At 53.7% G+C, this 112158-nt stretch carries 117 protein-coding genes, 1 other RNA gene, 1 pseudogene and 2 riboswitches (2 of these 121 running past the window's edge); of the genes and pseudogenes, 49 read left to right on the top strand and 70 right to left on the bottom strand.

Features of this window, described 5'->3' with window-relative positions; all coding sequences use genetic code 11:
* Positions 1-989: the 3' portion of a peptidoglycan -binding protein gene (locus tag ACYJL1_RS04195; protein ID WP_460897173.1), read on the top strand. It extends 43 nt beyond the left edge of the window; the window shows 989 of its 1032 coding nt (coding positions 44-1032); the start codon falls outside the window, past its left edge; its stop codon occupies positions 987-989.
* On the opposite strand, the gene ACYJL1_RS04190 is transcribed toward ACYJL1_RS04195, so the two are convergent.
* On the bottom strand, positions 986-1339 hold the full coding sequence (locus ACYJL1_RS04190; protein ID WP_460897172.1) for a DUF1304 domain-containing protein: 354 nt from the start codon (positions 1337-1339) through the stop codon (positions 986-988). The two genes, ACYJL1_RS04195 and ACYJL1_RS04190, sit on opposite strands and share 4 nt — an antisense overlap.
* Positions 1340-1371: 32 nt before the next feature.
* Complete coding sequence (locus tag ACYJL1_RS04185) at positions 1372-3186, bottom strand: ABC transporter transmembrane domain-containing protein (RefSeq protein ID WP_460897171.1); 1815 nt, start codon at positions 3184-3186, stop codon at positions 1372-1374.
* Between the two features lie 214 nt (positions 3187-3400).
* Here ACYJL1_RS04185 and rpmE point away from each other — a divergent pair, with 214 nt between their 5' ends.
* Both rpmE and ACYJL1_RS04175 read left to right on the top strand, forming a co-directional pair.
* Complete coding sequence (gene rpmE / locus ACYJL1_RS04180) at positions 3401-3622, top strand: 50S ribosomal protein L31 (protein ID WP_115054201.1); 222 nt, start codon at positions 3401-3403, stop codon at positions 3620-3622.
* 274 nt (positions 3623-3896) lie between these two features.
* Positions 3897-5318, top strand: a complete 1422-nt coding sequence (locus ACYJL1_RS04175) for an APC family permease (protein WP_460897170.1) — start codon at positions 3897-3899, stop codon at positions 5316-5318.
* Positions 5319-5381: 63 nt separating this feature from the next.
* Here ACYJL1_RS04175 and ACYJL1_RS04170 read toward each other — a convergent pair whose 3' ends face one another.
* The 7 genes from ACYJL1_RS04170 to ssrS form a co-directional block, all read right to left on the bottom strand.
* Positions 5382-6131 carry a YebC/PmpR family DNA-binding transcriptional regulator gene (locus tag ACYJL1_RS04170; RefSeq protein ID WP_460897169.1) on the bottom strand — a complete coding sequence of 250 codons (750 nt, stop codon included), beginning with the start codon at positions 6129-6131 and terminating at the stop codon, positions 5382-5384.
* 83 nt (positions 6132-6214) lie between these two features.
* Complete coding sequence (locus ACYJL1_RS04165) at positions 6215-6643, bottom strand: DUF1284 domain-containing protein (RefSeq protein WP_460897168.1); 429 nt, start codon at positions 6641-6643, stop codon at positions 6215-6217.
* Positions 6640-7215: a biotin transporter BioY gene (locus ACYJL1_RS04160; protein WP_460897167.1), complete on the bottom strand. Its 576-nt coding sequence runs from the start codon at positions 7213-7215 to the stop codon at positions 6640-6642. Before ACYJL1_RS04160 ends, ACYJL1_RS04165 begins: the two co-directional genes overlap by 4 nt.
* 31 nt (positions 7216-7246) lie before the next feature.
* Complete coding sequence (locus ACYJL1_RS04155) at positions 7247-7987, bottom strand: TerC family protein (RefSeq protein WP_460897166.1); 741 nt, start codon at positions 7985-7987, stop codon at positions 7247-7249.
* 80 nt (positions 7988-8067) lie between these two features.
* Positions 8068-8892, bottom strand: a complete 825-nt coding sequence (locus ACYJL1_RS04150; RefSeq protein WP_460897165.1) for a TIGR00282 family metallophosphoesterase — start codon at positions 8890-8892, stop codon at positions 8068-8070.
* Positions 8893-8911: 19 nt separating this feature from the next.
* The gene (locus ACYJL1_RS04145; protein ID WP_460897164.1) at positions 8912-9517 is read right to left on the bottom strand and encodes a 5-formyltetrahydrofolate cyclo-ligase; all 606 of its coding nucleotides are present in this window, start codon (positions 9515-9517) and stop codon (positions 8912-8914) included.
* Positions 9518-9563: 46 nt separating this feature from the next.
* Positions 9564-9720, bottom strand: a non-coding RNA gene (gene ssrS, locus ACYJL1_RS04140) — 6S RNA.
* Positions 9721-9864: 144 nt separating this feature from the next.
* Here ssrS and ACYJL1_RS04135 point away from each other — a divergent pair.
* The 6 genes from ACYJL1_RS04135 (at position 9865) to ligD (ending at position 16499) form a co-directional block, all read left to right on the top strand.
* Positions 9865-10464, top strand: coding sequence for a DUF1993 domain-containing protein (locus tag ACYJL1_RS04135; protein ID WP_460897163.1), 600 nt, complete (start codon positions 9865-9867; stop codon positions 10462-10464).
* A gap of 17 nt (positions 10465-10481) precedes the next feature.
* Entirely contained in the window at positions 10482-10928 is a 447-nt protein-coding gene (locus ACYJL1_RS04130) for a GNAT family N-acetyltransferase (RefSeq protein ID WP_460897162.1), read from the top strand.
* A 118-nt stretch (positions 10929-11046) separates the two neighbouring features.
* Positions 11047-11724 carry a FadR/GntR family transcriptional regulator gene (locus ACYJL1_RS04125; protein WP_460897161.1) on the top strand — a complete coding sequence of 226 codons (678 nt, stop codon included), beginning with the start codon at positions 11047-11049 and terminating at the stop codon, positions 11722-11724.
* Positions 11721-13019 (top strand): CynX/NimT family MFS transporter, encoded by a 1299-nt coding sequence (locus tag ACYJL1_RS04120; RefSeq protein WP_460897160.1) that lies wholly within the window; start codon positions 11721-11723, stop codon positions 13017-13019. The genes ACYJL1_RS04125 and ACYJL1_RS04120 overlap by 4 nt, the downstream gene beginning before the upstream one ends.
* A gap of 63 nt (positions 13020-13082) precedes the next feature.
* Complete coding sequence (gene ku / locus ACYJL1_RS04115) at positions 13083-13934, top strand: non-homologous end joining protein Ku (protein WP_460897159.1); 852 nt, start codon at positions 13083-13085, stop codon at positions 13932-13934.
* A 3-nt stretch (positions 13935-13937) separates the two neighbouring features.
* Complete coding sequence (gene ligD, locus ACYJL1_RS04110) at positions 13938-16499, top strand: DNA ligase D (protein ID WP_460897158.1); 2562 nt, start codon at positions 13938-13940, stop codon at positions 16497-16499.
* Here ligD and ku (ACYJL1_RS04105) read toward each other — a convergent pair.
* A complete protein-coding gene (gene ku / locus ACYJL1_RS04105; RefSeq protein ID WP_460897157.1) occupies positions 16496-17296 on the bottom strand; it encodes a non-homologous end joining protein Ku in 801 nt (266 codons plus the stop codon). The two genes, ligD and ku (ACYJL1_RS04105), sit on opposite strands and share 4 nt — an antisense overlap.
* A gap of 130 nt (positions 17297-17426) precedes the next feature.
* On the opposite strand from ku (ACYJL1_RS04105), the gene ACYJL1_RS04100 reads away from it, so the two are divergent.
* From ACYJL1_RS04100 to ACYJL1_RS04065, 8 genes are all read left to right on the top strand, one after another.
* On the top strand, positions 17427-18437 hold the full coding sequence (locus tag ACYJL1_RS04100) for a DNA topoisomerase IB (protein WP_460897156.1): 1011 nt from the start codon (positions 17427-17429) through the stop codon (positions 18435-18437).
* A gap of 196 nt (positions 18438-18633) precedes the next feature.
* Positions 18634-18930 carry a hypothetical protein gene (locus ACYJL1_RS04095; protein ID WP_460897155.1) on the top strand — a complete coding sequence of 99 codons (297 nt, stop codon included), beginning with the start codon at positions 18634-18636 and terminating at the stop codon, positions 18928-18930.
* 251 nt (positions 18931-19181) lie between these two features.
* Positions 19182-19790, top strand: coding sequence for a CDP-alcohol phosphatidyltransferase family protein (locus tag ACYJL1_RS04090; protein ID WP_460897154.1), 609 nt, complete (start codon positions 19182-19184; stop codon positions 19788-19790).
* Positions 19791-19814: 24 nt separating this feature from the next.
* Positions 19815-21590 carry a bifunctional alpha/beta hydrolase/class I SAM-dependent methyltransferase gene (locus tag ACYJL1_RS04085; RefSeq protein WP_460897153.1) on the top strand — a complete coding sequence of 592 codons (1776 nt, stop codon included), beginning with the start codon at positions 19815-19817 and terminating at the stop codon, positions 21588-21590.
* Positions 21587-22840 (top strand): phosphatase PAP2 family protein, encoded by a 1254-nt coding sequence (locus tag ACYJL1_RS04080; RefSeq protein ID WP_460897152.1) that lies wholly within the window; start codon positions 21587-21589, stop codon positions 22838-22840. The genes ACYJL1_RS04085 and ACYJL1_RS04080 overlap by 4 nt, the downstream gene beginning before the upstream one ends.
* A 69-nt stretch (positions 22841-22909) precedes the next feature.
* On the top strand, positions 22910-23320 hold the full coding sequence (locus tag ACYJL1_RS04075; protein ID WP_460897151.1) for a hypothetical protein: 411 nt from the start codon (positions 22910-22912) through the stop codon (positions 23318-23320).
* Entirely contained in the window at positions 23317-23973 is a 657-nt protein-coding gene (locus ACYJL1_RS04070) for a lysophospholipid acyltransferase family protein (RefSeq protein WP_460897150.1), read from the top strand. Before ACYJL1_RS04075 ends, ACYJL1_RS04070 begins: the two co-directional genes overlap by 4 nt.
* On the top strand, positions 23966-24907 hold the full coding sequence (locus tag ACYJL1_RS04065; RefSeq protein WP_460897149.1) for a phosphatidate cytidylyltransferase: 942 nt from the start codon (positions 23966-23968) through the stop codon (positions 24905-24907). The genes ACYJL1_RS04070 and ACYJL1_RS04065 overlap by 8 nt, the downstream gene beginning before the upstream one ends.
* On the opposite strand, the gene ACYJL1_RS04060 is transcribed toward ACYJL1_RS04065, so the two are convergent.
* Together ACYJL1_RS04060 and ACYJL1_RS04055 are read right to left on the bottom strand one after the other, a co-directional pair.
* A complete protein-coding gene (locus tag ACYJL1_RS04060) occupies positions 24904-26058 on the bottom strand; it encodes a fumarylacetoacetate hydrolase family protein (protein ID WP_460897148.1) in 1155 nt (384 codons plus the stop codon). The genes ACYJL1_RS04065 and ACYJL1_RS04060 overlap by 4 nt on opposite strands.
* 281 nt (positions 26059-26339) lie before the next feature.
* Complete coding sequence (locus ACYJL1_RS04055; RefSeq protein ID WP_460897147.1) at positions 26340-26486, bottom strand: hypothetical protein; 147 nt, start codon at positions 26484-26486, stop codon at positions 26340-26342.
* A gap of 70 nt (positions 26487-26556) precedes the next feature.
* On the opposite strand from ACYJL1_RS04055, the gene ACYJL1_RS04050 reads away from it, so the two are divergent.
* The 6 genes from ACYJL1_RS04050 to ACYJL1_RS04025 all read left to right on the top strand — a co-directional run bounded on the left by ACYJL1_RS04050 (position 26557) and on the right by ACYJL1_RS04025 (position 32707).
* On the top strand, positions 26557-27429 hold the full coding sequence (locus ACYJL1_RS04050) for a DMT family transporter (protein WP_460897146.1): 873 nt from the start codon (positions 26557-26559) through the stop codon (positions 27427-27429).
* A 104-nt stretch (positions 27430-27533) separates the two neighbouring features.
* Positions 27534-29021, top strand: a complete 1488-nt coding sequence (locus tag ACYJL1_RS04045) for a sensor histidine kinase (protein ID WP_460897145.1) — start codon at positions 27534-27536, stop codon at positions 29019-29021.
* Positions 29022-29058: 37 nt separating this feature from the next.
* Positions 29059-29463: a response regulator gene (locus tag ACYJL1_RS04040; protein WP_460897929.1), complete on the top strand. Its 405-nt coding sequence runs from the start codon at positions 29059-29061 to the stop codon at positions 29461-29463.
* A 14-nt stretch (positions 29464-29477) separates the two neighbouring features.
* Positions 29478-30512, top strand: coding sequence for a sensor histidine kinase (locus ACYJL1_RS04035; RefSeq protein ID WP_460897928.1), 1035 nt, complete (start codon positions 29478-29480; stop codon positions 30510-30512).
* A gap of 150 nt (positions 30513-30662) precedes the next feature.
* Entirely contained in the window at positions 30663-31268 is a 606-nt protein-coding gene (locus ACYJL1_RS04030; protein WP_460897144.1) for a TRAP transporter small permease subunit, read from the top strand.
* Positions 31265-32707, top strand: coding sequence for a TRAP transporter large permease (locus ACYJL1_RS04025; protein ID WP_460897143.1), 1443 nt, complete (start codon positions 31265-31267; stop codon positions 32705-32707). The genes ACYJL1_RS04030 and ACYJL1_RS04025 overlap by 4 nt, the downstream gene beginning before the upstream one ends.
* 78 nt (positions 32708-32785) lie before the next feature.
* Here ACYJL1_RS04025 and ACYJL1_RS04020 read toward each other — a convergent pair whose 3' ends face one another.
* Positions 32786-33340: a DNA-3-methyladenine glycosylase gene (locus ACYJL1_RS04020; protein WP_460897142.1), complete on the bottom strand. Its 555-nt coding sequence runs from the start codon at positions 33338-33340 to the stop codon at positions 32786-32788.
* A gap of 146 nt (positions 33341-33486) precedes the next feature.
* Between ACYJL1_RS04020 and ACYJL1_RS04015 the strand changes: the two genes are divergently transcribed.
* Positions 33487-33897 (top strand): DoxX family protein, encoded by a 411-nt coding sequence (locus ACYJL1_RS04015; protein ID WP_460897141.1) that lies wholly within the window; start codon positions 33487-33489, stop codon positions 33895-33897.
* Here the strand turns inward: ACYJL1_RS04015 and ACYJL1_RS04010 are convergent.
* The 6 genes from ACYJL1_RS04010 to ACYJL1_RS03985 form a co-directional block, all read right to left on the bottom strand.
* Positions 33890-34240, bottom strand: a complete 351-nt coding sequence (locus ACYJL1_RS04010) for a DUF779 domain-containing protein (RefSeq protein WP_460897140.1) — start codon at positions 34238-34240, stop codon at positions 33890-33892. The genes ACYJL1_RS04015 and ACYJL1_RS04010 overlap by 8 nt on opposite strands.
* 92 nt (positions 34241-34332) lie before the next feature.
* Entirely contained in the window at positions 34333-35850 is a 1518-nt protein-coding gene (adh, locus tag ACYJL1_RS04005) for an aldehyde dehydrogenase (protein WP_460897139.1), read from the bottom strand.
* Between the two features lie 175 nt (positions 35851-36025).
* Positions 36026-36997 (bottom strand): GAF domain-containing protein, encoded by a 972-nt coding sequence (locus tag ACYJL1_RS04000; protein ID WP_460897138.1) that lies wholly within the window; start codon positions 36995-36997, stop codon positions 36026-36028.
* Between the two features lie 137 nt (positions 36998-37134).
* Positions 37135-37896 (bottom strand): precorrin-6A synthase (deacetylating), encoded by a 762-nt coding sequence (gene cobF, locus ACYJL1_RS03995; RefSeq protein ID WP_460897137.1) that lies wholly within the window; start codon positions 37894-37896, stop codon positions 37135-37137.
* Between the two features lie 8 nt (positions 37897-37904).
* Entirely contained in the window at positions 37905-38168 is a 264-nt protein-coding gene (locus ACYJL1_RS03990; protein WP_460897136.1) for a hypothetical protein, read from the bottom strand.
* Positions 38169-38271: 103 nt separating this feature from the next.
* Positions 38272-38494, bottom strand: a riboswitch (cobalamin riboswitch).
* Positions 38495-38641: 147 nt separating this feature from the next.
* Positions 38642-39679 carry a glutamine synthetase beta-grasp domain-containing protein gene (locus ACYJL1_RS03985; RefSeq protein WP_460897135.1) on the bottom strand — a complete coding sequence of 346 codons (1038 nt, stop codon included), beginning with the start codon at positions 39677-39679 and terminating at the stop codon, positions 38642-38644.
* 335 nt (positions 39680-40014) lie between these two features.
* Between ACYJL1_RS03985 and ACYJL1_RS03980 the strand changes: the two genes are divergently transcribed.
* Entirely contained in the window at positions 40015-40272 is a 258-nt protein-coding gene (locus ACYJL1_RS03980; RefSeq protein WP_460897134.1) for a GlsB/YeaQ/YmgE family stress response membrane protein, read from the top strand.
* A gap of 17 nt (positions 40273-40289) precedes the next feature.
* Here ACYJL1_RS03980 and ACYJL1_RS03975 read toward each other — a convergent pair whose 3' ends face one another.
* The 9 genes from ACYJL1_RS03975 to ACYJL1_RS03935 all read right to left on the bottom strand — a co-directional run bounded on the left by ACYJL1_RS03975 (position 40290) and on the right by ACYJL1_RS03935 (position 49541).
* Entirely contained in the window at positions 40290-41075 is a 786-nt protein-coding gene (locus tag ACYJL1_RS03975; RefSeq protein ID WP_460897133.1) for an ABC transporter ATP-binding protein, read from the bottom strand.
* Complete coding sequence (locus ACYJL1_RS03970; RefSeq protein WP_460897132.1) at positions 41072-41848, bottom strand: ABC transporter permease; 777 nt, start codon at positions 41846-41848, stop codon at positions 41072-41074. The genes ACYJL1_RS03975 and ACYJL1_RS03970 overlap by 4 nt, the downstream gene beginning before the upstream one ends.
* Positions 41849-41905: 57 nt before the next feature.
* A complete protein-coding gene (locus ACYJL1_RS03965; RefSeq protein WP_460897131.1) occupies positions 41906-42853 on the bottom strand; it encodes an ABC transporter substrate-binding protein in 948 nt (315 codons plus the stop codon).
* A gap of 111 nt (positions 42854-42964) precedes the next feature.
* Positions 42965-44254 carry an amidohydrolase family protein gene (locus ACYJL1_RS03960; protein ID WP_460897130.1) on the bottom strand — a complete coding sequence of 430 codons (1290 nt, stop codon included), beginning with the start codon at positions 44252-44254 and terminating at the stop codon, positions 42965-42967.
* A 10-nt stretch (positions 44255-44264) separates the two neighbouring features.
* Positions 44265-45206 (bottom strand): ABC transporter permease, encoded by a 942-nt coding sequence (locus tag ACYJL1_RS03955; RefSeq protein WP_460897129.1) that lies wholly within the window; start codon positions 45204-45206, stop codon positions 44265-44267.
* A gap of 1 nt (position 45207) precedes the next feature.
* Positions 45208-46287 carry an ABC transporter permease gene (locus ACYJL1_RS03950; protein ID WP_460897927.1) on the bottom strand — a complete coding sequence of 360 codons (1080 nt, stop codon included), beginning with the start codon at positions 46285-46287 and terminating at the stop codon, positions 45208-45210.
* A 5-nt stretch (positions 46288-46292) separates the two neighbouring features.
* Complete coding sequence (locus tag ACYJL1_RS03945) at positions 46293-47855, bottom strand: ABC transporter ATP-binding protein (protein ID WP_460897128.1); 1563 nt, start codon at positions 47853-47855, stop codon at positions 46293-46295.
* 233 nt (positions 47856-48088) lie between these two features.
* The gene (locus ACYJL1_RS03940) at positions 48089-49027 is read right to left on the bottom strand and encodes a BMP family protein (RefSeq protein WP_460897926.1); all 939 of its coding nucleotides are present in this window, start codon (positions 49025-49027) and stop codon (positions 48089-48091) included.
* A gap of 277 nt (positions 49028-49304) precedes the next feature.
* Entirely contained in the window at positions 49305-49541 is a 237-nt protein-coding gene (locus ACYJL1_RS03935; RefSeq protein WP_460897127.1) for a hypothetical protein, read from the bottom strand.
* 264 nt (positions 49542-49805) lie between these two features.
* Here ACYJL1_RS03935 and ACYJL1_RS03930 point away from each other — a divergent pair, with 264 nt between their 5' ends.
* Both ACYJL1_RS03930 and ACYJL1_RS03925 read left to right on the top strand, forming a co-directional pair.
* A complete protein-coding gene (locus tag ACYJL1_RS03930) occupies positions 49806-51599 on the top strand; it encodes a chloride channel protein (protein ID WP_460897126.1) in 1794 nt (597 codons plus the stop codon).
* 182 nt (positions 51600-51781) lie between these two features.
* Entirely contained in the window at positions 51782-53644 is a 1863-nt protein-coding gene (locus ACYJL1_RS03925) for an ABC transporter ATP-binding protein/permease (protein ID WP_460897925.1), read from the top strand.
* Between the two features lie 9 nt (positions 53645-53653).
* Here ACYJL1_RS03925 and phoB read toward each other — a convergent pair whose 3' ends face one another.
* The 9 genes from phoB to ACYJL1_RS03880 all read right to left on the bottom strand — a co-directional run bounded on the left by phoB (position 53654) and on the right by ACYJL1_RS03880 (position 63442).
* Positions 53654-54340: a phosphate regulon transcriptional regulator PhoB gene (gene phoB / locus ACYJL1_RS03920; protein ID WP_008128223.1), complete on the bottom strand. Its 687-nt coding sequence runs from the start codon at positions 54338-54340 to the stop codon at positions 53654-53656.
* 16 nt (positions 54341-54356) lie between these two features.
* The gene (phoU, locus tag ACYJL1_RS03915) at positions 54357-55085 is read right to left on the bottom strand and encodes a phosphate signaling complex protein PhoU (protein ID WP_115054154.1); all 729 of its coding nucleotides are present in this window, start codon (positions 55083-55085) and stop codon (positions 54357-54359) included.
* A gap of 23 nt (positions 55086-55108) precedes the next feature.
* Positions 55109-55924, bottom strand: coding sequence for a phosphate ABC transporter ATP-binding protein PstB (gene pstB, locus ACYJL1_RS03910; protein WP_460897125.1), 816 nt, complete (start codon positions 55922-55924; stop codon positions 55109-55111).
* A gap of 14 nt (positions 55925-55938) precedes the next feature.
* The gene (gene pstA / locus ACYJL1_RS03905; protein WP_460897124.1) at positions 55939-57678 is read right to left on the bottom strand and encodes a phosphate ABC transporter permease PstA; all 1740 of its coding nucleotides are present in this window, start codon (positions 57676-57678) and stop codon (positions 55939-55941) included.
* Positions 57671-59044 carry a phosphate ABC transporter permease subunit PstC gene (pstC, locus tag ACYJL1_RS03900; protein WP_460897123.1) on the bottom strand — a complete coding sequence of 458 codons (1374 nt, stop codon included), beginning with the start codon at positions 59042-59044 and terminating at the stop codon, positions 57671-57673. Before pstC ends, pstA begins: the two co-directional genes overlap by 8 nt.
* A 90-nt stretch (positions 59045-59134) precedes the next feature.
* Positions 59135-60184: a PstS family phosphate ABC transporter substrate-binding protein gene (locus tag ACYJL1_RS03895; RefSeq protein ID WP_460897122.1), complete on the bottom strand. Its 1050-nt coding sequence runs from the start codon at positions 60182-60184 to the stop codon at positions 59135-59137.
* 305 nt (positions 60185-60489) lie between these two features.
* Positions 60490-61194 carry an ABC transporter ATP-binding protein gene (locus ACYJL1_RS03890; RefSeq protein WP_460897121.1) on the bottom strand — a complete coding sequence of 235 codons (705 nt, stop codon included), beginning with the start codon at positions 61192-61194 and terminating at the stop codon, positions 60490-60492.
* Positions 61191-62432, bottom strand: coding sequence for an ABC transporter permease (locus tag ACYJL1_RS03885; protein WP_460897120.1), 1242 nt, complete (start codon positions 62430-62432; stop codon positions 61191-61193). Before ACYJL1_RS03885 ends, ACYJL1_RS03890 begins: the two co-directional genes overlap by 4 nt.
* Positions 62433-62437: 5 nt before the next feature.
* Positions 62438-63442 (bottom strand): efflux RND transporter periplasmic adaptor subunit, encoded by a 1005-nt coding sequence (locus ACYJL1_RS03880; protein ID WP_460897119.1) that lies wholly within the window; start codon positions 63440-63442, stop codon positions 62438-62440.
* 154 nt (positions 63443-63596) lie between these two features.
* Between ACYJL1_RS03880 and ACYJL1_RS03875 the strand changes: the two genes are divergently transcribed.
* From ACYJL1_RS03875 to ACYJL1_RS03860, 4 genes are all read left to right on the top strand, one after another.
* On the top strand, positions 63597-64286 hold the full coding sequence (locus ACYJL1_RS03875) for a TetR/AcrR family transcriptional regulator (RefSeq protein WP_460897118.1): 690 nt from the start codon (positions 63597-63599) through the stop codon (positions 64284-64286).
* A gap of 120 nt (positions 64287-64406) precedes the next feature.
* Positions 64407-64727, top strand: coding sequence for an ArsR/SmtB family transcription factor (locus ACYJL1_RS03870; RefSeq protein ID WP_460897924.1), 321 nt, complete (start codon positions 64407-64409; stop codon positions 64725-64727).
* Entirely contained in the window at positions 64727-65137 is a 411-nt protein-coding gene (locus ACYJL1_RS03865) for an SRPBCC family protein (RefSeq protein WP_460897117.1), read from the top strand. Before ACYJL1_RS03870 ends, ACYJL1_RS03865 begins: the two co-directional genes overlap by 1 nt.
* A 47-nt stretch (positions 65138-65184) precedes the next feature.
* Positions 65185-65418 (top strand): hypothetical protein, encoded by a 234-nt coding sequence (locus tag ACYJL1_RS03860; protein ID WP_460897116.1) that lies wholly within the window; start codon positions 65185-65187, stop codon positions 65416-65418.
* 96 nt (positions 65419-65514) lie between these two features.
* Here ACYJL1_RS03860 and ACYJL1_RS03855 read toward each other — a convergent pair whose 3' ends face one another.
* The 3 genes from ACYJL1_RS03855 to ACYJL1_RS03845 all read right to left on the bottom strand — a co-directional run bounded on the left by ACYJL1_RS03855 (position 65515) and on the right by ACYJL1_RS03845 (position 67009).
* Positions 65515-65784, bottom strand: a complete 270-nt coding sequence (locus ACYJL1_RS03855; protein WP_460897115.1) for a DUF2312 domain-containing protein — start codon at positions 65782-65784, stop codon at positions 65515-65517.
* A 122-nt stretch (positions 65785-65906) separates the two neighbouring features.
* On the bottom strand, positions 65907-66212 hold the full coding sequence (locus ACYJL1_RS03850) for a DUF1244 domain-containing protein (RefSeq protein ID WP_460897114.1): 306 nt from the start codon (positions 66210-66212) through the stop codon (positions 65907-65909).
* Positions 66209-67009, bottom strand: coding sequence for an N-formylglutamate amidohydrolase (locus ACYJL1_RS03845; RefSeq protein ID WP_460897113.1), 801 nt, complete (start codon positions 67007-67009; stop codon positions 66209-66211). Before ACYJL1_RS03845 ends, ACYJL1_RS03850 begins: the two co-directional genes overlap by 4 nt.
* Positions 67010-67178: 169 nt before the next feature.
* Between ACYJL1_RS03845 and ACYJL1_RS03840 the strand changes: the two genes are divergently transcribed.
* The 3 genes from ACYJL1_RS03840 to pyk all read left to right on the top strand — a co-directional run bounded on the left by ACYJL1_RS03840 (position 67179) and on the right by pyk (position 69506).
* Positions 67179-67388 carry a hypothetical protein gene (locus ACYJL1_RS03840; RefSeq protein WP_460897112.1) on the top strand — a complete coding sequence of 70 codons (210 nt, stop codon included), beginning with the start codon at positions 67179-67181 and terminating at the stop codon, positions 67386-67388.
* Positions 67389-67599: 211 nt separating this feature from the next.
* Positions 67600-68073 carry a DUF1036 domain-containing protein gene (locus tag ACYJL1_RS03835; protein ID WP_460897111.1) on the top strand — a complete coding sequence of 158 codons (474 nt, stop codon included), beginning with the start codon at positions 67600-67602 and terminating at the stop codon, positions 68071-68073.
* Entirely contained in the window at positions 68070-69506 is a 1437-nt protein-coding gene (pyk, locus tag ACYJL1_RS03830; RefSeq protein ID WP_460897110.1) for a pyruvate kinase, read from the top strand. Before ACYJL1_RS03835 ends, pyk begins: the two co-directional genes overlap by 4 nt.
* 174 nt (positions 69507-69680) lie before the next feature.
* Here the strand turns inward: pyk and ACYJL1_RS03825 are convergent, their stop codons facing one another.
* From ACYJL1_RS03825 to ACYJL1_RS03805, 5 genes are all read right to left on the bottom strand, one after another.
* Complete coding sequence (locus ACYJL1_RS03825; RefSeq protein ID WP_460897109.1) at positions 69681-70307, bottom strand: hypothetical protein; 627 nt, start codon at positions 70305-70307, stop codon at positions 69681-69683.
* A 62-nt stretch (positions 70308-70369) separates the two neighbouring features.
* Positions 70370-70495: a type B 50S ribosomal protein L36 gene (ykgO, locus tag ACYJL1_RS03820; protein WP_040856283.1), complete on the bottom strand. Its 126-nt coding sequence runs from the start codon at positions 70493-70495 to the stop codon at positions 70370-70372.
* Positions 70496-70660: 165 nt separating this feature from the next.
* Positions 70661-71734, bottom strand: a complete 1074-nt coding sequence (locus ACYJL1_RS03815; protein WP_460897108.1) for a 5-(carboxyamino)imidazole ribonucleotide synthase — start codon at positions 71732-71734, stop codon at positions 70661-70663.
* 2 nt (positions 71735-71736) lie between these two features.
* The gene (gene purE, locus ACYJL1_RS03810; RefSeq protein ID WP_460897107.1) at positions 71737-72234 is read right to left on the bottom strand and encodes a 5-(carboxyamino)imidazole ribonucleotide mutase; all 498 of its coding nucleotides are present in this window, start codon (positions 72232-72234) and stop codon (positions 71737-71739) included.
* A gap of 91 nt (positions 72235-72325) precedes the next feature.
* On the bottom strand, positions 72326-72529 hold the full coding sequence (locus ACYJL1_RS03805) for a YdcH family protein (protein WP_250020115.1): 204 nt from the start codon (positions 72527-72529) through the stop codon (positions 72326-72328).
* Positions 72530-72752: 223 nt separating this feature from the next.
* Here ACYJL1_RS03805 and ACYJL1_RS03800 point away from each other — a divergent pair, with 223 nt between their 5' ends.
* Positions 72753-72932, top strand: a complete 180-nt coding sequence (locus tag ACYJL1_RS03800) for a YdcH family protein (RefSeq protein WP_115054136.1) — start codon at positions 72753-72755, stop codon at positions 72930-72932.
* 116 nt (positions 72933-73048) lie between these two features.
* Here ACYJL1_RS03800 and ACYJL1_RS03795 read toward each other — a convergent pair whose 3' ends face one another.
* The 3 genes from ACYJL1_RS03795 to ACYJL1_RS03785 form a co-directional block, all read right to left on the bottom strand.
* The gene (locus ACYJL1_RS03795; protein WP_460897106.1) at positions 73049-73312 is read right to left on the bottom strand and encodes an ArsR/SmtB family transcription factor; all 264 of its coding nucleotides are present in this window, start codon (positions 73310-73312) and stop codon (positions 73049-73051) included.
* A 46-nt stretch (positions 73313-73358) separates the two neighbouring features.
* Entirely contained in the window at positions 73359-74543 is a 1185-nt protein-coding gene (locus tag ACYJL1_RS03790; RefSeq protein ID WP_460897923.1) for an MFS transporter, read from the bottom strand.
* Between the two features lie 167 nt (positions 74544-74710).
* A complete protein-coding gene (locus tag ACYJL1_RS03785; RefSeq protein ID WP_460897105.1) occupies positions 74711-74866 on the bottom strand; it encodes a DUF1192 domain-containing protein in 156 nt (51 codons plus the stop codon).
* A 95-nt stretch (positions 74867-74961) separates the two neighbouring features.
* On the opposite strand from ACYJL1_RS03785, the gene ACYJL1_RS03780 reads away from it, so the two are divergent.
* Complete coding sequence (locus ACYJL1_RS03780) at positions 74962-75966, top strand: NAD(P)H-quinone oxidoreductase (RefSeq protein WP_460897104.1); 1005 nt, start codon at positions 74962-74964, stop codon at positions 75964-75966.
* A 55-nt stretch (positions 75967-76021) separates the two neighbouring features.
* On the opposite strand, the gene ACYJL1_RS03775 is transcribed toward ACYJL1_RS03780, so the two are convergent.
* Positions 76022-78220 (bottom strand): esterase-like activity of phytase family protein, encoded by a 2199-nt coding sequence (locus tag ACYJL1_RS03775; RefSeq protein ID WP_460897103.1) that lies wholly within the window; start codon positions 78218-78220, stop codon positions 76022-76024.
* 250 nt (positions 78221-78470) lie between these two features.
* Between ACYJL1_RS03775 and ACYJL1_RS03770 the strand changes: the two genes are divergently transcribed.
* A complete protein-coding gene (locus ACYJL1_RS03770; protein ID WP_460897102.1) occupies positions 78471-79166 on the top strand; it encodes a DUF1013 domain-containing protein in 696 nt (231 codons plus the stop codon).
* A gap of 78 nt (positions 79167-79244) precedes the next feature.
* Positions 79245-79760 (top strand): GNAT family N-acetyltransferase, encoded by a 516-nt coding sequence (locus ACYJL1_RS03765; protein WP_460897101.1) that lies wholly within the window; start codon positions 79245-79247, stop codon positions 79758-79760.
* 22 nt (positions 79761-79782) lie between these two features.
* Here ACYJL1_RS03765 and ACYJL1_RS03760 read toward each other — a convergent pair whose 3' ends face one another.
* The 5 genes from ACYJL1_RS03760 to ACYJL1_RS03740 form a co-directional block, all read right to left on the bottom strand.
* Positions 79783-80502, bottom strand: a complete 720-nt coding sequence (locus ACYJL1_RS03760; protein ID WP_460897100.1) for a helix-turn-helix transcriptional regulator — start codon at positions 80500-80502, stop codon at positions 79783-79785.
* A 2-nt stretch (positions 80503-80504) separates the two neighbouring features.
* Complete coding sequence (locus ACYJL1_RS03755) at positions 80505-81104, bottom strand: DJ-1/PfpI family protein (RefSeq protein WP_460897099.1); 600 nt, start codon at positions 81102-81104, stop codon at positions 80505-80507.
* A 23-nt stretch (positions 81105-81127) separates the two neighbouring features.
* Positions 81128-81427, bottom strand: coding sequence for a DUF1127 domain-containing protein (locus tag ACYJL1_RS03750; protein ID WP_460897098.1), 300 nt, complete (start codon positions 81425-81427; stop codon positions 81128-81130).
* Positions 81428-81512: 85 nt separating this feature from the next.
* Positions 81513-82298: an SDR family NAD(P)-dependent oxidoreductase gene (locus tag ACYJL1_RS03745; protein WP_460897097.1), complete on the bottom strand. Its 786-nt coding sequence runs from the start codon at positions 82296-82298 to the stop codon at positions 81513-81515.
* Positions 82299-82345: 47 nt separating this feature from the next.
* Positions 82346-84256: a propionyl-CoA synthetase gene (locus ACYJL1_RS03740; protein WP_460897096.1), complete on the bottom strand. Its 1911-nt coding sequence runs from the start codon at positions 84254-84256 to the stop codon at positions 82346-82348.
* A 121-nt stretch (positions 84257-84377) separates the two neighbouring features.
* Here ACYJL1_RS03740 and ACYJL1_RS03735 point away from each other — a divergent pair, with 121 nt between their 5' ends.
* Complete coding sequence (locus ACYJL1_RS03735) at positions 84378-84542, top strand: hypothetical protein (RefSeq protein WP_460897095.1); 165 nt, start codon at positions 84378-84380, stop codon at positions 84540-84542.
* 6 nt (positions 84543-84548) lie between these two features.
* Here ACYJL1_RS03735 and ACYJL1_RS03730 read toward each other — a convergent pair whose 3' ends face one another.
* The 5 genes from ACYJL1_RS03730 to tkt all read right to left on the bottom strand — a co-directional run bounded on the left by ACYJL1_RS03730 (position 84549) and on the right by tkt (position 90957).
* The gene (locus ACYJL1_RS03730) at positions 84549-85298 is read right to left on the bottom strand and encodes an SGNH/GDSL hydrolase family protein (RefSeq protein WP_460897094.1); all 750 of its coding nucleotides are present in this window, start codon (positions 85296-85298) and stop codon (positions 84549-84551) included.
* Between the two features lie 92 nt (positions 85299-85390).
* Complete coding sequence (locus ACYJL1_RS03725; RefSeq protein ID WP_460897093.1) at positions 85391-86416, bottom strand: class I fructose-bisphosphate aldolase; 1026 nt, start codon at positions 86414-86416, stop codon at positions 85391-85393.
* 172 nt (positions 86417-86588) lie between these two features.
* Entirely contained in the window at positions 86589-87782 is a 1194-nt protein-coding gene (locus ACYJL1_RS03720; protein WP_460897092.1) for a phosphoglycerate kinase, read from the bottom strand.
* A gap of 121 nt (positions 87783-87903) precedes the next feature.
* A complete protein-coding gene (gap, locus tag ACYJL1_RS03715) occupies positions 87904-88911 on the bottom strand; it encodes a type I glyceraldehyde-3-phosphate dehydrogenase (RefSeq protein WP_460897091.1) in 1008 nt (335 codons plus the stop codon).
* Between the two features lie 60 nt (positions 88912-88971).
* Positions 88972-90957, bottom strand: a complete 1986-nt coding sequence (tkt, locus tag ACYJL1_RS03710) for a transketolase (RefSeq protein ID WP_460897090.1) — start codon at positions 90955-90957, stop codon at positions 88972-88974.
* A 294-nt stretch (positions 90958-91251) separates the two neighbouring features.
* Between tkt and ACYJL1_RS03705 the strand changes: the two genes are divergently transcribed.
* Together ACYJL1_RS03705 and ACYJL1_RS03700 are read left to right on the top strand one after the other, a co-directional pair.
* A complete protein-coding gene (locus tag ACYJL1_RS03705) occupies positions 91252-91524 on the top strand; it encodes a DUF4164 domain-containing protein (RefSeq protein WP_460897089.1) in 273 nt (90 codons plus the stop codon).
* Positions 91525-91541: 17 nt separating this feature from the next.
* A complete protein-coding gene (locus ACYJL1_RS03700; RefSeq protein ID WP_460897088.1) occupies positions 91542-91907 on the top strand; it encodes a cell division protein ZapA in 366 nt (121 codons plus the stop codon).
* 38 nt (positions 91908-91945) lie between these two features.
* Here ACYJL1_RS03700 and ACYJL1_RS03695 read toward each other — a convergent pair whose 3' ends face one another.
* The 5 genes and pseudogenes from ACYJL1_RS03695 to pcaF all read right to left on the bottom strand — a co-directional run bounded on the left by ACYJL1_RS03695 (position 91946) and on the right by pcaF (position 96695).
* Positions 91946-93766: an ABC-F family ATP-binding cassette domain-containing protein gene (locus tag ACYJL1_RS03695; protein WP_460897087.1), complete on the bottom strand. Its 1821-nt coding sequence runs from the start codon at positions 93764-93766 to the stop codon at positions 91946-91948.
* A 186-nt stretch (positions 93767-93952) separates the two neighbouring features.
* Positions 93953-94282: pseudogene (locus ACYJL1_RS03690) on the bottom strand (YMGG-like glycine zipper-containing protein); the annotation flags it as partial.
* Between the two features lie 139 nt (positions 94283-94421).
* Entirely contained in the window at positions 94422-94706 is a 285-nt protein-coding gene (locus ACYJL1_RS03685) for a hypothetical protein (RefSeq protein WP_460897086.1), read from the bottom strand.
* 94 nt (positions 94707-94800) lie between these two features.
* Positions 94801-95436 carry a thiamine diphosphokinase gene (locus ACYJL1_RS03680; RefSeq protein ID WP_460897085.1) on the bottom strand — a complete coding sequence of 212 codons (636 nt, stop codon included), beginning with the start codon at positions 95434-95436 and terminating at the stop codon, positions 94801-94803.
* Positions 95437-95489: 53 nt separating this feature from the next.
* Positions 95490-96695 carry a 3-oxoadipyl-CoA thiolase gene (gene pcaF, locus ACYJL1_RS03675; protein ID WP_460897084.1) on the bottom strand — a complete coding sequence of 402 codons (1206 nt, stop codon included), beginning with the start codon at positions 96693-96695 and terminating at the stop codon, positions 95490-95492.
* Positions 96696-96898: 203 nt separating this feature from the next.
* Here pcaF and pcaD point away from each other — a divergent pair, with 203 nt between their 5' ends.
* The 6 genes from pcaD to ACYJL1_RS03645 all read left to right on the top strand — a co-directional run bounded on the left by pcaD (position 96899) and on the right by ACYJL1_RS03645 (position 103797).
* Positions 96899-97729: a 3-oxoadipate enol-lactonase gene (pcaD, locus tag ACYJL1_RS03670; RefSeq protein ID WP_460897083.1), complete on the top strand. Its 831-nt coding sequence runs from the start codon at positions 96899-96901 to the stop codon at positions 97727-97729.
* Between the two features lie 649 nt (positions 97730-98378).
* Positions 98379-98582: a hypothetical protein gene (locus ACYJL1_RS03665; RefSeq protein WP_460897082.1), complete on the top strand. Its 204-nt coding sequence runs from the start codon at positions 98379-98381 to the stop codon at positions 98580-98582.
* A gap of 38 nt (positions 98583-98620) precedes the next feature.
* A riboswitch (TPP riboswitch) is annotated at positions 98621-98732 on the top strand.
* Between the two features lie 46 nt (positions 98733-98778).
* The gene (gene thiB, locus ACYJL1_RS03660; protein ID WP_460897081.1) at positions 98779-99792 is read left to right on the top strand and encodes a thiamine ABC transporter substrate binding subunit; all 1014 of its coding nucleotides are present in this window, start codon (positions 98779-98781) and stop codon (positions 99790-99792) included.
* Between the two features lie 5 nt (positions 99793-99797).
* Positions 99798-101429 (top strand): thiamine/thiamine pyrophosphate ABC transporter permease, encoded by a 1632-nt coding sequence (thiP, locus tag ACYJL1_RS03655; protein WP_460897080.1) that lies wholly within the window; start codon positions 99798-99800, stop codon positions 101427-101429.
* The gene (gene thiQ, locus ACYJL1_RS03650; RefSeq protein WP_460897079.1) at positions 101422-102165 is read left to right on the top strand and encodes a thiamine ABC transporter ATP-binding protein; all 744 of its coding nucleotides are present in this window, start codon (positions 101422-101424) and stop codon (positions 102163-102165) included. The genes thiP and thiQ overlap by 8 nt, the downstream gene beginning before the upstream one ends.
* A gap of 198 nt (positions 102166-102363) precedes the next feature.
* Positions 102364-103797, top strand: coding sequence for a M48 family metalloprotease (locus tag ACYJL1_RS03645; protein WP_460897922.1), 1434 nt, complete (start codon positions 102364-102366; stop codon positions 103795-103797).
* 51 nt (positions 103798-103848) lie between these two features.
* Here ACYJL1_RS03645 and ACYJL1_RS03640 read toward each other — a convergent pair whose 3' ends face one another.
* The 6 genes from ACYJL1_RS03640 to ACYJL1_RS03615 form a co-directional block, all read right to left on the bottom strand.
* A complete protein-coding gene (locus tag ACYJL1_RS03640; RefSeq protein WP_460897921.1) occupies positions 103849-104463 on the bottom strand; it encodes a CarD family transcriptional regulator in 615 nt (204 codons plus the stop codon).
* A gap of 345 nt (positions 104464-104808) precedes the next feature.
* Positions 104809-105147, bottom strand: coding sequence for a ferredoxin FdxA (fdxA, locus tag ACYJL1_RS03635; RefSeq protein ID WP_460897078.1), 339 nt, complete (start codon positions 105145-105147; stop codon positions 104809-104811).
* A gap of 261 nt (positions 105148-105408) precedes the next feature.
* Complete coding sequence (locus ACYJL1_RS03630; RefSeq protein ID WP_460897077.1) at positions 105409-105828, bottom strand: RNA-binding S4 domain-containing protein; 420 nt, start codon at positions 105826-105828, stop codon at positions 105409-105411.
* Position 105829: 1 nt separating this feature from the next.
* Entirely contained in the window at positions 105830-108841 is a 3012-nt protein-coding gene (locus tag ACYJL1_RS03625) for a helicase-related protein (RefSeq protein ID WP_460897076.1), read from the bottom strand.
* Positions 108842-109233: 392 nt separating this feature from the next.
* Positions 109234-109959: an acetoacetyl-CoA reductase gene (phbB, locus tag ACYJL1_RS03620; RefSeq protein ID WP_460897075.1), complete on the bottom strand. Its 726-nt coding sequence runs from the start codon at positions 109957-109959 to the stop codon at positions 109234-109236.
* 116 nt (positions 109960-110075) lie between these two features.
* Complete coding sequence (locus ACYJL1_RS03615) at positions 110076-111260, bottom strand: acetyl-CoA C-acetyltransferase (protein WP_460897074.1); 1185 nt, start codon at positions 111258-111260, stop codon at positions 110076-110078.
* Between the two features lie 258 nt (positions 111261-111518).
* On the opposite strand from ACYJL1_RS03615, the gene phaR reads away from it, so the two are divergent.
* Positions 111519-112130 carry a polyhydroxyalkanoate synthesis repressor PhaR gene (gene phaR, locus ACYJL1_RS03610; protein WP_460897073.1) on the top strand — a complete coding sequence of 204 codons (612 nt, stop codon included), beginning with the start codon at positions 111519-111521 and terminating at the stop codon, positions 112128-112130.
* Between the two features lie 25 nt (positions 112131-112155).
* Positions 112156-112158, top strand: the 5' end (the start) of a protein-coding gene (locus tag ACYJL1_RS03605) for a cupin domain-containing protein (RefSeq protein ID WP_460897072.1). Its footprint extends 279 nt past the window's final position; the window shows 3 of its 282 coding nt (coding positions 1-3); its start codon is at positions 112156-112158; the stop codon falls past the right edge of the window.

Genomic DNA, 112158 nt, shown 5'->3' with positions numbered 1-112158 from the left:
ATTGGCCAGGCTTCGTCGACGCGCTGTCGACGCTGCTTTTGTCGATTATGTTCCTGTTATCAGTGTTTGTCCTTGCTCAGTTTCTCTTGAGTCAGGAAATTACCGGCAAAGACGCCGTCCTCAATCGACTTAATGCTCAGATCAATGAACTGACACAGCTCCTTTCGCTTGAGCAAAGCAACAAGCAGGATCTGGAAGACACCATCGCCAACTTGCAAGCGTCGCTCACCAATGCACAAAGTGAGCAATCGCGCTTGCAATCACTATTGTCCCAAGGCGCAGGCGCAGGCGCTGCGGCGGAAGGCAAGATCAACGAACTGTCCACCGGGCTGGAGAATGAAAAACAGATCAGCGCCCGGGCGCTGTCGCAGGTCGAGTTGCTCAACCAGCAAATTTCGGCCTTGCGTCGGCAGATCGGCGCGCTGGAACAGGCGCTGAACGCCTCTGAGTCCAGGGATAAAGAGTCTAACGCCAAGATTGCCGATCTCGGCAAAAGACTCAATGTGGCGCTCGCTCAACGTGTCCAGGAGTTGAACCGTTATCGGTCTGACTTCTTCGGGCGCTTGCGCGAAATTCTGTCAGACCGTGAGAATATCCGCATTGTCGGCGACCGTTTTGTTTTCCAATCTGAAGTGCTGTTCCCCTCAGGCGCGGCCATTTTGAACCCAGCCGGTTCGGAAGAAATGAAGAAACTGGCGCTGGCGCTGATCGACCTGCAAAAGGAAATTCCCGACGACATCAATTGGGTTTTACGCGTCGACGGTCACACGGATGACATTGCATTGTCCGGCACAGGCCAGTTCAAGGACAATTGGGAGCTTTCTTCGGCACGCGCCATCTCGGTCGTGAAGTTCCTGATCGCGAATGGCGTTCCGGCCAACAGGCTGGTTGCCGCGGGCTTCGGCGAATTCCAGCCTCTGGAACCCGGCGAGACGCCAGAAGTGCGGGCAAAAAACCGCCGCATCGAGCTGAAACTGACCGAGCGTTAGAGCAAGTAAATCGTTGCCAGCAATGCGAATATTGCCGGGACAGCCTGGACGTAAAGGATTTTCCGACCAACAGTCGCGGCACCAAACAGACCGGCAGCAATCACGCAGCCAAGAAAGAATATCTTGATTGCAAAACCGTCTTCGCCAAGCCATAGGCTCCAAACAAGGCCTGCGACGAGAAAGCCGTTGTAAAGCCCCTGATTCATCGCCAGCGCTTTGGAAGCGGTGGCGAACTCCTGATTAAGCCGGAATGTCTTCAAACCCAGCGGTTTATCCCAGACAACCATTTCCAGATACATGAAATAGGCGTGTAGCAGGGCCACCAGCGCAATAAGAATATTCGCAACCATCCCCTGATCCCCTGCTTCCCTGATCCTGACGCCTATTCAGCTGCGCCTTTGAATGCATCCGCACCCGCTTCAAATTGTAATTTTGCAAGATTGGCATAGATGCCGCTCTTTTTCACCAGTGCCTGATGTGTGCCCTCTTCGACAATGCGCCCTTCTTGCATGACCAGAATGCGATCAGCCTTCAGAACTGTTGCAAGTCTATGGGCGATGACCAGCGTCGTTCGGCCCTCCATCAAATGGTCGAGTGCCTTTTGCACCAGCATCTCGCTTTCCGCATCAAGCGCAGAGGTTGCTTCATCGAGCAGCAATATCGGTGCATTGCGCAAGATAGCACGAGCAATTGCAACGCGTTGGCGCTGTCCACCTGAAAGCGTAACGCCGCGTTCACCGACTTGAGTGGCATAACCGTGATCCAGCGCGCAAATGAAATCATGTGCCAGGGCTGCCTTGGCTGCGGCTTCAATGTCAGCCTCACTTGCGCCGGGGCGCCCGAACGCAATATTCTCGCCAACCGTGGCAGCAAAAATAGTCGTGTCTTGCGGAACAATGGCAATACGGGCGCGTAAAGCCGCGGGATCAACGTCTCGAATATCAATGCCATCAACTTCGACACGCCCTGAGAGAGGATCGTAATAGCGTAATAACAGGGAGAAAACGGTGCTTTTTCCAGCACCCGACGGCCCAACGATGGCCACTGTCTCGCCGGGCTGAATGGTAAAGTTGAGCCCCCTTAATGCTGGCGCATCAGGACGAGCCGGATAATTGAACTGCACCTGATTAAATGCCACTGAACCTAGAGACGGCTGCGGTAAGGCAACGGGCTTGACTGGCGCTGTAATAGCAGGCTGCTCATTGAGAATCTCCGTCAGCCGCTCGGCAGCACCAGACGCTTGCGATAACTCTCCCCAAACCTCGGACAGCGCGCCCAAGGCGCCTGCTGCAAAAACAGAATACAAAAGAAACTGCCCCAACGTACCAGGCGTTATCATCCCGGAAAGCACATCGCGTGAGCCAAACCAGAGTACAGCAACAACACTTGAAAAAATCATGAAAATTGCAAATGCTGTCAGCACAGCCCTCGCCTTGATTGAAGCCCGCGCTGCCAGAAATGCGTCCTCAACCGCAGCGCCAAAGCGGGTAGTCGCCAATGGCTCATTGGTAAATGCTTGTAGCGTTCGCACGGAAACAATGGATTCGCTGGCATAGGCCGTCGCACCGGCAAGCGTATCCTGTGCCCGGCGCGAGCGCCTGCGAACAGACCGGCCAAATGCGACCAATGGAATAATGATCACCGGAATCGCCGCGATGACGAGACCGGACAGCTTCAAGCTCGTCATCACCATCATGAAAATGGCGCCAAGGGCCAAAATAAGATTGCGCAAAGCGATGGAAGCCGTTGCCCCTACCGCAGATTTTATCTGCGTCGTGTCGGCCGTCAGACGGGAGACGATTTCGCCCGACTGCGTTCCATCGAAAAACGCGGGTGAAAGCTTGGTCAAATGTGTGAATACATCGCGGCGAAGATCGGAAATAATCCGCTCGCCCAATGTGATGACGAAATAATAGCGCCCAGCTGAGGCAAGTGCCAGCAAGGCAGCGAGCAGCACGAGCATTCCAAAATAATTGTCGATAAATGCGCCATTGGCACCGCTGAAACCATGATCAATCATGCGCCGGACTGCAAGTGGCAAGGTCAATGTCGTCACGGCTGCAAGGATCAGAGAGGCCAATGCTCCCGCCAACATGCCCTTGTAACGGGCCATATAGGGGAAGATGTGGCTCAGCGGCTTGAGCGTGCGGCGGTTTCTCTCTGTCTCTTCGAGGCGAGATTGAGCCGAATCTGCCATTAATCAATATCCTCACATCGCTTTGGCGACTTTGCAGCCAGATGGCCTTGTTATTGCTTGAAGGCTGATGTATAGGCTCGCCAACAGTTTTGGAAGCCCCAACCGTCTGCAGTCTCTGTGGCGTTTGGCTTCATCTTTAACAATCGGCTCCTGACCAGCACTGCCACAACGAAAGTGGTGCCGGTTTTGCGCCCTCCAGTTTAGGACACTACCGATGAAAGCCAACATTCATCCTGACTACCACAATATCAAAGTTGTCATGACCGATGGCACAGAATACATGACCCGCTCTACATGGGGCAAGGAAGGCGATACGATGAACCTCGATATCGATCCATCCACACACCCAGCCTGGACGGGCGGCAATGCGCAGCTGTCCGATCGCGGTGGTCGCGTTTCCAAGTTCAAGACACGCTTCGGCAATCTCGGCATATAATTCCATTTGCCTTTATGGCATTGCGAAACGGCTCTGCTTTGCAGGGCCGTTTTTGTTTGGCCCTTTTCTAAAAGAAATTGGCAAGATCGGAACCTGCACCTCCCACCTCGATAGAGAGCGCCAAAGCCCCGGTTCCAAAGGTCCAAGACCGTCCATCTGGCCAGGTTCGAAATTGGCGACACCGTTCGTGTCAGCAAGGCTGATGTTTGACAAGCCACTGTTTCGTCAATAGCTTTTCCCATGCATATCTGCGTGCATAGGGAGGGACCATGCAATGACTGACGTGACTTCCGGAGCCGGCACAGTACCTGGCGCGAAGATTGAACCAAGTCTGCACAGGGTGATGGGACCTTGGCTTCTCCTGCTTTTCATTGTCGGCGACATTCTTGGCACAGGCATTTATGCATTGACCGGACAGGTCGCTAAACAGGTCGGCGGTGTGGTTTGGCTTCCGTTTCTGATCGCGTTTGTTGTCGCCGTTGTCACGGCGTTCAGCTATCTGGAACTGGTAACGAAATATCCCAAGGCCGCTGGAGCAGCGCTCTACACGCATAAAGCTTTCGGTATTCACTTCATTACCTTCATCGTTGCCTTTACCGTCATGTGTTCCGGCATCACCTCGGCATCGACAGCCTCTCGTGCATTCGCTGCCAATCTGTCCGGGGCATTCCAACTCAATCTTGAGTCGGGGATAGGTATTTCTCTTGTGGGCCTCGGCTTTATGGCACTGGTTGCCATCGTTAATTTCCGTGGTGTCGGGGAAAGCGTGAAAGCCAATGTGGTTCTCACCATAGTTGAACTCACTGGTCTTTTGATCATCATTTTCATAGGATTGTGGGCCATCAGCGCCGGTCAGGGCGACGTGTCCCGCATCACCCAGTTTGCCAGCAGCCCTGACTCCAGTGTTTTCTGGTCGGTCATGGCAGCAACCACACTGGCATTCTTCGCAATGGTCGGCTTCGAAGATTCCGTGAATATGGCCGAGGAGTGCAAAAACCCTTCCGGCATTTTTCCAAAAGTTCTGCTCGCGGGACTCTTCATCACCGGCGTCATCTATGTTTTGGTCTCGATTTCAGCCATCACACTTGTTTCACCTGCCGATCTTGGTGAAGGCGAAACACCTTTGCTAAAGGTGGTACAGGCTGGCGCACCCAATTTCCCGCTTTGGATCTTTGGCTTCATAACAATGTTCGCGGTCGCCAACAGCGCCCTGATCAACATGCTCATGGCAAGCCGGCTGGTTTACGGCATGAGTCGCGAGCACGTCCTGCCGCCCATATTCGGCAAGGTGCACCCAACGCGCCGCACGCCCTATCTGGCAATCGCCTTCACAACATTGCTGGCCTTTGGGCTCATCCTGTTTGTTGGTGAAGTCCCTGCACTCGGTGGAACAACTGCGTTGCTGCTGTTGTTCGTATTCACAATCGTCAATATCGCAGTTCTGATCTTGCGCCGTGAGAAAGTCGAGCACGAGCATTTCCGCACACCAACGTTCCTGCCTGTGATTGGTGCCATTTCCTGCGCATTCTTTGCCGGTCCGTGGACGGGACGGGATCCCGTTCAATACAAGATCGCGGGCATTCTCGTCGCAATTGGGGTCGCCCTATGGGTCGTGACAACTCTGGTCAACCGTGCAACGGGTGTTACGGAAAAGTCAGACCTCCGTGGCTTGGGCAGCGATGGGCCCGTGAACTAAATCAAAAGAAAAAACCCTGCCAGACTTTTACCTGGCAGGGTTTTATTTTCACGCAATAATGGGTCAGGCGGCGCTGAGCTTGGCCAGAACTTCGTCGCTCACCTCGAAATTCGCATAAACGTTCTGGACGTCATCATCATCGTCTAGAGTTGCAAGCAGACGCAGGACAGACTGTGCTTTATCTTCATCAACTGGAGCCGTTGTCGCAGGCTTCCAAATCGCCTTGATCGATTCAGCTTCGCCTAATGCCGCTTCCAAGGCTTTGGATACATCACCAATGTCTTCAAAGGCGCAGATGATGACGTGGCCTTCTTCATCGCTTGTGACATCTTCAGCGCCAGCTTCAATAGCCGCTTCCATAACCTTGTCGGCATCGCCGACATCAACCTTGTAGGTGATTTCCCCTACGCGATTGAACATGAAGCCAACCGACCCGGTTTCGCCCAAAGCACCGCCAGCCTTTGTAAAGGCTGCACGCACATTGGAAGCCGTACGGTTCCGGTTGTCTGTCAGAGCTTCGACGATGACTGCAACGCCGCCGGGGCCGTAACCCTCATAACGTACTTCATCATAGTTCTCAGCGTCGCCGCCGGAGGCCTTCTTGATGGCGCGCTCGATGTTATCTTTTGGCATTGATTGCGCACGGGCATTTTGCACGGCCAGGCGCAGGCGCGGATTCATCAGCGGGTCAGGCAAACCCTGCTTGGCAGCGACAGTGATTTCACGCCCCAGCTTGGAAAAGATTTTTGACCGCACGGCGTCCTGGCGCCCTTTGCGGTGCATGATGTTCTTGAATTGTGAATGGCCTGCCATGGCACCCCTGCATGCTTGTCTGCGGTTTTGGAATGGGGGCTCTTATAAGTAAAAACAGCCGCGCCGTCCAGCGTCACCAAAATTCATTCAAGAATGTGCAGTTTTACATTGCTATAGCCGTGTGTAGATACGGACGTGCAAAGTTCGAACCATTCACAGCCGGAGCAAGCCGTACGCATCATTCCGCCAACAAAGCTCTGCCGCATATTTTCAAGTGTCTGGGGATCAATCTTTAAACGGTCGCCGACCTTTAATGTCCGCCCGAGCAGCCTGCCCACATCATGCAGTGCCTGCGCATCCCGTTCTACCACACTGGCATTATGGCAGTGTGACTCAGTCGTTTCGAGAAGGGGCTGACAAATCTCGTCCGGCCCCTGCCCGATTATTATTTCTTCGCCCGTTCCCAGCCTTGCAATCACCCCGTCGTAATTGTCAGTAAAGGCTTGACTATAGCCCTTGCCGACATAGGTCAGCATGCAAAGCAGATGGTGGGGACGAAGCCTTATTGTCAAGACAAGCGGATGCCCGAACGACGAAGGGCTTCAACCGTTGCCGCGGCCAGCGCTGATTTGAGCAGACCACCAAGGATGAATGGTGCAACACCCGAAGCCCAGGCCACATTAAATCCAAAAAGGCCGGCCAGCCACATCGCTCCAAGCGCGAGGCAGAGCGCATTGCCCAAAAGCATGACCAGTGCTGAACTGAAAGGGTTACGCGTGAAGCCACGCTCAGCCAGAAGACCGACAAATGCAGCAACAACAGGGAAAGCAAAAAGATAACCGGCCGTTGGTCCCGCAAAGGCTAGCTGGCCCGGCATTCCTCCCGCAAGAACCGGCAACCCGATGAATGACTGTAGAAGCCATGCGATCACGGTGATCCCGCCCAAACGCCAACCATATAGTGCACCCACCATGGTGACGGCAAAGGTCTGCATCGTTATCGGCACAGGAATCATCGGCACGGACACCCACGAGCTGACGGCCAGAAACATCGTTCCTATCAGAACCGCCAAAGCCTGAAGGGCGAGAGAACGATCGGCAAGCTTTAAAGGTACGAAAGCTTGGGCAGGATTAGTCTGTGTCATTTCACATTTCCCCAATATGGTTGAATAAAGTTCATTGCTTCTTGCGGCGGCGTGTAAGCATGTTGAGCGCCTCGACAAGGGCAGAGAAGCCCATGGCCGCATAAATATAGCCCTTCGGCACATGGAAGCCGAACCCATCGGCAATCAGCGTCATACCGATCATCAGCAGGAAGCCGAGCGCCAGCATGACAATGGTTGGATTGTTGGCGATAAACTTCGACAAAGGTTCTGCGGCAAAAAGCATGACAGTAACAGCAGCAATGACGGCAATAACCATAATGGCTATTTCGTCGGTCATGCCGACAGCCGTAATGATTGAATCGACAGAGAATACCAGATCAAGCAAAAGAATTTGCCCGATGGCGGCCCCCATGGTCAGCGTCACTTTTTTACCGATGATGTCATCCTTGGCATCTTCATGATCAACCGTATGGTGGATTTCCTTCGTTGCTTTCCAAACCAGGAAGAGACCACCCGCGATCAGGATAATATCCCGCCACGAGAAACCATGTCCGAATGCTTCGATTACCGGCTCTGTGAGCTGCACGATGATCGATATGGTGAACAACAGCGCAAGACGCAGAACCAATGCAGCACCAATGCCGAGGCGACGGGCTCGAGCCTGTTGCTCTTTCGGCAATTTGTTGGTGAGGATCGAGATAAAGATCAGGTTGTCGATGCCAAGTACGATTTCCATCACGACCAGCGTTACGAGCGCGATAAGACCGGCTGGTTGGTAAATGAAATCGAAATAAGAAAGAAAGGTTTCCATGGGGTCGTATGTCCCTTGTTAAATGACCGGATGGGCAAACTTCATGTATGACCTAGGAGTGTACGGAACCAAACGTCAACTTATTTCCAGAAGGCAGGAATTGTTTCTTCAAGTCTTGGGCCGACACGCAATGGAGCAATCTTTTCGGCAAGTCCTGTTCTGTCAGAAATTTCAACGCCAACACCACATATCGTAGCCTTGCCGCTCGCCGCTTCAAACCGTCCTTTTGGCACCTTGGAAAGGAACCGGTTCAGCGGCTCTTCCTTGTCCATGCCCAGAGACGAATCATAGTCACCGCACATGCCCGCATCAGACATATAGGCCGTGCCGCCATTCAATATCTGCGCATCGGCGGTCGGCACATGCGTATGCGTACCAACGACAAAGCTGGCGCGACCATCAACGAAATGACCGAAACATTGCTTCTCACTGGTGGCTTCCGCGTGAAAGTCGAAGACAACAGCATCCGCCTGCTCACCCAGAGGGCAGGCTTTGAGAATTTCTTCGGCGATTGTGAACGGATCATGCAAATCGGGATGCATGAAAACGCGCCCCATAATGTTGGAGACAAGAACACGCGCGCCATTTTTGGCAAGGAATACGCCAGAGCCTTTGCCTGCTGTGCCAAGCGGAAAATTGGCCGGGCGCAGAAAACGTTGCTCCCTGTCGGCAAATATCAATGCCTCGCGTTGATCCCACACATGATTTCCGGTGGTGACGACATCCGCGCCCGCATTGATCGTATCGTGGTATATTTCCTCGGTAATTCCGAAGCCACCGGCAGCGTTCTCACCATTGACGATGGTGAAGTCAAGCTTCAGATCGGAAATCAAACCGGGCAGTTGTTCGTAAACTGCTGTCCGCCCGGACCGGCCCACCATGTCACCAAGAAAAAGTAATCTCACGCATACATCCTGAATTTCGTTAATTGGCTTTATCGATACTGCCAAAGCTGCGCAACCCGCTTTCCGTCAAGATTGCTTCGAGCGGCACATCGTGCGGCTCGTCAGGCACCGTTTCGACTTTCTGACAATCAAATGCGACACCAAGCAGTCTGGGATTGGCACCAAGTGCCAGCAACCTTGCTATTGCCCTGTCATAATAGCCCGCACCATATCCGATGCGGTGTCCGCGCGTATCAAAAGCTGCCAATGGCACAAGCATAAAGGAGGGGTCGACAACGGGCGCATCTTCAGACGGCCCCGACGTTCCAAACCCTGTCCCGATCATGGGCATGTCTTTGACCAGTTCCCGGAATATGATCGTCTGCTTGTCGACAATGACGGGCAGACAAAGCCGGGCGCCCTTGTCCTGTAAAGCAAATAACAGTGGACGCAGATCAACTTCCGAACGTATCGGCCAGAATCCCGACACAATTTCTCCAGGCTGCAGCGAGATGTTCGACAGGCCATGCGCGGCAAGCTGCAATGATGCATTGCTCCGATAATCGGCTGGCAAAGCATCGCGGCGCGCCAAAGCTTCGAGGCGTAGTACTTTCTTCAGTTCTTTGATCGGGGATTGGGTTTGCAAGATGATAATTTCATAAGGCGCCGGAAACCGGCTCGGGATGAAACAGTGGCGTCCACACAACCGATGGAGAAGTCGATCCCGGGAACCTACAAAGTAGGTGGGTGCCGTGTGAAGAAGCCCACGGGCCTCTCCAGGGACAGCTCCCTAAGGGATCATTAAGGCCCCGGGGAATATGTCTCTCCTGTCGTGAGGCGCAGAGCGCCGATCTGAATATAGGATGCCTCTAGCAATAGCGCCAGTGGGACTGCATACGATTTTCCATTCCTGACACACATTGTCGGCAACCATGTTGTTGAAGGCGCCCCGTCGCGATAGCTTAGTGCGCATTGAGGGGGAGACTCGATATCATGACGATAACAATGTACCAGGCATCCGTTCCGGTTTTTCAGCGATTGCTGGAAAATTGCATAGCAATTCTCAAGAAGGCTGAGGCCCACGCTATTTCAAGCGGCGGAGATACACGGCAGGTAATCGAGGCGAAACTGGCCTCGGATATGTTTCCTTTGAAAGTTCAAATACAGATTTTGGCTGACGGTGCGCGCGGCTGCGTGGCGCGCCTTGCCGAACAGACGTTGCCTTCGCCTGATGCCGGGCAATTTGCGGTGTTCAACCGGGGCTATCATCAGGATTTTATTGAATCCCACCAGACCTTTACAACACTCATTGCCTATCTTCGCGACGCAATCGATTATCTGGATGCCATTCCTCCAGCTAAAATCGAAGGCAGCGAGAACATACCCATTGAAGTTACTTGGCGCGGCAGTACCCGTTATTTTCACGGGCTGCCATTTCTGCGCGATTATGCACTACCGAATTTCTACTTTCATTTGACAATCAGCTACGCAATCTTGCGTATTGCCGGAGTTCCTTTGGGAAAACAGGATTTCGAAGGTGCTCCCGTCTATTCCAACGGGCCAGCGGCCCCACATCAAACTTGGCAGCACTAGAACAAGGATGCATGATCATGAGCGTTCAAATACGCCCGTTGCAAAAATCGGATGAGGCAGAATGGCGCCGTCTTTGGACAGGTTATCTCGATTTCTACGAAACGAAAGTATCCGAGGACGTTTATCAAACCACTTTTGCGCGACTGACCTCCGGTGAGGATCATGAATATAGTGGCCTGATCGCTGAATTTGATGGCAAGCCGGTCGGCCTCACCCACTACCTGTTTCACCGGCATAATTGGAGCATTGAGAATGTCTGCTACTTGCAGGACCTTTATGCGGACCCCGACATGCGGGGCAAGGGTATTGGTCGCGGCTTGATCGAAGCTGTCCATGCACAGGCGCAAAAAGCCGGTGCCCATTCGGTCTATTGGCTCACCAATCAGAACAACGACACTGCTCGTCAGCTCTATGATCGCATCGCCAAAGTGACGCCCTTTATCAAATACGTTAAATCAGTCTGAGCTGAACTGCTTTCCAGTGATCCATTCTTTGGGCGATGATCGTCCACCCATTTCGCACCTTGACGCGAGTGAAGGGCAAGCATAATAGTCAAGTCATCTGATGACTTGAGGACTTGGAATGCAACCTGCCGCACGAACAAACCTTGCCGACAATGCGGTTAGCAATATCCGTGCCGAAATCACCGCGAAACGGTGGCAAGTAGGTGAGCGTATTCCCAATGAAGCAACATTGGCAGACATGCTGGGCGTCAGTCGCGGCACGGTGCGTGAAGCCGTGCGCGTTCTCGTTGCTCAAGGTTTTCTTGATACACGGCAGGGTTCTGGAACCTATGTGCAGTCGATTACCGGCTCGGAAGACAGCCTTCTGCGTATCCGACGTACGGGTCTGCGTGATCAGGTCGAAACCCGCTGCGCTCTAGAAGTTGAAGCGGCGCGGCTGGCTGCCATGCGCTTCACACCGGAGATAATCGCAAAGCTGCGTAGCATCCTTGCAGATCGCGGCGAATATAATCCCGCCAATCACAACCGTTATATTGAACGTGATCTTAAATTCCACAAAGCAGTCGTGGCCGCTTCGGGCAATCGGGCCCTCATGGAAGTCTATGATTTCTTTTCGCTATCGATCGGTGAGATCATCAAGGCGACCGTCACAGGCGAACTGCCGGAACCTGATATGGCGGCTCATGCCGCCATCATCGACGCCATCGAATCGGGAAACCCCGAAATGGCAGAAGCCACCACACGCGCCTTTATGGCACCTATCCTTACGGAACTTGATCGGCACCTCACATCATGAATCAACATATCCCTGCCAGGCACGACACCACCTCGATTGAACAGTTGATCGATGCCGAAATCGATTCAACGCCAACGCCGCGCGCGCCAGTTTTTGCAAGCAGAACTGTTGAGATTATAACTGGCTTGAGCCTCGTGCTGATCGCATTCAATCTGCGGCCTTTATTTTCAAGCGCCTCTGCGCTCCTGCCGGAGATCATTTCTCAAACCGGATTGTCATCATTCGGCGCGGGCGTACTGACAACACTTCCTGTCGTTTGCCTTGGCGTGTTTGCGCCTATAGCACCCAGACTTGCACAGCGTATCGGCGCAGAGCGTACCCTGCTCGGTGTTCTCCTGCTGCTGGCCTTGGGCACGGGCTTACGGGGCTTTTCTTCCCTGCCCCTGCTCTTCATTGGAACTGCACTCGCAGGTGCGTGCATAGCAGTGGGCAATGTGCTCCTTCCGGGTTTGGTGAAGCGTGACTTTGCCAGCCGTACCGGCATGATGACCGGGCTCTATACAATGGCGCTTTGCGCTGGCGCGGCAAGCGCCGCAGGCTTCACAGCACCATTGCAGCATACATTCAGCGGCTCATGGTCTTTGGCGCTGGGCGCTTGGGCAATCCCGCCACTCATCGTTGCCCTTATCTGGTTCCCGCATGCGTTTTTCCGCAGAGTTCGAATCAAACATGCAGGATTTCGTGTTGAGGGGCTTTGGCGTGATCGCCTTGCCTGGCAGGTCACCTTCTTCATGGGCCTGCAATCATCTCTCGCCTATTGCGTCTTTGGCTGGCTTTCGCCGATCCTGCGTGATCGGGGACTCGACGGCGTGACGGCAGGGGTGGTGGTCTCGGTTTCCATCATGGCTCAGGTGGTAACATGCCTTGGCGTTCCTTCGATCGCCGTTCGGTGCAGGGATCAACGACTTGTCAGCGTCAGCCTCGTCGCTTTCGCTCTGGTCGGACTATTGGGAATGCTCTTTGCGCCATTGGCAAGCGTATGGGTGTGGGCGGTCATTCAGGGCATCGGCCAAGGGGGTTTGATCGCACTGGCAATGACCATCATCGTTCTGCGCTCTCCGGATTCGCATATTGCTTCTCATCTGTCAGGCATGGCGCAATGTATTGGTTACACCCTTGCAGCGATAGGACCATTGCTGGTCGGCCTTATCCACAAATTGACAGATAGCTACAGCGCGACATCCGTACTGTTCGTGTTGCTGGGTCTGGCAACAGCCTTCTTCGGCTGGGGTGCGGGCCGTGCACTTCATGTTGGCGCACGCACAATCGATATGTCGGCAAAACCCACTCGATAGGCAGAACGTGGAACAAAAACCCCTTACCCGCATTCTTCCAAATGGTGTGTAAGGAGTTAAGCTTTGGCAGCGAGAGCAAATTGGAAGGGCTATTTGAAGGTCGGCGAGCTATCTTGCCCCGTTGCGCTTTATACGGCAGCTTCAACATCTGACCGTATTGCCTTTCACACGCTTAACCGCGCAACAGGCCATCGCGTCCATCGCCAATTTGTTGACAGCGACAGCGGCAAGCCTGTCGAGCGGGAAGACCAGGTAAAGGGCTACGAAGTCGGCGATGATGATTACATTGTACTTGAGCCCGAAGAAGTAGCTGCCGCCGTACCGGATAGCGACAAGACACTTTCAGTTGAAGTCTTTGTGGGAGTCGATGATCTTGATGACGTCTATTTCGACAAACCCTATTATCTCACTCCAAGCGACAAAAACGGCGAAGAAGCCTTTGCTCTCATCCGGGAGGGGTTAAAAGCAAAGAAAGTGGTCGCTCTCGCTCAAACGGTGATTTTTCGCCGTGCCCGAACACTGCTTATCCGCGCCGCTGGCCAAGGCTTAGTCGCAACAACATTGAATTTCGATTATGAGGTCCGCTCTGCCGAGGACGCTTTCAGCGATATTCCGGAAATGAAGATCAAGGGTGAAATGCTCGATCTTGCAAAACATATCATTGAGACCAAAAAAGGCGCCTTCGACCCGTCAAAATATGACGACCGTTACGAGGCAGCCCTAACGGAACTGGTAAAGGCGAAACTTGAAGGCAAGAAGATTCCAGCCAGAAAGCCAGTTCAGTCCGACAAGGTGGTGAACCTTATGGAAGCCTTGCGGGAAAGTGCCAAGGCGCTGGGCGGCAAGAAGTCGAAGACCACCAAGCAAACCAAAGCCGGAGCCAAGGCAGAACCAGCACGACGGAAGGCGGGCTGATCCATGGTTGCGCTTGAAACATACCGCAAGAAACGCGACTTCAAGACAACATCTGAGCCCAAAGGACGCAAAGCCCGAAAAGCCGGAAACAGCTTTGTCATTCAGAAACATGACGCCACGCGGCTGCATTACGATTTACGTCTGGAGATGGATGGCGTTCTGAAAAGCTGGGCGGTGACGCGCGGCCCAAGCCTTGTTCCAACAGAAAAACGACTGGCGGTACACGTCGAGGACCACCCGCTCGAATATGGCGCTTTCGAAGGCACCATTCCCAAAGGCGAATATGGTGGAGGCACTGTCATCGTCTGGGATCGCGGCACATGGGAACCCATCCATGACCCGGAACGCGGTTATTCCAAAGGCCATTTGGAATTCGAGTTGCATGGTGAAAAGCTGGGTGGACGCTGGCATCTTGTACGCATGCAGAAAAAGCCGCGCGAGAAGCGGGAAAACTGGCTGCTTATCAAGGGCGACGACGATGTTGCCCGCACTGCTAAAGACCCTGACATTTTGAAGGAGCAGCCGGATTCAGTGAAGACTGGTCGCAATCTTGCCGCTGTGGCTGGGGAAGAACCCGGCTGGTCATCCAAGACGGGCAAGATTGAAAAGAAGAAAATAGCAAAATCCAAGTCTGCGAAACCTGCAAAAGCAGAGCCAGCCGAAATCGATGTTCCAGATCCTTCCGGTGTCAAAGGCGCAAAAAGGGCACCGCTGCCAGATTTTGTGGAACCGACGCTCGCAACGCTGACCACAAAGCCGCCTGAGGGTGACCGCTGGATACATGAGATAAAATATGACGGTTATCGTCTCCAAGCGCGTATCGAAGCCGGACGTGTTAAACTGCTGACGCGCACCGGTCTCGATTGGACCAAGAAGTTCGGCAAAGAGGTCGTTGGTGCATTTCAGGATTTGCCGATTGGTACAGCGCTGATTGACGGCGAATTGGTGGTCGAAACCTCCGCTGGCGCATCGGACTTTTCCTCTTTGCAAAACGACTTGAGCGAAGGTCGGGCGGACCGCTTCATTTTCTATGTCTTCGATCTGCTCTATCTCGATGGTTATGATCTGCGGGCGCTCCGCCTTATTGAACGCAAAGCCATGCTGGAGAAGCTCGTAAGCGATATGGGCGATCCAATACGCTACAGCGGGCATTTTGACGAAGGCGGCGCTACGGTGCTGAGCCATGCTTGCCGTCTTAGTCTAGAAGGCATTGTCTCCAAGTTGAGTGATGGTCCCTACCGCTCCGGGCGCGGCAAAAGCTGGATGAAAGCAAAATGCTCGTCGCGGCAGGAGTTTGTCATCGCCGGTTACGTGCCTTCCTCAACCTCTCGCAGGGCCATCGGTTCCTTGGTCATGGGCGTCTATAATGGCAAGAATCTTGAGCATGTGGGGCGGGTTGGCACAGGATATAGCGCTGCAATGGCAGAAGAGCTGTTCACGCGTCTTGAACGGATTCGCACTCCCGAAAGCCCGTTTAGCGAACGCTTGAATGCAGATGCCGCAAGAAAGGTCCGGTATACCAAGCCGCTTCTTGTCGCTGAAGTTGAATTCCGCGCCTGGACCGGTGATGGCAATCTGCGCCATGCCGCTTTCCGTGGGCTGCGCGAAGACAAAAATCCCATGGACGTGGTGCGGGAAATACCAAAATCCGCTGCTTCATCAAAACTTCAACCAGAGAGGCGCACCGTGAAACTGACTCATCCGGATCGCATTTATTGGCCCGAAGAAGGTGTAACCAAGGAAGGGCTTGCCAATTATTATACCGATGTGTGGAAGTATATCGAGCCATTCATCACCAAGCGCCCTTTGGCATTGCTGCGCAGCCCTGAAGGTATCAATGGGCAGGCGTTCTTCCAGAAACATGCGTGGAAGGGGCTGAATCTCAAGATCACGCTGGTCAAGGATCCGAAGAACAAGGATGACGACCCCCTGATCAGTATCAATGATCTCGATGGTTTGATTGGTCTGGTCCAATCCGCTGTTCTTGAAATTCACCCGTGGGGCTCGACCGTGGCCGATTGGGAGCGCCCGGATATGATCATCATGGACCTCGATCCGGGCGACGGCGTTAATTGGGAAACCGTCATTGAGGGAGCTCATGAGACGCGGGATCGGTTACAGCAGGCTGGACTGTCTGCCTTCGTCAAGACATCCGGCGGGAAGGGTTTGCATGTCGTCTCTCCAATCAAACCCAAAGCAACCTGGCCCGATGTAAAGGCTTTCACCAAAGCTATTGCGGACAGTATGGCAGCAGATAGTCCGGATAAATATGTTTCGACTATCACCAAGTCGAAGCGCAAAGGAAAAATACTCATTGATTATTTGCGCAATCAGCGCGGCATGACAGCGGTCGCGCCCTATTCTACCCGCGCACGGCCCGGCGCAGCGGTATCAATGCCGCTGGAATGGGATGAACTGACACCCGGCATTGGTCCAGCCTATTTCACGGTGTTGAACGCACCGACCCGAATGGCTTCAATCAAACGCGACCCGTGGGCCGACTTCCGCAAAGCAGCAACACCAATCGAAAAGGCAACAACCACCCGAGGCACGAAGAAGGTTTAGCCCTTCTTCTTGCCTTCGCTGGCAATGCTCTTGCGCAGCGCATCCATAATATTGATGACATTGCTCGGCGTCTCTGCCTCGACCTTGGGCTTTGCCGGGCGCTTCTTGCCCTTCTTCTTTGCCGCAATGATCTCAAGCAATCGATCCTGTACGGGGTCGTCGACCATTTTCGGGTCCCAAGGTTTGGTACGCTCGTCGATCAATGTTTTGACCAGCGCCATCATCTTGCTATCAGGCTTGCTATTCTTGACACCGCCAAAGTACTCATCACGATCGCGCACTTCGTCACCATATCGCAATGTCCATAAAATAATGCCTTTGCCGCGTGGTTCCAGCATGACGGCGCGTTCACGCCGGTACATTACAAGCCTTGAAATGCCAACTCGCCCCGTTGCTTCCATGGCATCCCGGATCACTGAAAAAGCTTCCTCGCCGACAGGATCATCCGGCGTGAGGTAATGCGGCTTGTCATACCATATCCAATCAATGCTATCGCGCGGAACAAACATTTCAATATCAATGGTTCGGGTGCTCTCCAGACCGACAGCATCAATTTCGTCCTCTTCGAGCATGACATATTCATCTTCGCCGCGCTCGTAACCTTTTACCTCGTCATCCTCGTCGACAGCTTTGCCGGTAACACCATCCACATACTGGCTAACGACGCGGTTTCCCGTCTTGCGGTTCAATGTACGAAACTTGACCTTTTCATTATCAGTCGTAGCCGGAGCCATGGCGACAGGACACGTCACCAGAGAGAGCTTCAGATAACCTTTCCAGAATGAACGCGGGGCCATGCGTGCAAACCTTTCCCGTATGATTCACGCAACGAGTTCATCCTGCATTTTGTTCCAGCCATGGTTTTTCCTGGCTGGTGGAACAGCAGGGCAGGATCAGCGTTTCAGGACGGCGCAAAGGGATGAAAATATGCAGTTCGACCACGCATACTACGCGGAAAAATTGGGATTGAAGCTGGTCGACCCGGAAACTTTTACACTGAAACGCGAACCGACAAAAACCGGTGCCCGCTATATCCGCATAGATGGCCGCCCTGCAGCGAAAAAGCATGTTGAGCGCATTATCGCTCTGGCTATTCCCCCTGCCTGGACCAAAGTTTCATGCTGCGACGATGATTGTGGTCATATCCAGGCTGTGGGTCATGACAACCTTGGACGGCGCCAATATATCTATCATCCAGACTGGGAAGCTGTTCGCAATAGCACGAAGACGCATCGCTTACTGACTTTCGGCAAGGCACTGCCGCGCATTCGCAAACGGATTGCGCGCGACATCCAGCGTGCACCCACAGCAGGCAAATCGCTTGCCGCCCTTGCGGTCAAACTCATAGACAAGAAGGCCTTTCGGGCCGGACACGAAAAATATGCCCAGGATGGTGCACGCGGCATTGCCACGCTCAAGAGCAGTGATTTGAAGATCAATGCCAATGTTGCCAACTTTATTTTCGCCGGGAAATCAAAGAAAATAAACAAGATTTCCATAGCGGATCGCTCTGCCGTTAAGCGCTTGAAGGCATTGAAACGGCGTGGGCGATTGTTTCAATATAAGGACAAGAAACGATGGCGCAGCCTTCATGCCCAGGAACTCAATGATTATCTTCGTGAAGTTTCCGGCTCAAAAGTAAGTGCCAAGGATTTTCGGACTTTCCATGGATCGGCACGGGCACTGGCATTTCTCGCAGAAGTAAACGCTGAAACCGATACGCTGAAAAAACGCGCAGTCGCTGCTGCAATGCGCGATGTCAGTACCTTCCTGCGAAATACGCCAGCCGTTACCCGATCGAGCTACGTCCACCCTTTAGTAACAGACAGTTTCTTTGCCGGCGAATTGGACCGTTCCTTGCTGCGTGCACCACATCGCAAAGGACTGACCGGCCCCGAAACCGGCCTCATGCGACTGCTTGAGAAAGCTGCCGTCTGACCCCGAAAACTGACTATGCTAAATTTTCTGTTCGACCGCAAATTTTGCAATGCGGTAAGTACCGCACAGATAAAGCAAATTAGATGCAGTTTGCGGGGCGGGTGAAAATGCGCTTAGCTTTCTCAGATTGCCGAGCATAGGGACGCAACCCACGTCCACTCCACAATATGCTCGCGCCGAACAATGGAGGCGTGTGATGGCATTGTTAGATAGAGATAGACGCATATTTGCGACCAGTGACTGGGAGGTCATGCAACGAGCGCACGACAAAGCATCGCAAATGTTGGACCGTTGCCCGAAAACTCACTCCCGCAGCAACGAACTGGCCAAAACGGTTATGGCACTGTTTGAAAGCGGTATTCGTGATGTAGATGAGCTTGCGGCGATAGCAGCCAATCGGGAACTCGGCCATCTGGCCGTCCGAGGCCATTTTCAAAAGCCGTTTGCCTTTAAATCGTCACAGATTATGAGCGAACCTAGAATCCAGCACTGATAGCTCCCGTCATATTACGGGCAGCTGCCACAGCAAACCATTATCCGGGATCTAAAGAACCGAACGATGCCCGGTGGCTGCCCTGTTGAGATAACCACGCTTCTCCCGTTCCTTTGTGCCGTTTTCAGGCGCTTTTTGACCAAATTTATCGTTCTGCCCCAATATCATTGTCCGGAAAACTGGATTGAAATAAATTCTCTGCTACATGCAATTGTATGGCGGATTTGAATACAATCATTGGGGGTGATTACATGCCGACGCTTTACTCGATCAAACCGGCATTCCAGAACTTGCTTCGCCCCTTGGTTGGACGTCTCGTCGCAATTGGTGCGACTGCAAATCAGGTGACTGTTGCAGCGACACTCATCTCAATAGCAACAGGTGGTCTGATTGCTCTGTTCCCCGATAGCACAGGTCTGTTCTGGCTGCTGCCAGCCGTGCTTTTCGTTCGCATGGCCCTGAATGCCATCGATGGAATGATGGCGCGTGAATTTGGTCAGGCATCCAGGCTTGGTGCCTATCTGAATGAGGTGGGCGATATTGTTTCAGATGTGGCGCTTATACTGCCCTTTGCACTGGTGTCACCATTTACAACCGCCGGAGTGGTGGCATTCGCCATTACTGCGATCATTGCTGAGTATGCTGGCGTGCTCGGCGTGATGACAGGTGGTGGCAGGGGTTATGACGGCCCATTTGGGAAAAGTGATCGCGCGTTGGCGCTCGGTATTATCGCCGCCTTGATCGGCAGCGGTATTGTTTTACCTGCATGGTTTGGCTGGATATTCCCGGCGATGGCGCTTCTGTCTGTCGTTACCATCATCAATCGTATTCGCGCTGGTCTTCGCCGCGCCAATTCATGAAATCGCCTTTGCCGGAGCAAGCTCATGTTCGCTGAATCATCTTCCGACGCCGCAACAGGTGCAGTGGTCGAAACCACCTTTCGCACTCACGACGGAACAGAGCTTTTCTACCGCAAGTGGCTGGCAAAATCCGGAAAGCCAAAGGGTGCGATTATACTTCTGCATCGGGGGCATGAGCATAGTGGCCGTGTTTCTCATCTGGTTGAGGAACTTGGTCTTGGCGCCTTCACATTCTATGCATGGGACGCCCGTGGCCATGGCCATTCGCCCGGCGAACGCGGCTATTCGCCATCCTTTGCGGCTTCCGTCCGCGATCTCGACAGCTTCGTAAAACATATATGCGAAACCGGTAATTTTGCCATAGAGGATATCGCTGTCATTGCCCAATCGGTCGGCGCTGTGCTTGCTGCAACATGGGTCCATGACTATGCACCACCAATCCGCGCACTGGTGCTTGCTTCCCCGGCTTTCAGCGTGAAACTTTACGTGCCATTCGCACGCGAAGGCATATGGCTCTGGCAGAAATTGAAGGGGCAGTTCTTTGTAAACTCTTACGTTAAAGCCAAGTTTCTCACCCACGATCCGGCGCGTATCGCCTCCTTCGACAATGATCCGCTTGTCACCCGCGCCATTGCCTCCAACATCCTGCTGGACCTTTATACAAATGCCGAGCGTATTGTTGAGGACGCGCGCGCGATTATAGTGCCAACCCAACTGCTGATCTCCGGCAACGACTGGGTTGTAAGGCATGCCCCCCAGCACCGATTCTACGAGAACCTGGCTCACCCTCTGAAGGAACGTCACGTTCTTAAAGGCTTTTATCACGACACGCTTGGCGAGAAAGATCGCGCAATTGCCGGGGCGCATGCGCGCCGGTTCATCCTTGAACGCTTTGACTCAAAGCCAGAGCCGTTGGACGTCACAAAAGCTCATCAAACAGGTTTCACCCGCGACGAGCAGGACAGGCTTTCATCACCGCATGATCTGCTCTCCCTGAAAGGACTTTATTGGGCGATCTACCGTGCTTCGATCCGCTTCAGCGCGCTTTTTTCAAAGGGCTTGAAAACAGGCATCGAAACCGGTTTCGATTCCGGCTCCACACTCGACTATGTCTATGAAAATGAACCCCGCGGCATGGGCCCGGGCGGCAAGCTCATCGACAAACAGTTTCTGCAAGCCATTGGCTGGCGCGGTATTCGCCAGCGAAAAGTGCATCTGGAAGAGCTTATCGACATTGCTCTGGCAAAATTGCAGGATGTAGGCCGAAGCACAAATATTCTCGATATTGCCGCTGGTCATGGTCGCTATGTGCTTGACGCGATTGCCAAATCAAATGTCAAACCGACAAGTGTCCGGTTGCAGGATTACTCACCGATTAACGTCGATGCCGGGCGAAAATCCATTGCAGAGCGCAAGCTGGAAGAGATTGCAAGTTTCCATCAGGCCGATGCTTTCGATGGTGATAAGCTTGCCGCAATTCAGCCCGCGCCGGATCTAGCAATAGTCTCCGGTCTGTACGAGCTTTTTCCGGATAATGCCCTCATTGAGCGTTCGCTCGGTGGCCTTGCAAAATCTATGCAGGCTGGCAGTTTCCTGATCTACACCAACCAGCCATGGCATCCACAACTTGAAATGATCGCGCGAGCACTAACCTCGCATCGTGGCGGCGAAGCCTGGGTCATGCGTCGCCGTACGCAAGCAGAAATGGATCAATTGGTTGCTGCAGCTGGTTTCAAAAAGATTGACCAGCGTATCGATGAATGGGGCATTTTCACTGTTTCCATTGCCGAGCGCCTATGAGCGAAATGACCGCTTCACCCATCGGAGAATGGCGCTTCAATCAGGGCGTCGCCAAGCGGGCCTTGACCTGGCTCATCTGCCTCGCACCATTGTTTTATATAAGCTACGGCACCGCCAATTGGCTGGCGTCGCAGCGTGCAGACGTTGCCAACATCACTTTTGGTTGGGAACATGCCATTCCTTTCATCGCATGGACCATCTTCCCCTATTGGTCGATCAATCTGTTTTATGGTCTTTCGTTGTTCTTCAACGACACGACGTTTGAAGTCGATCGCTTGGCAAAACACTATCTGACAGCACAACTCATTGCCGTTGCCTGCTTCATCGCATTCCCGCTGACGGCAATTTTCCAAAAGCCACCCACCAGTGGCGCAGCGGGTTTCCTTTTCGATATGCTTGGCGGCTTTGACAAACCATTCAATCAAGCGCCCTCACTGCACATTGCTCTTTTGACGATTATCTGGTCGCATTGGCGCGTCCGCCTGTCCGGAATCATTCGCTGGGTCTGGCATATCTGGTGCACGTTGATTGGGCTTTCCGTCCTTACCACCTACCAGCATCATTTCATCGACATCCCGACGGGACTGCTTTTGGGCCTCTTTGCCCTGTGGCTCTTTCCAGCGAGGGCTCCCTCACCCGTCGCCGCGTTCCGCCTGACCAATGATTCCAAAGCACGGCGCATTGGGACTTACTATGCGGCGGCGAGCCTGGTGTTCCTGCTAGCCGCCATTTTTGGAACTGCTTCATCACCTGCATTCCTGTTTTCCCTGTGGCCGGCTCTGGCACTGGCAATCGTATCCCTTGGCTACTTCGGTGCCGGACCCGCTGTCTTTCAAAAGAGCTCTCAGGGTACGCTCTCCTTTGCCAGCAAATGGCTGCTGGCTCCCTACCGCCTCGGCGCCATCATCAACAGCCTGATCTGGACACGCAAGCTCCCGGCCTCTGTCGCCATTCATAGGGACATTCATCTTGGCCGCCTGCCACGTACAGACGAGCAGTCGGGATTTGCAACAATCATTGATCTCACAGCCGAATTGGCAAAGCCTTCCCGCACAAATATCGACTGGCAAGCATTCCCCATGCTGGATCTCGCTTCGCCGCCAGCCGCAGAACTGCGCAAAGCGGCCGATGCCATAGAGCTTGCCCGAAAAAAGGGGCCTGTTCTTGTCTGCTGCGCTCTCGGCTTCCAGCGTAGCGCTGCCGCAGCTGCCATGGGGGTGCCAAAAGTGCTGCTGATGGTATCCAGATGATCGAATCCAAAGGCAGGCCTATTCACCTGAGGGAAGACATGCTCGTTTCAACTCAAGCGAGAAATCTGCATGAATGAACGCGCTGCTGCATTTGCCTCCCGTCTCCAGCGCCAAGGCATAAGTTTTGGCGTCGTGACAGCATTCCTGTTGATGCTGATTTTGTTTGGCGACCGGCTTGGGTGGGAACATGTCTTGACTGGTACTACCGGCATCGTGGTCTTGTTTCTCGCCGCCTATATTCTTTTTGATGCTACCCTGTTCAGGCTTATAGCCTCAAAGCCAAGCGAAGCAAAGGGCTGCCGTGCTGTCGATATACTTCTCGCACGACTGCATTTGCGAAGGCTTCCGCAGACAACACCTATGCTGGACGCACGAATGGCGGGTACAAATCGCCTCTTGTTGAAGCTGCATCTTGCATTTGCAGTTTTTCTTGTTCTATTCGCTGGCGTTACAACCTATGGGTTGTGGGGGACCCTATGAATATAAAAACAATGATGAGACGAACCTGCGCAATGCTGCTGGCTGGATTGGCACGCGGCGTCACGGGCGTTCGTCCAATATGGCAAGGCTGCTCACCGTCAGACCGCCAACGCATATATTTCGCCAATCATTGCAGTCACGGTGACTTTATCCTGCTTTCTTCCAGCCTGCCGCCACGCGAACGCGAGCGCACGCGTGCTGTTGCCGGAGCCGATTATTGGAAGCGCAACAGGTTGCGGCACATTTTGGCAAAGGACCTGCTGAATACTGTACTGGTTGACCGCAATTGGGTCGAGCGTTCTGACGACCCCATGGTCATCATGCTCGACGCGCTTGCGCAAGGCAGCTCGCTCATTGTCTTTCCCGAAGGCACGCGCAACATGACGGAAGAACCGCTGCTTCGGTTCCGCTCAGGGCTTTACAATCTGGCTGTGGCGCGCCCCGATGTTGAACTCGTACCCTGCTGGATTGAAAACATGTCTCGCGTCTTGCCGAAAGGTGCATTTCTTCCAGTCCCACTGCTATGCCGCGTCGTCTTCGGCACACCCGTGGTGCTTCAGCCAAACGAAGACCGCAAGGACTTCCTCGTCAGAGCACGCCAATCATTGCTCGATCTTTCGCCGGAACAGCAGAAGGTGCTCAATCATGGCTGAAACGGTCTGGCTCTTTATCGGCCTGCTGGGCGTCCTTACGCTTGCCAGCGCTATTGCAACAATACTCACCTGGAAAAGCCGCCGCACAGCGGATGTTCTGCCTTCAACGCTGGTGAACCTTAATTCGCGCATCAAGGCGTGGTGGATCATGATTGGCGGAATTTCCATCGCCTTTCTGTTTGGCAAACATGGCGTTATCCTCCTGTTCGCCTTCGTCTCATTCGCTTCCTTGCGCGAATATGTGACCCTCACTCATACGCGGCGCGGCGATCATCGCATTCTCATCGGCATGTTTCTGGTTATCATTCCAGTCCAATACTATCTGCTCTGGATTGAATGGTACGGCCTCTATTCAATCTTCGTGCCGGTCTATTGCTTCCTTGCCATGCCTGCCCTTACCGCGATTTCCGGCGATACGGAACGCTTTCTTGAGCGTGTCAGCGAGCAGCAATGGGGTATCATGCTGTCTGTCTACTGCATCAGTCATGTGCCTGCGCTGCTGACATTGCCCATCCCCGGCTTCGAAGGCAAAGGCTTACTTCTCATCGCCTTCCTGATCGCAACTGTCCAAGGCAGTGACGTACTGCAATATGTTTTCGGCAAGCTGTTTGGAAAGCACAAGGTCGCGCCCAAAATCTCGCCCTCCAAAACGTGGGAAGGCTTGATCGGCGGCATTCTCAGCGCATCATTGCTGGGCGCATCATTGGCATGGCTCACGCCATTCACCGTGGTTCAAGCCGGGATGATGGCTGGACTTGCCTGCATCATGGGATTCTTTGGTGGCCTGGTTGCTTCGGCTATAAAACGTGACCGCGGCGTCAAGGACTGGGGGCATATGATCGAAGGCCATGGCGGCATGCTCGACCGGGCGGACAGCCTGATTTTCGCCGCCCCGGTCTTCTTTCACATCGTCCGCTATTTCTGGGTTCCCTAGAGCAAATTCGCTTTGGCGAGATCACGCAGCAAATGGCTGGTTCCATAAGTCCAGGCTGCGCATTCGGTCGAAAGCCGGACGCGGTTTGCCAATGTTCCCAGCGTTGGCGTGGAAATTGAAACCACATCATTCATCTTGTGGGTAAAGCCTTTGCCTGGACCATCGCGGTCTTTGACCGGTGCAAACATGGTGCCGAGATAGAGCACCAGACCGTCCGGATATTGATGATGCCTGCCAATAGTGGCTTCCACCAGCGATTCCGGTGTGCGTGAAATCTTGGCCATGTTCGATGCCCCGTCGAGAACAAAGCCATCCGTGCCTTCCACGCGCATGCTCAGTTCGGCATTCTTCACCGTCTCGATCGTAAAATCTCCATCGAAAAGGCGAATAAACGGCCCGACCGCACCCGACGCATTATTGTCCTTGGCCTTGCCAAGAAGCAGCGCCGAACGACCTTCGACGTCGCGCAAATTGACATCATTGCCAAGTGTCGCGCCGACAATTCGCCCAGCACTCGAAACCACCAGCACGATTTCCGGCTCCGGGTTATTCCAGCTCGAAATCGGGTGCAGGCCCACATCAGACCCGTAGCCAACGGTCGACATCGGCTGGCCCTTGGTAAAGATTTCCGCATCCGGTCCGATGCCCACTTCAAGATATTGGCTCCACACACCGCGTGCGATCAAGGCTTCCTTGACCTTCATGGCTGCTGGTGAACCAGGCACGATCTGCGACAGATCAGCTCCAATCAAGTTAAGGACATCCGTTCGCAGCGAATCCGCCTTGGCTTTATCGCCCTTGGCCTGCTCCTCAATGACACGTTCAAGCAGCGATGCCACAAATGTAACGCCGGAAGCTTTCACGGCCTGCAAATCGATGGGCGACACCAGCGATGGCACGGAGGAACTGCTCTTTTCCGACCAGCTGTTTTCCGCAATCATATTGATATTGCCGACTTCCACACCTTCAGCCTGCGCCACGTAAGCTGCGGGATTTTCCAGTTCAGCGATATCACGAACGGTTGGAGCCGATTGACTTGTGATGTCAAAGACTGTCCCTGCACGTACAGTGATGACCCGCGGATAGTTGCAACCCGGCAACTTGGCTCTACCCAGTAGAACACCTTTTTCAGGGATTATTGCATGGGACATGGCTTCGATTTCCTTCAGACTTGCAATAAAAATTCATTGGCGAAGATCAGCTGCGCGCATTTATGCGGCACAAGACTGCGCCAATCAAGGCTGCACCATAAACTGCGCGTGAAGCACACGTGCTGACACACCATGTCAGCAGGTGCGGGTTTTGCTCCTGCCGCTTCATTGCATGTCCACCCGAACGCGGCTCTACTGTCTAGAGCAAATTTTGTTTATATGAGCCAATTCTGTTTCTCGGATGACGAGACAATCCACGCGGAAGGTGGCGAGGTCGATGTTTATCCATCGGACGAAGCTGCCTGACAAAGTGGGTGGCCGTCAGCCGGAAACCCGAAAGGCCGGGTGCATTCGCGCCAATTCCATCGGGCTTCAGTCTCGTCCGATGGATAAACATCGGCCTCACTAAATCCCTTGATCTTGTCCACGAATTCCCTCCGGCAGAATGACTCTATATAGACAAAACTTGCTCTAGCTACCGAATGCAGGACAACCAGAATGATATCTCCCTACAGGCTCGGACTGATATTTGTCACGGCTTCCGCAATCGCCTGGAGCCTTGCTGGATTGTTCACCCGGATCATACCTTTGGACAGTTGGACCATACTGGCATGGCGCGGCGTGTTTGGCGCCCTTGGACTTGGCGCGGTGATCCTGATTACCGAGCGAGGCAGATTCTGGGCGAACATATTGCGTTTCGGCAAGCCGGGCTGGCTCTTTGTCGTTGTATCCGGCATCAGCATGGTGTTCTTTATCACGGCACTCAAGGAAACGACCGTAGCGCATGTCGCCGTGATTTACGCGACGGTGCCTTTTTGTGCGGCAACGCTGGGTTGGCTCGTTATGGGCGAGCGGCCGGAAATCCGCGCAGTATCAGCAAGTCTGGCTGCACTTGCCGGTGTAGCCATCATGGTCGGGCTGGATGTGGAAGGCACGCTTTTCGGCGATCTTCTTGCTTTTGGCATGACGCTGGGCATGGCAGTTCTCATGATTATCGTGCGCCGTCATCCTGATATCGCTGTCATGCCAGCCGTTTGCATATCCGCTCTTTTCACCTCGATGATCTGCTGGCCTTTCGGCGATCCACTCGCGGTGTCCAGCCAGAATCTTCTGCTGATTGCACTCTTTGGATTAATGGTGTCTGCGGTTGGCGTTGCCCTCTTCGCTCTCGGCGCCAAGCTTCTTCCCCCGATAGAAACAGCGCTTATCGGCTCGCTCGATGCGCCGCTCGCACCACTGTGGATATGGATCGCATTTGGAGAAACGCCCGGTCGCAGCACGTTGCTCGGTGGCAGCATTGTTTTTGGTGCTGTCGTTCTCCACATCATCTCCGGTGCATCAAAAAGCAAGCCAGCAGCCATCCCAACTTGACCATTACTGCTCTCGCCGGTTGACGATTGGCCGCTCTCCGGTCATTCCTGAAGCACATCCTACTTAGCGCCTGACCGGCGCCTCAGCATACTGGCAGACAATAAATGGCCGCGACCAACAGTTCCTTCGCCCGTTCTACTTTGATCATGCTCACTGCGGGGGTGCTGATCCTGCTTGGCATCGTCGCCTCGACCATATGGCTGGTCGCAGAAAGCCGCGAACGCTTCGATAATATTGTCGTTGCGCGTGGTATACGAACCGGGTCATCTGACCTTCTGTCGACGATGCAGGATGCCGAAACAGGTCAGCGGGGTTATCTTCTCTCTCAGGAGGACAGTTTTCTGGACCCGTATAAGACCGCATTGGCAACCCTTACAGCAAGGCAGGAGGCATTGGGGCGAAGTGTGGAAACCAGCCCGAAGTTTGCCGCCCGCCTGCCGGAATTGAACAGGCTTATCGCGCTAAAGACGGAGGAAATGAACCACACATTGGAACTAGCCAGCACCGGCAGGGTAACGGAAGCCATAGAGATTGTTCGGGCGGGCTCCGGGCAGCGATCAATGGACGGTATCCGTGAATTGTTAAGTGCGTTCATGGTCGATTCAGAGCTTGATCTCCAGCGCGGAATTGACGAGCAATCCGACGCTATCGCGGCATTGCAACGGTCGGCAATCATCGGCGCCGTAGCCATTGTTGCTGTACTCGGCGGCGCAATCTTCATTATTTTTCAGCATGTCCGCGACCTGTCGACCGCACGTAGCGAGGTTGAACTCCTCAACACCAATCTTGAGGAACGCGTCACCGAACGCACGGAAGATCTCATTCGCGCCAATCAGGAAATCCAGCGTTTCGCCTATATCGTGACCCACGATCTTCGAGCGCCGCTTGTCAATATTATGGGCTTTACCAGTGAACTTGAGACCTCTCTCAAAGCGATCCAGGGCTATGTTTTGACCGAGGGCGAGCCATTGACGGAAGAAGACGCCAAACTTGCACGGATCGCCGCCAGCGAAGATTTACCGGAGGCCATCTCTTTTATCCGGTCATCAACGAAGAAAATGGATGGATTGATCAATGCCATCCTCAAGATTTCCCGCGATGGCCGCCGTGAATTGAAACCGGAATCAATCGACCTGAAAGCTTTGCTGGAAGTAAGCGCGGACAGTATCAACCATCAGGTTGCAGAACTGGACGGCAAAGTAGAGATCGCTGAAAAAATGCCGAAAATCACAACGGACAGGCTATCCCTTGAGCAGATTTTTGGAAATCTATTCGATAATGCCGTAAAATATGCCAGCCCGGACAGACCGTTGGAATTGTCTGTTCGCGCCTATAAGGACGGATACAAATTCATACGTGTAGAAGTTTCCGATAATGGACGCGGCATTTCCGAAGACGACCTTGAACGTGTCTTCGAACTGTTCCGGCGCTCGGGCCAACAGGACAGGCCGGGAGAAGGGATCGGACTTGCCCATGTACGCTCTCTTAGCCGAAAACTTGGCGGCGATATCTCGGTAAAATCAACGTTTGGAAAAGGCAGCACCTTTGTGCTACGGCTTCCCTCGGATTTGACTAAAGTAGTAGGAGTTTAGCGGCGTGCAAGGTATCGGCAAAGAAGTCACCATCGTTATGATTGAGGATGATGAAGGTCACGCACGCCTTATCGAAAAGAATGTTCGACGGGCCGGCGTCAACAATCCCATTGTCCCTTTCGCTGACGGCAATTCTGCGCTGGATTTCATTTTGGGCAAAGAACGTACCGGCGAAGGCAACAAGAACAACTATCTTCTTATTCTGCTCGATCTCAATCTGCCGGATATGTCCGGCATTGATATTCTTGAGAAAATAAAGAGTAACCCGCATACCAAGCGGTTGCCCGTCGTTATTTTGACAACAACTGACGATGAAAGCGAGATTCAGCGCTGCTACGATCTCGGCGCAAATGTCTACATCACCAAACCCGTTGAATATGACAGTTTTGCCAACGCAATCCGGCAGTTGGGTCTGTTCTTCTCCGTCATGCAAATTCCTTGAACGATCCAAGCGTCATGTCGGGGAAAATTCTCTATGTTGATGATGATCCGGCGCTCGTTCGTCTGGCGCAAAAAGCGTTGGGCCGGTCGGGCTACGAGATTGTTCATGCGGATAATGTTATTGCCGGGCTGGAAATACTCGGCAAGGGAGACATCGACGTCATAGTCCTTGATCACTACTTGCAAACCACAACAGGCACCGAATTCCTGCAGACGCTAAAGGAGAACGGGGTGACCGTACCGGTCGTGTACGTTACCGGGTCGAGCGAAGCAAAGATCGCAGTTGATGCCCTGAAGGCGGGGGCTGCCGATTATGTCATAAAGACAGTCGGTGAGGAGTTTATGCCTCTGCTTGAAAGCGCCGTAGCGCAAGCCATCGCAACTGCAGAACTACGCCGTGACCGCGAGCGCGCCGACATGGAAATTCTGCGCGGCAAGGAGCGGGCCGAAATACTGCTCGCTGAGGTCAATCATCGTGTTGGCAACAGCCTTGCTCTCGTTGCGGCCCTGATAAGACTGCAAATTTCGAGCATCGATAATGAGGAAGTCAAACACGCTCTGACTGAAGCGCAGGCACGCATCACGGCTATTGGTGGGATGCATCGCAGTCTCTACAGTTCCGATGATGTGCGTCAGGTCGAGATGGACAAATACCTTGCCAGCCTCACCTCGGAACTTCGCAGTTCGTTGGAGCATACCGGCCATAAGCTGACGATTTCACTCGATGTAGAGCACATCCGGCTCTCGTCCGATCAGGCTGTATCTGTTGGGATGGTGGTAACCGAACTGGTCACGAATGCCTATAAATATGCCTATCCAGGCACCAATGACGGCGAGATAAGAATTTCACTCCTTCGCTCTGGCGACGACAAGGCTGTGCTGGCTGTCGAAGATGACGGCATCGGTTGGAAACAGGCCGACCAGCCAAAGGGCACTGGTCTTGGCACCCGTATCGTCAAAGGCATGGCCGCAAATCTGGGCACACAGATCGATTACATAGCGCGCGATACGGGAACCCGTGCTGAATTGATCGTCAATACAGCCGGCTGATCGAGGTGCTCAGGGATTCCGTCGTTGCATCGCGCGAATCCATGGGGTAACTCTGTAGCCCACGAAAGGCCCGCTGATATCCGCAAAGGGAACTGCGGGAGGGAATAAGCGCAGTTCGAGGATCTGCGTAGCTGGATGGGAGGGGCCTGAATGTCACCGTTGCTGACTGTCACCGGTTGGATCGACGAACTTAATCGTCGAGTAGCTATTATCGCGATTTACTTTGTGCTTCTTGCATCATTGGTCTGTGCCTTTAACGCCTTGTTACGCTACAGCATCGGCGGTTTGATCTGGATGGAAACTAATGTTGGCGGCGGTCTTTTCCGCGGGATTCTGGCCGTGTACGGGCGCAATTCCAATTCACTTTCCGAAGCGCAATGGTACCTTTTTGCTGGAATGGTCATGTTGGGCGGCGCATGGACGTTCAAGCTGAATGAACATGTCCGGGTCGATCTCATTTATGGTTCAGTAAGTGAACGAACCAGAACATGGATCGATCTGCTTGGCGGCATTTTCTTTTTGCTGCCAATTTGCGCCTTGATGATCTATTTCACCTGGCCCTGGTTCGTTCTTTCGTGGGTAACAAACGAAGCCTCTTCGAATTCCGGCGGTCTTCCTCTTTGGCCCGTCAAGTTAAGCCTTCCAGTGGGGTTTGCTCTCGTTGGCCTCCAAGGCATTGCAGAGTTGATCAAATGTTATCTAGCTCTCACGACTGATTATGTCCGTGAATTCGCCTACGAGAAGCCCGCCCAATGATGACATTTTTGAACGAAAATCTCGCCCCGTTGATGTTCTTCGGGCTGATCATCTTTATGGTGATCGGCTATCCGGCAGCCTTCTCGCTCGCAGCAGTCGGCCTGTTTTTCGGATTTATCGCCATTGAAACAGGCCATATCCCGCCGGACTTTCTAGGTAATCTCACCTATCAGATGTTTTCGGTGCTCTCCAATGAGTTGCTCCTCGCCATTCCATTCTTCACGTTCATGGGCCTGATACTTGAACGATGTGGTCTTGCCGAAGATTTGCTCGAGGGGTTTGGTCAGCTTTTTGGCGGCGTTCGTGGCGGGCTCTCCTATGCCGTCATTCTGGTGGGTGCGGTCATGGGTGCCATCACTGGTACGGTGGCAGCGTCGGTCATCGCCATGGGCCTTATTTCACTCCCGATCATGACGCGATATGGCTATAATACACGCCACGCAACAGGCATCATCGCGGCATCGGGCACGATTGCCCAGCTCATCCCTCCGTCCCTCGTTTTGATCGTTCTTTCCGACCAGCTTGGAAAATCGGCAGGCGATATGTATGTCGGTGCCACAGGCGCCAGCATTGTACAGGTATTGCTGTTTGCAATCTGGGTATTGATCGTGAGCATATTCCGGCCCCATTACGTGCCGGCTCTTCCCGCGGAAGCAAGAACCTTGCGTGGTTGGCCACTGATTGCACGTTGCGCGAAAGGCATGATTCCCTCACTGGCGCTGATCTTCATTGTACTCGGCACAATATTCATGGGCCTTGCGACACCAACAGAAGCAGGTGCAATGGGTGTCGTCGGCTCGATGCTGGTCGCCGCGTTCAACCGTCGTCTCACCTGGGATCTCGTTTACCAGGCGATGAACCGAACCATGCGTCTTACCGCGATGGTGGTTTTCATTCTGCTTGGATCACGCGTGTTCAGCCTCGTTTTTCAAGGTCTTGGCGGCGGTCATTGGATCGAAGATCTGCTGACATCGCTACCTGGCGGTGTGATCGGCTTCCTGATCTTTGTCAATATTTTCATTTTCGTACTGGCGTTCTTCCTCGATTTCTTTGAGATCGCATTTATTGTCGTGCCTTTGCTGGCTCCAGCCGCCACCGCCCTTGGCATTGATCTGGTCTGGTTTGGTGTCATGATCTGCGCCAATATTCAGACAAGTTTCATGCACCCGCCCTTCGGTTTCGCATTGTTCTACCTGCGAGGGATCGCGCCCAAATCAATCAAGACCACCGATATCTATATGGGCGCAATCCCGTTCCTTGTCCTGCAATTGATACTGGTTGGCCTTCTCATCGCCTTCCCGGGTTTGGTAACGTACTTCCTCGACTCGGCAGTGACCGTGGATATGGAAAATTTCCAGATCGAACTACCCAATGCACCGGCGAATGATCTTGGCAATGCTCCATCCTTTGATCTCGGCCAACCGCCATCATTCAATTGATCGCAACGAACCGGCGAAAGTCTCATTTCGCCGGTTCCAGAGCAAATCACAGGCAAAATTTGCTCTAGTATCCTGACCCTAGCTTTCCGCGAACTTTCTGCTGAGAAAGCGAGAGCCTTTCATACCGAACCGCCGGGGCGCATCGACTCCCTTTGTAATGCCGATGCGTGGTCCGATGCACATCTCGATCGGACCTGCGCCATGTTCAAGCGCAAAAGGCGCCTCCAGAATCGGCAAACCATCATGGAACTTGGCAATACCAAGCGCCTGCGCAAGCCTGCCCGGTCCAGAACACAATAGGCTTGCCTTGTCGGTCAACCGCCTCTCTCTCATTGTCTCTATGCCCTGCAACGGCTCCAGTGCTCTGATCAGAACAGCAGAGCCGGGCAAGCACACCACATTCAGACACCAATGAATCCCGTAGGACCGATAGACATAAGCGTGCCCGGCAGGCCCGAACATGGTCTTGTTCGAAAGGCCGGGACCTCTGAAACTATGTGATGCCGGGTCGTCTTGCGTATAGGCTTCGGTTTCAACAACTCGCCCTCCCACGCCATCAACACACAGCATCATGCCGATGAGGTCTTGCGAAACCTCCACTGCATGTCGTCGAAAGAACTCGGGCGTAATCATCGCACCCCTTTGATATAATCAGGCTTTACAATGAGCCCCTTTACTCCGCAGCAGATTCACAAAAATTTTGAGAGCAATTTTGTAGGAAAGTGCGCGGATGCTTCGTCCTTGAGGCAGTAAATCATACACACAAGGGACGGACAAAAATGGAAAATATAGCAAATACTGGCAGCATTTCAGGCAAGGCACTTTGGGGTGGACATATTCTCAGCGGCCTTTTCATTCTGTTCATGATCTTCGACGGCGGCATCAAGCTCGTGCCACTGGATATCGTTCTCCAGACCAGTGCTGATATCGGCCTTCCAACAACGGTCGCTTTTGCGCGTGGTCTTGGAATATTAGGCTTGGTCTGCACAGCGCTCTATGCCTGGCCACGCACCTCGATACTCGGTGCAATTCTGCTCACAGGCTATCTGGGTGGCGCAATCCTCACGCAACTGCGCATCGGCAACCCACTGTTTACGCATCTGTTTTTCGGCGTTTACCTTGGCCTGATCATGTGGGGTGGTCTTTACCTGCGTGACCGTCGCCTTCGGGCTCTTATCCCATTCAATTAGGAGTGGCGCAAACTTTAGATCGCGTCAGAAATCGAACTTCCCGGCCATTATCCAGCGAGAACATTCCGCCACGGCCGGGAACCACATCGATAATAAGCTCGGTATGCTTCCAGACATCATATTGCGACGCGCTGATATAAACCGGCGCACCGCCAATCTCACCAAGCTTCACATCATTATCGCCGATGATAAAATCGCCCTGCGCATAGCACATGGGCGACGAACCATCGCAACAGCCGCCGGACTGATGAAACAGGATTGGCCCATATTCTGATTGCAATGTCGCGATCAACTCAAGCGCCGCTGGCGTGGCACTCACCTTGTCTTCAACTCTCTCCTCCATATCTCCCGTACCTTCTCAATCCTTGGGTAAAAACCGGTTGGAAATTCAACCTGACGAGGCGAGACGCCCCGCCAGGCTGTATTCACATCGGTTTAGAAAAAGCCGAGCTTCTTGGGGCTATAGCTTACCAGCATATTCTTGGTTTGCTGATAGTGGTCGAGCATCTTCAGGTGGTTTTCACGGCCGATGCCGGATTGCTTGTATCCGCCAAAGGCTGCGTGGGCAGGATAGGCATGATAGCAATTGGTCCAGACGCGACCGGCCTGAATGGCGCGGCCAAAGCGGTAGCACCTGTTGGCGTCACGGCTCCAGATGCCTGCGCCAAGGCCATAAAGCGTGTCATTGGCGATAGACAAGGCCTCGTCATCATCTTTGAACGTCGTGACCGACACCACAGGGCCGAAGATTTCTTCCTGGAAAATGCGCATCCGGTTATGGCCTTTGAACACAGTTGGATGCACGTAATAACCGCCCGCAAGATCACCGGCCAGAACATTCCGTTCGCCGCCGATAAGAACCTCGGCACCCTCCTGCTTGCCAATATCCATGTAGGACAGGATTTTTTCCAGCTGCTCACTTGATGCCTGCGCGCCGATCATAGTCGCCGGATCAAGCGGATCGCCCTGCACAATGGCCTCCACCCGCTTCAGAGCACGTTCCATGAAACGATCATAGATTGACTCGTGGATGAGCGCGCGGCTCGGGCAGGTGCAAACTTCGCCCTGATTGAGCGCAAACATGACGAACCCTTCAATCGCCTTGTCGAAGAAATCATCGTCCTCAGCCACCACATCCTTGAAAAAGATGTTTGGTGATTTGCCACCCAGTTCCAGCGTAACCGGAATAAGGTTCTGACTGGCATATTGCATGATCAGTCGGCCCGTCGTCGTCTCGCCGGTAAAGGCAATTTTGGCGATGCGCGGGCTGGATGCCAGCGGCTTGCCTGCTTCCAGACCAAAACCATTGACAATGTTAAGGACGCCGGGCGGCAGGATATCGGCGATCAGTTCTGCCAGTACAAGAATGGATGCCGGGGTCTGCTCGGCGGGTTTAAGCACAACGCAATTGCCTGCGGCCAGTGCCGGGGCAAGTTTCCACACAGCCATCAGTATCGGGAAATTCCACGGAATGATCTGGCCAACCACACCCAAAGGCTCGTGGAAGTGATAGGCAACCGTGTCGTGGTCAATCTCCGATATTCCCCCTTCCTGTGCGCGGATGGCACCGGCAAAATAGCGGAAGTGATCGATTGCAAGCGGCATGTCCGCTGCTGTGGTTTCGCGGATTGGCTTGCCATTGTCCCAAGTTTCGGCCTGAGCCAACACGGCAAGATTGTCTTCCATTACCTGTGCGATCTTGTTGAGCATCACGCTGCGTTCTGCAGCGCTTGTCCGGCCCCAGGCATCCTTAGCAGCATGAGCCGCATCCAATGCGGCCTCCACATCGCTGGCATCGGAGCGGGCAATTTCGCACAAGACCTGCCCGTTGACCGGTGATGTATTTTCAAAGTAACGGCCTGCATTCGGCTCGACGAACTTCCCGCCGATGAAATTGCCGTAGCGTTTTTTAAAGTTAGGTTTGACGGTTCGGTTGAATTCTACCTTGTTCATTGAACTTCCTCCCTGAAGCCGGTGCGCCACGACAAATGGTCGAGCGCACCTGCACAATTTTCATACCGCCTCCTTGCGGCATAAGAAGACGATCGCGCTTTAGACGTGGTCTGTCATCCCCGGCAGTCGAAGCAGCAGCCGGATTTGTCGCAATATTGAGACAGATGAAAAGATCTCAGCTCAAGCCAAGTCGCTTAAGCTTGCGATGCAGCGTTGCCCTGCTCATGCCCATCATGTTCGCGGCAATGGAAATATTGCCATCCGCTTTGCGCAGGACCCGCTGTATTACGCTGCGTTCGGCAGCAGCAAACCCTCTTTCCGCATCGGTGTCCTGGCCCAGCAGATTTGCCGCCGGTAGCGGATTGCTCAGACTTTCATCCGTAAGCCCGAGAAGTGCGCGGGCCGAACGCGATGCGCCGACCACAAGATCGTCTTCGTCGACTGCAATCAATGCATTCAAGGCCCGCTCATGGCCACGATCACCGCCCTGCGCCACAACGATACGAGCTTTGGGAAAGGCCAGTCTGAAATTTTCCGCCTCCACGCGCCGGGCGGCGTCCATCACAGCCATGGCAATAAGTTTAACGAAACCTTCTGTCAGATCAGAGCGTGCCGACGACACGTCAATCGCTGCCATTAACCGACCACGATGATCGAAAATCGGAGCTACGGTACAGGAAAGCGCTGTATTGCGACTGCGGAAATGCTGATCGCGATGGATAGTCAGGGCACGTTGCTCAGCGAGCGCCGTACCGATGCCATTGGTACCCTCGCACTCCTCGCTCCAAACTGCGCCAGTCCAAAGCCCCGCCTTGCAAAAGGTAGCGTCATCACCTTCATAGCCCCGGCGATCAACTGGAACGCCATTCTTGTCCGCCAGCAGCACGCAACATCCCGCACCACCAACGGCTGAGTAAAGCCGGTCAAGCGTGGTTTCTGCGGTTTCTATGAGCGATCCCAGCTGTTCACGCGCTTCGCGCAACTCCTGATCTGTGAGCATGTTGGGCGGCGTGCCCTCATCAGGCTTCAAGCCGTAAAGGCGCATCGACCGCCCCCAGGATGCAACGACCGCTGACTGCGCGGCAGCATCACCTGTCACGGCAGATTCAATATATTCGGCATGCAAGCCATCATGCTGCGTTCTCATGGTCTCCTCCCGAAGTCCATGCACAGGGTGACGCCTGTTCCCGTCTACGTCAAGTCACCTATTGGAGTGGGTTGCCGGGCCTGTCATGCCAATGCGCTTTGAAGGCATGAGGCAACCGCTTCGGGTTATAATTGCGGCTATTCTTCAACCTCGTCATATGGCTTCTTCAGCAAATACGTATCCATGATCCAGCCTTTTTGCGCGCGTGCCACATTCCGCAGCCGCTCAATATCGTCAACCACTTCGCGCAGCTTGCCGGACATGAGTATCTCGTCCTCAGTGCCTATGTAGGCACCCCAATAAATATCGACATCCTCTTCGACGGCTTTGAAGGCGCCCTCGCCGTCGAGCATCACGATCACGCTTTCCGAATTGTTCGGAAAACCCTCCGCAAGCTTGCGCCCGGTGGTAATCGTGATCGACTCGCCGATGCGATTGAGCACGATCTTATGTCTCGCCGTCAGCGCCTGAATGCTGGTAATTCCTGGAATGACATCATAGTCCAGCTCAAAGCTTCCCTTGGCGTTCAGCCGGTCGAGAATGCGGATCGTGCTGTCATAAAGCGATGGATCGCCCCAGACGAGGAAAGCACCGCATTCATCATCGCCAAGCTCCTCCATCAGCAGATGCTCATAGGTCGCCTCCACCTTGTCATGCCAATCTGTCACGCTCGCACGGTATGTGGAGGAAGGTTTCTGACGTATCGGTGTTTCAAAATCCACCATCCGATAATCAGGATCGGTAATGAACCGCTCGCAGATTTCCCGGCGAATGCGGGATAGCTGCTCTTTCTCGGCTCCCTTATCGGGAATGAAGAACACATCCACCTGATTGAGCGCATTGACGGCCTGTATGGTCACATAGTCAGGATTGCCAGCGCCAATTCCGATGATCAGCACTTTGCGCTTCACTGGGACACACGCGAAACTTGCGAAGGCTGCAATCCCTGCATTTCTTCGATCAAGCCACAGAACAGCGCGTGGAGACGTTTCGCGCCCGCATGTTTGCCGGCACAGGCTTCAAGCCTGATGATTTCGTTCGACGCAGCGGCGATAAGATCTGCGCCGCGAGGCCGGGAAAGCAACCACGCAAGAAACACGTCTTCCGGTGCGCTTGACGCATTGACGGCTTGCGGATTGCTGCATTGATTTGTGTTGGCGCCGAGTGACATGCTTAACCCCGATTGTTAGGGGGCAAGGGGCAAGGGCGAAGATTGCAGATAGTCAGCCTGCGGCAAACCATTGCAAGCGACACACCGGGACACCCCGCCCGTGGACGTTCATCATGTTTCGGCAGGTCTCCTGGCTCACAGGTCAGTATTGCTGTCTGGCCTTCCCGGGAAATCCCAGTGACCTTTTGCCTGAACAGGTTCAGGCGACAGCAACTCGCTGTTTACAGTTGCGGGGGCAGCGCCGGCATTGGTGAAAATCATTTCACCGGCTTCCCTCTTAGCTCCCGGCCTTGCGGCACGGGAGAACCGGAACGTTCTCATAAGAGCGCAGCACACCTATCGAGGTCAACAGGCAGACCAAAATTAACCGGGGAAATAGACGGGCCAACCGATCGGATAGACCACGATCTGCACCGCCAAATAGAAAATGGCGCAAGCTGATGCCTGCGCCATTTCAAATCATTCAAACCAGATCAAGCGGCCAGAACTTCTTCCGCATCTTCCGGCACTTCAGAAATTGTCCGCAGGATTTGCGAAGCGATCTGGTATGGATCGCCCTGCGAATTCGGACGACGATCTTCCAGATAGCCGCGGTAGCCATTGTTTACAAAGCTGTGCGGAACACGGATCGATGCACCGCGATCAGCAATGCCATAGCTGAACTGATGGATTGACTGGGTTTCATGCTTGCCGGTGAGGCGCATGTGGTTGTCCGGTCCATAGACAGCGATGTGAGCAGCGCAATTTTGCTCAAATGCAGCCATGACCTTTTCGAAGTAATCCTTGCCGCCGACTTCACGCATATAGGTGGTGGAGAAGTTGGCATGCATGCCCGAACCGTTCCAATCAGTATCGCCGAGCGGCTTGCAATGATATTCGATATCGATGCCGTATTTTTCTGTCAGGCGCTGCAGGAGGTAACGCGCAATCCAGACTTCATCGGCGGCCTTCTTGGAGCCCTTGCCAAAAACCTGGAATTCCCACTGGCCCTTGGCCACTTCGGCATTGATGCCTTCATGGTTGATGCCGGCATTCAGGCAGATATCGAGATGTTCTTCGACGATCTTGCGGGCAATATCGCCAACATTGCTGTAGCCGACGCCTGTATAATATGGGCCCTGCGGAGCAGGAAAACCAGTTTCAGGGAAGCCGAGCGGACGGCCGTTCTTGTAGAAGAAATATTCCTGCTCGAAGCCGAACCAGGCGCCTTCATCATCGAGAATAGTTGCGCGGGTGTTGGAAGGATGCGGTGTCTTGCCATCGGGCATCATGACTTCACACATGACGAGGACGCCATTCTTGCGCTCGCTATCGAGATAGACGGAAACTGGCTTCAACACGCAATCGGAGCTTTTCCCCTCTGCCTGCATTGTCGAGCTTCCATCAAAGCCCCAAAGCGGCAATTGTTCCAGCGTCGGAAATGCATCAAATTCCTTGATCAGCGTCTTGCCACGAAGATTCGCAGGGGAATAACCGTCGAGCCAGATATATTCGAGTTTATATTTTGCCATTCCGTTTCTCTCATATTGTTTGTGCAAATCCGGTTGCGACCTGCACCCGAAGGCACCGTTCGCAGATAGGATTAACAATGCAAACAGCGTGCCAATTTGCATGAGCGGACTGCAATTATTTTAGAAACATATTAACCGGGGTATTTTGAAAGTGCTTTTCAACGTTGAAGCCCCATTTGCACGATCCAGCATCTCGGCTGACCGCCGCCGCTTCTGATGCATTTTTAGGCAGGAGCGAAAATTATGGGCAGACGAAGTGCAAATATCTGGCGCGGTTGGAACCAATAGCCCGCTTCCGGGTTCACTCAACTGGAATAAACGAAATGGAGAGTATTATGGAAAATGCCGGAATCGGGTGGATCGCAGCAATCATTATCGGTGGTGTTGCGGGCTGGCTTGCAGAAATGTTCATGAAGAGCAATATGGGTCTCATCATGAACATCGTCCTCGGGATCGTCGGCGCAATCGTCGCCAACGCAATCCTTTCCTTGGTCGGCGTCGGGCTTACAGGCTGGCTGGGTTATCTCATTGCGGGCTTTATCGGAGCCTGTATTCTGATCGCCATTGCACGCATGTTCAGGCGAGCTACTTAGAATAGCCCTGAAACGCTCTAATGCTCGACAGCGGCGAGTATTGCTTCGCTGCGGATTTCTTCGGTTAATTGAAGCCGCATCTGGGCAAATTCCGGTGCGGCTTTTACCGTATAATGGCGCGGATGTCCCAGTGGGACCGGGGTTATCGACTTGATACGGCCCGGTCGCGCTGACATCGTGACCACACGTGACGCCAGAAAAATCGCTTCCTCAATATCATGCGTGACGAAGATCACCGTCTTCTGTTCCCGCTCCCAAATGCTGAGCAACAGCTCCTGCATAAGCCCGCGCGTCTGGTTATCCAGTGCTCCGAAAGGTTCATCCAAAAGCAATATCTTCGGATCATTGGCCAGGGCACGGGCAATGGCTGTGCGCTGCTGCATACCGCCGGATAATTGCTTCGGCCAATGGTTCTCAAACCCTTTCAGCCCAACCTTGTCGATATAAGACGCAACGATTTCGGCTTTTTCCTTTGCACCGACACCGCGCTCTGTCAGGCCGAAGCCGATATTTTGTTCAATCGTCAGCCAGGGAAACAGCGTATAGGACTGGAACACGACACCGCGATCTGCGCCGGGACCCTTCACCTCCTTGCCGTCGAGCGTGACAGTGCCCGTCGTCGGCCGGTCGAGCCCCGCAACAATACGCAAAAGCGTGGATTTTCCGCAGCCGGATGGTCCCAGAATGGATACGAAATCATTATGCGGAACAGTCAGATCCGTCGATTGCAGCGCCTGCACCGGCTGGCCGCCGCGAACACCTGGAAATACGCGGCTGACACCTTTGATGACCAGCGTACTCATGCGAGCCTCCAGGCGAAAAGGCGGCGATTAACCGACTTGAACAGGAAGTCCGAGATCAAGCCGATAATACCGATAACGATAATGCCAAAAATGATCTGGCCGGTTGCAAGCAGTGCCTGACTATTGATAATCATATATCCAATGCCGGACGACGCGCCGATCATTTCAGCCACAATGACATAGGTCCATGCCCAGCCCAGAACCAGCCGCAATGTCTCCGCCACATCGGGCGCATTGGCAGGAATCAGCACCCGCTTGACCACACCCCGGTCATTGGCACCGAGCGTATAGGCCGCCTCGACCAGATCGCGTCTTGTATTGGCAACGGCCACGGCAACCATGAGAATGATCTGGAATACAGCACCGATGAAGATCACCAGCAGCTTTTGCAATTCGCCAATACCCGCCCACAAAATGAGAAGCGGGATGAAAGCCGAAGCCGGGAGATAACGGGCAAAAGACACAAATGGCTCAAGCAGCGCTTCGACCGGCTTGTAGGCCCCCATCGCAATGCCAAGCGGCACGGCGATCATGGCCGCGATGATGAAGCCGCCGACAACACGCCAGATCGTCATGCCGATATCATAGAGAAAGTTCTGCTCCGACAGTAAAATCCAGCCATCATTCACCATGGTCAGTGGGTCGGCAAGAAAGGTGCTTGATACAAAGCCACCAAATGTCGCTATAGACCAGCCACCGACAAAAAGAATGAAAAACAGGATACCCAGCAGTATCCGCGCTTGCGCCCCGATGGGCTGTAATGGCTTAAACATAAAGTCCCCTTGGCGATGATGGAGAGCGGACAATGCCCGCCCTCCACGCAAGCCTGATTATTGTATGAAGCTGGTGTCTACAATCGTTGTAAGATCGGGCTTCTTCTTGATAATGCCGATTTCAAGCAGCAAATCTGCGGCTTCCTCGGAGAAGGTCATGAACTCCTTGTCAAAGAAGACCTTGTTTGCCGCCTGATCCTGCCATTTCAGATATTGGGCAGATTCTGCGAATTTTTCACCAGACTGCTTTACATCTGCTCCCATGATTTCAAATGACTTCTCCTTGTCGGAAGCAATCAAAGCCAACGCATCAAAATAGCTTTTAGCCAGTGCTTTTGCAGCTTCAGGATTCTTCTCCAGAAACTCATTCGTGCAGCCGAAAGTATCCATCACAGCCGGATAATCCAGCGTGGTGGCTATGATCTTGCCCTTGTCGGGCGCAGCGCGAACTGTAGAAAGATAGGGCTCATAGGTCATGGCCGCATCGTTCTGGCCGGCCACGAAAGCCTGTGCCGCCGGTCCGGGTTCCATATTGACCACCTTGACGTCTTTGATCGAAAGGCCGTTCTTCTTCAGCATCCAAGCCAAGACGAAATAGGGGGATGTGCCGGGCGCTGAGGCCGCAACGGATTTGCCCTTCAGGTCGGCAATTGTGTTGACATCACCGCGCACCACCATGCCATCCGCGCCGAAGGATTTGTCCATCTGGAAAATCTGTTTCGTCGCCACACCATTGGCATTCCAGGAAATCCAGGTTTCCACTGTGGTCGCGGCACATTGAACATCGCCGGAAGCAAGTGCCAGATGACGGCTGGCCTGCGGGATTTTTGTCAGCGTTACGTCAAGACCGTTTTTTTCAAAGATTCCAGCCTGCTTTGCCAGCGTCAGCGGCGCGAAACCTGTCCAACCGGAAAGCCCGACCGAAACCGCGGTTTCCGCAAGTGCCGGTGTTGACGAGAGTGCAAAAGCGGCAGACGCGATTGCGAGATATTTTTTGAAATTCATGGCGGCAGAACCCCTTTGTTTATTTTTTTGGCAGGTGAATATCTGACCATATGATAGGCAGGCAGAGTTTCTTTTGTCTACACATATTCGAAGACAAAGACAGATTATCGCTTATGCCAGCCGTGGCGCGTAGCTTGCCGGATCGACCTCTGCTGGCCTGCCCGCAAGATCGAGCGTGCTGACCTTTGCCGGTGTTCTCGCAATCACCTTGCCGCCTTTGATAACCGCAAGGCGGCTTGCCTTCAGGCGAATGGCCTCAATCGTGTCGGCTGCCTGTAGCAATACCATGTCCGCTTTGCAGCCGACATCAAGCCCATAGCCTTCAAGATTCAAAATCTTGGCAGGTTCCGTCGTCACCGCAGCATAACACTGGCGCATGGCGTCGCGACTGGTCATCTGTGCGACATGCAGCCCCATACTGGCAACATCCAGCATATCGCCGTGCCCGAGCGAATACCAAGGGTCCATCACGCAATCATGGCCGAAGGCAACAGTGACGCCATGGGCCAGAAGTTCGGGAACTCGCGTCATTCCCCGGCGCTTGGGATAGGTGTCATGGCGGCCCTGAATGCCGATATTGATCAGCGGATTGGCGATTGCAGCGACACCAGCTTCGGCGATCAGAGGCAGGAGCTTGCTGACATAGTAATTGTCCATGGAATGCATGGAAGTCAGGTGCGATCCGGTCGAGCGACCGCCAAGACCAAGCCTTTGCGTTTCATAGGCCAGGGTTTCGATATGGCGCGACAGCGGATCGTCGGTTTCGTCGCAATGCAGATCAATCATCAACCCGCGTTCGGCAGCGATTTCGCACAATGCCCGAACGCTTGCCGCACCATCGCTCATTGTACGTTCGAAATGCGGAATTCCGCCAACAACATCGACACCCAAATCCAGAGCGCGATTCAGCAGATTAATGGCACCCGGATAGCGGTAATATCCATCTTGCGGAAAGGCCACCAGCTGCAAATCAATATAGGGAGCAACGCGCTTTTTCACCTCAAGTAGTGCTTCGACGCCGAGCAGACGCTCATCGCAAATATCGACATGGGTGCGAATGGCCAAAAGCCCCTGCGTGACCGCCAGATCGCAATAACGCATTGCGCGTTCAATCACAGCCTCATGGGTCAGAAGCGGCTTTAATTCACCCCAGATTTGAATGCCATCCAGCAATCGCCCGCTTTCATTCAAACGGGGCTGGCCAAGCGACAGAGTCGCATCCATGTGAAAATGGCAATCAATGAAGGGCGGCGAGACAAGAAGACCGCTAGCGTCAATCACCTCACCCGCTTCACCGCCCAGATTGGTTTCCACCGCCGCGATGCGCCCTGACTTTACGCCAATATCAATGCCTGTACGCCCGTCGGGCAGAGTTGCATTGGTTACTTTCATATCGAACATAGGGAAACCTTTATCTTTGGCCCTTGAACCAGGGTACCAGCAAAGAGCGGGGATAGTCAGCCTTGCGGGCGACCAGAACCAGCGCCAGAATGGAGAGAAGATAGGGCATCATCAAAAAGACCTGCCCCGGAACGAATGCACCGACCTCAGTTTGCAGCCTGATCTGAAACGCATCAAATGCGCCAAACAACAAGGCACCGAGCAGCGCTTTTCCCGGCTGCCAAGAAGCGAAAACGACAAGCGCAATACATATCCAGCCGCGTCCGTTGACCATGCCGAAGAAGAAGGCATCAAAGGCGGACATTGTAAGGAACGCGCCGCCCAGCGCCATCAAGGAAGACCCGGCAATTACCGCACCTATGCGCAAGCCGCGCACCGAAAGCCCCTGCGCTTCCACTGAGGATGGATTGTCGCCAACTGCCCGCAGCGCAAGGCCGAGCGGCGTGCGGTAAAGCAGCCACGCGACCACCCCGACCAGCACGAAAGCCAGGAGCGTCAAGGCTGTCTGTTGAAACAGCACCGGACCAATAAACGGGATATCGGAAAGAACCGGGATATCAAGCGGCTGAAACGGAACGATACGCGGCGGCGTCGAAACATTGGGCAATGCCGTGCGATAGGTGAAGTACCCCAGACTGGTCGCCAGCAGCGTTATGCCAATGCCGGAAACATGTTGCGACAGGCCTAGAACCACTGTCAGGATCGCATGCAGCAATCCAAAGATCGCTCCGGCCAGCGCTGCAACCAGAACGCCGGTCCATAGACCGCAGCCCATCCAGACCGCCATCCACCCGGCCATGGCACCCGCTGTAAAAATACCTTCAATGCCAAGATTGAGCACACCCGCACGCTCACAGAGCAGGGCTCCGAGCACACCGAAAATCAATGGTGTGGCGATGCGGATGGCTGCCGCCCAGAAATTCACAGTCAGCAGGATATCGAGAATGTCCATTCTATTCTCCAGCCTGCACAGGAGGCGCGCTCCGCTCGAACTTCAGGCGATAGCGCAGGAAAAATCCACCAACGAGAACACAAAGCAGCGACAGCGCGACAACCAGATCAGCAAGATAATTGGACACACCCGTCGCGCGGCTCATGGAATCCGCACCGACAAAGACCGCTGCCACAAACAGCGCCGCAAGCACAACGCCAAGGGGATGAAGCCCTGCAAGCATGGCAACGACAATGCCGGAATAGCCAAAACCGGGCGACAGGTCGGCTGATAGATAGCCTTTGACACCGGCCACCTCGCTCACCCCTGCCAGACCTGCAAGCCCACCGGAGATCAAAGCCACTTTCAGCACAGTCGCATTGACAGGCACTCCGGCAAAGCGCGCCGCTGGCTTGTTTTCACCGACAGCTCTGATTTCAAACCCGAGGACCATCCGGGAAACAATGATCCATAACAGGAGTGCTGCGACCAAGCCGATGATCAACCCACCATGGACGCGCATACGCGCAAAGAGCTTGGGAAAGGTCGCCGCATCGGCCAATGGCACCGATTGCGGCCAGCCAAGCGCAAGCGGGTCCTTGATCGGCCCTTCTATCAACATTTGAACAAAGAGAATAACGATGAAATTGAGCAGCAGTGTCACCACGACTTCATCGGCACCAAAGCGCAGTTTCAGCAATGCTGGAACAATCATCAGCAAGCCACCGGCGATGAACCCGGCGAGGATGACAGCAGGTATCAGCAATGGCCCCGGCAGTGACAAAAGCCCGCTGCCGACGCCAACTGCCGCCAGTGCACCAGCATAAAGTTGCCCCTCCGCACCAATATTCCAGAGCTTGGCACGGAACGCGATGGCAGCGGCAAGGCCGGTCAAAACGAGCGGCGTTGCCCGTGTCAGGGTCTCGGAAAATGCAAACATTGAGCCAAAGGAGCCCTTGAACATGAGCCAATAGGCTGTGAGCGGTGACACGCCCGCAAAACTCACCGGCACAGCCACCAGTGCAAATGCGGCAAGGGCAGCGATAACGGAAATGACGATGCGCGCATTGAGTGAAACAGCGTCACGAGGCTGCAACGATATCCTCATCACGGCGCCACCTGTACGGCATGTCCTGCCATCATCATTCCCACTGATCCGCGGTCCAGTCCATCGACGGGGCCTGCATCTGTTACCTCCCCCGTATGCATCACGAGCAGCCGGTCGGAAAGTGCGAATAACTCGTCGAGATCTTCCGAGATCAAAAGCACACCAGCACCGCGATCCCGCGCAGCAAGAATGCGTTGGTGAACTTCTGTTTGCGCGCCGATATCGAGGCCCCGCGTCGGCTGATTGGCGAGGATGACTTTGGGCGAGCGTTCCAGCACCCTGGCCAGAATGAGCTTCTGAATATTGCCGCCCGAAAGGAGCCGCGCCTGTGCATCCGGCCCCTGGCAACGTATGTCATAGGCTTTAATGGCATCGCCTGCCCTTTGGCGCATGGCCTTGTGGTTGATAAATCCGGCGGTTTGAAATTCTTTGCTGTGCAAATCCTCTATCGCGATATTCTCGGCCACGGACATGGACCCGACTACGCCATCATGCTGCCGGTCTTCCGGCATGCGGGCGACACCCGCCGCAACCAGAGCGCGCGGATCGTCGGTTTTCATTGGCTTGCCGTAGAGCCGCACCGCACCTTTATCGACTGTCTCCAGTCCTGAAACCAAAGCCGCGATTCCCGATTGGCCATTGCCCGACACACCTGCCAGACCGACAATCTCACCTGCCTTGATGGCAAAGGAAACCTCACTCAGCGATTGACGCACTGATCCGCGTTTCAGCGATACATGATCAAACTCAAGCACTGTTGCGCCAATCTGCGATGCTTTGCGCTGCAATGGCGGTACTGCGCGCCCGACCATCATATCGGCGATCGAACGTTTATCCGCCGAAGCCGTCATCAACTCTCCGGCCTTCTTGCCGCCCCGCAACACCGCGATCCGGTGCGAAACCGCCAGCACTTCACCAAGCTTGTGCGAGATGAAGATAACGCCGAGCCCGCTTGCAGCCAGCCGACGCAGAATAACAAAAAGCCCATCCGCTTCCTGCGGCGTCAAGACTGCTGTCGGCTCATCAAGGATCAAAACCCGCACATCGCGGTAAAGCGCTTTGAGTATTTCGATACGCTGCTTTTCACCAACACTCAGTTGCGCGGTTTTTACGTCAAGATCGACCGTGAGCCCGCTTTCCCGCATGATTGCCTCAATGCGTTTGCGTAAAGCACTCCGGCTGCGCCAGATCTGCCATAGCGATTCCGTACCGAGCACAATATTGTCGAAACCCGTCAGATTTTCAGCCAATGTAAAATGTTGGTGCACCATGCCGACACCGGCATCCAGAGCAGCGCTCGGAGAGCCTTTCGGCAACTCATGCAGAATGCCTGAATCGTCCGCGATATGTATCGCTCCCTCTTCCGGCACATAATGCCCGAAGAGAACATTCATCAATGTCGTTTTGCCAGCCCCGTTTTCGCCCAGAAGCGCAAGTATCTCGCCGCGTTTGAGGGAAAGACTCAGATCATCATTGGCGACCAGAGAACCGAAGCGCTTGGTGATATTGTCGAGAGAAAGAACGACAGAGCCATTCTCCGCAAGCTCTTTTGATTGCGTCATATCCATTTCCCACATTATCCTTGGCATACACATGATGCGTGGTTCGACAAGCTCACCATGAGGAAGGTGGTGTTTGGCAAGAAGCGATGATTTGCAACAGTCGCGATTATCCACGCAATCAACCCACCTCCCTCATGGTGCGCTATCCTGAGCCTGTCGAAGGGCGAACCACGCAGCACAAACTGTGCAATCAATCCACCTTCTTCAATGCGTTATAGTCTGCCTTGATTATCCTATTTCGTTGACTTTGGCTCTGCGTCGTTGATCTCGATCTTCAGCGTCCCCGCCTTGATCTCGGCTTCCTTTGCCTTTGCCGTCGCGACCGATTCCGGCGTTGCAAGCTTTTCGTCGACGACGATGCTGCCGCCACCCGCACCGAGGAATGAATATATTCCGAAATCAGCGGCTTTGAAGCTGCCCGCCTTTACATCCGCAATCGCCTTATCGGCCGTTGGCTCAAAATGCCAAAGTGCGCTGGCAAGAATCGTCCCGGGATAATCCTTGGATGTGTCGATCACATTGCCGATGGCCAGTACGCCGCGCTCCTTGGCTGCATCCGATACGCCGAAGCGTTCCGCATACATGATGTCTGCACCGGCATCGATCATCGCAAACGCCGCTTCTTTGGCTTTGGGCGGATCATACCAGGAATTGATGAAGGTCACGAGAAACTTGACGTCAGGATTGGCTTCCTTGGCGCCCTGAATAAAGGCATTCATCAGCCGGTTAACTTCCGGGATCGCATAGCCCCCGACAAGTCCGATGATATTGCTCTTGGTCTTTGCCCCGGCAATAAGACCGGTCAGATAGGCAGGCTCCTGAATGAAATTATCGAAAGTGGCGAAGTTCGGCTCTACAGGCGGCAGCGAAGAGCCCATGAGGAATTTGATATCCGGATACTCGGCTGCAACAGCGCGCGAAGGCTTTTCAACGCCGAACGCTTCTCCGACAATCAGGTTGGCACCCTGTTCGGCATATTCACGCATCACGCGCTCATAATCCGTATTGGAGACATTTTCTGAGTAGGAATAGTCAATGTCGCCACGTTCTTTGGCCGCATTCAGCGCCAGATGAATCCGGCTAACCCATTGCTGCTCGATCGGGACGGTGTAAATCCCGACCACTTTGATTTTATCCTGAGCTGCCGCCGGTCCGAAAGCGGCCATTGTCATGGCGGCGCCAGCTACCAGCCCGATAAAGGCCCTGCGGCCCAGTTTGAAAACTGTTTTCACATCATTCCCCTTATTGTTCATTTTTTGACCAAAACCCCATTGCTGCTACTTAATAGGCAATGGCAGCTTTTCGCAATGTGAAAGGGGATATGACGAGAGGATTATCAGGCTTCTACACAACTCAAATGCGCAGAACATTGCATCAAAGAAATTGGCGCCATGTCCAGGCAGGACAGACGCCATCTCATGTCGACACGTTCGAAATATGACTGTGGTTCTATTTCGGGCAGCAGATTGAACGCTCGGCAGCCCCCGGACGATAAAGCCAGTTTGTCGGCATTTTCAGAACATGAAATGCGCGCTCCTGTCTTTGGGGCGCTGGATTCACCGTTTTGCCGACGCGCGCCATTAATGTGCGAACTTCATCCGACTTGACACCATCACTCGCCATCATCTGACGGATGATTGGTTCAGCCAGCAATTCGTTCAGTGTTGGTTCAATCACTTCCAGCATGATTCTCTCCTCAAAGGATGACAGTGCCGGCAATTTGCCCATGCTCAATGTCGCTTGCATGTCGTCTTTATGGCGGTTGTAAGAATTGCTTCGGGCGATTTGGCTAATCCTGCCATAAAGTGGAAAAACGATGCTGGGAAGCATCGGCAGCGTCCTTGTTTAGCTGGCTTTTTCACACTTGAGGCTCATGCTGCTTCATTTGAACTTTTCTGCTAAACCGCTTAGCTTGACTGATCACCGTTCGAGCAACCCACAGACTGATCCATGCACCGTAAGTTCGCCTTACGCCGTCTCGGCGTCTTCTCCATCTTCATCGCCCCGAGCCGCTTGCGAGCCTTCGCGCGCAGCCACGAAATTGGCCTCGTACTGGCAGCGGTGATTGTCGGCATTGTTTCAGGTTTCGTCGTGACCGCGATGAGCCGCATCGCCCAATATCTGCACCTGGTAATTTTCGATCTGCAACCCGACGAACGTTTGTCGTCGTCAATGTCGGCAAGCAATCTGGCGCTCTTTGTCGCCCCGATTGCGGGCGGCATTATTCTTGGTGTCCTGCTTTTCCTTCTGGCACTATATCGCAAGAAACCAATCGTCGATCCGATTGAGGCCAATGCCTTGCATGGGGGACGCCTTTCGCTGAACGACAGCATCATTGTTACCGTTCAGAACCTTATTTCCAATGGCTTTGGCGCTTCTGTAGGGCTGGAGGCCGGTTATACGCAGCTTGCTTCCGGTCTTGCCTCGAAGATCGGGCTATCCTTGCGCCTGAGACGCTCGGATATGCGTATCCTTGTTGGCTGCGGCGCGGCCGGGGCTATTGCCGCTGCGTTCAATGCCCCACTGACCGGCGCATTTTACGCCTTCGAGTTGATCATTGGCTCTTATACCATATTGAGTCTGACACCCGTGGTTGCTGCTGCACTGGTTTCCAACCTCGTCGCACGCGCACTTGCGGGAGATAATTTCGTCATCGACATCGGCGATTTCGGCACGGTAGTGCCCGCCGACTATGTTCCAGCGCTTCTCCTCGGATTGATTTGCGCGGGCGCGGGCATCGCGCTCATGAAGGGCGTCGCTTTCGTCGAGGAACTCGCACGCAGAAGCTTCATCCCTTTCTGGCTGCGGCCTGCCCTTGGTGGCATCCTTGTCGGGGGGCTGGCCTTGATTTCACCGCAGGTGCTTTCCGGAGGTCATGGCGCACTGCATCTCAATCTCGATTATACGGGGCCAATAGCTGGCATAATCGGTATTATCCTGCTCAAGGCGTTGGCCTCCGCCATCTCCATCGGTTCGGGCTTTCGCGGCGGCCTGTTCTTTGGTTCCCTCTTCATGGGTGCGCTCCTCGGCAAACTCTTTGCCTTTTCCGTACCCTATGTCTTTGCCCATGCAACTTTAACGCCTGTGACCTACGCGGTTGTCGGCATGAGTGCTCTGGCAGTGTCAGTCATTGGCGGACCTTTGACGATGACCTTTCTAGCCCTGGAAATCACGGGCGACTTTCCGATAACGGTTCTCGTGCTTGCCGCCGTCATTGCTGCGTCGATCACAGTTCGCAACACGTTCGGCTACTCCTTTGCCACATGGCGCTTTCATCTGCGGGGTGAAAGCATCCGCAGCGCTCATGATGTCGGCTGGATCCGCAATCTGACGGTCGCCAAGTTGATGCGTACGGATGTGCGCACGGCTTCCGACAAAATGGTGATCAGCGAATTTCGTCACGAGTTTCCGCTGGGCTCGACGCAGCGGGTCATCATTGTCAATGATGAGAATAAATATGTGGGTATTGTCATCGTTGCCGAAGCGCATTCAGGCATCACCGAAACGACTGACGAGGCACAGCCTATCGGCCCTCTGATCAGATATCAGGGTGAATATCTGCAACCACAAATGAATGCACGACAGGCTGTTCGCCTATTCGACAATGCTGAAGCCGAAGCTCTTGCGGTGGTCAATGACATAGTGGAGCTGAAGGTTGTCGGACTTTTGGCCGAAAGCCACACTCTGCGGCGATATAGCGAGGAACTCGACCGCCAACGACGGCATGTGTCCGGCGAAATCTGATTGTTCTGAGGCGGGGGAACTCGTCATCTTGCAAGCTTTAACCCTATTTTAACCACGGTTTGTTGCAATACGTAACATTGTGTTACTATAATCGGGAATCGAACCGAGGCAATCCATTGCAACCAGACGTCGAAGCAACTGGGAAATCATCTCCCGCCAATAGAAACTCCACATTGTCATCAATGTGTAGCTTCTGGGGGCTGCTTAGGGCGTACTGGGTCTCTGACCGCTGGGTTGAAGCCTGGACGCTGACAATCGCCATTGCCCTATTGACCGCTGCTGCCAGCAAGGCCAGCGTCTGGATGGCGATGGCATCGGGCGAATTGATCAATTCGCTGGTCGATATTCATGACCCCTTTATTGTCAATCCGCTCAATGTGATCCTCGCAAATGCGGGTATTCTGGTTGCAATCGTTGCGGTCAAGGAAATTGGTTTCATCGGTATCCGTCACCTTTTGTCGACAACGTTGCATCGCAAATGGCGCGGTTGGCTGAATGGCCGTTTTGGCGAGGCTCTGCTTGATGACCAGCACACACATTACCATTTGCAGCAGGGAAATTCGGCAGCCGCAGAAAACCGGACTCCGGACAACATCGACCAGCGCATTCAAGAATCCATCAAGGGTATGACGGGCGGTGCCATCGGGCTGGCCATGGGCGTTCTCGGTGTCACCATGTCCATTCTTTTCGTGGGCCAGAAGCTTATTGAGCTTTCAACGCCAATTCCGGGCCTTGATTTTCTGGGCGAGTATGGCAGTGCCACACTGGCCTTTGCAGCGATCGCTCTCTATGTGCCTATCAGCACATGGATTGCGATGCGTATCGGCCGCGTGCTCGAAAAGCTCACCTTGGCCATGCAGCAATCTGAAGGCAGTTATCGAAGTGAGCTGACCACACTGTTGCGCCGCAGCTTTCAGGTTGCCGCAGCCAATGGTGAGGGTGTTCAAAAATCATTGAATGGCAAGCTCTACACAAGCGTCGATAACAACTGGGCGCGCTTCAATGTGTTCGATGCCTGCTACATGTCGTTTACGTCGATATACAATTTCTTCTCTGCCCGTGTCATCGCCTATATCCCCGGCCTTCTGCCCTATATGGGCAATACGATCAGCTTCAAGAATTATATTACCGGCTCTGAGCTTGTCGGTTCGATGATCAATGAATGCTCATGGTTTATCCAGGTCATGCCCGCAATTGCCAACTTGAAGGCAAATGCACGGCGCGTCACTGAGTTGGCGCAGGCTGTCGAGCGTGTTAGAGACCCATCGGAATATTATCGTTCTACTGGCATCAGCGCGTTCAAATTTGCAACACAGCACGAGGCCTTTGGCGTCTCCGTTCGCGGTCTTGAGCTGATGCATCGTGACAGCGAGGCCAAGCCTTTTCTCACCCTTGCGAATATGCGGTTACGCAAGGGCCAATGGGCCTATATCAAGGGCGATTCCGGTAGTGGCAAAACCTGTTTGCTGAAAGCGATGAACGGGCTTTGGGGTTATGGCCGAGGTGAAATCTTCTACCCGAAGGATGCTGCTACAATGTATGCGGCCCAGGAGGTCAAGCTTCCCGGTGTCTCGCTGAAACAGCTCGTATGCCTTCCCATGGATGAAAATCACTTCAACGATGCATCCGTTGCTGCTGCCTTGCATCGCGCCGGCATGGGCGATTTTATCGAAAATCTTCTCGATGAAAGCCGTGACGGCACCTCATGGGACCTGCTTTTGTCCGGAGGCCAGAAGCAGAAACTGGTGCTTGCCCGAATTCTCCTGCATAAGCCTGCAGTTCTGTTTTTGGACGAAGCAACCGGCGCGCTGGATCCGGATTCCAAGATCGCCTTCCATCAAGCCATCAAGGATCATTGCGCCGGGACGACCGTTATCAGTGTGATGCATGAGATCGAGGCGCCCCGCTCGGTTTCCGGCGAAAACTTCTACTCGCATATTCTCGAGATCAGCGACGGCGAAGCCACCCAGCGACCACTTCTCGAGACACTGGCCGAGCCAGCTCCGCTACCAGCAACAAGCTTCCCACTGGTTGCAGCCGAATAGGTCCTGATCCTATCCGAAGGAATAACCTGCGCCGCGCACAGTACGGATCGGATCAAGCGACCGGCCAATATTGATTGCCTTGCGCAGACGACCAACATGCACGTCTACCGTGCGGTCATCGACATAAATATCCGCACCCCAGACATTATCGAGAAGCTGACCGCGCGAGAATACCCGGCCCGGTGACTGCATCAGAAACTCCAGCAGGCGGAATTCGGTTGGCCCCAGCTTCAGTTCGCGCTCCTTGCGGAAAACGCGGTGCTGTTCGCGGTCAAGCTTCAGATCGCCAAAGCTCAACACATGCGACAGAAGACTTGGATTGACCCGGCGCAGCATCGACTTGATGCGTGCCAGCAATTCCGGTGTCGAGAAAGGCTTGACCATGTAATCATCCGCACCCGTCGAAAGTCCGCGAACACGCTCGCTTTCTTCGCCGCGCGCTGTCAGCATGATGATCGGCAGGATTTCCGTCTCGCGGCGGGCGCGAAGACGGCGGCAAAGTTCAATGCCCGAAAGCCCCGGTAGCATCCAGTCGAGGATTAGCAGATCAGGCACTTTTTCGCGCAAGGCTATTTCGGCTTCGTCACCACGGCTGATGGTTTCGACAATGTAACCCTCTGCTTCCAGATTGTAACGCAGGAGAACACTGAGGGCATCTTCATCTTCAACGACTGTGATTCTGGGAGCTATAGGCATGATCTGCTTCCGGCAATTATGGTGTTACTGGCTCATCAAGAATAACGGTATGTGACTGGTCTTCCTTCGGGCGTTCCGCCGGAAGCTGTGTACCTGTCACGATGTAATAGACCGTTTCGGCGATATTGGTCGCATGGTCGCCGATACGTTCGATATTCTTGGCGCAGAACAAAAGATGCGTGCAAGCGGATATGTTGCGCGGATCTTCCATCATGTAAGTCAGGAGTTCCCGGAACAGCGATGTGTAGAGCGCATCAATCTCGTCATCGCGTTCACGAACAATGTTCACCTGTGCTACCGAGCGTGTGGCATATGCATCGAGCACATCTTTAAGTTGTGTCAATGCCAGCTCTGCAATGGTCTGCAAGCCCCGATAGACTGAAAGCGTCTGCCGCGTATCATTGACAGCAACAACGCGCTTGGCGATGTTTTTGCCCAGATCGCCGATGCGTTCCAAATCAGACGAAATGCGGATCGTGCCGATCACTTCGCGCAGATCAATCGCCATTGGCTGACGCTTGCCGATAATGGTGATCGCCTTCTCATCAATCTCGCGCTGACCGGCATCGAGAATGAGATCGTCAGAGATTACGCGTTGCGCAAGCGCATTGTCTGAGTTGACCATGGCCGACACAGCCTGTTCGACCATGCGCTCCGCATGTCCGCCCATTTCTGCAATCTTGTGGGTCAGAAACTTCAATTCATCGTCATAGGAACGGACGGTGTGTTGTGCTGTGTCAGTCATTGTCTGAGCCTCTTCCCGTGAGATCAACCGAAACGTCCGGTAATATAGTCTTGCGTGCGCTTTTCGGTAGGGCTGGTGAACATCATTTCCGTGTCGCCGACTTCAACAATGTTGCCAAGATGGAACATTGCCGTGCGTTGCGAGACACGCGCCGCCTGCTGCATTGAGTGTGTGACGATGACAATCGTGTAGTTCTGGCGCAGTTCGTCGATCAGTTCTTCGACCTTCGCCGTGGCAATAGGATCAAGCGCCGAGCAAGGCTCGTCCATCAGGATCACTTCAGGGCTGACCGCAATGGCGCGGGCGATGCAAAGACGCTGCTGCTGGCCACCGGAAAGGCCAGTGCCGGATTCATGCAGACGGTCTTTCACTTCCGCGAAGAGACCGGCGCGTTGCAGGCTCTTTTCCACGATTTCGTCAAGATGACTCTTGTTTTTGACCAGACCGTGAATGCGCGGCCCATAGGCAACATTTTCGAAGATCGACTTCGGGAATGGATTCGGCTTCTGGAACACCATGCCGATCCGGGCGCGCAGCTGAACCACATCGATCTTCGGATCATAGATATCACGCTCGTCGAGGGTAATATTGCCAGTGATCTTGCAGGTCGAAATCGTGTCGTTCATGCGGTTCAGGCAACGCAGGAATGTTGACTTACCGCAACCTGACGGTCCGATCAGCGCCGTGACTTCCTTTTCCCTGATATCGAGATTGACACCGAAGAGCGCCTGTTTGGCTCCGTAAAATACAGAGACGTCTTCGCCCTTCATCTTTATCGCAGGCTGGTTCGAGGAATTGTGCAATTTCTTTTCCACATCGACTTCGGATAACATGTTCATGTCCTTGTACCTCATTACCAGCGACGTTCAAAACGTCGGCGCAGCATGATCGCCGCAGCATTCATCACGAATAGGAATACCAGCAACACCAGAATGGCTGCTGCGGTCTTTGCCTGGAAGGCGACTTCAGGAAGATCGGACCACAGATAAATCTGCACGGGAAGCACCGTCGAGGCGTCCGTTATGCCGCCAGGAATATCGACGATAAACGCAACCATGCCGATCATCAGCAAGGGAGCTGTTTCCCCCAGCGCATGCGCCATGCCGATAATTGTGCCGGTCATGATACCGGGCATGGCCAGAGGCAGCACATGGTGGAATATGGCCTGCTGATGCGATGCCCCGACGCCCAGCGCCGCCTCTTTGATTGAAGGCGGAACCGACCTGAGAGCGGCGCGTGATGCAATGATGATTGTCGGCATCACCAGCAGGGCGAGAACCAGACCACCGACCAGTGGCGCGGAACGCGGAAGATCAAAGAAGTTCAGGAACATTGCCAGTCCGAGCAGACCGAAGACAATCGATGGCACGGCAGCAAGATTGTTGATGTTGATTTCAATGATCTCTGTCACGCGGTTCTTGGGAGCAAACTCTTCAAGATATATGGCGGCACCAACACCCAGCGGCAGGCAGAGCAGCAACGTCACGGCAAGCGTCCAGAGCGTTCCGGTGAGGGCACCGCGGATACCTGCAAGTTCGGGCTCACGCGAGTCACCCGAAGTGAAGAAGCGGGTGGCGAAAGCGCGTTCCACCAAGCCATCGGACTTCATCTTTGTGAGCCAGACTGCAGCCTGGTCCTGCACGCGGCGGTTGGATTCCGGCGTGACAAGCGTCAGCATGGACCAGCTGCCGGGGGCAGCCGCTTCGGCGCTCTTGGGCGTTATAAGCTTGATACCATCAATACCTGCGGGGCTGATCTGGCTTGCTTTGATTGTTCCGCCATTGACGTTGACAAGCAGACTTGGCAGCCTTTCATCAAGTTCAATCGCGACATTGGCATCTGTGATACGTGCATTGAGTATCTGCGCCTCAGCCTTGATCGAATCGATCTGATTTTGCAGCCTGCCTGCCGCATCGGCATCAAGGCCCGGAATCAGTTTTTCAAGACGTGCTGATTCCGTCGTCAACCGCTCGAGCCGCCCGAACAGGAAGCCCTGTATTTCCTCAAATGCCTTGGAGAAGTCATCCCCCGTCGAGCGTAGCGAATAGGTCTCGCCGTCCAGGGTCTGGGAAAGCGTCCCCGCTCCCTCCAGAACGATTTCAGATGTCTGATACCCTTTGAGAAACTGGTCCGCATCATCCGAAAGCAGAACAGGCACGGTTACTTCCTGACCGATCAGCGAGGGGTTGCCGGAAATCATCCGCCGGAAATCATCCGATGCGCCCGAACTGAGCAAACCGTTCAGCGCGCGCCGTTCAGTGCGGGTCGAAACATCCGGAAACTGTGCAGCCAATGCATCGCGAATGATCTTGTCGTAATTGCCGGCAAGAAGCGTCACAGGATCACGGGTATTTTGCGGATCCAGCAGGGCCTGATCGGCGGTGACCTTCAGATCAACCCGATATTCTGAAAAGGCAGGCAGGCCCTTGAACAGAACATCGAGAAGAACGACCGAGAGAAACAGTGCCGTCAGGATAATTGCTGCGATCCCATAGAGCTTGAAGCGCCGCTCCGCGCGGTAACGCTTCTTGATCAATGCATCGCGTGGGTAGTCGGTAACGGGAATGCCGTTGGATATGGTGATGTCAGTCATATTGTTCCCGATATCTCTTGACGATCTGGAGCGCGATGAAGTTGAGGACGAGCGTGAAGAAGAAGAGCACGAAGCCGAGAGCGAAAGCCGAGAGCGTTTTGGCACTGTCGAATTCCTGATCGCCGACGAGGATCGTCTTGATCTGCACGGTAAAGGTTGTAACCGCCTCGAGTGGATTGAATGTGAGATTGGCCGCCAGTCCGGCCGCCATGACCACGATCATCGTCTCGCCGACCGCACGGGAAATTGCCAGCATGAATGCCGACACAATGCCCGGCAAAGCGGCGGGGAGGATGACCTTCTTGATGGTTTCAGACTTTGTTGCGCCCATGGCATAGGAACCATCGCGCAGGCTTTGAGGCACAGCATTGATCACATCGTCCGAAAGAGACGACACGAAGGGAATAATCATCATACCCATGACAAGCCCGGCAGCGAGCGCCGATTCCGACGAAACCGACAGGCCGAAGGTTTCACCCCATCCGCGAATGAAGGGCGCGACCGTCAAAGCCGCGAAGAAGCCGAGCACCACGGTCGGCACGCCTGCCAGAATTTCAAGAATAGGCTTTACAATGGCACGCGTGCGTGGGCTGGCATATTCAGCCATGTAGATCGCTGCAAACAGTCCCAGCGGACCAGCGACTGCAATCGCGATCACGGTAATGAGCAATGTACCCACGACCAGCGGCACGATACCAAAGGCACCGGATGAACCAACCTGATCGGCGCGCATGGCCGTTTGCGGTGACCAATGCAGACCGAACAGGAATTCGATCGGCGACACTTTGCTAAAAAACTGGAGGGTCTCGAAGACCACGGAAAAAACAATGCCGACTGTTGTCAGGACAGCGACGGCCGAACAGGCCAGCAGGACATATTTGATCAAACGTTCGACGCTGTTGCGTGCGCGGAACTCCGGCCCGATCAGGCGGAAGCCGACCATTGCGGCAGCCAGCGCAAAGACAACGCCGCCAATCAACAATACCCAGCCCGTAAGACTGACAGCGCTCGAATAGGCCGATGCGGCATTTGTCAATTCGGGAGAAGCAGCGCCCGCATAATTGCCGGCAAGAATTGAATGTATGTCGCGAAACACCGAGCTTCGGCCAAGATTATCGGCAACAGCCGCTGGGTCAATGCCTGCAAGTGCCCGCGCCTCGACATAGCGAGTGGCAAGCGGCGCTCCGACGATATAAACCAGAAGCATGGACAAGGCGATCAAAGCCGCAAGAAACATGCCGTGATAGGAAGGAAGCGAATGGAGGGTTGAAGGTTCCGCTCCGGCGATCGACGACGCCCTTTGGCGCCCAACCAGAAACAGCGAGACTGTCAATAGCGCGAGTATGAGGAAATATGCTGCGGTCATAAGGCCTACCGATCCAGATCCAAGGCTTGGCTTCAATGCTTTTGAATGGCAGCCGGGCAAATAGCCGGCCGCCATTCATCGTTTAAAAGCTTAGTTCAGCTCGTCGCCCTTGATAGGCTCCATGGCCAGAACAGCCTTTGCAGCTTCAGCATGGCGCTCGGCTGGCAGAGGTACAAGACCCTTCTCGGAAAGGTAACCCTCTTCGCCGCTTGCAGCATCAGATACGTATTCAGCTGCGAACTTGTCCAGACCTGGAATGACGCCGACATGGGCCTTTTTCACATAGACGTAGAGTTCACGTGAAGGCTTGTATGTACCGTCAGCAATTGTTTCGAAAGTCGGAACGACACCATCGATTGACACGCCGGCCAGCTTCGATGCATTTTCTTCAAGGAAGGAATAGCCGAACACACCAAATGCCTTTGGATTGGCTTCAAGCTTCTGAACGATCACATTGTCGTTCTCGCCTGCTTCAACATAGGCACCATCTTCACGAAGCGACTTCCAGACAATATCGAACGCCTTGGAGTCTTTGCCTTTCAATTCCTTCAGAGCAGGAATTTCAAGCGCACCAGCTTCCATGAAAAGCTCATGCATGGAATCGCGTGTACCGGATGTTGGAGGCGGGCCAAGAACCTCGATCTTCTCATTAGGCAATGAAGGATCAATTTCTGACCAGTTCTTGTAAGGGTTGGCAATGAGCTTGCCGTCATCACCGGGAACTTCCTTGGCAAGAGCGAGGAAGAAGTTCTTGCGCGAAAGCTTCAGAGGAGCGCCGGCCTTCGATTGAGCAACGGTCAGACCGTCATAGCCTACGAGAATTTCAACAATGTCCTTGACGCCATTCTTCTCGCAATCGGCAAATTCGCTCTTCTTGATTGCGCGGGATGCATTGGTTGCATCCGGGAAGTTTTCACCAACACCGCCACAAAAAAGCTTCATGCCGCCGCCCGTGCCGGTTGATTCGACAACTGGGGTCTTCATGCCGGATGTCTTGCCGAAGTTTTCTGCAACTGCAGTGGTAAATGGATAAACTGTTGAAGACCCGACAATGCGGATCTGATCGCGTGCTGCGGCTGTGCCGAAGGAAGCTGCAAGTGCGATGGCAGCGACTGCGGCCGTCGAATAAAGCTTGTTCATGGGTTTTACTCCTGTTGGAAAACTTTTGAAGTCACCGCTATCTACAGAAGGTTTATAACAGTCATGTGACACTAATATTACGGTTTCGTCACAATGCCAGCGCTCCAAAAGCGCCTCAACTAACACACTGTATTCGCTACATATTTTCAACCGCATCGATTCCCGTCATTGCAAATGCAACTTTGACGGAAAATTACGGCAGGGATGCATTATATCACGATGCTCAGGCCCGTCAGAAGCTTCTCGGTTGAACAGTGCAGTACTGTTCGCAGCGGCCTGACCAACCACGGTAACATGATCGATGTTCACCCGTCATCCGATGCCGCCATAGGCTCAGGACGTTCTATCTTTCCATCCACCAAGTGAATTCGCCGGTCCATACGCGCGGCCATGTCGATATCATGTGTTACCGCAATAACGGTCTTGCCGCGCTCCCGTACAAGGGCTTCCAGAATATGAAAAACTTGGTCGGAGCTTTTCGTGTCCAGGCTGCCGGTCGGCTCGTCCGCAAGAACGATGGGGGGATCATTGGCAAGCGAGCGCGCCACCGCAACCCGCTGACGCTGACCACCCGATAATTGCTCTGGTAACTTGTCAATATGACCTTCCAGGCCGAGCGAGAGAAGCAAGTCGGTGGCACGCTGGCGCATCTGGGTGCGGGATAGCTTTCCCAGCTTGCGCATGGGAATCTCGACATTCTCCCGAACCGTGAATTCCGGCAGAAGAAAGTGAAACTGGAAAACAAAACCAAGCATGGACAGGCGTGTTCTTGCCCTTTCCGCCTCATCCATCGGCGCTGTATCTTTCCCGCCAAGTTTCAAGCTTCCATGCGAGGGGTGGTCAAGCAGGCCAAGCAAATAGAGGAGTGAGGATTTGCCCGAACCCGAAGGACCGGTAACAGCAACAAATTCTTTCTCGCTTATGGACAAAGATATATCTTTAACCAGGGTGACGGGCACAGTTGCGGGCAGGATGCGTGTGAGATTTTCCGCTTCAATCAGCACGCTCATGTCGCCCCCCGGATAATGTCGACAGGATTGAGCTTTGCGGCGCGGCGTGCCGGCAGATAGCCTGCAACTGCGGCGGAAGCGAGCGCAAAACCTGCCGCCAAAAGATAGTGGAGCATGCTCCAGGCAATCGGCAATCTGGTCATCTCCTGCCCCGTTGCAGCAAGCTCGAAACGCACTTGCGACAATGCGTAAACAAGCACAAATCCCAAAACCCATCCAATAGCGGAACCGCCAGCCCCGATTGCAACGCCTTCGAGCAGAAACAGACGCCGCATATCCTGTTCAGGAAAGCCAAGCGATTTGAGAATGGCGATGTCGCGCGCCTTTTCGTGGGTAATGGTGGAAATAATGTTGAAAATACCAAATCCGGCAACGAGCATAATGGCAGCGACCACCGTATACATAATGATATTGCGTACGACGAGCGCCTCCAGAATGGATTCATTGGCTTCCTGCCAGGCAACCGCCTTGTAACCAAGTTCCGCCTCCGCGCGGTGGGCAACGGTTGGCGCCGTATTGGGATCAGCAAGCTTGATGCGAATCTGGTTGATGGCGTTTGGCCGCTCGCTCAGAATCTGTGCATTTTTGAGAAGTATATAGGCCTCACCCTCGTCGCGGGCTGTCGTTCCGGTATGAAACAGTCCGACAATCTTGAAATTGCGCGAAAGGCCCGTTGAAGAAACCGCCGTAATTGTATCGCCAAGGCCAGCGCCAAGACGCGTTGCCATCGTATCGCCAACCACGATATTGTTTCCGCCGCCTGCTAGCCCGGCAAAACTGCCCTGTCTGAAATCATTGACGATTGGGGATACGCCCTGCTCGACCTCCGGATCGACTCCAATGATCGAAGCACCGACATCGCGACTGGAATACCGAATGACTCCTTGGGTCTTCAGACTTTGCGCCATCCTTCCGGGCACCCATCCATTGAGCCAGCTCATTGCCGCTGTTGGATTGATAATACCCCGGCGATCCTCTCGCGGGCGAAGTCCCGAAATCGCGGTACTGTCGAAAACGTCATCCGCAGGCTGGCGCGGCGGCGCCCGGTGCTCATCGCTGATCTCAACATGCGGCATGGTATTGACCAGCTGTTCAACAAAATCGTCCTGGCCACCCTGCATCAGCGCCGCCATGGCGATCGAAAACCCAACACCCACTGCCACTCCAATAATCGCAACCAGCGTTTGCCGGCCACGCCCAGCGATATGTGTGAAGGCAAGATCGAGAATAAGCCGCACGTCTCCTACTCCTCTTTCAGCGTCACCCGCGTACCCTCGGCAATATCCTCCGGAAAGGGGGAGATAAGCTGCATATCTGCATCAAGGCCTGACTGGACTTCGACATCCTTCAAGCCTCTTATTCCCACGACAAGCTCACGCCGCACCGCCCTGCCGGCTTCGACCGCATAGGCCGTTGTGCCGCGCAGCGTGAGGGAGGGAACGGTCAGGACATTTTCCGAAACGCGCGTGACAATGTTGACGTCCGTCGACATGCCGATCATCAAAGGCGTATCGTCCGGCAATTTGAGGCGTACACGGTAGGTCTTGGTCACCGGATCGCCTTTGGGTGTGATGCTGTCGACCACTGCCTCAAGGCTCCTGTTCGGGAACGCATCCGACCGCAAAAGCGCACGTTGGCCAATATTGACGCGCGGGATATCTTCCTCATTGACATCGGCGATTACCAGAAGGGGCAATGGCTTGCCCACCCAGAACAATACGGTACCCGGCTCGGCGATCTCGCCGACTTCCCCGTCATGCCGCAGCACGGTCCCTGCTACTGGAGCCTTCAGGACATAGTTTTGAAGTTTTGCTTTCTGACCCGCGAGAACCGCTTCGAGCTGGGCCACTTCGCTGCTTGCCCGGTCGGCTGATTGCTGGCTGGTCACATTACGTTGCACCAACACCGCAAGGCGCCGGTGGTCGTCCCGCGCAAGGCGCAGACGGGCTTCAAGTTCAACCAGTGCGGCTTGCGCCTCGCTTGTGTCAAGACGAGCCAGGATATCGCCCTTTTCAACCTCTTTGCCTTCGCAGTTGCATTGCTCGACAATGCGTTCGCGCACGAGTGCGGTCACTTTTGCCCAGGTGCGTGGCTCCACAATCCCATTCGCATAAACAATCTCCGCCACGTCTGCGCGCTTCGGCATAATTGTCGTGACAGCCTGCGGCCGCAGTAAGTACCAACCGCCAATTGCCATGGCTGCCAGAACCATAAAGCTGATCGCCATGGATAATCGGGTTAATCGCATCGCTTCCTCCGATTTTCTGATCCGAGCTTCACACGAATTATAACTATAGACCGACCGTCGGTCTATAGTTATAATCTATACGGCAACAAATGGAGCAGGTAGTTGTTTTAATTGGCTGTGAGTGGCTATGGATTAACGATTATTGGAGCTTGCCTTGGTTCGCATTGTCAAAACACCTGAAATCCGGTTTGCGGAACTCCTGGACTGTGCGCAACGCCTGTTTTTCACGCGCGGCTACGACAATACGACCGTCAACGATATTATCCGCGAGGCCGGCCTCTCCAAGGGCGCATTCTATCATTATTTCGATTCGAAATCCGCGCTTCTGGAAGCCCTTGCGGTGCGGATGGCAAAGGAAAGCATGGCGGAACTTCAGCCCATTCTGGCTGATCCCAAACTTGATCCAGTCGAACGGCTCAATGCGCTCTTTGCCGGATCGCGCCGTTTGAAGATTGAGTATGCTCCCCATATCCGCAAAACGTTCGAAGTCATCTTCCGCCCCGAGAATATCGTCCTGTTCCACCGCATGGATCAAGCTGTAACGGCAATTGTCACCCCAATTGTTACAGAGATTCTGCGACAGGGCGTCGATCAAGGCGTTCTTGACGCCCCCGATCCCCTCGCCTTCGCTGAAATGCTGATGCAATTCCGGTTGAGCCTCGGCCCGGTAATGCATAACGCCCTACAGCAGTCAAAGGCAGGCGACATAGAAGCGGCAGCCGAAGCGCTGGATGAAAGATTGCGCCTGTATGGCCTGGCAATAGACCGCGTGCTGAAGCTACCCGATGGCACAATCAAGATGGCGGAAAAGGGATTTGCGCGGGCGTTGCTTGCCGGGGAGTAATGCAACCCGCCCGTCTTGAGGATGGCCATGCCAACGTGGTCCTCCATTGGTTATCAGCCCTTGACTTACATATAACTCGACAGTTATAGATCAATCCATAGCCATGGAGTTATATGTTTGATGCTGCAAAACCACGATGTGCTGTTCAAGATGCTCGCCGATCCCAGTCGGCGGGCTCTTTTTGAGCGCCTGTGCCGCGAAGGAGAACTGACAGTGGGCGCTTTGACGGCGCGCGCAGGAATATCGCAGCCGGCTGTCTCGAAGCATCTTGGGGTACTAAAACAGGCAGGACTGGTGAGCGATCACCGTAAAGGTCGTAAAATACACTACAGCGCCGAAGTAAGCGCGTTGGCTCCGCTGATCGACTGGACAAATCAAATGACCGGGTTCTGGCAAGATCGATTTGACGATCTTGAGGACCTTTTGAAAAGGATGGACTGATGACCGGACCAAAAGCCACAATACGCTCCGTCATTATCGAACGTGAAGTGACTTATCCGCCTGAAAAAGTCTGGCGTGCTTTAACCCAGCCGCACCTGATTGAGGAATGGCTGATGAAAAATGATTTCAAGCCTGTACTGGACCACCGTTTCAAGTTGAGCGCAGATTGGGGCTCTGTCGACTGCCAGATACTGACCATCGAACAGAACCGAACGCTGGCTTACACATGGGACGCTTACGGTCTTGAGAGTGTCGTCACCTGGACCCTCACCCCAACAGCCACCGGGACCAATTTGCGTATGGAGCAATCAGGATTCCGCCCGGATCAGGAACAGGCCTACCAAGGTGCAAAGCACGGGTGGCAGCGGTTCGCCGATGCGCTTGAAAAGCTATTGTCACGGATAGATTAGAGCTGGTTTCGATCCTATTGAACCGGCCAACAGATCAAGGAGACGTCATGAGCATAAGCGCTTGGATTCGGCAGGTGCACCGTTGGTTGTCTATCATCTTTACGATCACGGTGATTGCCAATTTCGCTGTCTTGAGCATGAATGAGCAGGACCGTCCCATGTGGATAATCTATTCGCCGCTTATCCCTCTTTTCTTGCTCATGTGCAGCGGACTTTACATGTTTGCACTACCCCATATCACCAAATGGCGCGGGAATGGGCACGCTGGCGTCCAGAAATAAATTAATGGGGAACAGCAACCCCTCCCGCTTAAAGCGGGTATTTGTTGCCTTGGCAGCGTACTGTCAGCTACGCTGCCAAGGAAGAGCTTGGCATGATTAGACCATGCCAAGGGCATTCATATAAAGTTCCAGGATCGCTTCTTCTTCCTTGCGTTCATTGGCATCCTTCTTGCGAAGGCGAACGATGGTGCGGATGATCTTCGTGTCGTAGCCGCGGCCCTTGGCTTCAGCCATCACTTCCTTGATGTCGTCTGAAAGCGTGGTCTTTTCTTCTTCGAGGCGCTCAATGCGCTCGATGAATTGACGCAATTCTGCTGCCGCTACACCTTCGACACCACCCTGTGCGCCCAAATCATCCATGCTCATACTTCACTCCGTAAAATGTAATTGGCGACTCGGGGATAAGCCGCGCGGAGCGTTCCGATGCCCGACGAAGGGCTAGAGAGTCAAGGGAATAGAGTCTGCGACCGCAGCCATCCTGATCACTTTCAGTGCTCGGGCTTGTTTACCTCGAATGCTGCCTTGGCCGCATCGCTGGCCTCACGCTGATACTTGGCCTGCCACTGCGCATAGGGCTCGCCATAGACGATTTCGCGCGATTCTTCCTTGCTGATCTCGATACCGGACGCTTCCGCCGCCTCACGATACCAGTTGGAAAGGCAGTTGCGGCAAAAGCCTGCCAGATTCATCAGATCAATGTTCTGCACATCGCTGCGCGCGCGCAAATGCTCCACCAGACGCCGGAAAGCTGCCGCTTCAAGTTCGGTTTGTTGTTCGCGGCTTAAGTTAGTCATGGACGATTCTCCTCAATTATCCCGGTTCTTGAACCATAATGCCGGACCTCATGCATATCGGGTACCGCATTCATGCCTTCAAGGATCGGCCCGAGACGTTCAGCCCAAAAGGTCGTTCCCGCATCATCGTCGATCAGGTCCTGGCGCACCTCAATCAGCGCATGGGCATAACCCGGCAGGATGCAATGTGTGTACATCGTGTCACCCTTGAGCGCGCCGTCATAGGGTTCATTGTCTCCAACAACAAGCAGGGGATCAGCCCGCAAACCGGCCAGTAAAGGCAGCACAGCGCGCGGGTCCCTGTCCCACAGAATACCGGCATGCCAAGGCCGCGGCGTCTCTTTCCAGAAAGCTGTGAAGGAGTGAATGGAAATGACCAAAGGCGCCCTGCCGCTTAGCTTGATGGTTTTGCTCAGCGCAGCCGCAACCGCATCATGATAGGGCCTGTAATAGTGCTCTATGCGCTTCTTCCGCTCATCTTCCGGCATAGGATTGTTGCGCGGAATGACTGCACCATCCGAAAGGCGCATAATCAGGGTCGGATCGTCGCGCCCGCGATTTGGATCAATAAGAAGCCGCGAAAACCCGCCAAGCACCGCAGGCACGCCAAGCATGGCGGCAAGCTTGCGCGTCAGCTGCTCGACACCGATATCATAGGCGATGTGCCGCTCGAACTGCGAAGCATCCAGCCCCAGTGAGCCATATTCTTCCGGCAGCACGCGGCTTGCATGATCAGCAAGCAGAACAAGGCCCTTGGCATAATCGCCATCAACCAGATGATAGGGAGAGAAAGACATAAGGACAGGCTCTTGCAACAGTGAATCTGACTGCTTTTGTCTTTCATGCCCTTGGCAGCATTGCAAGATGTGAATGCCAGCAAGGCAACTACACTCATAAATGCAGCAAAGCGGGCTGTCCTGAGATATAATGCTTCCATTGTGATGGGTTAGAAAGTAATAGCCGCAGATGTCCAGCCAATTATCGTCTCTAGAAAACGCCACCAAATATCTCACGCCTGCTGACAGAGATCAGTTCTTCAAAATCAAACGTGAGATGGAAAAATCCGGAGCCTCGAAGAAAAGTATCGAGGAGCGTTTGCACGCCTTCATGTGGGACATAATTGAGTCTGACGATGAAGACGAAGAGGATGAAGCGACCACGGACAAGGTGTCATAACAAATCGATTAGATCAAAGCTCTGAGCCAGATCGTCCCAAAAACACCACAGCCGATCACAATCTTGTCGCGGCACCCCTCTACGACTTATTCACGCGTTGACAATGCGCGCGAAACTACGGAAAAGGAACCTCGTCTACCTGCCCTGAAGCCATTGGCTTGATTTTAGCGCTGGCAGGACCCTAGAAGACCGGACGGAGGCAATATTGGGTATGAGCATAAAGCTAAGATGGGGAAGCTTCCTCGCGGCATTTCTGTTCATATTCGTTGGGGCAAGCGTTTTCACGCCGACCAAGGCCTATGCCGATTTCCGTGTTTGTAATGCCACACAAAACCTTGTCGGCGTTGCGCTTGGCTACCGCGCCAAGACCGGCTGGATCACCGAAGGCTGGTGGCATGTCAACGCATCTTCCTGCACCACCTTGGTTGTCGGACCGCTGACATCGCGCTATTATTATCTCTACGCCGAAGATGCTCAAAGCGGCGGACGCTGGGACGGCAAGATCAACATGTGCGTTGCCGAAAACCAGTTCAAGATAACCGGTATCAATGACTGTTTCGCACGCGGTTTCCAGCGCTCCGGATTCCAGGAATATGATACGGGCGAGCAGACAAGCTGGATGGTCCAGCTGACAGAAGAAAATCCTCCCTCATCTCCAATTGTAACGGATACCCCTCCTCAATGAGACGTCGCCGTAAGGTAAAAATTCTCGCCACGCTCGGACCCGCTTCTTCCGACGAAGGCATGATCCGCAAACTGTTCGAAGCCGGTGCTGATGTCTTCCGCATCAATATGAGCCATGCCAGCCACGATCTGATGCGCGAACTTGTACGCCGTCTGCGCAATGTGGAAAAAGAAGTCGGTCGGCCAATCGGCATTCTCGCCGATCTGCAGGGCCCGAAGCTGCGCGTGGGCAAATTTGCCGATGGCAAGGTTGAACTCGTTGCGGGGCAAACCTTCACGCTCGACAACAATGAAGCACTTGGTGATAATACTCGCGTTTACCTACCGCATCCGGAAATTCTCAAAGCTGTTGAGCCCGGTCATCGCCTCTTGATCGATGATGGCAAGCTGGCGCTTGTCGCTGAAGCTTCCGATGGCAAGCATATTCGCTGCCGGGTCGTGTCCGGAACGGGTATTTCCGACAAGAAGGGTGTCAGCCTGCCCGATACCACGCTTGATGTCGGCGCTCTGACCGAAAAGGACCGCCGCGATCTTGATGCCGTGCTGCAAGAGGAAGTCGACTGGGTTGCCCTGTCCTTTATCCAGCGGCCGGAGGATCTTGCCGAAGTCCGCAAGATCTCGCGCGGCCGCGTTGCTCTCCTTTCCAAGATTGAAAAGCCGCAGGCCGTTACCCGTCTTGATGAGATCATTGAGCTTTCCGACGCCCTCATGGTTGCGCGCGGCGATCTCGGCGTTGAGATGCCGCTGGAATCAGTACCCGGCATTCAGAAGCAAATCATCCGGGCATGCCGCCGGGCGGGCAAGCCTGTCGTTGTCGCCACCCAGATGCTGGAGTCAATGATCACCGCCGCCGTGCCGACCCGCGCAGAAGTGTCCGACGTCGCAACCGCCGTGTTCGAAGGTGCCGATGCGGTCATGCTTTCGGCAGAATCTGCAGCCGGCGATTATCCCGTAGAGGCCGTTGCAACAATGGCGCGTATTGCCGAAAAGGTCGAGCGCGATCCGAATTTCTCCGGCATTATCCATGCTCAGCGCCCTGAGCCGAATGCGACTGGCGCCGATGCGATTTCGCTCGCTGCCCGGCAGATCGCCGAAACGCTCAACCTGTCAGCCATCGTCACCTATACGGCCTCGGGCACCACTGCCTTGCGTGCAGCCCGTGAGCGGCCGCTTCTGCCGATCATCGCACTATCCCCTGTGGTTGAAACCGCTCGCAAGCTGGCCCTCGTCTGGGGCTTGCATTGCGTTGTAACCGACGAGGCCTATGACCTAGACGAGATGGTCGATCGTGCCTGCCACATTGCCTATCAGGAAGAGTTCGGTAATCCGGGTGACCGCATCATCATCTCGGCTGGTGTACCGCTGCGCACCCCAGGTTCAACCAATATGCTGCGCATCGCTTATATTGGCTCCGACGGTCTGACCAGCGTCTGACATCCAACGCTCCAAGTGAGCCTGCTATCCAAGATTCCGGCGTGCATCAAGCATCGCCGGAATTTGCAATTTTGCGAGACAAGAACTTACAATTTGCCAGAAAAACGGACAATCTGGCGGAAGAATTACAATCAATAGTAGTGATTTAAGTGCAATCGGTTGCAATCACCGAAATCAGGTGCGCTGACCGGTCAATTCATCTGCCAGTTCACCGACTTCCTTCTGCGCCTGACGCATCATCGGATAAACATTCAGGACCTGTTCGAAAGCGCCCAGCGCTGCCTCTTTGCGGCCCGTCTCCTTGAGAATGGCAGCCATCCCGGCCATGGCTCCAAAGTGCCGCGGCTCCAACGCCAGCGTCTTCTGGATATCCGCCATAGCGCGTCCATAATCATTCGTCACATAGTTCAGCGTGGCGCGACGATTCCAGCCTTCCGCATAGTCCGGCCGCATAACGATCACCTGATCAAGAAAATCCAGTGCAACGGAATATTTCTTGTTTTCCATAGCCTTAGCGGCCCAGTCCATCATCAGGTCGATGCTGGCGCTGCCGGAGTTCTGCCACTGAGTCTGGATTTGTGAGGCAATGCGCGATGCTTTCATCGCGTTGGTTTCCCGCTTCAACTGGCTGAAAAGCTCATCCAGCCGCGCGGCCCGCTTCTCGGCCAATGTTTTGCCGGGCAATGCCGCCTGTTGTGGAGTGGCAGCCTGTTCTTGCGCCTCAACTTTTTCTTGCGCCATTGAAATCATTGGCGAAAGAGCGATTGACGACCCAAGTAAAATAGCAAAGACGTTCCGCATGATACGAATGTTAGCCCGTATCAGCAAAACGTCAAATGCAAATAACCGTGAAACGGTAAAGATCAGCCCTGGCGTGCTTTAAAGCGCGGAGCAGTCTTGTTGATGATGTACATACGGCCCTTGCGACGGACCAGCTGATTGTCACGATGACGGGCTTTGAGAGCCTTAAGCGAATTCTTGATCTTCATTTCAGCACCGGTATCTTTCGCCCGAAACCGGGCACCAATAAAAAGCGCGCCTTTAAGCGCGCCGGAAACACGTTGCGGGGAAATAGCCAAGGAATGCCCACATTGTCAACTCCCATCCCGCGATTCATCTCATGATTCAGCGAGAAAACTTATCTTTTTCAGCAATCAAAGACGTTTCGTTATGCGAGTCACATGACCCATCTTGCGGCCGGGGCGTGCTTCGGCCTTGCCGTAAAGATGCACCACTGCTCCGGTTTCCTTCATCAGGTCCGGCACCCGCGCAATATCGTCACCAATGAGATTCTCCATCACACAGTCGGAATGCCGCCTTGTATCGCCCAGCGGCAACCCTGTGATAGCGCGTATATGCTGCTCGAACTGCGATACGGCACATGCCGCCTCTGTCCAGTGCCCCGAATTGTGTACACGCGGCGCAAATTCATTGGCAAGCAACGTTCCATTGGCAAGCGCAAAGAACTCCATGCCGAGAACACCGACATAGTTCAATCCTTCCAACAGCTTGCGGGCTGCATCCGCCGCCAGACCCGCAATTGTCGAAGACACGGAAACAGGCACCGTCGAGCTTGCGAGAATTCCGTCCTTGTGAACATTCTCGGCAATATCATAGATACAGATATTGCCGGCTTCGTCACGCGCTGCAATTACCGATATCTCGTGGGTAAAGTCCACCAGCGCTTCGAGAATGGAAGGAGCATTGCCAATAGCGGCAAACCCAGCCTTGGCCGTCTCGCCCGGCACACCGGAAAACTTCGCCTGTCCTTTTCCGTCATAACCAAAGCGCCGGGTCTTGAGGATGCCCTTGCCACCAAAGGCAAGCAAAGCGGCTTCCAGCTCCACCTCGTTTTCGACAACACGCCATTGTGCAGTCTGGATGCCGAGCTTGTTGAGGAATCGCTTCTCCGTGACACGATCCTGCGAGACTTTCAGTGCCTCTGCTGGCGGAAAAACCGACTTTAGTTCACTCAGGAGTTCCGCAGAATCGACAGGCACATTCTCAAATTCGTAGGTAATAACGTCGCTCAGCTCAGCCAATTGCTCCAGAGCATTGGGATCGTCATAGGCAGCAACGATAATTTCATTAGCGACCTGCGCGGCGGGACAATCTGCTTGCGGCTCCAGTATCACTGTCCTGTAACCAAGACGCGCCGCGGCCATAGCCAGCATGCGCCCGAGTTGTCCACCACCGATTATGCCAATCGTTGAACCTGCAGGAATCATTCTTACACCTCGTCGGAAGGCCGCATCGCAACCTTCTCGCTCTGTGCCTGCCGGAAAGCATCAAGTCGTTTTGCCAGTTCCGTGTCATGCAGAGCCAAAACCGCTGCCGCCAGCAATGCAGCGTTGACCGCGCCTGCCCGGCCGATTGCCAATGTTCCCACGGGAATACCCGCCGGCATTTGAACGATGGAAAGAAGCGAGTCTTGGCCAGAGAGAGCCTTGGATTCCACAGGAACACCGAAAACCGGCAAAGGCGTCATGGATGCGGCCATGCCAGGCAGATGCGCAGCACCACCGGCACCCGCAATAATGACCTTGAAACCGGATTCACGCGCACCCTTGGCGAATTCGACCAATCTGTCGGGCGTTCTGTGAGCCGAGACGATCCGGTCATCGTGAGAAATTCCAAGACTGTCCAGCGTTTCGGCCGCATGACGCATGGTCGACCAATCGGACTGGCTTCCCATAATGATTGCGACGTCAGCACGTGTATCAGCCATTGAGCATCCTCTAATAATGGAATGGGGGGATTAGTGCAAAAGCAGCGAGGCCGCAAGCATAAGTCACAGCACGGCAGATTGCTCTTTCATATCAGGCGATTATGTCGGGGATAATTTTATCTTCCAGCTCGATGAGCTTGTCTTTGATAACGAGTTTCTTCTTTTTCATGCGCTGGATACGCAGCTGGTCGCAACCAACCTGGATCATTGCTTGTATGGCTGCATCGAAGTCCAGATGCTCTTGCTTCAATCTTGCGACTGCCAATCGAATGTCAGCCTGATCTTGATCGGACATGCAGTGATTCCCGGTATTTTGCTGTAGACTTACCAATTGCGGTCCGGAGCAACGCTGTCACTTGCCGGTATGCCGCAATATCACATTTCATGTGACAATAAAATCCTGCGAAACATATTCGACAATTGCTTCAAGTAGTGGCAGAGTGTCACGGCTCTGTCATAATGTCACTTTGGCTGGCAGGGCATTACGAGCAAGGAAATTGAACCAAGGGAGAAGCCGCATGGCCATTGAGTCTCATCTTGAAACGCTTGAACGTAAGCATGGAGCACTTGAGAAAGAGATCTCCGATGCAATGCTAAGTCCAGCTACGGACGACCTTAAGATTAGCGACCTCAAGCGTCGCAAGCTTGTGCTGAAAGAGCAGATCGAAAAAATTCGTACGCTCGTTACTCACCACTGAATGACTCCGGGTCGCAAGGCAAACAAGACCCCGAATTCCGCCTGAGTATATCACGCGGTAGATCAGAAAACCCGGTACGTCTTTGTCAGACAGCCGGGTTTTCATGCCTCTTGAGACTATTCGTTCCAGAATTGGTCAAGCCACAGATTCAAATGAAAAAAACCGCTATCCTCAACCGCGTAAATACGGCGCGTACCCTCTGATTTTACCGAGACCAACTGTGCGTCGAGCAATGCTTTAAGATGTTGGGAAACCGCAGGACGCGATATGGGAAGGCCGGACGCCAGTTCATTCACGGTTTTTGGACCCCGCCTTAGTTCCTCAAGCAGGTATCGCCGGTTGGGATCAGAAATTGCAACGAATGCATCTGTTTCGACCATGTTGCAGTTTCGGTTTAAACTGTCAGCAATGTCAACGGATTTGTCGTTACTCAGGCAAAGTCTCCGCACGCGGATCAAGTCTTACGCCTTCCGGTGTTGCGCGTTCGGAATGCACTGTCTGAAAATTATCCCTGAGTTCCATCGGCACCGGGGCCCGCATCCGCGAGCGAATGATCGCATGACACATGATCGCCGCATGAGCCAGGGCCGTGATTGCAAACAATCCTTCCGCCCCGATAGTCTCCATCGCTCCAGCGCCCAGCACCGGGCCAATCATCGTGCCGAAACCATAAAGCAGTAACAGGCCACTCGTTACTTTGACAAAATTTTCGGAGTCCGAAAAGTCGTTGGCATGCGCAACTGCCACAGGATAGAGCGTGTAGGCTAAGCCACCATAGATTGCCGTCATGATGAGAATGACCGTGGCATGTCTCGGAGCGATGAAGAAAATCAACAGCCCAATCAATGCCGCAGCCCCACCGACAAAGGCCAACACATAGCGCCGATCAGTCCGATCCGACATGCGCCCGATCGGAATTTGCATGAGCGCACCGCCCAGAACCGAAGCGCTCATCATCAACGCGATTTCACCGACAGAAATCCCTGTCGCAGCACCATATACAGCACCCAATGTGCCGAAGGCACCATTGGCAACACCGATGAGTATACAGCCGAGAAAAGCCACCGGTGAGTTGCGGTAAAGAGCGCGCAGGTCAAGCTGCACTTCTGTCAATGGTTTTGGACTGCTGGCTGTTGAAATGGCTGTCGGGATCAAGGCGAGACAAAACAATATGCCTGACAGCATAAAGAACGTACCATTGTGCACGTCACCAAATCCAATCATCAGCTGGCCAACCGTTATTGAGCCGAAATTGACCACCATATAGAGACCGAAAATCTGGCCGCGATTGGTGTTCGTTGCCCGTTCATTGAGCCAACTCTCGATCACCATATAGGAACCGGCCATGGCAAATCCGGTAAGGGCACGCAGGACAATCCAAGCTGTGGAATTAACAAGAATTCCTGTCATCAATGCAACGATTGCCGCAATCGCAGCAAAGGCACTGAATGCACGAACATGCCCCACACGCCTGACCAGGCGCGGTGCAAGAACACAGGCTGTTATAAAACCACCTGCCCATGCCGTTCCCAGTAAACCGAGCGATGTCGTCGAAAACCCTTCGGCCCCACCACGCAGGGGCAGCAACAATCCGTGCAGGCCCGAAGCCATAACAAGAAAAGATGTGCCGCAAAGAAGCGCAAAGACCTGGATGAATGAACGAAACACAAGATATCCTTACGAGCGGGGAGAGAGACGACTCTCAATTGGAAGGGCAGTAACTTTGTCTCGGTTATCAATGCGGAAACTTGATGGCACCAGCAGCCATTTGAGGCCACTCAGCGAAAGAGCGCCTCCGCCGCAACCTTGCTATCGCCCTTGCGCGAACGCTCCTGTTCGAGCCGGTCATCAAGTTCTGCAACAGACAGCAGCGACAAGTCCTGCCCGATATCGTGAACGGTTTTGCGCCGTGGCTCTTCATCGAAAAGTGACATTCTTTCCTCCACTTGTCGGTCTAAGAGAATAGGATACATTTCAACTGCTTGGAATTGCAAATCATTCCAGCGAATCAATATCAGGGAAGTACACAATGGCCGAAGAGATTCCAACGGTGATGACGGCAATCGAGATCAGCTCGCCCGGTGGTCCAAGGGTGCTCAAAGCGGGTGAACGCGCCGTCCCTGCACCCAGATCCGGGGAGCTTCTCGTGCGTGTGCGATCTGCGGGCGTTAATCGTCCCGATGTTTTGCAACGACAGGGCCATTATCCACCACCGCAAGGCGCTTCAGATATTCCGGGGTTGGAAATTTCCGGCGACGTTGTTGCTACAGGTGAAGGCGTAACCCGTTTTCGGGTTGGTGAGCGCGTGACGGCACTGGTGGCGGGTGGGGGCTATGCCCAGTACTGTACGGTTCATGAGTCCAATGCACTGCCGATCCCGGCAGGCTACGGCTATAGCGAGGCAGCAGCAATTCCCGAAACCTTCTTCACTGTCTGGCACAATGTTTTTGAGCGGGGCGCTTTGCAAAACGGCGAGACCTTTCTCGTCCATGGCGGATCATCCGGCATCGGCACGACAGCAATACAGCTTGCCAAGGCATTCGGGGCGACCGTATTTACAACGGCAGGCTCTGACGACAAATGTGAGGCATGCGTCAAACTTGGGGCCGATCATGCAATTAATTATCGCAATGAGGATTTCGTCGAGGTCGTAAAGCGGCTTACCGATGGCAAGGGCGTCAACCTGATCCTCGATATGGTCGGTGGTGATTATATCGGCCGGAACTATGACGCGGCGGCAATGGACGGTCGTATCGTGCAGATTGCTTTTCTCAACGGTGCCAAGGCAACAACAGATATGACCAAACTGATGGTCAAACGTTTGCAGCACACAGGATCAACGCTGAGAGCCCGGACGGTCGATTTCAAAGCAGGAATTGCGCGCGAACTCGAGCTTAAAGTCTGGCCGCTCCTGGCAGAGCGTAAAGTCGCGCCGGTGATCGATATGATCTACCCGCTCCATGAAGCCTGGCGCGCGCATGAACGTATGGAAGACGGCCAGCACATCGGTAAGATCGTTCTGGATGTCAGCTAAATCCAGGTATAAAGGCCGCGCTTGTTCGCGGCCTCTATATCATTAACAGCTTGTGTCAGTGTGTAGCCTGAACTTTACCAATGCTGAAGAACAGGGTTTCACCCGATGAATCGTCGACGCCATCATTATCGGTGACGGCATAGCCATTGCCATCAACATCAATGGCAAAGCCTTCCAGCTTGTCCAGAATATAGCCATTGGTGCTCTTGAGATCGTCAATGAAATCATGGGTCAGCACTTTTTCAACGACCGGAAGCTTTTCGCCGATCTTGGCAGGTTTTAAGCCTTCAAGCGCCACACGATAGAGCCGCTTATTGACCGCTTTGCTGCCAATCTGATTGTCGCGTTCAATGATATAAAGCTGGCCATCATGAGCGGTGATTTCAGAAAGCCCGACCCAGCCTGCCTCGGTTTTGTCGAGCGGATAGGAGACAGCCGTCCATGATTTGTCCTTGATGTTGTAGTTCAACAGTTTGACGAAGCCCTTGTCATCATCCTTCCACTCGCGCTGGATCGCCATCCATAATGTGGCGTCATCACCCTCTCCGACACGCGTAATCCCTTCCAGACCGAAGCGAATCTGACTGGATAGAAGTTCTTCAGGAAGTGCGATTTCCTTTTTGATCTCGCCCTTCTCATTTACATTGATAATTGCATGGGGAATAAGCTTATCCTGATTACCTTCATTGGCCAGCCAAAAGCCACCATTGCCATCCGTGGTGATGCCTTCAAGGTCGAGTTTCTGCGCTGCCTGTCCGCCGCGTTTGACGATCAGCGCTTCGGTGATTTTTGCCGGGCTCTGTTTTGCGTCAATCGTGAAGATCGAAGGGGTGGCGGAATAGAAGGAGTCGGATACGGCATAGAGCTTGCCCGCTTCCTTCAAATCGGCAACCAGGCCTGACAAAGCACCCCAGCCAAGCGGCGTTCCATCATCATTCATCTTCGAAACGATCTGAGGATAGTTCGGCTTCTGATCCTTGAGTTCGTAGATCATGACATGCGACCGCGCTCCGCCATCTTCAACCAGATCAGCTTCATTGGCTGTTACCAACAGATTGCGGGACGGAATCGCCAGAACACCCTCAGGAGCAATCCCCGACGGCAGCAATTGAACAAATTCCGGGTCAGCGCCTGTATCCTTGTAGACACCAACGATCGACGCACGCTCACTGGCAACGAAGAGATAGTTCGTGTCGCCGAATTTGCCAACTTCCGCGCCTTCAAGCTCAACGCCCTTCTTGTTGCGCTTGTCAGGATAGTGTCCTGCTTCAGCTATCTTATGTTCCAGCGAGACGCCGGATTCGTAAGCAACCTTGCCGTCCTTGGTGAATATTGTGAAGCTGCGCGATCCGCCCTTGTAATCGCCTTCATTGGCAATGATCACGCGGTCATTATCGAGCCATTTGATTGTATCAGGCTCCCTCAACACACCTTTTGCGCTCCCATCGAACCGGAGCGCACCGTCTTTTTTCACGTCGATTTTATCCAGATCGACTGACCCAGCGGAAAAATGATTTGTAATTTTCGCCGTCGCTGCATCGACAATCGCGATGTGATTGTTTTCCTGCAGCGTTACCGCAATCTGGTTTTCTTGATTGATCGAAACAAACTCAGGTTCGGCATCTTCGGGAGCGATTTCCGACAGACCGGCAAGCTCGACCGTCTTGGCCGCTGCGCAATCCGGAACACCATCCTTCAACGAGAATATTTTGAGATTGCCGCTCGGAAGCTGCGGCATTTCCCCATCATTCAAGTCTTCATCGCGTTCATTTTCAATCGCTATGGCAGCAAAAGTCTTGTCCGGTGAGACCGCAACGGAATCGGGCTGGCCACCAAGATCGCATGTCGCAATCACTTTGCGGGAAACGAGATCGACAATATCGAGGCGGCCCGATGGATTCACTTTGTCCTTGGAGGTATTGACTGCTGCAAGGACATTTGCCCCTGCTACTGCGACCGATGTGGGTTCGCCGTCCAGCTTGAGCTGTCCAAGTGCCTGCGGTTTGGTCGCATCAGTGATATCGATAAAGCCGATCGCACCATTGGGGCTGTCGGAGTAAATCAATGTCTTGCCATCTTCTGACGCTGTGATGATCTCGGAAGAGGTCACTTTGGACGAGTCCGCATCCTTCGGGAGGTTGGAGACAACCGGAAAGCTCGCAATGCGGTTGAACACTGGTTCCGCCATTGCGGGCATTGCCGCGGATGCAGCCAGAATGGTCCAAAGACCAAGGGTGAGGGAACGATGCGACATTGGGACAATCTCCGATTGATTTGAAGAGACTGATCGCGTGCATGTGTTGCAGTGTCATGACGCTTACATGACAGTTTGATGAAACACCTGTTCAACACAATGTGCAGATATTTGGAACATGACACCGAATCCCCAAAGCGATTCTTGCTCATCGATTAAAATAACGCTATATAACGCCTCGAAATCCCGGAAATTGTGGTTGAACCCACGTCCCGCCCCTCCGGAGCGGACGAACAAGAGGACTATATCCATGGCCACCCAGCTTCTAATGCCAAAGGCAACGGCCGTCTGGCTTGTCGATAATACGGCCCTGTCTTTCGATCAGATCGCTGCTTTCTGCACGCTGCATCCGCTTGAAGTCAAAGCTATCGCGGACGGTGAGTCGGCTCAAGGCATCAAGGGTCTTGATCCATTGATCACCGGACAGCTGTCACGTGAAGAAATTGCCAAGGGCGAAAAAGACCCGAACCATAAGCTCAAGATTTCGGACCCCAAGGTCCGCGTTCCCGAGACCAAACGCAAGGGGCCCCGCTATACGCCTTTGTCCAAGCGTCAGGATCGTCCGAATGCTATTCTCTGGCTGGTTCGCAATCATCCAGAGCTCAAAGATGCGCAGATTTCGCGCCTGATCGGCACAACCAAGTCGACCATCGAACAGATCCGTAACCGCACCCATTGGAACTCCAACAATTTGCAGCCTATGGACCCGGTGACACTTGGTCTATCGTCGCAGATTGATCTGGATATTGAAGTCGAGCGTTCTTCGCGTGGACGTCCCGCACAGCCCGGCGAAGGTGGCGATACATTGTTGCCAGCTTCCGCTACGGAAAATCTGGACATTCAGCCAACGGTTCGTGAAGAAGACCAGGAGCTTGATGCGGACAAGGTTTTCGCCAAGCTTTCCTCTCTGAAGGGTCGTCAGGATGACGAAGACGAGGAACAATAATCGTCTCCACTTCTTTGGACTGATTATGTAACAGAAAGCCCCGTTCATGACGGGGCTTTCTGCTTTTAGGAGTTCGCTATGCTGCCAAGCTTTGAAACTGAGCGTTTGCTTTTACGGCCGCGGACCATGGATCATTTCGAAGACTGCATCGCCATGGATCGCGATCCTGCTGTGACAAAGTTTATTCCCGGCCCATGGAACGATGAGACCCGCCACAGACAGTTTCTGATGGACCGGATGACAACCGATTTCGGTCTCGGTCTCGGCTATTGGTCAGTTTTCGAGAAACGATATTCTGATCGGTTTCTTGGCTGGATGCTGTTGATTCCACATAATGGCGTTGGTCCCGATGTGGAAATTGGCTGGCGTCTCAATCGCCTTGCTTGGGGCAAAGGCATTGCAACGGAAGCGGGTAAGCCCGTTCTTGCACATGGCTTCAAGGTGACTGCTGCCGATCGCATTATCGCCGACATCGATCCTCGCAACAGCGCTTCAATTCGAGTCGCCGAAAAGCTCGGAATGGCCATAACGCGCGAAACTGAGGAGGATGGCTACCATTTCGTAACCTATGCTATATCGCGTGCAACTTTGTGACCGCCGCTAATCAACGGCGCAATTAAGACGCTTTATAAAGCTGCGTTTCTGTATTGGGCGTCTCGCTCAGTTCCACCCGACGGTAGAAATCGGCAAGTGTCCTGCCGCGCTCCTGCCGGAAAATACGGTCAGCCTTTTCGACCTTCGTAATCCGGTCAATCCGGAACGTCCGAAAATCATTGCGCAGTTCGCACCAACTGATCAATGTCCAGACCTTTCCCCAAAACCACAGACCGAGTGGCCTGATATCCCGGGTGCTGTCCTTGCCTTCAAGATCAGTATAGGTGATCGAAAGAACACGGCATTGTTCGGCTGCATTTTCTGCCAGATCAATCACGTCCCGTGCACTATCGCTGATATTTGTGCCCGATGCATGAATATGTGTATTGGTGATACGCGGGCGCTCGTCCTTCGGCAGCACGGCTCCGATCTTGATAATCGCCTCTTCAGCCGCGCGTGCCATGGAAGCGCCACCCCAGGCGGTTATCAGCCGTGCGCCGGCAACAAGCGCCACGACCTCATCCCGTGTGAACATTAATGGCGGGAGGTCAAAACCTTCCCGCAGAATATAGCCGACGCCTGCTTCGCCATCGATGGGAACACCCGTCGATTGCAAATCGGCAATGTCGCGATAAATTGTACGTTCTGACACTTCGAGTTTTTCCGCGAGTTGTCTTGCCGTCACAAGTCGCCCGCCCCGCAGCTTCTGCACAATCTGGAAAAGTCGGTCTGCTCTGCGCATCGCTAATCCCTCTCACTTCGGGAAGTAAATTCTCTTGCAATCATTTCGCGCATCTCGGCGACCTGAGGCGCTTGTTCGGGAAAGAGCGCTTCAAGAAACGCAATTGCAAATGTTCCAGGGGCCGTGCCCGCCGCGCTGACGACATGCCCATCGCGGACCGCATAAGGCACATCCTGATAAAGCTCAGACCCGGCATAAGTATCGAGACGCGATTCGATCCAACCGGCTCCATTGCTGGTGTGCTTGCGCCCTGAAAACAGACCGGCACGCGCCAGAGCAAGAGTACCGGCGCATATGCCACCGACAATTCCACCGCGCGCCAAAACGTCCTTCAACAAGGGCGCTATGTCAGGAGCATCGGGTCCAGACCATGTGTCGGACCCAATGACCGCTACCGCATCAAGATCAAGATTTTCTGATGATGCAACGCTGCGATCCGGGATCAGGCGAAAACCACCAATTGACTTCAGGGGGCCGGAAGAAGGGGAAAGGCAAACGGCTCGGCCACCAAACCACTCATTGACCGAGCCGGAAAGCATGCCAAACTCCCAGTCGGCAAAACCTTCAACGAAAACAAATCCAACTGTTCGTTTCTTCTCCATTGAAGTTCCCTTCCCAGTGGCATTCAGCACCCCATCTCTAAGGCGCTGGATTTACGGGTCTTTAAGGCCTCATACTGTTTCGGCCAGTCCAATTTCCGTGGCGCAATTTCGCCACGGGGGCTACGCTCGGCAATGTCTCCTTCATTCAAGGAATTGCGCTTTGCCAGTCGTTCGGCATAAACGTCCGGCCAGCCAATATCCTTCAAGAGATGTTCAGGAAGCGAGTTGAGATGCCGTTCCGCACGCAGTTCCTGTTGATGAATCGCAAACTCGGAAAACCAATGCTTTACGCTCTGCACGATATCAAAATCGAGGTAAGCCATATCCCTGTCTCCTTCTGACTACCGGAACATAATGGCATACCCCTCCTGACAACCTTCTGTCAGTAGCATGTCAACAGCATGAAAATCATACTTTGACCGGTACTGTATAATTCAACGGCAACCGACCGCCATCGGCATAGATCGTTTGACCTGTTATATAGCTTGCTTCGTCAGAGGCCAGGAATGCCGCAACAGCCGCTATTTCCGATGGCTCTCCCACCCGGCCCAGCGGCGTTCTGGACAATATACGGTGTTTTGCTGCCGCATCCGAATTGACCGTATCCAGCATCTGGGTTTTGATCGAGCCCGGCCCTACTGCATTCACGCGAATCCCGTAAGGTGCGAGCGAAAGAGCCATAACTTTGGTCAGCTGGCTGACACCGCCCTTAGAAACGGAATAGGCGAATTGATCCGGGAGCGCGACGACTGCGTTAATCGACGACATGTTGACTATGGAGCCAACACCACCTCCGTTTTTTATCTTTTTGACCATGTGACGCGCCACCGCCTGACCGCAAAGAAATGATCCCTTGAGATTGATTCGCAGAACGCGATCGAAATCATCCTCATTCAGATCCAGAAAGTCTGCCGTGTGAACAATGCCAGCATTGTTGACAAGGATATCGACATCGCCGAACGCCTCGACCGTTCCTGCTACCAGATTGTGTACATCCAATCTGCTGCTGACGTCCGTTGAAGAGAAGCGAACTTTCCCCAAAGCGGAAAGGTCTTTTACCGCCGCGGCTCCCTGGCTGTCATTGATGTCGGCAATCATGACGCTGGCCCCGTCTTGAAGAAAGCGCCTTGCAATGCCCAGCCCGATTCCCTGAGCACCGCCCGTTACAATTGCAATTTTGCCGTCCAAAGCCATTGTCACTCTCCGATCTGCTGCTGACCTTAACCTCGGACAGCAGATCGTCAACCATTGCCAGTGCCAATTCCTCGCGCATTAAGCACTGCTTTGATTTCATCGAGAATAGCGGGATCATCGATTGTTGCTGGCATGTTCCACGGCTCATGGTCTGCAATCTTCTGCATGGTTCCACGCAATATTTTACCAGAACGTGTTTTAGGCAGGCGCTTTGCTGTTATCGCCATTTTGAACGCGGCAACTGGCCCGATCTTGTCCCGCATAAGAGCAACACAGTCTTTCTCGATGTCGGCCTCGCCCCGCGTAACTCCGGATTTCAGCACGATGAATCCGCAAGGAACCTGACCTTTCACACTGTCAGCAATGCCGATAACAGCGCATTCGGCAACGTCCGGATGGCTGGAAAGAACCTCTTCCATCGCCCCGGTAGACAGGCGATGACCCGCAACATTGATGATGTCGTCGGTACGGCTCATAATATAAATATAGCCGTCATCGTCCATAATGCCTGCGTCTGCCGTCTTGTAGTATCCCGGAAACTCGCTGATGTAAGCCTCGCGAAACCTTTGATCGGCATTCCACAATGTCGGCAGGAATGCGGGTGGCAGAGGCAGCTTCACGACAATATTGCCAAGCTCGCCGCGCTTCAATGGATGGCCCGCATCATCAAGCACCTGCACGTCATAGCCGGGCATTGGAACTGTCGGCGAGCCATATTTTACAGGCAGCATTCCAAGCCCGGCAGGATTGGCCGCCATGGGCCAGCCACTCTCGGTCTGCCACCAATGATCAATGACGGGGACAGAAAGCTTCTCCTCGGCCCATCTGATCGTATCCGTATCGGCGCGCTCTCCTGCAAGAAAAAGATACTTCAATGAGGAAATATCGTAATCGCCGATAAGCTCGCCTTTGGGATCTTCTTTCTTGATCGCGCGAAAAGCCGTCGGCGCGGTAAAAAGTATCTTGACCTTGTGATCAGCGATGACGCGCCAGAATGTTCCAGCATCGGGCGTTCCAACCGGCTTGCCTTCATAAAGAATGCTCGTCGCACCGATGAATAGCGGTGCATAGGCGATGTAGGAGTGACCAACGGCCCAGCCTATGTCCGACGCGGCCCAGAATACGTCCCCCGGATAGGTGTCATAAACGGCGCCCATAGACCAAGCCAAAGCGACCAGATGACCGCCATTATCACGAACGACGCCCTTGGGTTGCCCCGTCGTGCCTGACGTATAGAGAATATAAAGCGGATCAGTCGCTTTAAGCGGCTCACAGGGAACCTTGCGCCCGGCGGCAGCAGCAACTGCCTGTGCATAGTCAATATCCCGCCCCGAGACCAGCTCATGTGACTGTTGCGGGCGCACGAGGATCAGACAGTTGTTCACTTTGTGATTGGCCTGTTCGATAGCCTTGTCGAGCATTGGTTTGTAAGCGACCACCCTGCCCGGCTCCAGCCCGCAGGACGTAGCGATAATCATAACCGGTTTGGCGTCGTCTATCCGCGTTGCAAGCTCGTTAGCCGCAAATCCCCCAAAGACAACGGAATGGACGGCTCCAATGCGCGCGCATGCAAGCATGGCGACAACAGCCTCGGGAACCATTGCCATATAAATAATGACACGATCACCTTTGCCGACTCCATTATCAACAAGCACAGCGGCCAGTGCTTCGATTTCAGCCTGTAATTCGCCATAGGTTATTTTACGGATTGTGCCGGTTATGGCGCTATCGTGGATCAGCGCATTCTGATCACCACGCCCCGCCAGAACATGCCTGTCTACCGCGTTGTAACAGGTGTTGCACTCAGCGCCTGCATACCACCGGCCATAGGGTCCGCTATCCGGATCAAAGACTTGATCCCATGGCTTTATCCAGTCGATTGCCACGGCAGCTTTGGCCCAGAATGCCAAAGGATCGGCCTGCCAGTCCTGATAGACCTGCGCATAATGTGATGTCATGAAATTCCTCCCGTATCGAACATCCTAAATACGGCGGGCGGAGTCAAAGGGCGAATTGACAAATCTCTGCGCTTGGCACACTGCTCAATTCAATCAACAGGATATTGCAGATAGATCATCCATGACCAAAATCCTGTCCTTTGTCTTCATCGTCATCATGGCACTGCATCTGTTTAAGCCGCTGGGCTTGCCCGGATTGAAAAAGCGCAAGGATTTCTGGAAGATCGCGGTTGGAGCTGTGCTGGCAATTTTGATCGTCGGTGTCTCCAGACACGCGGGATCGTGACCATTATTACGAAGCCGCCTCGCCCTCATCTGCATGAGGACGATTGAGGATATAAGGAACAAGATGTTTCGCCCATGCATCATAGCCCAGTGCCGAGGCGTGAAAGCCGTCTGTGGAAAAGCCTTCAACAGATTCAATTGGCAACCGCACCGCCGGTATCGCCATTCGCTCACGACATAGCCGTTCGCCAAGCTTGTTGATCGCACCCGCGCGGCCTTCCAGAATACGTCCGAGCAATGGCGGCATGGCCGGCACCTCGCGAAAATCGATCACCTGTGACCATACCACATGGGCCTCAGGCCATTTCGCTCTCAGTGCATAAAGAAGCCCACCAAACTCACGCTTGAAGCGCGGCAGCGAGTGAAAATTCTTTGTGTCATTCGTGCCGGTTGAAAGGACGATATGCGTCCACATTCCGCGTTCAAGATTTGGCACAACATGATCGCGCAATTGTCCCGATGTTGCCGAATTAAACCCCGCAGCACGCCAGATGACTTTACGGCCCGTCCGTCCCTGCAGATAGACTGCCAACCGTACACAAAGCCCCTGCCATGCATCAGGAACACCCACACCCGCGGCAGACGAGTCCCCCAGGACAAGCAGCCGGATAGCCGGATCTTTGCCCGCAATTTCCCCCACGGGCAGGCCAACAGGCGGAATCATTCGCTCTGTCTTCAATCGTACATTGATCCCCTGCCACGCATAGACAGGATAAAGAAACCAACTCAGCAAAGGATGGAATGGCGCAGGTTTCATTCGTGTATGGTCGTCCCCATGAAAAAGCCCGGGCTGATTCCAACCCGGGCTCTATGAGATACGCTTTTGGATAAAAAATGCTTAAGAGACCCTTAAGCAGCCTTTTCCAGATCTTTCTTCCAGCCGCCGGTGGCAGCAAGACCATTCATTTTCGCGCGATGCGCAAAGGCACGCTGACCCGCAGCAACATTTTCGGACTTGCCGTTCCAAGCGCTCAAAGCTGCTGCCTGCAAGGCGCGACCATAGGAGAAAGTCAGCTTCCAGGGCATGGTGAAGTTGGCATTCATTGCTGATAGATGCGCGGTCGCTTCCTCTTCGGTCTGGCCGCCGGACAGGAATGCGATTCCTGGAACAGCCGACGGAACAGTTGACTTCAACAAACGTACAGTCTGCTCGGCGACCTGCTCTACGGAAGCCTTCTGGGCCTTCTGACCTGCAACAACCATATTTGGCTTGAGGATCATGCCTTCCAGAACAACGCGTGCATCATACAGCTCATCGAATACGGTCTTTAGAACCCATTCACTGACTTCATAGCAGCGCTCGATCGAGTGGTCGCCCGGCGTACCATCCATCAGAACTTCTGGCTCGACGATCGGCACAATTCCAGCTTCCTGGCAAAGCGCGGCATAGCGTGCCAGAGCCTGCGCGTTCTGCTTCACGGCGCCCCATGTGGGCAGGCCATCGGAAATGGAAATAGCCGCGCGCCACTTGGAAAAACGGGCACCGAGTTTGTAATACTCAGCAAGCCGCTCGCGCAGGCCATCAAGACCTTCAGTGATGGTTTCACCGGGGTGACCTGCAAGCGGCTTTGCACCCGCATCAACCTTGATGCCCGGAATGCAGCCTGCATCCTGCATGATCTTGACGAGAGATGTTCCGTCCTTGGCGTTCTGACGAATGGTTTCATCATAAAGGATGACACCGGAAATGTAGTTTTTCATCGCATCATCGGAACGGAAGAGCATCTCGCGATAGTCGCGCCGGCTGTCAGCCGTGGATTCCAGCCCTATGCTGTCAAACCGCTTCTTGATCGTTCCAGAACTTTCATCAGCAGCAAGGAGACCCTTGCCATTGGCAACCATTGCAATCGCTATATCTTCCAGACGTTCGCTCATAGAATAATGTACTCCGTTTTCCCTTATCCGCCCCATAACAGAAGCCTAAGACAAACGAAACGGCACACCAAGTAATTGAAACGATTGAAATTTTTTCAACCGATTTAACCGGATAACATTTTCTTTTATTTGGTAATCAGGCCCGATTTCCGGGCCTGATTGTGGTGAAGATTTACTTCTTCAAGACGTCCACACCGGGCAATGGCTTGCCTTCCATCCATTCGAGGAAAGCGCCGCCCGCCGTCGATACATAGCTGAAATCATCGGCAACGCCGGCATGGTTGAGCGCTGACACAGTATCTCCGCCGCCAGCAACCGAAACCAGATGTCCGGTCTTGGTGCGTTCGGCAACATGGCGGGCCGCAGCAACTGTTGCCTTGTCGAATGGTGTCAATTCAAACGCGCCGAGCGGACCGTTCCAGACAAGAGTGGATGCATCATCAATTGCAGCCTTCACGCGCTCGATGGATTGCGGGCCAACATCAAGGATCATGCCATCATCAGGAATGGCATCGAGCCCGTAGGCGTGGAATGGCGCATTGGCCTCAAAATGCCAGGCCACGATAGCATCCACAGGCAGAATGATCGTGCAATTTGCAGCATTTGCTTTTGCCATGATCTCGCGTGCGGTTCCGGCCAGATCGTGCTCGCAGAGCGATTTGCCGACCTTGACGCCCTGTGCCGCAAGAAATGTATTTGCCATGCCGCCGCCAATGACCAGCGCATCGACCTTTTCCACCAGATTGCCGAGCAGATCCAGCTTGGATGAAACCTTCGCGCCACCGACAATGGCCACGACAGGCCGCTTGGGAGCGCCAAGACCCTTTTCCAACGCTTTAAGTTCCGCCTCCATCGTCCGTCCAGCATAGGCTGGCAGAACACGGGCAAGACCTTCGGTTGAAGCATGGGCGCGGTGCGCAGCGGAAAATGCGTCATTCACGTAAATGTCGCCATTTGCAGCAAGGGCTTTGACATATTCCGGGTCGTTCTTCTCTTCACCCTTGTGAAACCGCGTATTCTCCAAAAGCAGCACATCGCCGTTCTTCATCTTGCCGACGGCTTCGGCTGCTTTTTCACCAATACTATCGGCAGCAAAATGCACGCTATGGTCAATGACCTTTGTGACCGCATGGGCAATCGGCTCTAGCGAGAACTGTGGTTCCGGCCCATCCTTCGGGCGACCGAAATGGGCAAGCAGAATAACCTTTGCGCCCTTTTTCGACAGCTCCTGTATCGTTGGCGCTACGCGTTCTATCCGCGTTGCATCTGTCACGACGCCGTCGCTCACCGGAACATTCAGGTCAACGCGCACCAGAACGCGCTTTCCAGCAACATCAGCGTCATCAAGCGTTTTGAAATTTGTCATGAAACCACCTCATCTGCACACAGCCGCTTGGAAAAGCCCGTATAGCCGACTGTACAACCATCAAAAACAAAAATGGCGGGTGTGTCGACCCGCCATTTGAAAACAAATCAGTTCAAGCCGGTCAGATCAACTTGCCGAAAGCAACGGCAGTGTCGCTCATGCGGCTTGAGAAGCCCCATTCATTGTCATACCAAGAGAGAACGCGAACAAATGTACCGTCCATGACCTTGGTCTGGTCAAGGTGGAATATCGATGAATGCGGGTCATGATTGAAATCAATCGACACGTTCGGGGCATCGGTAAAGCCCAAAACCCCCTTCAGCTTGCCATTGGCCGCCGACTTGATCGCATCATTGATCTCCGCAACAGTCGTTGACCTTTTGGCAACGAATTTGAAGTCGACCACAGAGACATTCGGCGTTGGAACGCGGATAGAGCTGCCGTCAAGCTTGCCATTGAGTTCAGGCAATACCAGACCAACAGCCTTCGCGGCACCTGTTGAAGTCGGGATCATGGACAAGGCAGCGGCGCGACCGCGATAGAGATCCTTGTGCATGGTATCCAGCGTTGGCTGATCGCCCGTATAGCTGTGGATCGTCGTCATGAAACCATGGTCGATGCCGATGGCTTCATTGAGCACATAAGCAACCGGCGCAAGGCAGTTTGTCGTGCACGACGCGTTGGAAATGACCATATGGTCTTTGGTCAGCTTGTGATCGTTGACGCCATAGACAACAGTCAGATCGGCACCATCAGACGGAGCCGAAACGATAACGCGCTTTGCACCCGCTTCAAGATGCGCTGCGGCCTTGTCACGGGCTGTAAAGATGCCAGTGCATTCCAGCGCAATATCGACATTCAGCTCTTTCCACGGCAACTCGGCAGGATTGCGAACAGCGGTGACTTTGATCGGTCCGCGGCCCACATCGATTGTGTCGCCAGCCACCGTCACAGTGCCGGGAAAGCGTCCATGAACGCTGTCATAGCGCATAAGATGCGCATTGGTCTCGACAGGGCCTAGATCGTTGATGGCAACAACCTCAATATCAGTACGGCCGGATTCTACGATAGCGCGAAGAACGTTGCGGCCAATACGGCCAAATCCGTTAATTGCAACGCGAACTGTCATGTTTGTATTCTCCTTAGGGGTATTTGTGCCCTTGAGTGCATCATGAAGGAATGAGGTAGACTATTTCAACTTGGCTTCGGCAGCAGCGACAATATGTGACGCAGTGATGCCGAAATGCTCATAAAGTTCTTCAATCGGGCCACTCGCACCAAAGCCGTTCATGCCGATGAAAATCCCATCTGTGCCGATAAACCGGTCCCAACCCATGCGGATTGCCGCTTCAACCGCTACTTTGACCGGTGCATCGCCTATCAATGTGCGCTTGTAGTCTTCACTCTGGGCTTCGAAGAGCTCAAAGCAGGGAACAGAAATCACACGGGTCGGATGTCCGTTCTTCTCAAGCTGTGTTCTTGCTTTAAGTGCAATTTCGACTTCCGAACCCGTTGCAAAAATCGCGACCTCAGCCTTGCCACTTGCAGTGGCCAGTTCATAGGCACCATAAGCGCATTTGTTTTCATCGAAATGCACGTCACGAACTGTTGGCAGGTTTTGACGGGTCAAGGCGATTGTCGATGGCGTCGTGCGTGACTTGAGCGCAATTTCCCAACATTCAGCTGTTTCAACAACGTCAGCCGGACGGAAAACGTAGTTGTTTGGAATAGCGCGCAGGGCGGCCAGATGCTCAACCGGCTGATGTGTCGGACCATCTTCACCAAGACCGATGGAATCATGCGTCATGACATAGATAACGCGGATACCCATCAAGCTCGACAGACGCATGGCGCCGCGTGCGTAATCCGAGAAAGTCAGAAACGTACCGGAATACGGAATAACGCCGCCATGCAGCGCCATGCCGTTCATTGCTGCTGCCATGCCATGCTCGCGGATACCGTAGTGAACATAGCGCTGGCCGTAGTCGTCGGCGCTGATACCTTTGGTCTGGCTTGTTTTGGTATTGTTCGAGCCTGTCAAATCGGCAGAGCCCCCGATTGTTTCAGGAACCACACCATTGATGACCTCAAGCGCCATTTCGGAAGCCTTGCGGGTCGCAACCTTTGGCTTTTCTTCGGAAAGCTTCTTTTTATAGGCTGTAATGGCCGCTTCGAAGTTCCCCGGCAGATCACCGCGCATGCGCCGTTCAAATTCCGAGCGAAGATCAGCATCGACCGCCTTCAGACGCTCAGTCCATGCCTTGTGTTCCTTGGCAGAACGCAGGCCCGCAAGGCGCCACTCGTCGAGCGTTTCTGTGGGAACGACAAAAGGTTCCGAAGCCCAGCCAAGCGCCTTGCGCGCACCGGCGAGTTCTTCCGCGCCGAGCGGCGAGCCGTGAACCTTGTTCGTTCCAGCCTTTGTCGGAGCGCCGAAACCGATTGTGGTTTTGCAGGCAATCAGGGTTGGCTTGTCGGATTTCTTGGCGCGCTCGATAGCAGCGGCAATCGCATCCTGATCGTGACCGTCAACGCTGATCGAATTCCAGCCCGAAGCGGCAAAACGGGCGGGCTGATCGGTGTTGTCGGCCAATGTTACCGGACCATCAATCGAGATATTATTGTTATCCCAGAAAACGATGAGCTTGTTCAGCTTGAGATGACCCGCGAGTGAAATCGCTTCTTGGCTAATGCCTTCCATGAGGCAACCATCACCAGCGATAACATAGGTATGGTGATCAACCAGAGCATCGCCAAAATGCGCATTCATGATGCGTTCCGACAATGCCATGCCAACGGCATTGGCAAGCCCCTGACCCAGTGGACCAGTTGTCGTCTCAATACCAGCAGCATGGCCATATTCCGGATGCCCCGCAGTACGCGAACCGAGCTGGCGGAAATTCTTGATCTGGTCAATGTCGATATCTTCGTAGCCAGTCAGATAAAGCAGCGAATAAAGCAGCATCGAACCATGGCCTGCGGACAGGACAAAACGGTCGCGGTCTGGCCAATGCGGAGCCTTTGGATCGTACTTCAGAAACTTTGTATAAAGAACGGTCGCAATATCAGCTGCGCCCATGGGAAGTCCTGGATGGCCGGAATTGGCTTTTTCCACTGCATCCGCAGAAAGAAAGCGGATTGCGTTGGCCATTTGATTGGATTTTTCAGAATTGGTCATAGTCACCGTCTTTCGAAGTGGAAAAGAGATGCCGTTTCTGGATGCCGGTTAGACAATATCCAAAAGGCACGCGACAAATAGCAGGAGTCGAGAGGGAGTCAACAAAAGCTGGCCAAATTGGGACGCTATTGCAGGAAGACATTCATTGTAGCACATTATTATCGGTGCATGAGTGCCAACGCGCCGTTCGGATTGATTGACGCAGCATTAATGTAACCACTAGACTCTCTGTCATAAGTCGTTCTTCTTTTTGCGATTCGCTGAAAAGATTGAGACACAGGGGAAACGTCGAAAATGGCATCTGAAGCCACCCTCAAACAAGTACTGGAAAGATTGGCCAAATCCCTCTCCACTCTTGAGAATGCCGTTGACATGCGTCTTGAGCATGAGGGCGATTTTGCTGAAGCAGAAGAAGAGGTCCAGCGGATGAATATGGATCGTCGCAAGCTGGCACAGGAGCTTGACGCATCAGAAGGACGGGCTGAGCGTCTTGAGGCGGCGAACAAAGAAGTTTCTCGCCGTCTTGTCGCCGCGATGGAATCCATCCGCACGGTTCTTGATCGATAGAACAGAAAGAAACAACCATGGCTACCGTTACCGTAACGATTGATGGCAAAGCCTACAGAATGGCTTGTGACGAAGGCCAGGAACAACATCTGACCGGGTTGGCAGAACGTTTCGATCGTTACGTGACGCATCTGAAATCCTCGTTCGGCGAGATTGGCGATCTGCGTCTGACGGTCATGGCCGGAATCATGGTTACAGATGAGCTTCACGAATTGCAGTTGCGTCTGACGGGCCTCGAAAACGAGGCTGAAGCCTTACGAAAAAGCCGCGATGAGGCTTTGGCCAAGGCCGACAAGAATGACTCGGCGATTACCGGCGTTCTGTCCGAGGTTGCCGGACGCATAGAAACACTGGCAACCCGCCTCGCTCCGAAGACCAGTTGATTGTAAGCCGGTTTGTTCTCATAACATGCCGAACGGCCTCAGCCTTCGATTTCTTCACGCAGCATTTCGAGTTCCAGCCATTCATGCTCAAGGGCTTCATGGCTGGAGCGCTTTTTACCAATCTCCTCGACGGTCTTGTTGAAAAGGGCTGGATTCTTCGCAAACAGATCCGGATCGGCAAGCTTCTTTTCCAACGCCGTGATTTCAACGTGCAATGCTTCAATTTTGGCAGGAAGGGTCTCAAGCGCAAACTTCTGCTTGTAGGAAAGCTTGCGTTTGTCTTCTCGCACCACAGCTGTTTTCTCAGTCGGTGCAGCGGACGAGGTTTGTGGTTTGGCCGCCTTCAGTTCCTTGCGGGTCGCGATCGCAGTTTCCCTGCGCTGCGCCAGCATATCCGTGTAGCCGCCGGCATATTCCAGCCATTTTCCATTGCCTTCGGGCGCAATTACTGACGTTACGGTACGGTCAAGGAAATCGCGATCATGGCTAACGAGGAGCACTGTGCCCGCAAAGCCCGCAACCAGTTCCTGCAACAGATCCAGTGTTTCCATATCGAGATCATTTGTCGGCTCGTCGAGCACCAGCAGATTGGCAGGCCGTGCCAAAACGCGCGCCAACATCAGACGTGCCCGCTCACCACCCGATAGCTCGCGGATTGGCGTGCGCAACTGCTCCGGTTGAAACAGGAAGTCCTTCATATAAGAGGCAACGTGGCGCTGCTCACCATTGACGATGACATTCTCGCCGCGTCCATCGGTCAGATAATCCGACAAGGTTTGTTCCAGATTGAGACTGTCACGCCGCTGATCCAGCACCGCAATCTCAAGGTTGGTCCCGAGCTTGACGAAACCGCTATCCGGCTTGAGCAATCCTGTCAGCATGGACAGGAGTGTCGTCTTGCCCGCTCCATTCGGCCCCACAAATCCGACGCAATTTCCACGCTGGATACGGGTCGAAAAATCATCCACCAGAATGCGGCCGTCATAGCCCTTGGAAAGATGCTCCGCCTCGATAACCAGCTTGCCGGACTCCTTGGCATCGCTTGCTTTCAATACAGCCTTGCCCTGCGCGCCACGATGATTACGAAACTCGCTGCGCATGGACTGCAAGTCGCCCAACCGCCGCATATTACGTTTGCGTCGTGCCGTAACGCCATATCGTAACCAATGTTCTTCGCGTACGATCTGACGCCCGAGCTTATGCAGGTCTCGCTCTTCTTCTTCCAGAACCTTGTCGCGCCACTCTTCAAACGAGCCAAATCCCTGGTCCAGTCGTTTCGTAACGCCACGATCCAGCCAAATAGTCGAACGGCTGACATTCTCCAGAAACCGCCGGTCATGCGATATCACCACAATGGCCGAACGTATCTGACGCAATTCACCTTCCAGCCATTCAATGGTTGTGAGATCAAGATGGTTGGTCGGCTCGTCCAGCAGGAGGATGTCCGGCTGCGGAGCCAGAACCTTTGCCAAGGCCGCACGCCGCGTCTCCCCTCCCGAAAGATTTTCCGGCTTCTCCTCGCCGGTCAGTCCAAGGTGCTCAAGCAGATAGCTGACGCGGTAAAGATCATCTGCCGGTCCAAGCCCCGCTTCTACATAGGCCCGCACATTGGCAAATCCATCCATATCAGGTGCTTGAGCCAGATAGCGTACCGTAACGGCCGGATGTTTGAAGACTTCGCCATCCGTTGGCGTGACAAAGCCCGCGGCAATTTTGAGCAGCGTAGACTTGCCCGAACCATTGCGGCCGACAAGCGCGATGCGATCATTCTCGCTCACTGAAATGGCCGCATCGGTCAGGAGCGGCGTACCGCCAAAAGTCAGGGCAATTCTATCAAGGCGTAACAGTGGTGGGGCCATAAAACTTTATCATTCCGGAGGTTCGAGCAGGTTTTGTCTGGGCTTGTCGATGAGAATATCTGTTCTGTCAAACGAAACAGGCCGGAAATTCCGGCCTGTTTGCGCTAAATCGACACTCTGCGATCAGTAATTATCATCGCGGTAAGGATCGGAATACCTGCGACGCTGATATCCATCATCATCCGGATATCGGCCATTGCTATAGGCACCACCGCCATTGCCCTGACACGGAGCGTTATAAATTGATCCATCAGGCCGCTGATAGCGGCACAGATTCTCTTTTCCGCCACGTGGTGTGGTGGCTGTACCCACGGCTGCACCCAGCAAAGCACCACCGGCAGCGCCGATGACAGTGCTCTTCGTATCGCGCCCCAAAGCCTGTCCGGCCAAGGCGCCTGCACCAGCACCAATCAATGCACCCGTCCCGGCACGTTGATTTTGCTGGCTCGTCTCGCATCCGGCAATCGTAAATGCCAGAAGCGCAGTGGCTGCTATGGCAGCAAACCGAATTCCCATAATAACCTCTCCATTTAAATAAAGTGCGTGAAAACCCTGCTTCCTCAATACGGCAGAAGAAAGATTATCCGCATTACAGATAGCTTCGACAAAAAAACAGGCCGGAGAACCGACCTGTTTTTCACAAATTACTAACTGCTTACCGGCGGCAAGGCGCGCGATAGCGTTCGCCGTAGCGATTTTCGTACGTGCAATAACGGCGTCCATTGTCCGCTGTGGCTGCGCCAACCACGACACCCGATGCACCACCGATTGCCGCACCGGCCAAAGCACCACGGCCACCACCAATAGCACCACCGGCCAATGCACCAAGTGCTGCACCGCCAACGCCGTATCCGGCAGTCCGTTTCTCATTGGTTGTACAACCGGCAACCGAGAATGCCAGAAGTGCAGCGACTGCGACTGTAGATAAACTTTTCAACATGGAAGACCTCTCCCGTTTCTAAAACCAAACTTACCAGCTTGCGTCCCCAATGCTGTGTCGCACACATTACACTTTCCGCTTATATTGACAAGCGTCAGGTAACGGGCGGCGCCGCAATCAGGACTGCTTTGCCCGAATGGAGCGATACGTGGAGGTTTCCACATACGGCATTCGAAACAGTAAGCGATGAACCGAAAGAAAGTTCCATATTTTCAAGCGGCCAGCGTGCTCCCTTGATAAAAAGTCCGTGTAATTGCGAAAATGCAACAATGCTGAATTGTGTCTCATCAGCGAAATCAAAAGCATATTGACCGCTCACGAGTGGATGAGCTTCTTCACTCCCGCTTGAAAGGATGATCTTGCGCCCTTGCGCAGCATGGGCCGTTGCCATCGTCAAATGCAGAAGCGTGTGATCAGTGCGCGCGCCACCAAATGCACCGCAAAGTATAACCTCCGTCGCGCCAAGCCGATATGCCTCATTCAAGGCAAGTTCCCCATCGGTCATATCTTTTGCCGCTGGAAAAACCTTGCGCGGCACATGCGCATATTGTTTTTCCAGTTCGGGCGATGTCGAGTCGAAATCGCCGAGCCAGAGTTCAGGCTCCAAGCCCAGGGATGAAGCATGGGCGATACCGCCATCAGCAGCCAGAACTCTGGCCCCGGCGACCTGCTTCAAAAGGCGGTCAGTGACATGGACGGAACCGCCCAGAAGAAGAACGAATTTGCTCATGGCCCGCCATAGCATGCGTCAAACGCTTCCACCAGACAGCTTGGTGCCCACACTCAAACGCTTGCAAGCGCAATCGATATCCCTTGACCAACACCAATACACATTGTCGCCAAAGCCAGCTTGCCCCCGCGCAGTTGCAACTCAAGCGCCGCTGTCCCGGCAATGCGTGCACCTGTCATGCCCAGAGGATGACCGAGGGCAATAGCACCACCATTCGGATTGACATGTTGCGCATCATCCGCAATTCCGAGAGCGCGTAAGGTTGCAAGACCCTGCGAAGCAAAGGCCTCGTTAAGTTCGATCACATCAAAATCAGCTGGTGCCAGTCCGAGGCGTGCGCACAGCTTCTTCGTAGCGGGCACTGGCCCAAATCCCATGATACGGGGAGCAACGCCCGCCGTTGCGCCGCCCAGAATGCGCGCGACAGGATTGAGACCGTATTTCTTTGCGGCATCTTCGGATGCAATAATAAGGGCCGCAGCACCATCATTGACGCCCGAGGCATTTCCCGCTGTCACGGTTCCGCCAGCTCGAAATGGCGTCGGCAATTTGGCCAGTGCCTCGATTGTCGTTTGCGGGCGCGGATGCTCATCCTTGTCGATAACAAGAGGATCACCCTTTCTTTGCGCGATAGAAACCGGGGTTACTTCGCTTGCAAGCCGGCCATTGTCCTGCGCCCTGCCCGCGCGCTGCTGAGAACGCACGGCAAAAGCGTCCTGATCGGCGCGCGAGACATGAAACTCCTCGGCAACATTCTCGCCTGTCTCCGGCATGGAATCCACACCATATTGTTGTTTCATAAGCGGATTGATAAACCGCCAACCGATTGTCGTATCGTATATTTCAGCATTGCGGGAGAATGCGCTATCTGCCTTGGGCATAACGAAAGGCGCGCGCGACATGGATTCGACCCCGCCTGCAATGGCAATATCCATTTCCCCGGCGCGAATGGCACGCGCCGCAGTGATAATTGCATCCATGCCCGATCCGCACAAACGGTTCATCGTCGTGCCGGGTACTTCGGCAGGAAGGCCAGCAAGCAGCGCTGACATCCGGGCAACGTTGCGATTGTCTTCACCAGCCTGGTTGGCGCATCCGAAAATCACTTCCTCGATTGCTGCCCAATCGACAGATTTGTTACGCTCCATCAATGCCTTGATGGGAATGGCCCCCAGATCATCCGCCCGAACTCCGGCAAGCGATCCGCCAAAACGGCCAATGGGCGTCCGGATATAGTCGCAGATAAATACGTCACCCATAATGCTGCCTCATATGCTTTCTTTGTTTGTGCCTTGATGTCCCGCAGACTTGATAGCCCCGTTCCAATCGGAACGGGAGTTAAATCTCGTCCTTGCTTACGGGCCGTTAAACGGCAATAGCTGGGGTCATGCGCTGTTTGATGAATGCGAATCCTGAAGTTCATTCTACAGAACCGTATCATTTGTATGAAAGGGAGAGAAACGTGCAATTTGCCGATATAAATGGTGTGACACTGCATTATCAGCTGATTGGCGGACCAGCATCGAAACCTGTCATCGTATTTGCCAATTCATTGGGCACTGATTTCCGCATATGGCGCGACGTCATTATTCGGCTGGCGGGTGATTTTGCCATCGTTACTTATGACAAACGCGGCCATGGACTCTCAAGCGTCGGCACATCTCCCTATTCCATTGACGATCATATCGGCGACTTGGCGGGCCTTTTGGATTTTCTCAATGTCAAGGACGCAATCATCTGCGGGCTTTCGGTGGGTGGGATGATCGCTCAGGGGCTTTATGCTTCACGGCCCGACCTGGTTCGGGCACTGATCTTGTGCGACACCGCGCACAAGATTGGCGATACCGATCTTTGGAATGCTCGCATCACCGCACTAGAGACAAATGGTATTGAGGGCATTGCTGATGCTGTCCTTGAACGCTGGTTCACACCGCCGTTTCATCGCGAAAGCAGCGCGGCCTTGACCGGTTATCGAAACATGCTGATCCGTCAGCCATTGGCCGGATATGCGGGAACATGCGCAGCGCTTCGCGATGCTGACTTCACGCACGTTGCAAGCAGAATCTCAAAACCAACAATCTGTATAGTCGGAGATCAGGATGGCTCAACGCCTCCGGAGGTGGTGCTTTCTCTGGCCAAATTGATTCCGGACGCACGCTACGAAGTCATCAAGGATGCCGGGCATATACCCTGTGTGGAACAGCCTGAAATGCTCGTTGCAATTATTCGTGCCTTTATCGACGAGTTCAAACTTGAGGGCAATCATGTTGTGAGCAATTCAACCCTCAACTAGATCGGGGGTGGCTCACGATGAGAGGGTTCGCTGGCTGCATTTGATGGTGTGCGTGGTTCGCCCTTTCGACTAGCTCAGGATGCTCACTGTGAGGGAGGGCATTGGGTGAAAGAGTGCAAAAAGCACCCGCCTTTCCGCCATCCTCACACCACCTTGCCGTCATCCTCGGGCTCTTGACCCGAGGATCCTTTGCTTATGTGCTTGGCTCTAAAAGACATGATTTCTCGCGTTACTGAATTGTGGATCCTCGGGTCAAGAGCCCGAGGATGACGGAGAGGGGTGGGATGACGGTGAAGGTGGCGAAACAACGAAGAGGAAGAGTCTCATGGCTCCCTGCCATCAACCCACCTCCCTCATCCTGAGCTTGTCGAAGGGTGCACAGCGCCAATGCCAAACGACTTAATCCCCCCATCAAAAAACAATCTCACAAAACTTATCCAACAGCTTTGGCTCTGAATTATTCTGCTCCTGTCCTTCCCCGCGGGAAACAGCTTCCGGAGCCGTTCGAAGTTTGGGGAAGGATGGGCGCCTCCGATGGCGGGTTACGGACCCGCCATCCGGGGACGTTCTGTCCAAGGGTTCCCCTGCCGTTACTAGGAACGGCGCGTGCTGGACGAGCACTTTAAGGGGCGAGTAGGCGACGCATGGCATGCCGCAAATGGCATTCCCCGGCACCGAAGCCTCCCAAGCGGAACGGGCAGAATGCAAAATCGCCGGACGGGCGGTCTTCGGATCGCTTGAATTACTACAAAAGACGCGCTTCGATGACCGCCCGTCTTTCCCACCACAAGCAATAGCCAGACGCAAAAGCGGGCGTGGCAAGGAGGAAGGCGTAACAAAAACAACCGGCTAGGCCGCTTGCGCTGTGTGGCCACAATCTTTAATCTGGTGGCTGCTCTAACGGGGTGCCTGCATCAACAGGCTGAGAGGCTGGGACCAATCCAGTCAACCCGCGGAACCTGATCCGGTTTGCACCGGCGGAGGGATTAGATGCGGCTTTACAAGCCGGCGCACCTGTCCTTTTGAAATTCAAACTCTGGGAGGCGCCTATGCGACCACTTGATTTTATGAAGTTTGCCCTTGTTTCCAGCGCATTGGCATTTGGTATTTCCAGCCACGCAACTGCGGATGGCAAGTTGACGGTCTACACCTATGAGAGCTTTACAGCCGAGTGGGGACCAGGGCCTAAAGTCAAAGAAGCTTTCGAAAAACAATGTACATGCACAGTTGATTTCGTAGCCGTCGCAGATGGTGTTGCGCTGCTTAACCGCTTGAAGCTCGAAGGCGAATCGACAAAGGCCGATATTGTTCTCGGCCTTGATACGAACCTGACTTTCGAGGCTCAGCAAACCGGGCTTTTTGCACCGCACGCCATCGATACGAGTGCTATCGACATTCCCGGCGGTTTCAAGGACGATATTTTCGTTCCCTATGATTACGGCTATTTCGCTGTCATTTATGACACCGAGAAAGTTAAAGACGCTCCAGTGAGTTTGAAGGATCTGGTTGAGGGTGATCCGAAACAGAAGATCGTCATCGAAGATCCACGCACCTCTACGCCGGGCCTCGGTCTCGTATTGTGGATGAAATCGGTTTACGGCGACAAGGCCGGTGAAGCTTGGGCCAAATTGAAGGATCGCGTTTTGACAGTCACTCCCGGCTGGTCGGAAGCCTATGGCTTATTTACCAAAGGCGAAGCGCCTATGGTCCTCTCCTATACCACGTCGCCCGCCTATCATTTGATCGCAGACAAGACCGAGCGGTATAAGGCAGCGTCTTTCGAAGAAGGTCACTACCTGCAGGTTGAGGTTGCAGCGCAAACTGTAAATGGAACGAAAAATCCAAATGCAGCGCAGTTTTTGTCCTTTATGACCAGCCCGGCATTTCAGGATACCATCCCGGAAAACAACTGGATGTATCCGGCAGCGAAAACCTCAAACCCGCTCAATCCTGCGTTTGATACATTGGTCAAACCGGCAAAGACGCTAGCTTTCACATCCGAGGAAGTGGCGGCAAATCGCAAAGCCTGGATCGACGAGTGGCTTGAGGCCATGAGCAAGTAGCACAGATGGTCGCCCATTCGATGAAACCCTTGGCGGGAGGTCTCGCTCTCGCCTTTTTGGGCGTATTGGCGGGCGGCTCTCTTCTTAGCCTTGCAATAGAAGCTTTCCGTGGCAGCACAGAAGGCTTTGCTGCTTTTGACAGTTACCTATGGCGGATTACACGCTTTACGATCTTGCAAGCACTTCTCTCCATGGTGCTTTCCGTTGGATTTGCCATCCCGCTTGCTCGCGCACTGCATGCGCAGCAAAGCTTTCCCGGCCGCGCGATGCTCCTGCGGCTATTCGCTCTGCCGCTGGCACTGCCAGCGCTTGTCGCTGTGCTTGGCATCACCAGCATTTACGGGCGAAACGGCCTGCTCGCCGCTTTCTTCGAATGGTTCAGGCTGGATATGATTCCCGATATTTACGGGCTGACTGGCATTCTCCTTGCCCATGTTTTTTTCAATCTGCCATTGGCGACACGGCTCATTCTCTCGAGTCTCGATTCCATTCCCGAAGACTATTGGAAACTTTCCTCACAATTGGGAATGAGCAACTGGACTCAGTTCAAATTGATCGAATGGCCGGTCATTCTGCGCAATATTTCAGGCGTGGCCGGCCTGATCTTCATGCTGTGCATTACGTCATTCACGGTAGTGCTGACACTTGGTGGCGGGCCACGCGCAACAACCCTTGAGGTTGCAATCTACCAGTCGCTTCACTTCGATTTCGATATTGCCCGGGCAGTCTCTCTGACGCTTCTCCAGCTTTGCCTGACAGTCGCTGTCCTTGGCCTGTTATCACTTGCGGGACGCCCAACAGAAGAAGGTTTCAGCTTGCGCACCACGACCCGCCGCTTCGACACGCCTTCATGGCCGCACAGCATGTTGAATATGACTCTGATTATAATTGGCTTTCTATTCGTCACCTTGCCCATGGGGGGCACTGTTGTTTCCGGCCTGTCGGCGGATCTGGGCCGCCTCCTGTCCGAAACCACCGTCTGGCGCGCCATTGTCACCAGCCTTGTTCTTGGCGCAACCGCAGCTGCACTGTCATTGATCATTTCGCTCAGCCTTGTGATTGCTCGGGAGTCTTTGGCGGCACAGCGACGCTACGCCAAAGCTGGCATGTTCGAGCGCTCCCTTGACCTTGGCGCAAGCTTGATCATGGTGGTGCCCCCCATCATCATTGGTGCGGGATGGTTCATTCTTTCCCGCCATTTCGTCGATCCGTTCAGTCTCGCACCCTTCATGGTGGTATGTGTCAATGCGGCAATGGCCATCCCCTTTGCGTTCCGTATTCTGCGTCCGTCATGGGACACGGCAGCAAGCCGTCACAACAGGCTTTGCGAGCAATTGGGCATTGTTGGCTGGAATCGGCTTAAGATCATTGACTGGCCAATTTTAAAGCGTCCGCTCGGCATAGCTTTTGCATTTGCCATGGCTCTATCACTCGGGGACCTTGGGACCATTGCGCTGTTTGGCAACAACACCGTTTTAACCCTGCCCTATTTGCTGTTGCAACGTATGGGCAGCTATCGTACCGCCGACGCAGCAGGACTTGCACTTATCCTTGCTGCGCTGTGCCTGATTCTCATGATCATCGCCGATCGAGGCGCAACGCGATTAGCCAGAAGGGACGGCATTGAAAATGGCTGAGCCAGCGAACGCAAACGGTGTCTCCGTCCGTCTTGATGCCGTACGTTTTGACTATGGTGACATGGCGATGCGCTTCGACGTGTCGATTAAAGCCTCGACGATCACCGCCATTATCGGCCCAAGCGGGTCAGGAAAATCGACCCTGCTCAACCTCATAGCCGGATTTGAAGAACCCGTTGGAGGCTCAATACTGATCGATGATGTTGACGTTACCGATTTGCCACCATCGCGTCGGCCAGTCTCGATGGTGTTCCAGGACAACAATCTTTTTTCCCATCTTGATGTAACGTCCAATGTCGGACTGGGGCGCCGCTCGAATTTGAAGCTGGACCAAATCGATGAGGCAGAAATTCAGGCTGCAATCCAAAAGGTCGGGCTTGCAGGCAAGGAGGGGAGAAAACCTGAAGCTCTTTCCGGGGGCGAACGCCAACGCGTAGCAATTGCCCGGGCACTGGTACGCCACCGCCCTATCTTGCTTCTTGACGAAGCTTTCGCCTCACTTGGTCCCGCTTTACGCCACGAAATGCTGGATCTCATCGAGGAGCTTCATAGAGAAACAGGAATGACAGTTATCATGGTGACGCATCATCCGGACGATGCTTTGCGACTGGCATCAATGCTGCTGTTCCTCGACAATGGGCTCATTGCCGCTTCTGGACCGGCCAAGGATTTGCTGTCCGACGATGGTCCTGCGCTGTTGCGAAATTACCTCGGTAACAAAGAGTCTGATCTTTGACATATTTTCGACGCCTTGCCCCTTTCAGGAAAACAATGAAATTCTTGCTCCGGGCCGCACATCGGGCTAGCAAGAACAAAGGCATACGAGTCTCTTGGCACTTGATACAAAGAGGATATGATTCTGGATCCGCACACATCTCCCCTGAATAGAGGATGGGGTCAAGCAGCCAAGCGCGGCAAAAAGCCAGCGCAGGTCATGCTGATGCTCGCCTTTCTCTCGGGTTGCCAGGTACTGAATGTCACCAAGGAAGATGCAGGCCTTGGCCCATCATCGAACCCGGTCACTGTAGATAATGTCAATAAAAACAACCGGCTCGCCAAACTAAGTGCCGAACAGCATCCTCGCATTCTTGCAACCTATGGCGGCGAGTATAAAGATGCGAAGCTGGAACGCATGGTTGCAAAGGTCGTTGGCAATCTGACGACGGTTTCAGACAACCCGACCCATACCTACCGCATAACAATTCTCAATTCGCCCAATATCAATGCCTTTGCCCTGCCAGGCGGTTATCTTTATGTGACCCGCGGCCTTCTCGCCCTCGCCAACGACAGCGCCGAGCTGTCCGCCGTTATTGCCCACGAAATGGGGCACGTCATTGCCAATCACGGGATTGAACGCCAGCAGCGGGAACAGGAAGCGGTTATTGCCGGACGCGTCGTATCGGAAGTCCTGCAGGGCGATACTGCCGGACAGGAGGCCCTGATCCGCGGTAAGCTGCGGATGGCGCAGTTCTCGCGCAATCAGGAACTTCAAGCCGACGCGATCGGCATCAAGATGATCGGCGAAGCGGGCTATGACCCGTTTGCCGCACCGCGCTTCCTGCAATCGATGGCCTCCTATGCTGATTTCCGTAACGTGTCCGGCGCCACCGATGCCAGCCTTGACTTCCTGGCCAGCCATCCATCTGCACCGCAGCGAATTGAACTTGCCCGCGGCCATGCCCGCCGCATTGGCGCTCCAGGTGTTGGCACAACTGATCGCGAATCATTCCTGGAAGGGATAAACGGCATTCTGTATGGGGATACGCCGGAGGAAGGTTATGTGCGGGGTCGCAATTTCGTTCATCCGCTTCTGGGCGTGAGCTTCACAGTTCCTGAAGGCTTCACCATCGATAACAGCGCCGATGCTGTCATGGCGACAGGTCCGGGAGAAGTGGCAATCCGGTTTGACGGGACACAAATTTCCGGCAAACCGTCGATGACCGACTACATGCGCAGCGGCTGGGTTACAGGCCTCATCGACACCAGCGTCACTGCTACGACGTTTAATGGTATGCCTGCGGCTAGCGCCAAGGCAAAGGCCGACCGCTGGGAGTTCGATATTTTCGTGCTCAATGCTGGGAATCGCATCTATCGCTTCCTGACTGCAGCTCCAGCAGGAAGCTCTGCACTAATGCCCGCCTCGCAAACTGTTGTTCAAAGCTTTAAGCTTCTGACGCCCGAAGAGAAAGCCGCGATAAAACCTTTGCGTATACGCGTTGTGACAGTGAAGCCGGGCGACACTCTGTCATCACTTTCGAGTAAAATCTTGGGAACAGACCGCAAGCTCGATCTTTTCCGCCTGATCAACGCGATGCCGCCCGGCGGAACAGTATCTGTTGGCGACAAAGTGAAACTTATCAGCGAATAACAAAAAGCCCGGCATCTCTGCCGGGCTTTTGTTTGATAAGAAAGACGGCTCTTATGCGGCTTCTTCCTGCTCGTCTTCAGCAACTACATCTGCCTCAACTTCTGTCTCAGCATCATCAGCCTTAGCACCGCGCTTTGGTCCCTTTGCGAGATTTACCTCGATAAGACGGACAGCTTCGGTTTCTGACATTTTGTTGACGGCAGAGATTTCACGAGCCATACGGTCAAGCGCTGCCTCATAAAGCTGGCGCTCAGAATAGGATTGTTCCGGCTGGTTGTCGGCACGGAAAAGATCACGCACTACTTCGGAAATTGAAATCAAATCGCCTGAATTGATTTTCGCATCATATTCCTGCGCGCGACGCGACCACATGGTGCGCTTGATACGGGCACGCCCCTGCACGACCTTCAATGCGCGCTCTACATAATCAGTCTCAGAAAGTTTCCGCATGCCGATGGCAGTTGCTTTGGCAACTGGCACTTTCAGACGCATCTTGTCTTTCTGGAAATCAATAACAAATAGTTCAAGCTTGTGGCCCGCAACTTCCTGTTCTTCAATATTGACAATTTGACCAACGCCATGTGCCGGGTATACAATAAATTCGCCCGTCTTGAATCCAATACGCTGGGCGGCTTTTTTCTGCGGAACTACTGTCATGCGCTTCATTACTCCCTGCTGCGCCCGGCAAAACGCACCGGTTAAACCAACCACTGGAAACCGGAACCCGGTTTGTCGGTCGTCAATGGTGTCGCGCAAAAGCAATCCGGGCGGATCAGTCGGGCTGAATGACAAACAAGCATACCCTGAACTGTTGCGTCCGCAAAAAATCTAGCCAAGTGGTGATTTATACTCTAGCGCCACGAAATTGACGTCCAATGATCAACATATTTCAGCACCATAACATGAAAACCGCGTAGAATCAAATTTTTGCTGCAATTGCTCAAAAAACGACCGTCAAAGACTTGCTTATTGCAGCAAGTCTGGTTTAGCCAAGCCTGATTCCTCAGGCTATTAGTCGCCTTCGCCAGGCTCCGGAGAAAAGAACTTCTCGAATTTTCCCGTCACGCCGTCCATTTCCTTGGCATCTGAGGGGGCGTCGCCCTTCGTGGAAATGTTCGGCCATTTCTCAGAATATTCGGCGTTCAGCTGCAGCCAGGTGTCCAGACCCGGCTCGGTGTCCGGCTTAATGGCTTCCGCAGGGCACTCAGGTTCACAAACACCACAGTCGATACATTCATCCGGGTGAATGACGAGCATGTTCTCACCTTCGTAAAAACAATCGACCGGACAGACCTCAACGCAATCCATATATTTGCAGCGGATGCAATTGTCGGTCACAACATAAGTCATTTACGGGCTCCAGAAGACACCACAATCAGCGGGGTACAATCGTGAGGTAACGATTTGCTGCCAAGCTGACAAGAGGTAAGACCAAGACTGCGGCACCAGAACGCGGGTGTCGGTGTACCGGCAAGCTATCGATGGCATTGTTCGCATCTTCACTCTACGCGAACAAGCAATTCATTCCCTGTTAATGCCGTATTACCGGCATACTGTGCTTTAAAACAGACAAACCCAAGCAAATTTATTCCAGTTTCTCATTAACTGGTACTACTGGCTGGAATTATCGTTCTCGCCCTGCATCAGACGATCAACTTGTCTGCGTTCTTTTTTTGTAGGTCGGCCACTTCCGGCATCGCGCTTCGGCAAAGCATTCAAGTGGCTAATTTCTTTCGGCAGAGGCGGTGGAGATATGTCCTTATAGAGTTTCCTCGCCTCTTCTGCTGGCCCGCGCCTTTCCCCACCCGAGACAACTTCATAAACCAGAATACGGCGATCCAAGGAAATTGTCAGCACATCGCTGATTTTCACACTCTGCGATGGCTGATCAATTTTCACCTTATTGAGGCGAACATTTCCACTGGATACCAGCTTGGCCGCAAGGGAGCGGGATTTTACCACCCGCGCAAAAAACAGCCATTTATCGATGCGCTGCCCTTTTTTCCCTTCGTCTCCGGCCTCTGCCATCATCTTATTTTTTCATCTGTTCCTTCAAGGCGAGTAGCTTCGCGAAAGGCGAATCCATATCGATTTTGACTGGACGCTCTTCGCGCTCAGGACGCTTGGGCGGAGCCTTATGTTGTCCCTGTGGTTTTCCGCCATGTTTTGCGCCGTCATGTTTAAAGCGCTCATTGCCGCCCGGCTTGCCTTTGCCGCGGAAATGCTCCTTGCGTTCACCACGGTCGTTCTGCGGACCCGAAGGACGATTGGGTTGGGCAGTTCTCTGCTCAGCTTGGCCATTGCGGGCTTGTCCACTGCGCTGATGATCACGTTTATCGTGATTTCCACGATTATTGCGATTATCGAACCGGGCTTGACGCCACAAGAGAATTGGCTTGGGCGCTTCTTCCGGCGCTACTGGCGCAGCTTCGACAATAGCCTTGGGTGGCTTGACAACAGCTTCCACGACAGGTGCATTTGCGAACCCTGGACCTACTGGTTCTGCAGCAGGAACCGCAGTATCTTGCTTTGGTGTAGCGCTGGCAGCAGCTTCGAGTTCTGCCAATTTGGCAGCAACAATCGCAGGCTCAACTGCCTCCTGACGATAACCAAGGTTCTTGAGGATTTCCTCCATGTCATCGGCAGTTGCACCCAGGATGGACATCATGGCTGGAATCACCAGAAAGCGCGATCCGTCATAGGCGCCTTCGGGACGAGTACCTGTGCCGGGCTTCCAGGCCAACGCAGGACGAATGAGGTCCGCCAGACGCTCAAGAATATCGATCCGGACAGCTCTGCGACCGAGCAACCTGTATCCTGCCAGACGGTAGAAGGCCGGATCAAAGCTTGCATCAGTCACGACAGACGTTCTGCCTGCAGACAAGACCTGAACGACATCGCCATACCCCGGGCGATCCTTGGCATCTTCTTTAAGCGCCCAAAGGAGGGTCAGGAGACCAGCGGGAGCCGGTTTGAGCAAAGCCGGCAAGAATACATGATAGGCACCGAAGCGCACGCCGAGCCGGCGCAAGGCGGCACGCGAGTCCTGATCCAGACCACGAACTTCTTCAGCAACATCGCGGCGCTGTAAAACACCAAAGTTTTCGACCAGACGGAAGGCAAGGCCTTTCGTAATTCCAACCAATGCATCTGCATTGGCAAGATCGACAAGCGGCTTCAATACCGTATCTATGTGATGACTGAGAAAGCGGTCCACACGTGCGGCAACTTTGTCGCGGGCCGGGCCGGTAAGCTGCTCGTCTGCCAGCAATACGGCACGTGGCTTGAGAGCCTGCTCGCCGGCGACGACAGAAGCAATGGTCGCACCAATCCAGCGCAACGTCCCGTCTGACGCTAAGGCAAAGTCGCCATTGGCGGATGCTGAAAATCGCTCAGCGCGATTCTCAAACTCTGCCGCCAGAGCTTTCTGCGCTGCAGCCTTGATGGCTTTGGCGTCTGTTCCCTCATCTTGGGCATCCGCAGTAAAACGGAACCCGTCTAATCGTCCAACATGGTGCCCTTCGACAACAACGTCCCCGGCAGGGCTAATTTCGGCTTCTAGCATTGTATTCTCTCTCAGGCGCCTCATAAGCACGCTTGTCCTGCGGTCTACGAAGCGTTTCGTCAACCGTTCATGTAGCGCATCGGATAATCTGTCTTCAATTTCACGCGTCTTTTCTTGCCAATGTGCCTGATCTGCCAGCCAACCGGGCCGATGTGACACAAATGTCCACGTTCTGATCTGCGCAATACGCCGCGAAAGCGCGTCTATATCACCATCAGTGGAATCAGCGCGCCGAACCTCTTCTGCCATGTAATTTTCGTTCACATGACCTTTTTCAACCAGATCGCTATAAACGGACGCGATGATATCCGCATGCTGCGCTGGAGCAATCTTGCGATAGTCCGGCAGGGCACAGGCGTCCCATAAAAGCGCGACACGTTCCGGTGAATTAGCGAGCGGGGCAATATCTGGATCACGTGACAAAAACTCCAAAGCTTGTTGGTCAACCGCTGGCAACGCTCTTGTCAGCCCATCAATTGGGGCTGGAGTGTCTATAGAACGCTTCAGGGCATCAAGACTGGAATAGTCAAAGCGGGCACTTCGCCACTGCAAAATTTTCACTGCATCAAAAGCGTGGGATTCAACGCGCTGAATAAGCGCTTCCGAAAAACCCGATACATGGCCGGTGGTGCCAAATGTGCCGTCGCGTAAATGCCGACCCGCCCGACCGGCAATCTGGCCAATTTCCGCAGGTGAAAGGTCACGAAATTGATACCCGTCGAATTTGCGATCCTGGGCAAAAGCAACATGGTCAACATCGAGATTAAGGCCCATGCCAATCGCATCGGTGGCGACCAGATAATCCACATCACCCGACTGATAGAGTTCGACTTGCTTGTTTCGGGTTCGCGGGCTTAGCGTCCCCATGACCACGGCCGCGCCGCCATTTTGCCGTCGGATCAATTCCGCGATCGAATAAACTTCTTCTGCCGCAAAAGCCACGATGGCTGTGCGCGGCGGAAGACGAGTAATCTTCTTTGAACCGGCATAGGCGAGGTTTGACAATCTTGGCCGCGTAACAACAGATATGCCCGGCAAAAGCTTCTCAAGGATACCGCGCATTGTTGCAGCTCCCAGAAGGATCGTTTCCTGACGTCCGCGAAGGTGGAGGATACGATCCGTGAAAATGTGGCCACGTTCCAGATCGTTGGCGAGCTGCACTTCATCAATTGCAACGAAATCCACATCCGTCTGGCGCGGCATGGCTTCCACTGTGCAAACTGAATAGCGCGCACCAACCGGATTGATTTTTTCTTCGCCAGTAATAAGCGCTACATTGGCAATGCCTGCTCGCTCTACGACACGATTATAGACCTCCCGCGCCAAAAGCCGCAACGGCAGGCCAATCATGCCGGATCGGTGCGCGAGCAGGCGCTCAATAGCAAGATGAGTCTTGCCAGTGTTTGTAGGCCCCAAAACTGCCGTAACATCGCGGCCAGTCAGTGTGAGAGGCAGTTCGGTCTTGGGCATAAGGTTCATCAACTAAAATCCAGTACCGCCCAAATGAGCAAACCAAAGTTTGGCATTCATCCAAACAGCATTCTCAGCATCTACAGAAGGTATGTGGCTCGATCCAGATAAACAATCATTAATCGATTCACGGAATGTACCGTTAAGAAATAGAACGCGAGCAGAACGAATCAGCTACGAATCAGCTATGGCATCATATTCCTGATTTGTTCACGGCGATATGTAGACTTTTTCGCAATAACACCACCACATGCTGAATCGCTTGTCTCGTTAAAAGTCCATATTCTGTGCAAAATTAACTTTTGCGCGTTGATGGGGAGTCATCCATTTTTGTCGAAAGTCAAGCGCCAAACTCATAATGGCTTCCCAAATGGGGATGACGCTTGTTGTAAAAACCGATTCTAACTCAAATATTGCCCGCCATTGGCTGACAGAGTCGAACCGGTTATGAAGCCGGATTCGTCAGAGGCAAGGAAAACGACGCAACGGGCTACCTCTTCTGGCTCACCAAGACGGCCAACCGGAATTTGCGGAATGATCCGCTCGTTCAAAACCTTTTCGTCAATTGCCCGCACCATCTCCGTTCCAATGTAGCCGGGGCAGATTGCATTGACTGTTATGCCTGCACGGGCGCCTTCCTGTGCCAGTGCCTTTGTGAACCCGATATCGCCCGCTTTGGCAGCCGAGTAGTTGACCTGCCCTGCCTGCCCCTTTTGTCCGTTGATCGACGATATGTTGATGATGCGTCCAAATTTGCGATCTCTCATCCCCGTCCAGAGCGGATGGGTCATATTAAACAGACCATTGAGATTGGTATTGATTACTTCTGTCCACTGCCCCGGCGTGAGCTTGTGAAACATAGCGTCGCGCGTGATCCCTGCATTGTTGACGAGGACGGAAATCGGCCCGAGATCGGCCTCTACCCTGGCGATACCGGCGGTGCATTCCTCGTAACTCGACACATCCCATTTATAGGTTGCTATTCCGGTTTCATCACTGAACTTCTTTGCCGCTTCGTCATTGCCTGCATAACTTGCGGCAACTTTGTATCCCGCAGTTTTCAGAGCAATACTGATTGCAGCACCAATTCCGCGCGTGCCACCAGTCACGATTGCTGTTTTTGTCATGTTTCCCCTCCCTGAAATAATCTCTCATAAACACAGTCAATAAATCACACGTGCAAAGTGCGCGTCGCACCTGCAAAAAACCGGCTCTGCCAAACGCAAAGCCGGTAAGATTTAGCTTAATCCTTGATGCGCTCCACGCAGAGCGCTACGCCCATACCGCCACCGATACACAAAGTGGCCAGACCTTTCGTCCCGTTGCGACGCTTCAATTCGAAAAGCAATGTGTTCAGAACGCGGGCACCCGAGGCACCGATCGGATGACCGATCGCGATCGCTCCACCATTGACATTAACGATGTCAGGATCGAAGCCGAGATCTTTATTGACCGCACAGGCCTGCGCCGCAAAAGCTTCATTTGCTTCTACCAGATCAAGATCCTCTGCCTTCCAGCCAGCCTTTTCCAGCGCTTTGCGAGAGGCTGGAATGGGGCCGGTTCCCATAATGGCCGGATCAACACCCGCTGTCGCCCAGGAAACAATGCGCGCCAGTGGCTTGATGCCACGACGTTTTGCCTCTTCCTCGCTCATAAGCACGACGGCTGCTGCACCATCATTCAGCCCCGAGGCGTTACCTGCGGTGACCGTTCCCTCCTTATCAAAGGCAGGCCGCAACTTCGCGAGCGAGTCCAGTGTTGCACCGTGACGAATATACTCGTCATCAGCAACGACGACATCGCCCTTACGAGTCTTGATGGTGAACGGCACGATCTCGTCCTTGAACCGGCCAGCCTTTTGCGCTGCCTCTGCCTTGTTTTGGGAGGCCAAAGCAAAATTGTCCTGCTCTTCGCGTGTCAACTGCCATTTCCTGGCGATGTTTTCAGCTGTAATACCCATGTGATAGCCATGAAAAGCGTCCGTCAGCCCGTCTTTGATCATAGTGTCGATCATTTTGAAGTCGCCCATTTTGACACCACCGCGCAAATGAGCGCAATGAGGTGCCATCGACATGGATTCCTGTCCGCCAGCGACAATAATATTGGCATCGCCGGTGGCAATTTGCTGCATACCCAAAGCGACTGCGCGCAAGCCGGAACCACAAAGCTGGTTTAATCCCCAAGCTGTGGCTTCCTGCGGGATGCCAGCTTCCATCGCCGCCTGACGAGCCGGGTTTTGCCCCTCGCCCGCACCAAGAACCTGACCCATGATCACTTCATCAACATCTGCGCCCTCAATACCAGCGCGGCTGAGCACCTCCTTGATAACCGCAGCGCCCAGCTCATGAGCAGGCACATTGGCAAACGCTCCATTGAAAGAGCCCACAGGGGTACGCGCTGCGCTGGCGATAACGATTGATTGGGTCATAAACGTTTCCTCATTTTGTAATGCTCAATTCAAAAATACTGCTGATAGACAGAATTCCCTCCCTTCGGACATTTGACAAGGCCCCAATCCAGCTTGAGTTCGATTTATCCTTCCCGCAGTGCAGCATAACTTTACGGGTACCCGGTTGTATGCAGTGCACAAATCACTTTGAAATGAGGCGCTTTGCCCCTATCCTTTATTCCTACCGTCAAGCTGGCGCGTGAGTTCGGCAATGAGATATGCTTGGGGAGTTAAGTAATGGCAGCGAAGACCGGCGAAATCATCATCAAGAAATACGCTAATCGACGACTCTACAACACCGGCACAAGCACCTATGTGACTCTGGAAGACCTGGCTGGCATGGTTAAGCGTAATGAAGATTTCACGGTACAAGACGCCAAGACCGGCGAAGACATAACGCATTCAGTTCTGACGCAGATCATTTTCGAGCTGGAGAACAAGGATGGGCAGAACATGCTTCCCATACCTTTTCTTCGCCAACTGATCGCATATTACGGCGACCAGATGCAGGTCGTACTCCCAACATTCCTTGAACAGTCCATGTCTGCTTTTGCCAAAGAACAGGAACGCATGCGGGAACAGTTAACAACCGCCTTTGGCAAGTCGCCAATCGACATGATGAATGTCAGCACGCCGATCAAGCTGGTCGAAGAACAGGTTCGCCGGAACACAGAGATGCTTCAGCATGCGATGAAGATGTTTACTCCGTTCCCACTCAACAAGACGACGAGCGATGCTGAACCTGACGAGGGTTCTGCAACTGAGAAGCCGGCTGATACATCCGGGTTGAACGAGTTAAAAGAACAGATTGCAGCAATGCAGCGCAAACTGGATTCTCTCGACAAATAGTTGCAGGGAACGTTCGGGGGGAAGAATG

The sequence above is a fragment of the Phyllobacterium sp. K27 genome (assembly GCF_054796155.1).
This window is presented reverse-complemented; position numbering and strand designations above follow the sequence as displayed.

What these genes read in the sequence shown, in the direction of transcription:
- ACYJL1_RS03945 (WP_460897128.1), bottom strand. Translation starts at nt 47,855, where the DNA reads ATGACGCAATCAAAAGAGCTTGCGGAGAATGGCTCTGTCGTTCTTTCT.
- adh (WP_460897139.1), bottom strand. Translation starts at nt 35,850, where the DNA reads ATGAACAAGGTAGAATTCAACCGAACCGTCAAACCTAACTTTAAAAAA.
- ACYJL1_RS04040 (WP_460897929.1), top strand. Translation starts at nt 29,059, where the DNA reads ATGATTGAGGATGATGAAGGTCACGCACGCCTTATCGAAAAGAATGTT.
- ACYJL1_RS04035 (WP_460897928.1), top strand. Translation starts at nt 29,478, where the DNA reads ATGTCGGGGAAAATTCTCTATGTTGATGATGATCCGGCGCTCGTTCGT.
- ACYJL1_RS04095 (WP_460897155.1), top strand. Translation starts at nt 18,634, where the DNA reads ATGGCATTGTTAGATAGAGATAGACGCATATTTGCGACCAGTGACTGG.
- phbB (WP_460897075.1), bottom strand. Translation starts at nt 109,959, where the DNA reads ATGACAAAAACAGCAATCGTGACTGGTGGCACGCGCGGAATTGGTGCT.
- ACYJL1_RS04090 (WP_460897154.1), top strand. Translation starts at nt 19,182, where the DNA reads ATGCCGACGCTTTACTCGATCAAACCGGCATTCCAGAACTTGCTTCGC.
- pstB (WP_460897125.1), bottom strand. Translation starts at nt 55,924, where the DNA reads ATGAACATGTTATCCGAAGTCGATGTGGAAAAGAAATTGCACAATTCC.
- ACYJL1_RS03735 (WP_460897095.1), top strand. Translation starts at nt 84,378, where the DNA reads ATGACCAAAATCCTGTCCTTTGTCTTCATCGTCATCATGGCACTGCAT.
- fdxA (WP_460897078.1), bottom strand. Translation starts at nt 105,147, where the DNA reads ATGACTTATGTTGTGACCGACAATTGCATCCGCTGCAAATATATGGAT.
- ACYJL1_RS03685 (WP_460897086.1), bottom strand. Translation starts at nt 94,706, where the DNA reads ATGTTGAAAAGTTTATCTACAGTCGCAGTCGCTGCACTTCTGGCATTC.
- ACYJL1_RS03990 (WP_460897136.1), bottom strand. Translation starts at nt 38,168, where the DNA reads ATGTCACTCGGCGCCAACACAAATCAATGCAGCAATCCGCAAGCCGTC.
- ACYJL1_RS03800 (WP_115054136.1), top strand. Translation starts at nt 72,753, where the DNA reads ATGGCCATTGAGTCTCATCTTGAAACGCTTGAACGTAAGCATGGAGCA.
- ACYJL1_RS04010 (WP_460897140.1), bottom strand. Translation starts at nt 34,240, where the DNA reads ATGGAGGAGAGAGTTGAAGACAAGGTGAGTGCCACGCCAGCGGCGCTT.
- ACYJL1_RS04030 (WP_460897144.1), top strand. Translation starts at nt 30,663, where the DNA reads ATGTCACCGTTGCTGACTGTCACCGGTTGGATCGACGAACTTAATCGT.
- ACYJL1_RS04000 (WP_460897138.1), bottom strand. Translation starts at nt 36,997, where the DNA reads ATGAGAACGCAGCATGATGGCTTGCATGCCGAATATATTGAATCTGCC.
- purE (WP_460897107.1), bottom strand. Translation starts at nt 72,234, where the DNA reads ATGGCTGATACACGTGCTGACGTCGCAATCATTATGGGAAGCCAGTCC.
- ACYJL1_RS03625 (WP_460897076.1), bottom strand. Translation starts at nt 108,841, where the DNA reads ATGAACCTTATGCCCAAGACCGAACTGCCTCTCACACTGACTGGCCGC.
- ACYJL1_RS03720 (WP_460897092.1), bottom strand. Translation starts at nt 87,782, where the DNA reads ATGACAAATTTCAAAACGCTTGATGACGCTGATGTTGCTGGAAAGCGC.
- ACYJL1_RS03845 (WP_460897113.1), bottom strand. Translation starts at nt 67,009, where the DNA reads ATGTCTTTCTCTCCCTATCATCTGGTTGATGGCGATTATGCCAAGGGC.
- ACYJL1_RS03935 (WP_460897127.1), bottom strand. Translation starts at nt 49,541, where the DNA reads ATGCTGGAAGTGATTGAACCAACACTGAACGAATTGCTGGCTGAACCA.
- ACYJL1_RS03780 (WP_460897104.1), top strand. Translation starts at nt 74,962, where the DNA reads ATGGCCGAAGAGATTCCAACGGTGATGACGGCAATCGAGATCAGCTCG.
- ACYJL1_RS04060 (WP_460897148.1), bottom strand. Translation starts at nt 26,058, where the DNA reads ATGTCCCATGCAATAATCCCTGAAAAAGGTGTTCTACTGGGTAGAGCC.
- ACYJL1_RS03870 (WP_460897924.1), top strand. Translation starts at nt 64,407, where the DNA reads ATGCTGCAAAACCACGATGTGCTGTTCAAGATGCTCGCCGATCCCAGT.
- gap (WP_460897091.1), bottom strand. Translation starts at nt 88,911, where the DNA reads ATGACAGTTCGCGTTGCAATTAACGGATTTGGCCGTATTGGCCGCAAC.
- ACYJL1_RS03860 (WP_460897116.1), top strand. Translation starts at nt 65,185, where the DNA reads ATGAGCATAAGCGCTTGGATTCGGCAGGTGCACCGTTGGTTGTCTATC.
- ACYJL1_RS03730 (WP_460897094.1), bottom strand. Translation starts at nt 85,298, where the DNA reads ATGAAACCTGCGCCATTCCATCCTTTGCTGAGTTGGTTTCTTTATCCT.
- ACYJL1_RS04130 (WP_460897162.1), top strand. Translation starts at nt 10,482, where the DNA reads ATGAGCGTTCAAATACGCCCGTTGCAAAAATCGGATGAGGCAGAATGG.
- ACYJL1_RS04185 (WP_460897171.1), bottom strand. Translation starts at nt 3,186, where the DNA reads ATGGCAGATTCGGCTCAATCTCGCCTCGAAGAGACAGAGAGAAACCGC.
- ACYJL1_RS03855 (WP_460897115.1), bottom strand. Translation starts at nt 65,784, where the DNA reads ATGAGCATGGATGATTTGGGCGCACAGGGTGGTGTCGAAGGTGTAGCG.
- tkt (WP_460897090.1), bottom strand. Translation starts at nt 90,957, where the DNA reads ATGACCAATTCTGAAAAATCCAATCAAATGGCCAACGCAATCCGCTTT.
- ACYJL1_RS03795 (WP_460897106.1), bottom strand. Translation starts at nt 73,312, where the DNA reads ATGGTCGAAACAGATGCATTCGTTGCAATTTCTGATCCCAACCGGCGA.
- ACYJL1_RS03865 (WP_460897117.1), top strand. Translation starts at nt 64,727, where the DNA reads ATGACCGGACCAAAAGCCACAATACGCTCCGTCATTATCGAACGTGAA.
- ACYJL1_RS03940 (WP_460897926.1), bottom strand. Translation starts at nt 49,027, where the DNA reads ATGACAATGGCCGCTTTCGGACCGGCGGCAGCTCAGGATAAAATCAAA.
- ACYJL1_RS03765 (WP_460897101.1), top strand. Translation starts at nt 79,245, where the DNA reads ATGCTGCCAAGCTTTGAAACTGAGCGTTTGCTTTTACGGCCGCGGACC.
- ACYJL1_RS03775 (WP_460897103.1), bottom strand. Translation starts at nt 78,220, where the DNA reads ATGTCGCATCGTTCCCTCACCCTTGGTCTTTGGACCATTCTGGCTGCA.
- pstA (WP_460897124.1), bottom strand. Translation starts at nt 57,678, where the DNA reads ATGACTGACATCACCATATCCAACGGCATTCCCGTTACCGACTACCCA.
- ACYJL1_RS03615 (WP_460897074.1), bottom strand. Translation starts at nt 111,260, where the DNA reads ATGACCCAATCAATCGTTATCGCCAGCGCAGCGCGTACCCCTGTGGGC.
- ACYJL1_RS03630 (WP_460897077.1), bottom strand. Translation starts at nt 105,828, where the DNA reads ATGATGGCAGAGGCCGGAGACGAAGGGAAAAAAGGGCAGCGCATCGAT.
- ACYJL1_RS03970 (WP_460897132.1), bottom strand. Translation starts at nt 41,848, where the DNA reads ATGTTTAAGCCATTACAGCCCATCGGGGCGCAAGCGCGGATACTGCTG.
- ACYJL1_RS04020 (WP_460897142.1), bottom strand. Translation starts at nt 33,340, where the DNA reads ATGATTACGCCCGAGTTCTTTCGACGACATGCAGTGGAGGTTTCGCAA.
- thiQ (WP_460897079.1), top strand. Translation starts at nt 101,422, where the DNA reads ATGGCTGAGCCAGCGAACGCAAACGGTGTCTCCGTCCGTCTTGATGCC.
- ACYJL1_RS04170 (WP_460897169.1), bottom strand. Translation starts at nt 6,131, where the DNA reads ATGGCAGGCCATTCACAATTCAAGAACATCATGCACCGCAAAGGGCGC.
- ACYJL1_RS03975 (WP_460897133.1), bottom strand. Translation starts at nt 41,075, where the DNA reads ATGAGTACGCTGGTCATCAAAGGTGTCAGCCGCGTATTTCCAGGTGTT.
- ACYJL1_RS04015 (WP_460897141.1), top strand. Translation starts at nt 33,487, where the DNA reads ATGGAAAATATAGCAAATACTGGCAGCATTTCAGGCAAGGCACTTTGG.
- thiB (WP_460897081.1), top strand. Translation starts at nt 98,779, where the DNA reads ATGCGACCACTTGATTTTATGAAGTTTGCCCTTGTTTCCAGCGCATTG.
- ACYJL1_RS03705 (WP_460897089.1), top strand. Translation starts at nt 91,252, where the DNA reads ATGGCATCTGAAGCCACCCTCAAACAAGTACTGGAAAGATTGGCCAAA.
- ACYJL1_RS04085 (WP_460897153.1), top strand. Translation starts at nt 19,815, where the DNA reads ATGTTCGCTGAATCATCTTCCGACGCCGCAACAGGTGCAGTGGTCGAA.
- ACYJL1_RS03695 (WP_460897087.1), bottom strand. Translation starts at nt 93,766, where the DNA reads ATGGCCCCACCACTGTTACGCCTTGATAGAATTGCCCTGACTTTTGGC.
- thiP (WP_460897080.1), top strand. Translation starts at nt 99,798, where the DNA reads ATGGTCGCCCATTCGATGAAACCCTTGGCGGGAGGTCTCGCTCTCGCC.
- ACYJL1_RS03895 (WP_460897122.1), bottom strand. Translation starts at nt 60,184, where the DNA reads ATGAACAAGCTTTATTCGACGGCCGCAGTCGCTGCCATCGCACTTGCA.
- ACYJL1_RS03750 (WP_460897098.1), bottom strand. Translation starts at nt 81,427, where the DNA reads ATGGCTTACCTCGATTTTGATATCGTGCAGAGCGTAAAGCATTGGTTT.
- ACYJL1_RS03925 (WP_460897925.1), top strand. Translation starts at nt 51,782, where the DNA reads ATGTGTAGCTTCTGGGGGCTGCTTAGGGCGTACTGGGTCTCTGACCGC.
- pstC (WP_460897123.1), bottom strand. Translation starts at nt 59,044, where the DNA reads ATGACCGCAGCATATTTCCTCATACTCGCGCTATTGACAGTCTCGCTG.
- ACYJL1_RS03785 (WP_460897105.1), bottom strand. Translation starts at nt 74,866, where the DNA reads ATGTCACTTTTCGATGAAGAGCCACGGCGCAAAACCGTTCACGATATC.
- ACYJL1_RS04175 (WP_460897170.1), top strand. Translation starts at nt 3,897, where the DNA reads ATGACTGACGTGACTTCCGGAGCCGGCACAGTACCTGGCGCGAAGATT.
- ACYJL1_RS03880 (WP_460897119.1), bottom strand. Translation starts at nt 63,442, where the DNA reads ATGCGATTAACCCGATTATCCATGGCGATCAGCTTTATGGTTCTGGCA.
- ACYJL1_RS03835 (WP_460897111.1), top strand. Translation starts at nt 67,600, where the DNA reads ATGAGCATAAAGCTAAGATGGGGAAGCTTCCTCGCGGCATTTCTGTTC.
- ACYJL1_RS04080 (WP_460897152.1), top strand. Translation starts at nt 21,587, where the DNA reads ATGAGCGAAATGACCGCTTCACCCATCGGAGAATGGCGCTTCAATCAG.
- rpmE (WP_115054201.1), top strand. Translation starts at nt 3,401, where the DNA reads ATGAAAGCCAACATTCATCCTGACTACCACAATATCAAAGTTGTCATG.
- ACYJL1_RS03840 (WP_460897112.1), top strand. Translation starts at nt 67,179, where the DNA reads ATGTCCAGCCAATTATCGTCTCTAGAAAACGCCACCAAATATCTCACG.
- ACYJL1_RS03960 (WP_460897130.1), bottom strand. Translation starts at nt 44,254, where the DNA reads ATGTTCGATATGAAAGTAACCAATGCAACTCTGCCCGACGGGCGTACA.
- phoB (WP_008128223.1), bottom strand. Translation starts at nt 54,340, where the DNA reads ATGCCTATAGCTCCCAGAATCACAGTCGTTGAAGATGAAGATGCCCTC.
- phoU (WP_115054154.1), bottom strand. Translation starts at nt 55,085, where the DNA reads ATGACTGACACAGCACAACACACCGTCCGTTCCTATGACGATGAATTG.
- ACYJL1_RS03930 (WP_460897126.1), top strand. Translation starts at nt 49,806, where the DNA reads ATGCACCGTAAGTTCGCCTTACGCCGTCTCGGCGTCTTCTCCATCTTC.
- pcaF (WP_460897084.1), bottom strand. Translation starts at nt 96,695, where the DNA reads ATGGGTGACGTATTTATCTGCGACTATATCCGGACGCCCATTGGCCGT.
- ACYJL1_RS03740 (WP_460897096.1), bottom strand. Translation starts at nt 84,256, where the DNA reads ATGACATCACATTATGCGCAGGTCTATCAGGACTGGCAGGCCGATCCT.
- ACYJL1_RS03805 (WP_250020115.1), bottom strand. Translation starts at nt 72,529, where the DNA reads ATGTCCGATCAAGATCAGGCTGACATTCGATTGGCAGTCGCAAGATTG.
- ACYJL1_RS04155 (WP_460897166.1), bottom strand. Translation starts at nt 7,987, where the DNA reads ATGGAAACCTTTCTTTCTTATTTCGATTTCATTTACCAACCAGCCGGT.
- ACYJL1_RS03980 (WP_460897134.1), top strand. Translation starts at nt 40,015, where the DNA reads ATGGAAAATGCCGGAATCGGGTGGATCGCAGCAATCATTATCGGTGGT.
- ACYJL1_RS04190 (WP_460897172.1), bottom strand. Translation starts at nt 1,339, where the DNA reads ATGGTTGCGAATATTCTTATTGCGCTGGTGGCCCTGCTACACGCCTAT.
- ACYJL1_RS04065 (WP_460897149.1), top strand. Translation starts at nt 23,966, where the DNA reads ATGGCTGAAACGGTCTGGCTCTTTATCGGCCTGCTGGGCGTCCTTACG.
- ACYJL1_RS04125 (WP_460897161.1), top strand. Translation starts at nt 11,047, where the DNA reads ATGCAACCTGCCGCACGAACAAACCTTGCCGACAATGCGGTTAGCAAT.
- pyk (WP_460897110.1), top strand. Translation starts at nt 68,070, where the DNA reads ATGAGACGTCGCCGTAAGGTAAAAATTCTCGCCACGCTCGGACCCGCT.
- ykgO (WP_040856283.1), bottom strand. Translation starts at nt 70,495, where the DNA reads ATGAAGATCAAGAATTCGCTTAAGGCTCTCAAAGCCCGTCATCGTGAC.
- ligD (WP_460897158.1), top strand. Translation starts at nt 13,938, where the DNA reads ATGGTTGCGCTTGAAACATACCGCAAGAAACGCGACTTCAAGACAACA.
- ACYJL1_RS04075 (WP_460897151.1), top strand. Translation starts at nt 22,910, where the DNA reads ATGAATGAACGCGCTGCTGCATTTGCCTCCCGTCTCCAGCGCCAAGGC.
- ACYJL1_RS04120 (WP_460897160.1), top strand. Translation starts at nt 11,721, where the DNA reads ATGAATCAACATATCCCTGCCAGGCACGACACCACCTCGATTGAACAG.
- ACYJL1_RS03965 (WP_460897131.1), bottom strand. Translation starts at nt 42,853, where the DNA reads ATGAATTTCAAAAAATATCTCGCAATCGCGTCTGCCGCTTTTGCACTC.
- ACYJL1_RS04160 (WP_460897167.1), bottom strand. Translation starts at nt 7,215, where the DNA reads ATGACACAGACTAATCCTGCCCAAGCTTTCGTACCTTTAAAGCTTGCC.
- ACYJL1_RS03755 (WP_460897099.1), bottom strand. Translation starts at nt 81,104, where the DNA reads ATGGAGAAGAAACGAACAGTTGGATTTGTTTTCGTTGAAGGTTTTGCC.
- ACYJL1_RS04100 (WP_460897156.1), top strand. Translation starts at nt 17,427, where the DNA reads ATGCAGTTCGACCACGCATACTACGCGGAAAAATTGGGATTGAAGCTG.
- ACYJL1_RS03745 (WP_460897097.1), bottom strand. Translation starts at nt 82,298, where the DNA reads ATGGCTTTGGACGGCAAAATTGCAATTGTAACGGGCGGTGCTCAGGGA.
- ACYJL1_RS04070 (WP_460897150.1), top strand. Translation starts at nt 23,317, where the DNA reads ATGAATATAAAAACAATGATGAGACGAACCTGCGCAATGCTGCTGGCT.
- ACYJL1_RS04025 (WP_460897143.1), top strand. Translation starts at nt 31,265, where the DNA reads ATGATGACATTTTTGAACGAAAATCTCGCCCCGTTGATGTTCTTCGGG.
- phaR (WP_460897073.1), top strand. Translation starts at nt 111,519, where the DNA reads ATGGCAGCGAAGACCGGCGAAATCATCATCAAGAAATACGCTAATCGA.
- ku (WP_460897157.1), bottom strand. Translation starts at nt 17,296, where the DNA reads ATGGCCCCGCGTTCATTCTGGAAAGGTTATCTGAAGCTCTCTCTGGTG.
- ACYJL1_RS04135 (WP_460897163.1), top strand. Translation starts at nt 9,865, where the DNA reads ATGACGATAACAATGTACCAGGCATCCGTTCCGGTTTTTCAGCGATTG.
- ACYJL1_RS03680 (WP_460897085.1), bottom strand. Translation starts at nt 95,436, where the DNA reads ATGAGCAAATTCGTTCTTCTTCTGGGCGGTTCCGTCCATGTCACTGAC.
- ACYJL1_RS03825 (WP_460897109.1), bottom strand. Translation starts at nt 70,307, where the DNA reads ATGCGGAACGTCTTTGCTATTTTACTTGGGTCGTCAATCGCTCTTTCG.
- ACYJL1_RS03790 (WP_460897923.1), bottom strand. Translation starts at nt 74,543, where the DNA reads ATGGCTTCGGGCCTGCACGGATTGTTGCTGCCCCTGCGTGGTGGGGCC.
- ACYJL1_RS04050 (WP_460897146.1), top strand. Translation starts at nt 26,557, where the DNA reads ATGATATCTCCCTACAGGCTCGGACTGATATTTGTCACGGCTTCCGCA.
- ACYJL1_RS03815 (WP_460897108.1), bottom strand. Translation starts at nt 71,734, where the DNA reads ATGATTCCTGCAGGTTCAACGATTGGCATAATCGGTGGTGGACAACTC.
- ACYJL1_RS03665 (WP_460897082.1), top strand. Translation starts at nt 98,379, where the DNA reads ATGCCGCAAATGGCATTCCCCGGCACCGAAGCCTCCCAAGCGGAACGG.
- ACYJL1_RS03985 (WP_460897135.1), bottom strand. Translation starts at nt 39,679, where the DNA reads ATGGCAAAATATAAACTCGAATATATCTGGCTCGACGGTTATTCCCCT.
- ACYJL1_RS03640 (WP_460897921.1), bottom strand. Translation starts at nt 104,463, where the DNA reads ATGAAGCGCATGACAGTAGTTCCGCAGAAAAAAGCCGCCCAGCGTATT.
- ACYJL1_RS03890 (WP_460897121.1), bottom strand. Translation starts at nt 61,194, where the DNA reads ATGAGCGTGCTGATTGAAGCGGAAAATCTCACACGCATCCTGCCCGCA.
- ACYJL1_RS03700 (WP_460897088.1), top strand. Translation starts at nt 91,542, where the DNA reads ATGGCTACCGTTACCGTAACGATTGATGGCAAAGCCTACAGAATGGCT.
- ACYJL1_RS03955 (WP_460897129.1), bottom strand. Translation starts at nt 45,206, where the DNA reads ATGGACATTCTCGATATCCTGCTGACTGTGAATTTCTGGGCGGCAGCC.
- ACYJL1_RS03850 (WP_460897114.1), bottom strand. Translation starts at nt 66,212, where the DNA reads ATGACTAACTTAAGCCGCGAACAACAAACCGAACTTGAAGCGGCAGCT.
- ACYJL1_RS03725 (WP_460897093.1), bottom strand. Translation starts at nt 86,416, where the DNA reads ATGAGCGAACGTCTGGAAGATATAGCGATTGCAATGGTTGCCAATGGC.
- ACYJL1_RS04045 (WP_460897145.1), top strand. Translation starts at nt 27,534, where the DNA reads ATGGCCGCGACCAACAGTTCCTTCGCCCGTTCTACTTTGATCATGCTC.
- ACYJL1_RS03770 (WP_460897102.1), top strand. Translation starts at nt 78,471, where the DNA reads ATGGCCACCCAGCTTCTAATGCCAAAGGCAACGGCCGTCTGGCTTGTC.
- ACYJL1_RS03645 (WP_460897922.1), top strand. Translation starts at nt 102,364, where the DNA reads ATGCTGATGCTCGCCTTTCTCTCGGGTTGCCAGGTACTGAATGTCACC.
- ACYJL1_RS03760 (WP_460897100.1), bottom strand. Translation starts at nt 80,502, where the DNA reads ATGCGCAGAGCAGACCGACTTTTCCAGATTGTGCAGAAGCTGCGGGGC.